105 protein-coding genes and 2 pseudogenes (2 of these 107 running past the window's edge) are annotated in these 115,343 nt (G+C 62.2%); 66 read left to right on the plus strand and 41 right to left on the minus strand.

Annotation, left to right across the window (positions count from 1 at the left end; all coding sequences use genetic code 11):
* Both G8767_RS01420 and G8767_RS01425 read left to right on the plus strand, forming a co-directional pair.
* Positions 1 to 1,305 carry the 3' portion of an alkaline phosphatase D family protein gene (locus tag G8767_RS01420; RefSeq protein ID WP_166809138.1) on the plus strand. 384 nt of this gene lie to the left of the window's left edge, so the window shows 1,305 of its 1,689 coding nt (coding positions 385-1,689); its start codon lies off the left edge, out of view; its stop codon occupies positions 1,303 to 1,305.
* On the plus strand, positions 1,302 to 2,576 hold the full coding sequence (locus G8767_RS01425) for an alkaline phosphatase family protein (protein ID WP_166809139.1): 1,275 nt from the start codon (positions 1,302 to 1,304) through the stop codon (positions 2,574 to 2,576). Before G8767_RS01420 ends, G8767_RS01425 begins: the two co-directional genes overlap by 4 nt.
* On the opposite strand, the gene G8767_RS01430 is transcribed toward G8767_RS01425, so the two are convergent.
* Positions 2,573 to 3,130 carry a TIGR03086 family metal-binding protein gene (locus tag G8767_RS01430; protein ID WP_166809140.1) on the minus strand — a complete coding sequence of 186 codons (558 nt, stop codon included), beginning with the start codon at positions 3,128 to 3,130 and terminating at the stop codon, positions 2,573 to 2,575. The genes G8767_RS01425 and G8767_RS01430 overlap by 4 nt on opposite strands.
* 101 nt (positions 3,131 to 3,231) lie before the next feature.
* On the opposite strand from G8767_RS01430, the gene G8767_RS01435 reads away from it, so the two are divergent.
* From G8767_RS01435 to G8767_RS01460, 6 genes and pseudogenes are all read left to right on the plus strand, one after another.
* Complete coding sequence (locus G8767_RS01435; protein ID WP_095968850.1) at positions 3,232 to 4,227, plus strand: aldo/keto reductase; 996 nt, start codon at positions 3,232 to 3,234, stop codon at positions 4,225 to 4,227.
* A 45-nt stretch (positions 4,228 to 4,272) separates the two neighbouring features.
* Positions 4,273 to 5,544, plus strand: coding sequence for an MFS transporter (locus G8767_RS01440; protein ID WP_124567801.1), 1,272 nt, complete (start codon positions 4,273 to 4,275; stop codon positions 5,542 to 5,544).
* Positions 5,545 to 5,614: 70 nt separating this feature from the next.
* Positions 5,615 to 6,043 (plus strand): DUF6325 family protein, encoded by a 429-nt coding sequence (locus G8767_RS01445; RefSeq protein WP_095968512.1) that lies wholly within the window; start codon positions 5,615 to 5,617, stop codon positions 6,041 to 6,043.
* A gap of 24 nt (positions 6,044 to 6,067) precedes the next feature.
* Positions 6,068 to 6,391, plus strand: coding sequence for an SHOCT domain-containing protein (locus G8767_RS01450; protein ID WP_095968513.1), 324 nt, complete (start codon positions 6,068 to 6,070; stop codon positions 6,389 to 6,391).
* A 68-nt stretch (positions 6,392 to 6,459) separates the two neighbouring features.
* A complete protein-coding gene (locus G8767_RS01455) occupies positions 6,460 to 8,367 on the plus strand; it encodes an alkyl sulfatase dimerization domain-containing protein (RefSeq protein ID WP_166809141.1) in 1,908 nt (635 codons plus the stop codon).
* Positions 8,368 to 8,481: 114 nt separating this feature from the next.
* Positions 8,482 to 9,616: pseudogene (locus G8767_RS01460) on the plus strand (DUF222 domain-containing protein).
* 71 nt (positions 9,617 to 9,687) lie between these two features.
* Here G8767_RS01460 and G8767_RS01465 read toward each other — a convergent pair.
* Together G8767_RS01465 and G8767_RS01470 are read right to left on the minus strand one after the other, a co-directional pair.
* Positions 9,688 to 10,683, minus strand: coding sequence for an endonuclease/exonuclease/phosphatase family protein (locus tag G8767_RS01465; RefSeq protein WP_095968515.1), 996 nt, complete (start codon positions 10,681 to 10,683; stop codon positions 9,688 to 9,690).
* Between the two features lie 53 nt (positions 10,684 to 10,736).
* On the minus strand, positions 10,737 to 12,158 hold the full coding sequence (locus tag G8767_RS01470; protein WP_095968516.1) for a short-chain fatty acyl-CoA regulator family protein: 1,422 nt from the start codon (positions 12,156 to 12,158) through the stop codon (positions 10,737 to 10,739).
* A 167-nt stretch (positions 12,159 to 12,325) separates the two neighbouring features.
* Between G8767_RS01470 and prpD the strand changes: the two genes are divergently transcribed.
* The 7 genes from prpD to G8767_RS01505 all read left to right on the plus strand — a co-directional run bounded on the left by prpD (position 12,326) and on the right by G8767_RS01505 (position 21,718).
* Positions 12,326 to 13,828, plus strand: a complete 1,503-nt coding sequence (gene prpD / locus G8767_RS01475; RefSeq protein ID WP_166809142.1) for a 2-methylcitrate dehydratase PrpD — start codon at positions 12,326 to 12,328, stop codon at positions 13,826 to 13,828.
* Positions 13,828 to 14,745 (plus strand): methylisocitrate lyase, encoded by a 918-nt coding sequence (gene prpB / locus G8767_RS01480; protein ID WP_124567796.1) that lies wholly within the window; start codon positions 13,828 to 13,830, stop codon positions 14,743 to 14,745. Before prpD ends, prpB begins: the two co-directional genes overlap by 1 nt.
* A complete protein-coding gene (locus tag G8767_RS01485) occupies positions 14,742 to 15,863 on the plus strand; it encodes a bifunctional 2-methylcitrate synthase/citrate synthase (protein ID WP_047269777.1) in 1,122 nt (373 codons plus the stop codon). Before prpB ends, G8767_RS01485 begins: the two co-directional genes overlap by 4 nt.
* Before the next feature lie 171 nt (positions 15,864 to 16,034).
* The gene (locus G8767_RS01490) at positions 16,035 to 19,418 is read left to right on the plus strand and encodes a pyruvate carboxylase (RefSeq protein WP_166809143.1); all 3,384 of its coding nucleotides are present in this window, start codon (positions 16,035 to 16,037) and stop codon (positions 19,416 to 19,418) included.
* A gap of 112 nt (positions 19,419 to 19,530) precedes the next feature.
* Positions 19,531 to 20,313: an enoyl-CoA hydratase gene (locus G8767_RS01495; RefSeq protein WP_166809144.1), complete on the plus strand. Its 783-nt coding sequence runs from the start codon at positions 19,531 to 19,533 to the stop codon at positions 20,311 to 20,313.
* A gap of 60 nt (positions 20,314 to 20,373) precedes the next feature.
* A complete protein-coding gene (locus G8767_RS01500) occupies positions 20,374 to 21,234 on the plus strand; it encodes an SDR family NAD(P)-dependent oxidoreductase (RefSeq protein ID WP_166809145.1) in 861 nt (286 codons plus the stop codon).
* 10 nt (positions 21,235 to 21,244) lie between these two features.
* Positions 21,245 to 21,718: a MerR family transcriptional regulator gene (locus G8767_RS01505; RefSeq protein ID WP_166809146.1), complete on the plus strand. Its 474-nt coding sequence runs from the start codon at positions 21,245 to 21,247 to the stop codon at positions 21,716 to 21,718.
* A 6-nt stretch (positions 21,719 to 21,724) separates the two neighbouring features.
* On the opposite strand, the gene G8767_RS01510 is transcribed toward G8767_RS01505, so the two are convergent.
* A complete protein-coding gene (locus G8767_RS01510) occupies positions 21,725 to 22,237 on the minus strand; it encodes a MarR family transcriptional regulator (protein ID WP_024487435.1) in 513 nt (170 codons plus the stop codon).
* 95 nt (positions 22,238 to 22,332) lie between these two features.
* On the opposite strand from G8767_RS01510, the gene G8767_RS01515 reads away from it, so the two are divergent.
* Positions 22,333 to 23,301: an NAD(P)/FAD-dependent oxidoreductase gene (locus G8767_RS01515; RefSeq protein WP_166809147.1), complete on the plus strand. Its 969-nt coding sequence runs from the start codon at positions 22,333 to 22,335 to the stop codon at positions 23,299 to 23,301.
* On the opposite strand, the gene G8767_RS01520 is transcribed toward G8767_RS01515, so the two are convergent.
* On the minus strand, positions 23,259 to 24,179 hold the full coding sequence (locus G8767_RS01520) for a TIGR01777 family oxidoreductase (protein WP_166809148.1): 921 nt from the start codon (positions 24,177 to 24,179) through the stop codon (positions 23,259 to 23,261). The genes G8767_RS01515 and G8767_RS01520 overlap by 43 nt on opposite strands.
* A complete protein-coding gene (locus tag G8767_RS01525) occupies positions 24,176 to 24,853 on the minus strand; it encodes a TetR family transcriptional regulator (RefSeq protein WP_166809149.1) in 678 nt (225 codons plus the stop codon). The genes G8767_RS01520 and G8767_RS01525 overlap by 4 nt, the downstream gene beginning before the upstream one ends.
* Positions 24,854 to 24,998: 145 nt before the next feature.
* Between G8767_RS01525 and G8767_RS01530 the strand changes: the two genes are divergently transcribed.
* Together G8767_RS01530 and G8767_RS01535 are read left to right on the plus strand one after the other, a co-directional pair.
* Positions 24,999 to 25,403, plus strand: coding sequence for an EVE domain-containing protein (locus G8767_RS01530; protein WP_166809150.1), 405 nt, complete (start codon positions 24,999 to 25,001; stop codon positions 25,401 to 25,403).
* A 12-nt stretch (positions 25,404 to 25,415) separates the two neighbouring features.
* Positions 25,416 to 25,862, plus strand: a complete 447-nt coding sequence (locus tag G8767_RS01535; protein ID WP_166809151.1) for a MarR family transcriptional regulator — start codon at positions 25,416 to 25,418, stop codon at positions 25,860 to 25,862.
* 19 nt (positions 25,863 to 25,881) lie between these two features.
* Here G8767_RS01535 and G8767_RS01540 read toward each other — a convergent pair whose 3' ends face one another.
* On the minus strand, positions 25,882 to 26,520 hold the full coding sequence (locus G8767_RS01540) for a TetR/AcrR family transcriptional regulator C-terminal domain-containing protein (RefSeq protein ID WP_124567789.1): 639 nt from the start codon (positions 26,518 to 26,520) through the stop codon (positions 25,882 to 25,884).
* A gap of 94 nt (positions 26,521 to 26,614) precedes the next feature.
* On the opposite strand from G8767_RS01540, the gene G8767_RS01545 reads away from it, so the two are divergent.
* From G8767_RS01545 to G8767_RS01585, 9 genes are all read left to right on the plus strand, one after another.
* Complete coding sequence (locus tag G8767_RS01545) at positions 26,615 to 27,076, plus strand: MaoC family dehydratase (protein ID WP_124567788.1); 462 nt, start codon at positions 26,615 to 26,617, stop codon at positions 27,074 to 27,076.
* A 28-nt stretch (positions 27,077 to 27,104) separates the two neighbouring features.
* Positions 27,105 to 28,277 (plus strand): acyl-CoA dehydrogenase family protein, encoded by a 1,173-nt coding sequence (locus G8767_RS01550; RefSeq protein ID WP_124567787.1) that lies wholly within the window; start codon positions 27,105 to 27,107, stop codon positions 28,275 to 28,277.
* 9 nt (positions 28,278 to 28,286) lie between these two features.
* Positions 28,287 to 29,420: an acyl-CoA dehydrogenase family protein gene (locus tag G8767_RS01555; protein ID WP_124567786.1), complete on the plus strand. Its 1,134-nt coding sequence runs from the start codon at positions 28,287 to 28,289 to the stop codon at positions 29,418 to 29,420.
* A 131-nt stretch (positions 29,421 to 29,551) separates the two neighbouring features.
* Positions 29,552 to 31,480 carry a molecular chaperone HtpG gene (gene htpG, locus G8767_RS01560; RefSeq protein WP_124567785.1) on the plus strand — a complete coding sequence of 643 codons (1,929 nt, stop codon included), beginning with the start codon at positions 29,552 to 29,554 and terminating at the stop codon, positions 31,478 to 31,480.
* 171 nt (positions 31,481 to 31,651) lie between these two features.
* On the plus strand, positions 31,652 to 32,191 hold the full coding sequence (locus G8767_RS01565; RefSeq protein ID WP_166809152.1) for a DinB family protein: 540 nt from the start codon (positions 31,652 to 31,654) through the stop codon (positions 32,189 to 32,191).
* Between the two features lie 92 nt (positions 32,192 to 32,283).
* The gene (locus G8767_RS01570; protein WP_124567836.1) at positions 32,284 to 33,864 is read left to right on the plus strand and encodes an FAD-binding oxidoreductase; all 1,581 of its coding nucleotides are present in this window, start codon (positions 32,284 to 32,286) and stop codon (positions 33,862 to 33,864) included.
* Positions 33,861 to 34,778 (plus strand): diacylglycerol kinase, encoded by a 918-nt coding sequence (locus G8767_RS01575; RefSeq protein ID WP_007731349.1) that lies wholly within the window; start codon positions 33,861 to 33,863, stop codon positions 34,776 to 34,778. Before G8767_RS01570 ends, G8767_RS01575 begins: the two co-directional genes overlap by 4 nt.
* A 46-nt stretch (positions 34,779 to 34,824) precedes the next feature.
* Entirely contained in the window at positions 34,825 to 35,652 is an 828-nt protein-coding gene (locus G8767_RS01580; RefSeq protein ID WP_166809153.1) for a potassium channel family protein, read from the plus strand.
* Between the two features lie 47 nt (positions 35,653 to 35,699).
* Positions 35,700 to 36,386, plus strand: a complete 687-nt coding sequence (locus G8767_RS01585) for a TetR family transcriptional regulator (protein WP_047889678.1) — start codon at positions 35,700 to 35,702, stop codon at positions 36,384 to 36,386.
* A 6-nt stretch (positions 36,387 to 36,392) separates the two neighbouring features.
* On the opposite strand, the gene G8767_RS01590 is transcribed toward G8767_RS01585, so the two are convergent.
* Positions 36,393 to 37,577: a metallophosphoesterase gene (locus tag G8767_RS01590; protein WP_166809154.1), complete on the minus strand. Its 1,185-nt coding sequence runs from the start codon at positions 37,575 to 37,577 to the stop codon at positions 36,393 to 36,395.
* 123 nt (positions 37,578 to 37,700) lie between these two features.
* Here G8767_RS01590 and G8767_RS01595 point away from each other — a divergent pair, with 123 nt between their 5' ends.
* Positions 37,701 to 38,330, plus strand: coding sequence for a GyrI-like domain-containing protein (locus G8767_RS01595; protein WP_042952895.1), 630 nt, complete (start codon positions 37,701 to 37,703; stop codon positions 38,328 to 38,330).
* 3 nt (positions 38,331 to 38,333) lie between these two features.
* On the opposite strand, the gene G8767_RS01600 is transcribed toward G8767_RS01595, so the two are convergent.
* The 10 genes and pseudogenes from G8767_RS01600 to G8767_RS01645 form a co-directional block, all read right to left on the minus strand.
* Positions 38,334 to 38,726, minus strand: coding sequence for a S4 domain-containing protein (locus G8767_RS01600; protein ID WP_166809155.1), 393 nt, complete (start codon positions 38,724 to 38,726; stop codon positions 38,334 to 38,336).
* Between the two features lie 24 nt (positions 38,727 to 38,750).
* A complete protein-coding gene (locus G8767_RS01605; RefSeq protein ID WP_240951819.1) occupies positions 38,751 to 39,653 on the minus strand; it encodes an oxygenase MpaB family protein in 903 nt (300 codons plus the stop codon).
* 138 nt (positions 39,654 to 39,791) lie between these two features.
* Positions 39,792 to 40,640: a 3-hydroxybutyryl-CoA dehydrogenase gene (locus G8767_RS01610; RefSeq protein WP_020909078.1), complete on the minus strand. Its 849-nt coding sequence runs from the start codon at positions 40,638 to 40,640 to the stop codon at positions 39,792 to 39,794.
* 92 nt (positions 40,641 to 40,732) lie between these two features.
* Positions 40,733 to 41,890, minus strand: a complete 1,158-nt coding sequence (locus G8767_RS01615; protein ID WP_003939784.1) for an acyl-CoA dehydrogenase — start codon at positions 41,888 to 41,890, stop codon at positions 40,733 to 40,735.
* Between the two features lie 159 nt (positions 41,891 to 42,049).
* On the minus strand, positions 42,050 to 42,742 hold the full coding sequence (locus G8767_RS01620; RefSeq protein WP_095968854.1) for a TetR family transcriptional regulator: 693 nt from the start codon (positions 42,740 to 42,742) through the stop codon (positions 42,050 to 42,052).
* 72 nt (positions 42,743 to 42,814) lie between these two features.
* Positions 42,815 to 43,435: a TetR/AcrR family transcriptional regulator gene (locus G8767_RS01625; protein ID WP_166809156.1), complete on the minus strand. Its 621-nt coding sequence runs from the start codon at positions 43,433 to 43,435 to the stop codon at positions 42,815 to 42,817.
* A 95-nt stretch (positions 43,436 to 43,530) separates the two neighbouring features.
* Positions 43,531 to 43,932: pseudogene (locus G8767_RS01630) on the minus strand (FAD-dependent oxidoreductase); the annotation flags it as partial.
* Positions 43,933 to 44,024: 92 nt separating this feature from the next.
* The gene (locus G8767_RS01635; protein WP_003939784.1) at positions 44,025 to 45,182 is read right to left on the minus strand and encodes an acyl-CoA dehydrogenase; all 1,158 of its coding nucleotides are present in this window, start codon (positions 45,180 to 45,182) and stop codon (positions 44,025 to 44,027) included.
* A gap of 159 nt (positions 45,183 to 45,341) precedes the next feature.
* The gene (locus G8767_RS01640; protein WP_095968854.1) at positions 45,342 to 46,034 is read right to left on the minus strand and encodes a TetR family transcriptional regulator; all 693 of its coding nucleotides are present in this window, start codon (positions 46,032 to 46,034) and stop codon (positions 45,342 to 45,344) included.
* A 72-nt stretch (positions 46,035 to 46,106) separates the two neighbouring features.
* Positions 46,107 to 46,727, minus strand: a complete 621-nt coding sequence (locus G8767_RS01645) for a TetR/AcrR family transcriptional regulator (protein WP_166809156.1) — start codon at positions 46,725 to 46,727, stop codon at positions 46,107 to 46,109.
* Positions 46,728 to 46,817: 90 nt separating this feature from the next.
* Here G8767_RS01645 and G8767_RS01650 point away from each other — a divergent pair, with 90 nt between their 5' ends.
* A complete protein-coding gene (locus tag G8767_RS01650; protein WP_166809157.1) occupies positions 46,818 to 48,185 on the plus strand; it encodes a cytochrome P450 in 1,368 nt (455 codons plus the stop codon).
* A 15-nt stretch (positions 48,186 to 48,200) separates the two neighbouring features.
* Here the strand turns inward: G8767_RS01650 and G8767_RS01655 are convergent, their stop codons facing one another.
* Positions 48,201 to 49,805 (minus strand): AMP-binding protein, encoded by a 1,605-nt coding sequence (locus tag G8767_RS01655; RefSeq protein WP_166809158.1) that lies wholly within the window; start codon positions 49,803 to 49,805, stop codon positions 48,201 to 48,203.
* A 131-nt stretch (positions 49,806 to 49,936) separates the two neighbouring features.
* Between G8767_RS01655 and G8767_RS01660 the strand changes: the two genes are divergently transcribed.
* Together G8767_RS01660 and G8767_RS01665 are read left to right on the plus strand one after the other, a co-directional pair.
* Complete coding sequence (locus G8767_RS01660; RefSeq protein WP_095968855.1) at positions 49,937 to 50,803, plus strand: response regulator transcription factor; 867 nt, start codon at positions 49,937 to 49,939, stop codon at positions 50,801 to 50,803.
* A gap of 115 nt (positions 50,804 to 50,918) precedes the next feature.
* Positions 50,919 to 52,346 (plus strand): amidase, encoded by a 1,428-nt coding sequence (locus tag G8767_RS01665; RefSeq protein ID WP_124567779.1) that lies wholly within the window; start codon positions 50,919 to 50,921, stop codon positions 52,344 to 52,346.
* A gap of 30 nt (positions 52,347 to 52,376) precedes the next feature.
* Here G8767_RS01665 and G8767_RS01670 read toward each other — a convergent pair whose 3' ends face one another.
* From G8767_RS01670 to G8767_RS01725, 12 genes are all read right to left on the minus strand, one after another.
* Positions 52,377 to 53,057 carry a 3'-5' exonuclease gene (locus G8767_RS01670; protein ID WP_166809159.1) on the minus strand — a complete coding sequence of 227 codons (681 nt, stop codon included), beginning with the start codon at positions 53,055 to 53,057 and terminating at the stop codon, positions 52,377 to 52,379.
* A gap of 120 nt (positions 53,058 to 53,177) precedes the next feature.
* Positions 53,178 to 54,311, minus strand: coding sequence for an o-succinylbenzoate synthase (menC, locus tag G8767_RS01675; RefSeq protein WP_095968553.1), 1,134 nt, complete (start codon positions 54,309 to 54,311; stop codon positions 53,178 to 53,180).
* Positions 54,301 to 55,122 carry a GNAT family N-acetyltransferase gene (locus G8767_RS01680; RefSeq protein ID WP_021345496.1) on the minus strand — a complete coding sequence of 274 codons (822 nt, stop codon included), beginning with the start codon at positions 55,120 to 55,122 and terminating at the stop codon, positions 54,301 to 54,303. The genes menC and G8767_RS01680 overlap by 11 nt, the downstream gene beginning before the upstream one ends.
* Entirely contained in the window at positions 55,100 to 56,263 is a 1,164-nt protein-coding gene (locus tag G8767_RS01685) for a M20/M25/M40 family metallo-hydrolase (RefSeq protein WP_166809160.1), read from the minus strand. The genes G8767_RS01680 and G8767_RS01685 overlap by 23 nt, the downstream gene beginning before the upstream one ends.
* Complete coding sequence (locus G8767_RS01690) at positions 56,260 to 59,619, minus strand: serine hydrolase (RefSeq protein ID WP_166809161.1); 3,360 nt, start codon at positions 59,617 to 59,619, stop codon at positions 56,260 to 56,262. Before G8767_RS01690 ends, G8767_RS01685 begins: the two co-directional genes overlap by 4 nt.
* On the minus strand, positions 59,616 to 60,407 hold the full coding sequence (locus G8767_RS01695; RefSeq protein ID WP_003940215.1) for an ATP-binding cassette domain-containing protein: 792 nt from the start codon (positions 60,405 to 60,407) through the stop codon (positions 59,616 to 59,618). Before G8767_RS01695 ends, G8767_RS01690 begins: the two co-directional genes overlap by 4 nt.
* Positions 60,404 to 62,284, minus strand: coding sequence for a dipeptide/oligopeptide/nickel ABC transporter permease/ATP-binding protein (locus G8767_RS01700; RefSeq protein WP_235170262.1), 1,881 nt, complete (start codon positions 62,282 to 62,284; stop codon positions 60,404 to 60,406). The genes G8767_RS01695 and G8767_RS01700 overlap by 4 nt, the downstream gene beginning before the upstream one ends.
* 1 nt (position 62,285) lies before the next feature.
* Positions 62,286 to 63,299 (minus strand): ABC transporter permease, encoded by a 1,014-nt coding sequence (locus tag G8767_RS01705; RefSeq protein WP_095968556.1) that lies wholly within the window; start codon positions 63,297 to 63,299, stop codon positions 62,286 to 62,288.
* Positions 63,300 to 63,360: 61 nt separating this feature from the next.
* Positions 63,361 to 64,962 (minus strand): ABC transporter substrate-binding protein, encoded by a 1,602-nt coding sequence (locus tag G8767_RS01710; RefSeq protein ID WP_166809162.1) that lies wholly within the window; start codon positions 64,960 to 64,962, stop codon positions 63,361 to 63,363.
* 227 nt (positions 64,963 to 65,189) lie between these two features.
* Positions 65,190 to 66,788, minus strand: a complete 1,599-nt coding sequence (locus tag G8767_RS01715; RefSeq protein ID WP_166809163.1) for an ABC transporter substrate-binding protein — start codon at positions 66,786 to 66,788, stop codon at positions 65,190 to 65,192.
* A gap of 145 nt (positions 66,789 to 66,933) precedes the next feature.
* Positions 66,934 to 68,535: a helix-turn-helix domain-containing protein gene (locus G8767_RS01720; RefSeq protein WP_166809164.1), complete on the minus strand. Its 1,602-nt coding sequence runs from the start codon at positions 68,533 to 68,535 to the stop codon at positions 66,934 to 66,936.
* A 49-nt stretch (positions 68,536 to 68,584) separates the two neighbouring features.
* Positions 68,585 to 69,499 carry an SDR family NAD(P)-dependent oxidoreductase gene (locus tag G8767_RS01725; protein WP_166809165.1) on the minus strand — a complete coding sequence of 305 codons (915 nt, stop codon included), beginning with the start codon at positions 69,497 to 69,499 and terminating at the stop codon, positions 68,585 to 68,587.
* 100 nt (positions 69,500 to 69,599) lie between these two features.
* Between G8767_RS01725 and G8767_RS01730 the strand changes: the two genes are divergently transcribed.
* Complete coding sequence (locus G8767_RS01730; protein ID WP_166809166.1) at positions 69,600 to 70,217, plus strand: TetR/AcrR family transcriptional regulator; 618 nt, start codon at positions 69,600 to 69,602, stop codon at positions 70,215 to 70,217.
* A gap of 302 nt (positions 70,218 to 70,519) precedes the next feature.
* Positions 70,520 to 71,671, plus strand: coding sequence for a magnesium and cobalt transport protein CorA (locus G8767_RS01735; RefSeq protein ID WP_007731382.1), 1,152 nt, complete (start codon positions 70,520 to 70,522; stop codon positions 71,669 to 71,671).
* Between the two features lie 88 nt (positions 71,672 to 71,759).
* Here G8767_RS01735 and G8767_RS01740 read toward each other — a convergent pair whose 3' ends face one another.
* On the minus strand, positions 71,760 to 72,377 hold the full coding sequence (locus G8767_RS01740; RefSeq protein WP_019745226.1) for a hypothetical protein: 618 nt from the start codon (positions 72,375 to 72,377) through the stop codon (positions 71,760 to 71,762).
* A 109-nt stretch (positions 72,378 to 72,486) separates the two neighbouring features.
* On the opposite strand from G8767_RS01740, the gene G8767_RS01745 reads away from it, so the two are divergent.
* The 13 genes from G8767_RS01745 to G8767_RS01805 all read left to right on the plus strand — a co-directional run bounded on the left by G8767_RS01745 (position 72,487) and on the right by G8767_RS01805 (position 85,279).
* On the plus strand, positions 72,487 to 73,533 hold the full coding sequence (locus tag G8767_RS01745) for an ATP-dependent DNA ligase (RefSeq protein ID WP_039973226.1): 1,047 nt from the start codon (positions 72,487 to 72,489) through the stop codon (positions 73,531 to 73,533).
* Positions 73,533 to 74,573 carry a non-homologous end-joining DNA ligase gene (gene ligD / locus G8767_RS01750; RefSeq protein WP_166809167.1) on the plus strand — a complete coding sequence of 347 codons (1,041 nt, stop codon included), beginning with the start codon at positions 73,533 to 73,535 and terminating at the stop codon, positions 74,571 to 74,573. The genes G8767_RS01745 and ligD overlap by 1 nt, the downstream gene beginning before the upstream one ends.
* 78 nt (positions 74,574 to 74,651) lie before the next feature.
* On the plus strand, positions 74,652 to 75,167 hold the full coding sequence (locus G8767_RS01755; protein ID WP_095968562.1) for a DUF6764 family protein: 516 nt from the start codon (positions 74,652 to 74,654) through the stop codon (positions 75,165 to 75,167).
* Positions 75,168 to 75,276: 109 nt separating this feature from the next.
* Positions 75,277 to 76,488 (plus strand): serine hydrolase domain-containing protein, encoded by a 1,212-nt coding sequence (locus G8767_RS01760; RefSeq protein ID WP_095968563.1) that lies wholly within the window; start codon positions 75,277 to 75,279, stop codon positions 76,486 to 76,488.
* A gap of 15 nt (positions 76,489 to 76,503) precedes the next feature.
* Entirely contained in the window at positions 76,504 to 76,722 is a 219-nt protein-coding gene (locus G8767_RS01765; RefSeq protein ID WP_003939815.1) for a dodecin, read from the plus strand.
* A 10-nt stretch (positions 76,723 to 76,732) separates the two neighbouring features.
* Positions 76,733 to 77,614, plus strand: a complete 882-nt coding sequence (locus tag G8767_RS01770) for a hypothetical protein (RefSeq protein WP_166809168.1) — start codon at positions 76,733 to 76,735, stop codon at positions 77,612 to 77,614.
* An 81-nt stretch (positions 77,615 to 77,695) separates the two neighbouring features.
* The gene (locus tag G8767_RS01775; protein WP_166809169.1) at positions 77,696 to 79,378 is read left to right on the plus strand and encodes an FAD-dependent oxidoreductase; all 1,683 of its coding nucleotides are present in this window, start codon (positions 77,696 to 77,698) and stop codon (positions 79,376 to 79,378) included.
* A gap of 215 nt (positions 79,379 to 79,593) precedes the next feature.
* Positions 79,594 to 80,517, plus strand: a complete 924-nt coding sequence (locus G8767_RS01780; RefSeq protein ID WP_166809170.1) for a L,D-transpeptidase — start codon at positions 79,594 to 79,596, stop codon at positions 80,515 to 80,517.
* Between the two features lie 74 nt (positions 80,518 to 80,591).
* Positions 80,592 to 81,566 (plus strand): sugar ABC transporter permease, encoded by a 975-nt coding sequence (locus G8767_RS01785; RefSeq protein WP_003940557.1) that lies wholly within the window; start codon positions 80,592 to 80,594, stop codon positions 81,564 to 81,566.
* Positions 81,563 to 82,465 (plus strand): carbohydrate ABC transporter permease, encoded by a 903-nt coding sequence (locus tag G8767_RS01790; RefSeq protein WP_166809171.1) that lies wholly within the window; start codon positions 81,563 to 81,565, stop codon positions 82,463 to 82,465. The genes G8767_RS01785 and G8767_RS01790 overlap by 4 nt, the downstream gene beginning before the upstream one ends.
* 38 nt (positions 82,466 to 82,503) lie before the next feature.
* The gene (locus tag G8767_RS01795; protein ID WP_166809172.1) at positions 82,504 to 83,835 is read left to right on the plus strand and encodes an ABC transporter substrate-binding protein; all 1,332 of its coding nucleotides are present in this window, start codon (positions 82,504 to 82,506) and stop codon (positions 83,833 to 83,835) included.
* A 15-nt stretch (positions 83,836 to 83,850) separates the two neighbouring features.
* A complete protein-coding gene (gene ugpC / locus G8767_RS01800) occupies positions 83,851 to 84,936 on the plus strand; it encodes a sn-glycerol-3-phosphate ABC transporter ATP-binding protein UgpC (RefSeq protein WP_095968569.1) in 1,086 nt (361 codons plus the stop codon).
* A gap of 16 nt (positions 84,937 to 84,952) precedes the next feature.
* Complete coding sequence (locus tag G8767_RS01805; protein ID WP_070795706.1) at positions 84,953 to 85,279, plus strand: YnfA family protein; 327 nt, start codon at positions 84,953 to 84,955, stop codon at positions 85,277 to 85,279.
* Positions 85,280 to 85,350: 71 nt separating this feature from the next.
* Here the strand turns inward: G8767_RS01805 and G8767_RS01810 are convergent, their stop codons facing one another.
* Positions 85,351 to 87,309 carry a M13 family metallopeptidase gene (locus G8767_RS01810; protein WP_166809173.1) on the minus strand — a complete coding sequence of 653 codons (1,959 nt, stop codon included), beginning with the start codon at positions 87,307 to 87,309 and terminating at the stop codon, positions 85,351 to 85,353.
* A gap of 112 nt (positions 87,310 to 87,421) precedes the next feature.
* On the opposite strand from G8767_RS01810, the gene G8767_RS01815 reads away from it, so the two are divergent.
* From G8767_RS01815 to G8767_RS01825, 3 genes are read left to right on the plus strand one after another with little or no spacing between them, the layout of a single operon-like run.
* The gene (locus G8767_RS01815; RefSeq protein ID WP_095968571.1) at positions 87,422 to 87,871 is read left to right on the plus strand and encodes a helix-turn-helix transcriptional regulator; all 450 of its coding nucleotides are present in this window, start codon (positions 87,422 to 87,424) and stop codon (positions 87,869 to 87,871) included.
* A 5-nt stretch (positions 87,872 to 87,876) separates the two neighbouring features.
* Positions 87,877 to 88,287 (plus strand): VOC family protein, encoded by a 411-nt coding sequence (locus G8767_RS01820; protein WP_020909044.1) that lies wholly within the window; start codon positions 87,877 to 87,879, stop codon positions 88,285 to 88,287.
* Between the two features lie 52 nt (positions 88,288 to 88,339).
* Positions 88,340 to 90,700 (plus strand): excinuclease ABC subunit UvrA, encoded by a 2,361-nt coding sequence (locus tag G8767_RS01825; protein ID WP_166809174.1) that lies wholly within the window; start codon positions 88,340 to 88,342, stop codon positions 90,698 to 90,700.
* 14 nt (positions 90,701 to 90,714) lie between these two features.
* On the opposite strand, the gene G8767_RS01830 is transcribed toward G8767_RS01825, so the two are convergent.
* From G8767_RS01830 to G8767_RS01855, 6 genes are all read right to left on the minus strand, one after another.
* Positions 90,715 to 91,698 carry an intradiol ring-cleavage dioxygenase gene (locus tag G8767_RS01830; protein ID WP_166809175.1) on the minus strand — a complete coding sequence of 328 codons (984 nt, stop codon included), beginning with the start codon at positions 91,696 to 91,698 and terminating at the stop codon, positions 90,715 to 90,717.
* 66 nt (positions 91,699 to 91,764) lie between these two features.
* Positions 91,765 to 92,691, minus strand: coding sequence for a hotdog fold thioesterase (locus G8767_RS01835; protein WP_124567760.1), 927 nt, complete (start codon positions 92,689 to 92,691; stop codon positions 91,765 to 91,767).
* A 44-nt stretch (positions 92,692 to 92,735) separates the two neighbouring features.
* Positions 92,736 to 93,518 carry a pirin-like bicupin family protein gene (locus tag G8767_RS01840; protein ID WP_095968860.1) on the minus strand — a complete coding sequence of 261 codons (783 nt, stop codon included), beginning with the start codon at positions 93,516 to 93,518 and terminating at the stop codon, positions 92,736 to 92,738.
* Positions 93,519 to 93,632: 114 nt separating this feature from the next.
* Positions 93,633 to 94,379, minus strand: coding sequence for a pirin-like bicupin family protein (locus tag G8767_RS01845; protein ID WP_166809176.1), 747 nt, complete (start codon positions 94,377 to 94,379; stop codon positions 93,633 to 93,635).
* A 1-nt stretch (position 94,380) separates the two neighbouring features.
* Entirely contained in the window at positions 94,381 to 95,346 is a 966-nt protein-coding gene (locus G8767_RS01850; RefSeq protein ID WP_095968576.1) for a pirin family protein, read from the minus strand.
* Between the two features lie 131 nt (positions 95,347 to 95,477).
* The gene (locus tag G8767_RS01855) at positions 95,478 to 96,200 is read right to left on the minus strand and encodes a helix-turn-helix domain-containing protein (RefSeq protein WP_095968577.1); all 723 of its coding nucleotides are present in this window, start codon (positions 96,198 to 96,200) and stop codon (positions 95,478 to 95,480) included.
* Between the two features lie 138 nt (positions 96,201 to 96,338).
* On the opposite strand from G8767_RS01855, the gene G8767_RS01860 reads away from it, so the two are divergent.
* The 6 genes from G8767_RS01860 (at position 96,339) to G8767_RS01885 (ending at position 101,809) form a co-directional block, all read left to right on the plus strand.
* Positions 96,339 to 96,788, plus strand: a complete 450-nt coding sequence (locus G8767_RS01860) for a nuclear transport factor 2 family protein (RefSeq protein WP_124567758.1) — start codon at positions 96,339 to 96,341, stop codon at positions 96,786 to 96,788.
* Between the two features lie 49 nt (positions 96,789 to 96,837).
* Positions 96,838 to 97,674 (plus strand): glucose 1-dehydrogenase, encoded by an 837-nt coding sequence (locus G8767_RS01865; protein ID WP_166809177.1) that lies wholly within the window; start codon positions 96,838 to 96,840, stop codon positions 97,672 to 97,674.
* On the plus strand, positions 97,667 to 98,449 hold the full coding sequence (locus G8767_RS01870) for an SDR family oxidoreductase (RefSeq protein ID WP_095968861.1): 783 nt from the start codon (positions 97,667 to 97,669) through the stop codon (positions 98,447 to 98,449). The genes G8767_RS01865 and G8767_RS01870 overlap by 8 nt, the downstream gene beginning before the upstream one ends.
* A complete protein-coding gene (locus G8767_RS01875) occupies positions 98,446 to 99,903 on the plus strand; it encodes an FAD-dependent oxidoreductase (protein ID WP_166809178.1) in 1,458 nt (485 codons plus the stop codon). The genes G8767_RS01870 and G8767_RS01875 overlap by 4 nt, the downstream gene beginning before the upstream one ends.
* Before the next feature lie 76 nt (positions 99,904 to 99,979).
* Entirely contained in the window at positions 99,980 to 101,293 is a 1,314-nt protein-coding gene (locus G8767_RS01880; protein WP_007731424.1) for an MFS transporter, read from the plus strand.
* Between the two features lie 27 nt (positions 101,294 to 101,320).
* Positions 101,321 to 101,809 carry a nuclear transport factor 2 family protein gene (locus G8767_RS01885; protein WP_095968581.1) on the plus strand — a complete coding sequence of 163 codons (489 nt, stop codon included), beginning with the start codon at positions 101,321 to 101,323 and terminating at the stop codon, positions 101,807 to 101,809.
* 69 nt (positions 101,810 to 101,878) lie between these two features.
* On the opposite strand, the gene G8767_RS01890 is transcribed toward G8767_RS01885, so the two are convergent.
* Both G8767_RS01890 and G8767_RS01895 read right to left on the minus strand, forming a co-directional pair.
* A complete protein-coding gene (locus G8767_RS01890; protein WP_166809179.1) occupies positions 101,879 to 103,519 on the minus strand; it encodes an ABC-F family ATP-binding cassette domain-containing protein in 1,641 nt (546 codons plus the stop codon).
* 207 nt (positions 103,520 to 103,726) lie between these two features.
* Positions 103,727 to 104,284: a TetR-like C-terminal domain-containing protein gene (locus G8767_RS01895; protein ID WP_003940110.1), complete on the minus strand. Its 558-nt coding sequence runs from the start codon at positions 104,282 to 104,284 to the stop codon at positions 103,727 to 103,729.
* Positions 104,285 to 104,335: 51 nt separating this feature from the next.
* Here G8767_RS01895 and G8767_RS01900 point away from each other — a divergent pair, with 51 nt between their 5' ends.
* The 11 genes from G8767_RS01900 to G8767_RS01950 form a co-directional block, all read left to right on the plus strand.
* Positions 104,336 to 105,295: a DMT family transporter gene (locus tag G8767_RS01900; RefSeq protein WP_166809180.1), complete on the plus strand. Its 960-nt coding sequence runs from the start codon at positions 104,336 to 104,338 to the stop codon at positions 105,293 to 105,295.
* Complete coding sequence (locus tag G8767_RS01905) at positions 105,292 to 106,887, plus strand: amidohydrolase (protein ID WP_166809181.1); 1,596 nt, start codon at positions 105,292 to 105,294, stop codon at positions 106,885 to 106,887. Before G8767_RS01900 ends, G8767_RS01905 begins: the two co-directional genes overlap by 4 nt.
* Positions 106,888 to 107,617: 730 nt before the next feature.
* Complete coding sequence (locus tag G8767_RS01910) at positions 107,618 to 108,559, plus strand: Ig-like domain-containing protein (protein ID WP_166809182.1); 942 nt, start codon at positions 107,618 to 107,620, stop codon at positions 108,557 to 108,559.
* A 218-nt stretch (positions 108,560 to 108,777) separates the two neighbouring features.
* Complete coding sequence (locus G8767_RS01915; RefSeq protein ID WP_206028796.1) at positions 108,778 to 109,287, plus strand: alternate-type signal peptide domain-containing protein; 510 nt, start codon at positions 108,778 to 108,780, stop codon at positions 109,285 to 109,287.
* A gap of 15 nt (positions 109,288 to 109,302) precedes the next feature.
* Positions 109,303 to 109,848, plus strand: a complete 546-nt coding sequence (locus tag G8767_RS01920; protein ID WP_020909026.1) for a hypothetical protein — start codon at positions 109,303 to 109,305, stop codon at positions 109,846 to 109,848.
* Complete coding sequence (locus G8767_RS01925; RefSeq protein WP_166809184.1) at positions 109,845 to 110,585, plus strand: signal peptidase I; 741 nt, start codon at positions 109,845 to 109,847, stop codon at positions 110,583 to 110,585. Before G8767_RS01920 ends, G8767_RS01925 begins: the two co-directional genes overlap by 4 nt.
* A gap of 9 nt (positions 110,586 to 110,594) precedes the next feature.
* Entirely contained in the window at positions 110,595 to 111,200 is a 606-nt protein-coding gene (locus tag G8767_RS01930; RefSeq protein ID WP_166809185.1) for a SipW-dependent-type signal peptide-containing protein, read from the plus strand.
* A gap of 8 nt (positions 111,201 to 111,208) precedes the next feature.
* Entirely contained in the window at positions 111,209 to 111,808 is a 600-nt protein-coding gene (locus G8767_RS01935; RefSeq protein ID WP_166809186.1) for a signal peptidase I, read from the plus strand.
* A gap of 22 nt (positions 111,809 to 111,830) precedes the next feature.
* The gene (locus tag G8767_RS01940; RefSeq protein WP_166809187.1) at positions 111,831 to 112,889 is read left to right on the plus strand and encodes a hypothetical protein; all 1,059 of its coding nucleotides are present in this window, start codon (positions 111,831 to 111,833) and stop codon (positions 112,887 to 112,889) included.
* Positions 112,890 to 113,186: 297 nt separating this feature from the next.
* Entirely contained in the window at positions 113,187 to 114,470 is a 1,284-nt protein-coding gene (locus tag G8767_RS01945) for a hypothetical protein (RefSeq protein ID WP_166809188.1), read from the plus strand.
* Positions 114,467 to 115,343 carry the 5' portion of a lipase family protein gene (locus G8767_RS01950; protein ID WP_166809189.1) on the plus strand. The gene runs 512 nt beyond the window's last position, so the window shows 877 of its 1,389 coding nt (coding positions 1-877); it begins with the start codon at positions 114,467 to 114,469; the stop codon falls past the right edge of the window. The genes G8767_RS01945 and G8767_RS01950 overlap by 4 nt, the downstream gene beginning before the upstream one ends.

Below are 115,343 nucleotides of genomic sequence, written 5' to 3' on the forward strand. Positions count from 1 at the left end.
CGATTCATTGCGGGTTCGGCCGTTTCTCCGGTGGGCCGCACCAGTACGGCTCCGTCGAACTCTGCGGATCTCGATCGGCTTCGCTTCGGCGTCGTGTCCTGCTCCAACTGGGAGGCGGGGTATTTCGGTGCCTATCGTCACCTCGCGTTCCGCGAAGACCTCGATGCGATCATCCATCTCGGTGACTACATCTACGAGTACGGGCAGGGGGAGTACGGCGCGAGAAACGGATCCGTTCGCCTTCACGAGCCGGCCCACGAGATCATCTCGCTGGCCGACTATCGAATTCGGCACGCGCAGTACAAGACCGATCCGGATCTGGCAGCCCTTCACCTGAAGTTGCCGTTCATCGCCACATGGGACGACCACGAATCGGCCGACAATGCGTACCGGGACGGCGCCGAAAACCACACGCCCGGCGTCGAAGGCGATTGGGCAGATCGAAAGGCGAACTCGGCCAAGGCATATTTCGAGTGGATGCCCGTCCGGCCGTCGGGTAGTGGTTCGAGCGTTCAGCTGTATCGACGGTTCCGTTTCGGGAATCTGGCCGAGATCTCGATGCTCGATCTGCGTACCTACCGCGACGAGCAACCGACCATGAAGCAGGTCGACGATCCGTCGCGCTCCATTACCGGACGCGCACAGATGGATTGGTTGACCAACGGAATCGTCACCTCCCCGACGCAGTGGAAAATCGTCGGCAATCCGGTCATGATCACGCCGTGCGTGTTCCCGCCGCTGGAGCCGGCGACCACCGCGGCGTTGACCGAACTGGTGGGAGTGCCGCAGGCCGGTGTCCCGTACAACACGGATCAGTGGGACGGGTACACCGCCGACCGCACCAGGCTTTTCGACGCGATCACCTCGAACGGTGTGGACAACACCGTTTTCATCACCGGTGACATCCACACGTCGTGGGCTTGCGACCTACCGACCAACGCCGCCGACTATCCGGGTGGGCCGACCGTCGGCGCCGAGTTCGTCGTCCCGTCGGTGACCTCGCCCAACATCGACGACATTCTGAAGGTGCCGCCGCGCACGGTAACCGTTGCGGCAGAAGAGGCATTCAAGGCCGTGAACCGACATGTGCGGTACGTCGAACTGGATTCGCACGGCTACGGCGTATTCGAAATCGCCCGCGAAGGTACTCAGATGGACTGGTACTACGTCGACGATCTCACCAATCCGCAGAGCAATGCGCACTACGCCGTGAGCTACCGTCTACCGGCAGGCGCGGGCAGTAGAGTCTCACCCACCTCGGCCGCCCTCGATCAGGCCTCGTACCGACCAGGAGTCGACCAGTGAGTATCGAAGTTTCGCGTCGTAGCGTTCTGATCGGTGGAAGTGTTGTCGCCGGAACGGCTTTGCTCGGAACGCCGGCTCGTGCGAGTGTTCCCACCAGCGCCGGAATCCCAGACCTGGACGTGCATGTCATCGTCGTCGACGGCATGCGTCCGGACGAATTGCGATCGGAGCTCACCCCGACGCTGACCGGGCTTGCGGTCGGCGGTATTCACTACCCGGACGCCAGCGCCATCCCGATCGCGGAGACGCTGCCGAACCACACCGCGATGATGACGGGAGTGCTGCCGGCGCGTTCGGGCGTACCCGCCAACTCCGTCTACGATCCGTCCATCGACAAGAAGCGTGACCTCGATCGGCCTTCCGACCTACAGACGTCGACGGTTCTGGATCGGGTGCGCACCGAACTCGGATTGACCACTGCAAGTGTGCTCTCGAAGCACTACCTGCACGGGCTGTTCGGTGACCGCGCTTCGCTGGTGTGGGATCCGCAGCCACTCGTTCCTGGCACCGAGCACGCACCGGACAACTTCACGATCGACGCGCTGATCCGGATCGTCGGGGGGAACTCCCCGCGACTGTCGTTCACCAACCTCGGTGACGTCGATCGGGTCGGGCACCTGGATCTGTCCGGTCCGTCCATTCGTATCGCACGTACAGCTGCACTTCAGAACACCGACAACCAGGTTCGCCGCTTCGTCGACTTCCTTCATGACACCGGTCGTTGGAATCGGAGCATTCTGATCGTGTTGGCCGACCATTCGATGGACTGGTCGGAACCCGCGCGGCTCATCGGCTTGGATCGACCGCTGAACGCGGATCCGTTGCTGGCAGGCAAGATTCGGATAGCCCAGAACGGCGGCGCAGATCTGATCTACTTCGTCGGGCCGGACGGCGAACGGGCCGAAGCCGTCAGCCGGATTCAACAGATCGTGGAGGGTGTCGACGGCGTCGAATCCAGCCATCTCCCGGCCGAATTCGATCTCGGCACCAATGCCGGTGACGTCGTTGCGTTTTGCGCTCAGGGCTGGAGGTTCAGTGATCCGACTCCGCTGTCCAATCCGATTCCCGGCAACCACGGCCACTTCGTGACGCTCCCCATTCCGTTCTTTCTCAGCGGTGGGCATCCCGCTCTCGACGGTGGACGGAAGATCGACACGCAGGCTCGCACGATCGACGTCGCGCCGACGGTTGCGGCTCTGCTCGGCCTCGGTGCACCTGCCGGTAGTTGGGACGGCGTCGCTCGCACGACGGGTGTGTCGCTGAACGTCTAGCGAGGATCGCGACCGGTCAGGGCAATCAGTTTGTCCTGCAACGACGTATCGTCAGGGAGGTCGACGGGAGCGGAGAAGAGTCCGCTCTCGGCGAGCATGTCGCGCTGCCCGTCGAGGTCGGACCAGACGGCCTCGACGAGGTCCGGATCGAGCCGCTCGTCTGCTCCGACCGCTCGCGCGAGGTCCCAGGTGTGGATCGTGACGTCCGAAGTCTGCTGGCGCAGATACGGTTCCACCTTCACCGTGCCGTACGAGAGGTGAACGTGGGCGCTGAGGTCCGTCGATTTCCACGCCTTGATGGCGGCATCGGAATACTTCTGCCATTCGGTCCACAGGTCGTCCCCGACGGGAACGATGTCCGGTGTCGCCTCGCCGACCGTCAGTCCGGCCAGGAGCGGCGGTACCCACTGCTGCTCCTCGATGACGTGGCGGACGAGGTGTTCGACGTGCCAGTCGGAGTCAGGCGTGGGTGCGTTCCAGTCCTCGACTGCGGCGAGTCGTGAACCGAATTCGCGGTGGGCGGTGAGCACGAGTTCGAGCCAATCGAATGCCATCACTCGAGGGTAACCCGATCAGCGTGACGTTAATCGGTGCGTCAGGCTTCGATTCGGTGAAGACTGTCGAGGTTGTCGCTTACTCGAATCGAGGAGATTTCATGACCGTCCCCACCGTCACCCTGGCTGAAGGCCTCACCGTCAGTGCTCAGGGATACGGCGCGATGTCCGTCGCCCCGGTCTACGGCCCGGTGGACCCGGCCGAGGCGCTTGCCACGCTGCACCATGCGGTGGACATCGGGATCACATTCATCGACACCGCCAACGTGTACGGGGAGGGCGCGAGTGAGCGTGCTGTGGGGGAGCTTCTCAAGGACCGCCGAGGCGAAGTGCAGCTGGCGACGAAGTTCGGTCTTGTCGGCAACATCGCCAACGGTCAGCGCGGGATCAACGGAGATCCGGCGTACGTACCGCAGGCACTCGACGAGTCTCTGGGACGACTCGGCGTCGATCATGTTGATCTCTACTACTTGCACCGGGTCGACCCGAACGTCCCGATCGAAGACACCGTCGGCGCGATCGCAGAGCAGGTGAAGGCGGGCAAGGTCCGCAACATCGGCCTGTCCGAGGCGACCGGTGACGAACTGCGTCGTGCGTACGGGGTGCATCCGATCGCGGCGATCCAGTCGGAATGGAGTATCTGGAGTCGGGACGTCGAGAACAAGGTAGTACCCACCGCCGCTGAACTCGGAGTCGGATTCGTGCCCTTCTCGCCGGTCGGTCGAGGCTTCCTGGCGGGATCGTTCGATGCGGCGACGCTCGGTGACAACGACCTGCGCCGACGCTTCCCCCGCTTCTCGGACTCCGCGCTCCCTGCCAATCAGAAGGTTCTCGACGTGGTCCGCGCCGTCGGCGACGAGCTCGGCGCGACGCCTGCACAGGTTTCCCTGGCATGGCTCGATGCCAAGGGCCGTCAGTACGGGTTGCCTTCCGTGTCGATTCCCGGCACTCGGTTCGCTGCACGAGTCACCGAGAACGCCGGAGCGTTGGACATCGTTCTGAGCGAAGACCAGATCGCTCGCCTCGACTCCCTCGCCGCGATCACCGAAGGCTTCCGGTCGGCTGATCTGAATTGGGTGTCTCAGGGCCGCGAATAATCATGTCCTGAGCCTTGCGAAAGACAGGAGTAACATACAGACCCGATGAAAAAAGTGTGGTTGGTCTGGGGTGTCGGTGTTTTTGCCTACGTGATCGCCGTGCTTCACCGCACTTCGTTCGGTGTCTCGGGTCTGTCTGCTGCTGATCGGTTCTCGATATCACCCAGCGTTCTGTCGAGCTTCGTCGTGCTGCAGATCGTCGTCTACGCCGGTATGCAGATTCCGGCGGGAGTCCTCCTCGACCGCTACGGTTCGCGGATCATGATCGCAGTCGGTGCGTTCATCATGATGTCCGCGCAGTTGGCCCTCGCCTTCACCGAATCGCTGCCCGTCGCGATCGGTGCACGTATTGCCGTCGGCGCCGGCGACGCTCTCACCTTCATCTCGGTGCTGCGGTTGGTACCACAGTGGTTCCCGCCCCGGCAGGTGCCGTTGGTCTCGCAGTTCACGGGCATCCTCGGTCAGCTGGGCCAGGTGATGTCCGCGCTCCCGTTCATGTTGCTGTTGTCCGGTCCGGGCTGGACTTTCGCCTACGGCAGCGCTGCGGCCGTCGGACTGTTGGCGTTTGCTCTGGCGCTGAGTGTCATCCGCGATGCGCCTCCCGGTGCCGACGTGGTGGCCGTGCCTGCCGGTGCCAAGGAGATCGGGCGACAGATCAAGACGGTGTGGATGCGACCCGGCACCCGACTCGGGTTCTTCAGTCACATGGGGACGCAGTTCTCGATCACGACGTTCGCACTGCTGTGGGGTGTGCCGTATCTGAAATCGGCTCAGGGTCTCGATTCCGCGACCGTCGGCTCGCTGCTGACGCTGTCGGTCATCTCGGCAATCGTGGCCGGCCCGATCCTCGGCATTCTCACCGGTCGCTATCCCATGCGTCGATCGTGGTTGGTTCTCACCATCATGGTGGCCAGCGCGCTCATGTGGACGATCGTGCTTTCGCGCAGCGAACCGTCTCCGCTCTGGTTGTTGACGATCCTGGTGGTTGTGATCTCGGTGGGTGGGCCGGGTTCGGTGATCGGCTTCGACTACGCGCGCACATCCAATCCGAGTTCGGCGATGGGAACCGCCCAGGGCATGGTCAACATCGGCGGATTCCTCGCATCCCTCATCGTGATTCAAGTGATGGGCGTGATCCTCGGACACATGGGTGGGTACACGTTCGACGGATTCCGCGTCGCCTGGATGGTGCAATATCCGGTCTGGGTTCTCGGCATCATCGGCGTACTCGTCACCCGGGGCAAAGCCCGGCGCGCCCTCGCGGCAGAAGGCGTACATGTACGCCCGATCCGCGAAGTCATTCGTCGCAACAAATAACTCGATCGCCTCGGGTAATTCATCCCCTGCGGGTGAGGTCACTGCGCGCCAGAGCTACCAGGCTTGATGGATGAACGACACAATGAACATCGGACCGGTCGAGCTCGTGGTGCTGGCATTCCCAGGTTCAACTGTGGATCCTGAAGCTGTCGCCGCGCTGCAGAACGTGGTGGAACGAGGTTTTGTCACCCTGCTCGACCTCGTGTACATCGCCAAGGACGCCAACGGACAGGTGTCGCAGATCGACGTCGACGAAGATCTCACCGACATCGGACTGGCGATTCTCTCCATCGAAGCCAAGGCATTGATCAGTGACGAGGACCTGGACGTGGTCCGTGAGTCACTCGAACCAGGAACGTCCGCCGCAGTCATCGTCTACGAGCAGACGTGGGCGCGTGAGCTCGCGACGACGGTTCGCGGTGGCGGCGGCGATGTAGTCCTTCACGTTCAGATACCGCGCGAGGTAGTCGTCGCAGCGGTAGAAGCAGCATTTCAGTAGCGACAATTACCCAAGGAGTTCGGCATGGTTTTTCGAGGTGGACGCAGAGGGCGGCCCGGATTGCTCGGCACGGTGGCACGCACTGCGGTAGTGGCTGGAACCGCAAAAGCGACGTCCAACGCCATGGATCGACGGAGTCAACGGAAGGCCTCCGAGCAGCAGCAGGAATATCAGCAGGAGTACCAGCAGCAACAAGCGCCGCCGGCGCAGGTCGCTCCCGTGCAGTCCGTTCCCCCTTCGGGTGCTGACGATCTGGTCTCCAAGCTGCAGGAGCTGGGGCAGCTTCATCAGTCCGGCGTGTTGACCGACGCGGAGTTCGCGGCGGCAAAATCGCAGCTGTTGAGCTAGTCCCCGCTGATTATTGGAGTCCTGAACGGGTTTACCACACTGGACAATTGAAGATGAAAGGCTGATCTATGATCGATCCACGCGCAGCATCGGCCGCAGTCGAAGCGGCGAACGCCCGAGTCGCCGAGACCCTGCCGTTCTCCGACAAGACCGATTTCACCGATGCCGAGCGAGGGTTCATCGGCGCGCTCGATCCCGGCGTGGTATCCGGTCCGGACGGAAAAGTGCTGTGGGACAGCGACTCTTACTCATTCCTGGATGAGGAGTGCCCGCCGACCGTCAATCCGAGCTTGTGGCGTCAGTCGAGGTTGGTCGCCAAGCAGGGACTCTTTGCGGTGACGGATTCGATCTATCAGATTCGCGGCCTCGATCTGTCGAACATGACGTTGATCGAGGGGGAGAGCGGGATCATCGTCGTCGATCCACTGATTTCTCGGGAAACCGCGGCCGCTGGTCTCGCGTTGTATCGGGAGCATCGTGGTGATCGACCGGTCGTCGCGGTGATCTACACGCATTCGCATATCGACCATTTCGGTGGGGTCAAAGGGGTGACCACCGACGAAGATGTCGCTGCCGGGCGATGCGTAATCGTCGCCCCCACTGGACTCGTGGAGCATGCCGTCGAGGAAAACGTCTATGCGGGAACGGCAATGGCTCGACGTGCGGCCTATATGTACGGGGCCGCATTGCCCCGAGGTCCTCGCGGTGCCGTCGGAGCCGGGTTGGGGCAGACCACCTCAACCGGGACGCCGACGCTCATTTCGCCGACGGTGTCGATCTCGACGACAGGTCACACGGAGACGATCGACGGCGTTCGGATCGAGTTCCAGATGACGCCCGGAACCGAGGCCCCGTCCGAGATGAACTTCTACTTCCCGGACTTGCGCGCGCTGTGTATGGCGGAGAACGCAACTCATACTCTCCACAACCTGCTCACGCTACGGGGTGCCCTGGTACGAGATCCTCACGTCTGGTCTGCGTACCTGACCGAATCGATCAATCGTTACGCCTCACGATCCGACGTTATGTTTGCCTCCCACCACTGGCCGACGTGGGGGACCGAACGGCTCACCGAGTTCATGTCATTGCAGCGCGATCTCTACGGGTACCTTCACGATCAGACACTTCGTCGAATCAATCAGGGGTGGACCGGTCTCGAGATCGCCGAATCGATCGAACTGCCACCTGCATTGGCGCAGGCATGGCACACGCACGGGTACTACGGTTCCGTCAGTCACAACGTCAAGGCCATCTACCAGCGCTACATGGGCTGGTTCGACGGTAACCCTGCGCATCTGTGGGAGCATCCACCCGTCGAATCGGCCAAACGTCACGTGGAGTTCATGGGCGGATCGGCAGAGGTGCTCCGAAAAGCTCGGGAATCATACGAGAGCGGAGACTTTCGGTGGGTCGCGCAGGTGGTGAACTACGTCATCTTTGCCGAACCGGGCAACACCGAGGCCAAGACACTGCAGGCCGATACCTTCGAGCAGCTCGGGTACGGCGCAGAGAACGGCACCTGGCGAAACTTCTACCTCACCGGTGCATACGAACTGCGCAACGGTTCGGTGGGTACGCCCACAGTTGCTGCAGCTCCTGATATCACCGCAGCGTTGTCGGTGAAGCAGGTGTTCGACGCTGTGTCGCTCCGCGTGGACGGAGTGAGTGCAGCGAATTCCCACATCGTCATCGACTGGAACATCACCGACGAAAACATCGTGCACCGAACGGAACTGAGCAACGGCGTGCTGATCCACTTCGACGTGGAAGGTGGGTCTGCAGATGCTGGGTCTGTGGACGCGACGTTCAGTGTGAGTCGTCTCGGCTTACTCGGTGTGCTGCTCGGTGGTGCGGACCTGGGCGCCGAGATTGCGAACGGCAGTATCTCGGTTGCCGGCGACCCGGCGAAACTCGCAGAACTTGCGGGGCACCTTGACGAGCCTGATCCGAACTTTGCGATAGTCACGCCGACCTAGCGGCGTGAGACAGTTCAATGATGATGTATTTCAACGAGTCTCGAGTTCTGGGCGCTCCTGAAGTTGTCCGTTATGTTTCTGGCTATCGAAAGTGTGTTCGATTACGCTTTCGGTATGGACAGTCGGGATGCGTGGCAACTGGATGGTGAGGACCTCGAGGGTGAGGTTCTGGATCTGGTGCGTGTCCGTCGCGAGTTGCAGTCGCGGATGGTGTTGCTGATCGTGGAGATGTTTTCCCGGGAAGTTCTCGGCGGGAGGGGTTTTCGGGCGATCGCGCAGTGGTTGCATGGTTCGACGAATCTGGAGATCGGTGAGTGCAGTCTGTTGGTCGGGTTGGCGCGGTTGTTGATGCTCGAACCCGTGGTGGGCGATGCGTTTCATCGTGGTGATGTGGACAAGGCTCGCGGGATTCTGCTTGATCTGGCGTCGAAGAACATCGCGGATTGTGATGCGGTGCGTGCGGCGATTCGGCGGATCGAGAAGCAGTACGGAAACCGTGAGGACGGTGTTCCGGTCGGGGAAGGCTCGGAGCGCAATGAGTTTTACGCTTCGAAAGGCTTGTACGGGCGAGTGACGGTCAAGGGTGATTTGGATGCGGTGAACGGGGCCCGTCTGATCACGTTGCTGTCGAGCCTGTCGGTTCCGACGCCGGAGAAGGACGGCGTCAAAGACACCCGCAGGCCTGCTTTACGGCGCGCGGACGGGTTCTGCGAACTCCTGTGCCGGTACGAGCGGGCGGGGCTGGGTCCGATCGAGGGCGGGGTGAAACCGCACATCACGGTCACCGCCAGCGCCAAAGACATGACCGACCTCAAAGCATTGAAAGACCTCCTGCCGTCGACGGAGGAACTGGGGTTCGCTTGGACGGATTGGGTGGGTCCGATCAGTATCGACACGGCCCGGATGCTGGCGTGCGACTGCACGGTCACCCGGATCCTCCTGGACGGGAACGGTGTTCCGCTCGACTGCGGTAAGGAAGCGAGAACGGCGACGGTGCCGCAAAGGCGGGCGTTGGCGGTTCGAGATGGTGGGTGTGCGTTTCCGGGGTATGGGACTCCGTCGGGGTGGTGCGATGCTCACCATATTGTTCATTGGAATGATGGTGGCCCAACAGATCTCGATAATCTGATCTTGTTGTGTGGTCATCATCATCGGACGTTGCACCACACGGAGTGGCGTTTATCCGCCGATGTCGATCGATCCGTATCAGCAGCCGATCGGCGGGAACAGCCCACCCGCAGCGGCGTGAACCGCGACAACTGAAGACGTGAGCACCGGGGCATAACCATGCCCCCGGTGCGTGCTCAATCCAGTATTTTCTCAAGACAACGTGATGTCGGCGATCAGTCCGTGATGATCGGATCCCTTGATCTCGATCCGTTCGAGGGACGTCGCCACAGCGCCTTTGGTGATGATGTGGTCGATACCGACCATCGCCGGATACGACTTGTCGGTCGGGTAGGTCGGGATCAGACCGGAACCCAATTGATCGGCGGCGCTGGTATATCCGTTTCTGAGGAGATTCCGAAACTGCTTGTTCGAGTACGACGCATTGAAATCGCCGCTGACTATCACATTGTCCATCCCGGCGGCTTCGTCCATGTAAGACCCAAGCCTTTGCTGCTCGGCCGCCCACACCGAAGCCGGCGAGATGTACGCCGGTGCCGGATGCACGGCGAACAATGTGACTGGCCGCGCCAAGCCGACATTCAGCTCTGCCGAGAGCGTTTCGGGTGAGAACCCGTCGAGGCTACGTGGATTGGAGAGAGGAAAGCGACTGTAGATTCCGGCCCCGCCACCGCCGTCGGCGTAGGGGACCAGGAACTGGTGGCTCAAAACCTCTTCGAGCCCGGCGGCTTCGAGCGCGTCGACTTCCTGGTACGTCAACTCCTGGACCGTCACCACGTCGACGTTGCTTTCGCGGACCATCGCTACAAGCGACTCCGGATCCGCTGTACCGATCATCAAGTTGGCCTGCATCATCCGAATCGACGGGCCGTTCGCAGACGTCGACTCGCCAGTTCCGCTGATGTACAGCGGGCTCACGGACCATCCGAACAGTGCAAGGACGACAAGGGATGCGGCGCATACGATCCACTGACGCCCGATACCCGAGACGACGGCACCGATCAGCGGAGCAATCATCAACAAGGGTGCCACTGATGCCAGAACGATCACGATGTTGTGATCGACGTCCAGCTGAGTTGCGATCAAGGCAACCACACCAGTCACGATTCCGGCCACGCCGACCACGGCCGAAAGGCGGCGAAGAACCAGTCGACGAGGGGTCACGGTATCGGGGTGCATGACGTCCATGGAAGCAGAAGAGCGTCGTAGCGCAGAGGAACCGCAGGTGGAGTCGGTGCGCCCTATTGTTGCGGATACGGCAGATGGCTGCTGCTGTTCTCACTGACGGAGATCGAGCGGCCGAGTTGGGGGAAGGCGCGTTGAGAGCACGCTGGTCTGTCACAGACTTTGCACCCCGCGCCGATCGGCACGATGGTCGCGGGGTCGTCCGTCTGGATTCCGTGGGAGTAGACCATGCGATCGGCGTAGCCGATGTCGCAACCGAGTCCGACGGCGAAGTTCCGCTCGGGCGCGAGGTATCCGAGTCCGCCGCTGTGGGTGGTGCGCGCCACCCACAGGTACGTCCGGCCGTCAGGCATCTTCGCGACCTGGGTGAGGATGCGTCCAGGGCTCGCGAATGCCTCGTGGATGACCCACAGTGGGCAACTGCCGCCGACTCTGGAGAAGTGAAAAGCGGTAGCAGACTGACGCTTCGAGATGTTTCCGGCGCGATCGGTTCGGACGAAGAAGAAGGGGATGCCGCGTTGGCCATGACGCTGGAGAGTGGACAGCCGGTGACAAACTGTTTCGAAGCCGACCTCGAATTTGAGGCTGAGCAGATCGATGTCGTACCGCAGAGCCTCGGCCGATTCCAGGAATTGGGTGTACGGGAGTAGCAGTGCGCCGGCGAAGTAGTGCGCGAGTCCGATTCGAGCCAGTGCCGCGGACTCGGCACTCAACGATTCGTCCTCGGCGACAAGGGAATCGATCACGTCGGCCTGCGTGAAGAAGGCCAACTGCATCGCGATCTGGAATGCGCGTTGGCCTGCCGACAGACGCCGCGCCAGGGTCAGGATCGATTTCTCCGGATCATAGAAGCGCTTGGGCCCGAGCTTGTCTGGTTCGTCCGTGCGGATCGTCACGGTGACGCCGTGCTGATCGCGAAGCAGTCGTGCCAGCTGCAGATCCACTGCTCCCACGGACAACCCGTTGTCCACGAACATCCGCTCGGCAGCGTCGTCGAGAACGGCGATGTGGTTCTTTCGGTCGTAGAAGAAGTCCCGAACTTCTTCGTAAGGCATGGGCACCAGCGACACGTCAGATGCTGCCTCGCCGGACAATTGCGTCGAGAACTGGTCCAATTGCTCTGTTGCGGCGTGAAGGCGGCGGTGCAACATCACGAGGGTGCGTCCGACCGCCGGCATTCGGGCCACCAATTCGTCCACCTCTGCCAGCGATACGTCCCCGGATTCCGAGGTTTCGGCCAAGGCGTGATGAACGTCCGCAACGAGTCGTGCGTCGGAATCGGAAGCGAAGAATTGCACGTCGAGATCGAACTCGGCGTTGAGCTTGAGAAGGACGGGGACCGTCAGCGGTCGTTGATCGTTCTCGAGCTGATTGACATAACTGGGGGAGAGTTCGAGCGCCTTCGCCAGTGCGGACTGTGACAGGTTTCGTTCTTCCCGCAGTCGTCGCAGCCGCGCTCCCGCGTACATCTTCTTCATCGAATCTCCTCGGTGCCGATCGGGTTCACCCTACCGAGAAGCCATTCGCAACATTCGCAACATTGCAGGATTGTTATTGCACAAATAGGCAATTGCGAGGGCCTATCCCGAGGTGAACGAGCTGCGTAGCGTGCAAATAGATACCGAAGCACGTGAGAAGAGGATCGATGAAGACGCATCTCGTACGCACCCACCGCTCTGCCGAAGAGTTCCCCAAGGAAGACCACCTCGCGTGGAAGATCGCGGAAGTTGCGACGGATTCCGTCGAGGTCACCGACGCCACGTCCGACATGATCGTCAACCGGATCATCGACAACGCGGCAGTTGCCGCAGCTTCCCTGGTGCGCCGCCCCGTAGTGAATGCGCGTGCACAGGCGCAGTCTCATCCGTACACGCCCGGTTCCACCGTGTTCGGTATCTCGGGTACCTTCTCGCCTGAATGGGCCGCATGGGCAAACGGCGTAGCGGTTCGTGAACTCGATTTCCACGACACGTTCCTCGCCGCCGAGTACTCGCACCCCGGTGACAATATCCCGCCGATCCTTGCCGTCGCTCAGCACACCGGCCGTGACGGTAAGGACCTGATTCGCGGTCTGGCGACTGGCTACGAGATCCAGATCGACCTGGTTCGGGCTATCTGCCTGCACGAGCACAAGATCGATCACGTCGCACACCTCGGCCCTTCGGCCGCGGCAGGTATCGGAACCTTGCTCGGCCTGGGCACCGAGACGGTCTACCAGGCAATCGGCCAGGCGCTGCACCTCACGACGGCTACACGGCAGTCCCGCAAGGGCGAGATCTCCAGCTGGAAGGCCTACGCGCCGGCGCTGGCCGGCAAGGTTGCCGTCGAGGCAGTCGACCGTGCGATGCGCGGTGAAGGTGCACCTTCACCGATTTGGGAAGGCGAAGACGGCGTGATCGCCTGGCTGCTCGGTGGCCCGGACAAGGAGTACCACGTTCCGCTTCCGGGTTCTGGTGAGGCGAAGCGCGCCATCCTCGACTCGTACACGAAGGAACACTCCGCGGAGTACCAGAGCCAGGCGCCAATCGACCTCGCTCGCCGGATGCGTTCTCGCGTCGGTGATCTCGACCAGATCGCCTCGATCGTCTTGCATACCAGTCACCACACCCACGTCGTCATCGGCACCGGTTCCGGCGATCCGCAGAAGTTCGACCCCACCGCATCACGCGAAACTCTCGATCACTCGGTGATGTACATCTTTGCCGTTGCGCTGCAGGACGGTACGTGGCACCACGAGCATTCCTACGCGCCCGAGCGTGCACAGCGCCCCGACACGATCGAGCTGTGGAACAAGATCTCCACACGCGAAGATCCCGAATGGACACGCCGTTACCACTCGACGGATCCCGACGAGAAGGCTTTCGGTGCCCGCGCCGAGATCACCTTGAAGAGCGGCGAGGTCATCGTCGACGAGCTTGCGGTGGCCGATGCGCACCCGCTCGGCGCACGTCCGTTCGCTCGCGATCAGTACGTCGCGAAGTTCCGCACCCTCGCCGAGGGCGTCATCGAGCCGAGCGAACAGGATCGCTTCCTCGACGCGGCACAACGCACCCCCGAATTGAAGGCAGGCGAACTCGATCAGCTGACCTTCACCGTTTCCGAAGACGTTCTCGCTCGGGCCCCCAAGGTCGCCAAGGGACTCTTCTGATGACGGGCCTCATTGCCGCATCGACGTCTGCAGCCGACAAGCGGATTGCCTTCCGCGCCGGGCTGACGTCCGGAAAGATTCAACGACTCCCCGGTGCGATCAATCCGTTGACAGCCAAGCTCATTCAGGAAATCGGGTTCGAAGGTGTCTACGTTTCGGGTGGTGCGTATTCCGCCGGATTGGCGCTTCCCGACATCGGGCTGACCACGTTGACCGAGGTCGCCGCCCACAGCAAGCAGATCGCGCGGGTCACCGACCTCCCGACGCTCATCGACGCCGACACCGGTTTCGGTGAACCCATGAGCGCTGCCCGCACGGTCACGATCTTCGAGGACGACGGTATAGCCGGTCTGCACCTCGAGGATCAGATCAACCCCAAGCGCTGTGGGCACCTCGACGGCAAAGCGATCGTGCCTACCGAAGACATGGTTCGCCGAGTTCGTGCTGCAGTCTCGGCACGTCGCGACCCGAACTTCGTCATCTGCGCGCGCACCGATGCTGCCGGAATCGACGGTATCGACGCAGCGATCGAGCGAGCAAAGGCCTACGCGGATGCCGGTGCCGATCTGATCTTCACCGAAGCTCTTGCCACCGAAGCAGACTTCGAGAAGTTCCGCGCAGCAGTCGACACTCCGTTGCTCGCCAACATGACCGAGTTCGGGAAGTCGAATCTCATTTCGGCGAAGACGTTGGAAGAGATCGGTTTCAACGCCGTCATCTACCCCGTGACCACTCTTCGGTTGGCGATGTTCGCCATCGAAAAGGGCCTGCGCGAGATTTTTGCGGAGGGCACGCAAGAAGGGCTGCTCGGTGAGATGCAGCACCGCAGCAGGTTGTACGAGATTCTCGAGTACGAGCGTTACAACGAATTCGACAGTGGCATTTTCAATTTCAGCTTGGAGGGGAGTAGGACATGACCGAACAGATTCCGACGATCTACAAGGGCTTGGCCGGAGTTGTCGTCGACACGACGGCTATCTCCAAGGTAGTGCCCGAGACGAATTCGTTGACGTATCGCGGTTACGCAGTGCAGGACCTCGCCGCGAATTGCAGCTTCGAAGAAGTTGCGCACCTGCTGTGGTACGGCGAACTGCCGACACCCGAGCAGCTCGAATTGCTCTGTCTGCGTGAGCGTGCGGCTCGCCGTGCCGATCGCTCACTGCTCTCGCTCCTGACCAAGATGCCCGACAACTGCCACCCGATGGACGTGGTCCGGACGGCGATCAGCTACCTCGGCGCCGAGGATCCGGCGGAGGACGACAACTCCGAGAAGGCCAATCTAGCCAAGGCACTGCGGATGACGGCCGTGCTGCCGACCATCGTCGCAGCCGATTTCCGCCGCCGGCGTGGTCAGGATCCCATCGCGCCGCAGTCGGACCTGGGTTTCGCCGAAAACTTCTTGAACATGTGCTTCGGTGCTGTGCCGGAGTCGGCGATCGTGAAGGCCTTCGAGGTCTCGCTGATCCTGTATGCGGAGCACTCCTTCAACGCTTCGACGTTTGCCGCTCGTGTTGTGACGTCCACACTTTCGGACATCTACAGCGCAGTGACGGCTGCGATCGGCACGCTCAAGGGCCCGCTGCACGGCGGCGCAAACGAAGCCGTCATGCACGACATGCTCGAGATCGACGACCCAGACCGCGCGGAAGCCTGGATGTCGGAGAAGTTGGCCGCCAAGGAGAAGGTCATGGGCTTCGGACACCGTGTCTACAAGAACGGTGATTCGCGTGTTCCGACCATGAAGCAGGCGCTCCTCGACGTAGCGGCAGCGACGGACGGCGAGAAGTGGGTGCAGATGTACGAGATCCTCGAGAAGACGATGGTCAGTGCCACCGGAATCAAACCGAATCTCGATTTCCCCACCGGCCCTGCATATTTCCTCATGGGCTTCGATGTCGAGATGTTCACGCCGATCTTCGTGATGAGTCGAATCACCGGATGGACGGCGCACATCATCGAGCAGGGGCAGTCGAATGCACTGATCAGGCCGCTGAGTCAGTACTCCGGTGTGCCACAGCGGACCGTTGTGGCATAACGCTTTCAACTATCGTGGCCTGACGACTCTTCCAATACTGCGTCGGCGAGGTTCGGTTCTGGCATCACCGTCTCCTGGCCTCGTCGACGCTTCTCCACGCATGGCCCGCACTTTCGCGTGCGGGCCATGCTCATTCGCGCACTGACACTCTCGACAGCGAAGGTTTTCTCCATGTTCTCCAAAGTGCTTGTCGCCAACCGAGGCGAAATCGCCATTCGTGCGTTCCGCGCGGCCTACGAACTGGGTGCCGGAACCGTGGCCGTGTTTCCGTACGAGGATCGAAACTCGATCCACCGCACCAAGGCCGACGAGAGTTACCAGATCGGGGAGGTCGGTCACCCCGTCCGTGCATATCTTTCGGTGCCCGAGATCATCGCTGCGGCCCAGAAGGCCGGCGCCGACGCGATCTATCCCGGGTACGGATTCCTCTCGGAGAACCCTGAATTGGCGGGAGCATGCGCGGACGCCGGAATCACCTTCGTCGGCCCGTCGGCCGAAGTGCTGGAGCTGACGGGAAACAAGGCGCGCGCTATCGCGGCTGCGCGGGCAGCAGGACTCCCCGTTCTGGAGTCGTCCGAACCGTCCACTGACATCGAAGCACTGATAAGCGCGTCGGAGTCCATGGAGTTTCCGCTTTTCGTCAAGGCAGTCGCCGGAGGCGGCGGACGGGGGATGCGACGTGTTGCGGAGCGGGGCCAACTGAGAGAATCGATCGAAGCCGCTGCGCGAGAAGCTGAGTCAGCCTTCGGTGATGCGACGGTATTCCTGGAGCAGGCGGTGGTCGACCCACGCCATATCGAAGTGCAGATCCTCGCAGACGGTGAAGGAAACGTCATTCACCTCTTCGAACGAGACTGCAGTGTGCAACGACGCCATCAGAAGGTTGTGGAACTTGCGCCCGCTCCGAACCTTCCAGCCGGACTGCGGGAGAAGATCTGTGCCGACGCGGTGGCGTTTGCGAAGGCTATCAACTATTCGTGTGCCGGCACTGTCGAGTTTTTGCTCGATACCCGAGGCAATCACGTGTTCATCGAGATGAACCCGCGAATCCAGGTGGAGCACACCGTCACCGAGGAGGTGACCGACGTCGACCTGGTTCAGGCTCAACTACGGATTGCCTCTGGTGAATCGTTGTCCGACTTGGGTCTTCGCCAGGAATCGATTGTTCTGCGCGGAGCCGCACTGCAACTGCGCATCACCACCGAGGATCCGTCCAACGGATTCCGTCCGGATACCGGGCGCATCACGGCCTACCGAACCCCGGGCGGTGCGGGTGTTCGCCTGGATGGCGGGGCTACCCTCGGGGCAGAGGTCGGTGCCCATTTCGATTCCATGCTGGTGAAGCTGACCTGCCGTGGGCGCGACCTGCCCACCGCGATTTCGCGGGCAAGGCGCGCGGTCACCGAATTCCGAATCCGAGGGGTTTCCACCAACATTCCCTTTCTGCAGGCAGTGCTCGACGACGCCGACTTCCGGGCCGGGGAGGTGACGACGTCGTTCATAGAGGAGCGTCCGGGACTGCTCACGTCGAGGGCGTCTGCCGATCGTGGCACCAGAATCCTCACGTATCTTGCCGATGTGACGGTCAATCGCCCACATGGGGAGCGGAAGTCGGCTGTCTACCCGCACGACAAGCTGCCGAAGATCGACGTGACTGCTCCACCGAAGGATGGTTCCAAGCAGCGGCTGATGAACTTGGGACCGGGCGGATTTGCGGCGGCCCTGCGCGAGCAGAAGGCTGTGGCCGTCACTGATACGACCTTCCGAGATGCACATCAGTCGTTGCTCGCCACCAGGGTTCGTACCAGCGGTCTGCTGGCGGTGGCCGGTCACGTCTCCCGTATGACTCCGGAACTGTTGTCGCTCGAGGCGTGGGGCGGAGCGACTTACGACGTTGCTCTGCGTTTCCTGAAGGAAGATCCGTGGGAGAGGTTGGCGGCACTGCGAGAGGCCGTACCGAACATCTGCCTGCAGATGCTTCTGCGTGGACGCAACACTGTGGGGTACACGCCCTATCCGGAGCAGGTGACCACCGCGTTCGTCCGCGAAGCAACACGAACTGGGATCGACATATTCCGAATCTTCGACGCTCTCAACAACGTCGATCAGATGCGGCCGGCGATCGATGCAGTACGTGACACCGGTACGACGGTTGCGGAGGTGGCACTGAGTTACACAGGCGATCTGTCTGATCCGGCGGAGACGCTGTACACACTGGACTACTACCTGCGGTTGGCGGAGCAGATCGTCGATGCCGGGGCACACGTCCTGGCGATCAAGGACATGGCCGGACTGCTTCGTGCTCCTGCCGCCGCGACACTTGTCTCTGCATTGCGTCGCAATTTCGATCTCCCTGTCCACGTGCACACCCACGACACTCCCGGCGGTCAGTTGGCTACGTACCTGGCAGCGTGGCAGGCCGGAGCCGATGCAGTGGACGGTGCGGCTGCCCCGATGGCGGGGACCACCAGCCAGCCTGCACTCTCGGCGATCGTTGCGGCGGCTGCACATTCGGAGTTCGATACAGGGCTCGACCTTCGGTCGGTGTGCGATCTCGAACCGTACTGGGAGGCGCTGCGGAAGGTCTACGCACCGTTCGAGTCGGGCGTGCCCGCACCCACTGGCCGCGTCTACACCCATGAGATTCCGGGTGGTCAGCTCTCGAATCTCCGGACACAGGCGGCCGCCTTGGGTCTCGGCGACCGCTTCGAGGACGTCGAAGTGAACTATGCAGCGGCGGATCGGATGCTCGGACGGCTGGTGAAGGTGACGCCGTCGTCCAAGGTAGTCGGTGATCTTGCACTTCATCTGGTGGGCGCAGGCGTAAGTTCCGACGAATTCGCCTCGGATCCAGCCAAGTTCGATCTACCGGAATCGGTGATCAGCTTCTTGCGCGGTGATCTGGGTACACCGCCGGCCGGCTGGCCGGAGCCGTTCCGCACTAAGGCGTTGGAGGGGCGTGGACAGGCGAAACCTGAAGTGCCACTGTCGGAAGATGACACTAAAGCGTTGAGCGGTGATGGCTCGAAGGTGCGCTCCACGCTCAATCGGTTGCTGTTCCCCGGCCCGACCAAAGAGTTTCTCGATCATCAGGAACAGTACGGAGATACGTCGAGGTTGTCGGCGAACCAGTTCTTCTACGGTCTGCGCCGTGGCGACGAGCATCGAGTTCAGCTCGAGCAGGGCGTCGAGTTGATCATCGGACTCGAAGCGATCTCGGAACCGGATGCGCGCGGATTCCGAACGGTGATGTGCATCCTGAACGGTCAATTGCGGCCGGTGTCGGTGCGAGACAGAAGCATCGCGGATACTGTTCCGGCGGCCGAGAAGGCTGACCGCAGCATTCCTGGGCAGGTACCGGCACCGTTCGCCGGTGTGGTCACGCTCACTGTCGTGCAGGGGCAGAGCGTCGAGGCCGGAGACACTGTCGCGACGATCGAAGCGATGAAGATGGAGGCGGCGATCACCGCCCCATGCGCGGGTATGGTTGCCCGACTGGCGATCAGCGAAGTCCAGCAAGTCGAGGGCAGTGATCTGCTTCTCGTGATCGAGTAGTGGCAGATCGGGTGCAGGGTTCGCACTATCTGCAACTTTGCATCGATTGTTCGCAAAGATACTCGAGTGCAATGTGTTTCATTTGTTCCTTCCCGGCAATAGCGTCATAGTCATGACTGAAACGCACGAAGACATCTCGATCATCCGTCATGGCGAGACGCTTGACGTCGTGTTCAACCGGCCGGAAAAACACAACGCACTGACTCCTCAGATGTACGACGCCATTGCCGGAGCCTGCCGGAGCGCCGACTCCGACCGGGAGATCCGGTTACTCACTCTCCGCGGGGCGGGGGGAGAGGCGTTCTCGGCGGGTTCCGACATACGCCACTTTCAGACCTTCTCGAGCTTTCACGACGGGCTCGATTACGAAAGTCGGTTCGTCGGCGTGCTGACCGAACTCGAGAAAGTTCGGGTTCCGACGATTGCGGTGATCGACGGTGTGTGTGCGGGGGCAGGGCTGTTGCTGTCGGCGGCGTGCGATGTGCGGATAGCGACGCACGGGTCCCGCTTCTGCCTTCCGATCGCGCGCACGCTCGGAAACTCGTTGTCGACCCATTCCGTGGCGTTGCTGGCGGACAGGATCGGCAGTTCGCGTTTGATGTCGTTGGTGGCTCGGGCGCGGGTCATGTCGAGCGACGAGGCTCTGCGGAACGGCTTCCTCAGCGACTGTGCAACAGAGACCGAGTTCGCGAGCCTGACTGCCCAGGTATCGCGGGAACTGCTTGCGGCTGCCCCGATGACCGTGTGGACGATTCGAGAGTCCCTGCGCCGCATCAGGACCCGATCGATCACCGACAACGATGATCTGATGCGCATGATCTACAGCAGTGACGACTTCAAAGCCGGCGTCGATGGTTTCCTTCGCGGTGAGCGACCGGTCTGGGCGGGGGTGTAATTCTGTGGTCGGAGCAGAGGCTTGCGTTCGAGCGCGCTCTAACCCTTAGCGTTCCCGACCATGACAACAAAGACCTGGATCATCACTGGAGTTTCTCGAGGCTTCGGCCGCGAACTAGCACTGTCCGCACTTCGATCAGGGGACGCGGTGGTCGCGGCAGTTCGTCGCCCTGAAGCCGTTGCAGATATTGCGTCGGAGCATCCGGATGGGTTCTCGACTGTGACGTTCGACGTCCGGGATACCGAAGCAGCTCCGGGGGTAGTCGAACACGCGCTCGAGCGTTTCGGTCGCGTCGACGTGCTGGTCAACAATGCCGGTCGTGGGATGGTCGGCGCGGCGGAGTTGGTCGACGATTCGACCTTGCGGGATCTCATGGAACTGCACCTGATCGGACCCGCCGCGTTGGTTCGCGCCGCCCTCCCTTCGATGCGAGTGCAGGGAAGTGGGACGATCGTGCAGATGAGCAGCCAAGGCGGCCGGATGTCGTTTCCCGGGGTCGGGGCGTATTCGGCGTCGAAGTTCGCGCTCGAGGGTTGGTCGGAGGCTCTCGCCGGTGAGGTCGGGCAGTTCGGCATCCGAGTGATGATCGTCGAGCCCAGCAGATTCCGCACGGCATTCAACACCCCCGGCGTTCTGAGTTTCGCCGAATCATCATCGGACTACCGTGAAGTGCTCGATCCGGTTCTGCGTGACATGGCGGCAGCAGACGGTGTTCAGGAGGGCGATCCGGAGAAAGCAGCGGCAATCATCAATGCGCTGGTGCACAGTGAGAACGTGCCACTTCGTCTGCCACTCGGAAAGGAAGCCGTGGAGCGGATATCCGCGTCGTATCGGAAGAATCTCGCCGAGGTATCTGTCTGGGCCGACCTCGCTCGCAGCGCCGATTTCGCGGATGCTGCCGGACCTGTCCGCCCGTTCTAGGCTGGGAGTCATGGCTACCGAAGACTTGATGCGTAAGGCGCTCGAGGCCCATGGGGAAGTGGACGGGCCCATGTCGATCGAGGTCATTCACCGGCTCGTCGATGCTGGGGACGTCGAAGATCCGATGTCGATCGCCGAAGTGTCGGACCTACTGGATGTTTCGGCACATACCCTGCGCTATTACGAGAAGATCGGCCTGGTCACGGTCGATCGTGACTCGAGCGGACATCGTGTGTACGGCCCGGAAACTGTTCGCAGGCTGGTGTTTCTGACCCGCATGCGTATCTCAGGCATGGCGATTCGTGACCTGCAGCACTACGTCGAACTGGTCGACGCCGGTGAAGGGACAGTTCCGGAGAGGCTCGACATGCTGCTCGAGCACCGGGACACCGTTCGTCGGCAGATCAAGGAGCTCACGTTGTCTTTGGCTGCGACGGAGTACAAGATTGCGACGTACGGCGGGCGGACCGGGGAGCAGGAGTAGCGCGGGCTACTTCTTGTCCTGCGTTCGATCCAACCCGCCTTCCATGGATAGCGCCAACTGCTCGAGTGCCGCGAGAATTTTTCCGCGGTCCCGTCCGAGTTTGGTGAATAATTCACCGTGAGCGGCGAGTTCGCGAGGAAAGACGTCATCGACGACAGCGTTTCCCTGGATCGTCATCGTGATCAGTGCAGATCGCCTGTCTTCGGGATTGCTCGTGCGGGAGACAAGGCCTCGCTTCTCCAATCGTGCGAGTGCCTTGCTGACTCCGGCCCGAGACATACCGAGGCGTTCGGCGAGACGAATCGCGGTGACCGGTTCCTCGGCGTATCGAAGCGGCACAAGCAGTTCGACTTCCGAAACGGTGAGGTCCGCGGATCGGTACACCGGTTCGACGGCGAGTTCGAGAAGCGCCGTGATCCGCTTGAGTTGCGCGACAACTTCCATGGGCGACGTGTCGAGGTCAGGATTGTTTTCGGCCCAAAGGTTGCACGTACGGGAGCGGAGTGTTGGTTCGTTCACGATTCCTCAGTTTTGTTAACTGGTAAACAAATTTGCTAGATTGCCAGAATAGCTCACCGTCTGGGGTGGGACGAACTGCGGGACTGGGGGAGTGCATGAGGTTCGATGTGGTGATTGTCGGTGGCGGTGCGGCGGGGTTGAGTGCCGCGCTTGTTCTGGCTCGGGCTCGGCGGCGAGTGATGATCGTCGATGCTGGTAATCCGCGCAATGGTGTCTCCGAGCACCTGCACGGGTACCTGACGCGGGACGGTGAGAGTCCGACGCAATTACTTGCGGCCGGACGCAAGGAGGTTACCGAGTACGGCGGCGAAGTGACGACTGGCACCGCAATCGGAATCGAGCAAACGGAGGACGGTGGATTTCTTGTGCAAACCGACGTGTCTGCGTCGCTGGAGGCACGGACTGTTCTGGTGGCGACGGGGTTACGTGACGAGCTGCCGAACATCGCTGGGCTGCAGGATCGCTGGGGAGTCGACGTTTTGCATTGTCCCTACTGTCACGGGTACGAGGTTCGTGATACGCCGATCGGTGTACTCGGTGGTGACAACAGGCCCTTCACGATTCATCAGGCGTCGTTGGTGCGCCAATGGTCGGACGATGTTGTCTTCTTTCCGAATCGCATCGAGCTGACCGGCACCGAGCGGGATCGGCTGACTGTCAGGGGGATTCGCATCGTAGAAGGCGACGTGGCCGGGGTCTCGGTGGTAGACGGTCGATTGGACGGCGTCGAGCTGGCCTCCGGTCAGGTTGTTCCGCGGAGTGTGGTGTTTGTCGGTCCACGGTTTGTTCCACGCGACGCTTTGCTGACTGACCTGGGATGTGACGCTGACGAAAATGGTTGGGTGGTAACTGATCCTGCGGGAGGTACCAGCACGCCTGGTGTGTGGGCCGCCGGGAACGTGTCGGACTCGCCTGCACAGTTGATCACCGCCGCCGCCGCTGGGTCGAAGGCTGCGATTGCACTCAATCACTATCTGCTCGAGCAGGATATCGTGCGAGCGGTCGCGACCGCGACCGAACTTCAGCCAAGTGTCACCGGAAGCAGCCCTCGCGGGGTCTCCTGAGCGATCTGTTCCAGCGCAGACTCCAACGTCGGAAATTGATACTGGAAGCCGCTGTCCGCGAGCACCCCTGGTGAAACCCAGCGGCTCTTGAGTACCAACTCGGCCTCGGTGCGGATGATCCGAGCGCCGAATTCCAGCATCCAACCGGGCGTGGGCACACCGTACCGTCGACCCAACGCTGCGCGCACCTGTCGCATCATCTCGTCATTGGTCACAGGGCACGGGGATGCGATATTGACGGGGCCTGAGATCTCCGGATGCTCGTAGATGTGGATGATCGAGCGAACGACATCGGAAATGTATATCCAGCTGAACATTTGTCGTCCGTCGCCCATTCGTCCGCCGAAGCCTGTTCGGGCCAGGTTGACGAAAGGGTTGATTGCTCCGCCGCCGGCTCCGAGAACGATCGACATTCGTAGCGCTACTTTTCGAACCGGGGTTGGGGCGGAGAACAATTCGTGCTCCCACGCTCGCGCGACAGCGACGGAGAATCCCTTACCCAGTTCGCCGTTCTTCTCGTCCATCGGTCGATCCCGCGCGTCTCGGTAGATCGTGCCGGTACTGGCATTCGCCCAGAGCGATGGTGGCTGCGGCGTACGGGCCAGTGCGCGACCCAACAGTGCGGTCGTTTCCACGCGGGAGGAGAAGATTTCGTCGGCATTGCGCTTGTTGTATCGGCAGCTCACAGAGCGTCCGGCGAGGTTGATCAGCAGATCCGCGCCGCTGAGTACGTCGGCAACACCTTGCTCGTCGGACCAGGTGGCATCGCTCGTTCCTCCCCGGCCGATCGTTCGTACGTCCACCCCGTTGGGTTCGAGCGCTCGAACGAAAGATTGCCCTATGTAGCCCGACGCACCGGATACAACGACAGTCTTCATGATTTTGTGTTCCCCTCTGGAGAAACGACTTTGGTCATCAGGGCGGCGACGTCACCGACCAGGCCGCGGGCCACCGGTAGCCGGGCGAGGGCGAGTGTTTTCGCGATGATCGGGACCAGTCCGTCGACCAGGGAACGAGTGCGCGTTTGCCTCGGAGACGAGTCGGTGACCCAATGCAGCGTCACGCCCAGGTAGCTGAGCCACAAGAGTGTGGGGAGCTGGGTCTCCAATGACGCCGGCGTCTTCTGCTTGGACGCCGCCAGTGCTTCGCGCATCAATTCGACGGCCATCGATCTCGCATCGCTCGACTCGGCCGAGAACGGGCTGGACGGCGATGCGGTTGGTAGGGCAACGTGCAGAAACGCGCCACCGAACCCGTGATATGGCCCCATGACATCGAGTCCGGTGTGCAGAACGATCGCGAGATTTTCCGCGAGTGAGCCACCTTGCCGCAGGAGTGGAAGCGCACGCTCTCGGTGATCACGTTGGATGACGAGATACAGCTCGTGAACCAGTTCGTCCTTGCTGGCGAAGTAGTAGTAGGCATTCCCGAGGGAGACACCTGCCTCAGTCGCGATCTTGCGCATGGTCGTCGCTGCGAAGCCCTCGTCGCGGAAGAGCCGCAAAGCTGTTTCCACCAGCTTTTCCCTGGTTTCGATCCCGCGACTGCTCATGGGCTCCCCTTCTTTGAACGTGTTCAAGTTCAGCGTACGCCTTGAAGTTGAACACGTCCAAGAGTCGATCTGTTGCGAGGAATATAATAAGCGCGCATACTAAATTCATGATTGAACTTGCGCTCGGTTCGACAGGTGGTCGGCGATGAACGCCTGGTTGGGGGTTGTCTCGGCCGAACATGTGCGTCGCGCAGTGGATCTTGGGATCGCGCAGATCGGGCACGGGAAGAGGTCCGGATTGGCGCGGATGAAGGCGGGCGATGTGCTTGTCTACTATTCGCCGGTCGAGTCCATTGGTGATCGAGATCCGTTGCGCGAGTTCACAGCCCTCGGCGTGATCGAAGAGGGTGAGATCTGGCAGGCGGACGAGGGGTGCTTCAAGCCGTTTCGGCGTCGAGTGCGATACGAGGAGTTCGCGCCCGTTCCTCTCGAGGCAGTTCGGAGTCGTTTGGCATTGACCTCGACGCCGAACTGGGGGTATCAGCTCCGCCGAGGCTTGATTCCGTTGGATGGCAACGACGTCGAGATTCTGCGCTCGACAACGAGATGACACACTGACGCTGTGGCGAAGAAACTGGAAACCGACTTCGAGAACGCGGGCGACAGTCCGGGTCTGATGTTGTGGCGTGTCACCAATGCTTGGCAGGCCTCGATTCGCGCGGCGCTGCGGCCCTTCGACCTGACTCACGTGCAGTTCGTACTGCTCGCCGCTCTGACCTGGCTGGACGCGGAAACGCCGATAACTCAACGCGATCTTGCCGAGTATGCGCGCACCGATCCGATGATGACGTCACAGGTGATACGGACCCTCGAATCCAAAGGGTTTGTCGAAAGACGTCCACACCCGACCGATGCCCGGGCACGCTCACTGGCGGTGACCCAGACGGGTGCGGCCCTGGCAGGCAAGGCGAATCGCTCGGTGGAAGCGTCGGACCGGGAATTCTTTGCCGCTCTCGGGGATCGTCAGGCGGCCTTCGTTGCGATGCTCGGCGTGCTCGATCGAAAGTAGCGACTCCCAATTTCAGGCATTACTTCGAAGTTCGTGGCAGAAGTGCATATTTGGCTTCCAGCCCGTCCAACAGCGATTCCAGCGCGAGTTCGAAACTGGCACCGTCGATTTCCGCAGCACGCTCGCGCAACAAGTGCGCTCGCGTGAGGTGCGGGTAACGCTCGGCGTAGATCGCCGGATCGTCCACGAATCCGCCGGAGAACGTCGCTGTCGCAGCGCCCATGACCACGTACTTGACGGAAGCGCCGATCAGCGTTGCCGTGCGCTGCGGCCATCCGGCCCGCACCAGGCCGCCGTGGATGGCGTTCGCGCGATCGAGGGCGATGGGCCTGACGCTCGGACCGTAGGCCAAGTAGGGAACGATGTTGGGATGCTTGCCCAGGGCCGCATGGTAGGACCGCGCCCACGTGCGCAGCGCACCGCGCCAATCGTCAGAGTCGAAGCCGCTCACATCGACGGACTCCATGATGACGTTCGCGACGTCGTCGAGTAATTCGTCCTTGTTGGCGTAATGGCTGTACAGCGACGGTGCCTGCACGCCGAGGACAGTGGCGAGTTTGCGCATCGAGAAGTCGGTCAAACCGTGCTCGTCCACCAGTTTCAGGGCGGTGTCCCTGATGATCGGCTTGCTCAGTAGTGGAACCCGCGGTCGCGCCATCGCACAGAAACCTTTCGTCTGAGTACTGGACAACCTTACACTGTGAGTTTATTATCCAATTAACCTAACAGTGTTCGGGAACGTGGAGGATCAGATGACACGGGTGTTCGAGAACAAGTCAGATCTCCTGGGGGCGGTCGGTGAAACGCTGGGCTCGAGCGAGTGGGTCGAGGTCACCCGCGAGATGGTCCATCAATTCGCCGACGCGACCGGTGATCATCAGTGGATCCACGTCGACGACGAAAGGGCAAGGCGTGAATCACCTTTCGGTGGTCCGATTGCCCACGGGTATCTGACCCTCTCGCTCCTGCCGCTTCTGTCGAAGTCCGTGTACCGCATCGACGGGGCGAAGATGGTCATCAACTACGGGTCCGACAAGGTTCGATTCCCGAGTCCGGTGCCGGTCGGAGCCATGGTTCGAAACACTGCAGTGCTCTCCGCGATCGAAGAGTTGCCGAACGGTTCGCTGCAGAGTCAGATCACCAACACCGTCGAGATCGAAGGCGTGGACAAGCCCGCCGTTGTTGCGCAGACCGTCGCACGAATCTTGTTCTGAATTCCTGACATAAGAAAGCAGACTCCACATGAATCTCGAATTGACCGGTGAGGAAGTTGCGTTCCGCGAGGAGATGCGAAGGTTCTTCACCACAGAATTTTCGCCCGAACTTCGTGCACGTGCAGCAGGATTCGGAAAGCTGACGCGTGAAGATATCGTTTCGGGCCAACAGATTCTGAACGCTCACGGACTGGCGGTTCCGCACTGGCCGGTCGAATGGGGCGGCAAGGACTGGACTCCGGTACAGCGCCACATCTATTCCGAGGAAATGCAGTTGGCGTCGGTACCCAACCCGTTGCCGTTCAACGTGAGCATGGTTGGGCCCGTTATCGCGGCCTTCGGCTCGCAGGAGCAGAAAGAGAAGTTTCTCCCGGCGACGGCCAACGCCGATATTTGGTGGTGCCAGGGTTTTTCGGAACCAGAAGCAGGCTCGGATCTCGCTTCACTCAAGACGGCCGCTGTCCGTGACGGCGCGGATTACATCGTCAACGGTCAGAAGACGTGGACTACTCTCGCGCAGCACGCCGAGTGGATCTTCTGTCTGGTGCGGACAGATGCCAGTGCCCAGAAGCGTCAGGCAGGAATTTCGTTCCTGCTCATCGATCTGGCGACTCCTGGCATCACGGTTCGTCCCATCAAACTGATCGACGGCAGCGTCGAGGTCAACGAGGTGTTCTTCGACAACGTCCGCGTACCTGCGGAAAATCTTGTCGGCGAGGAGAACAAGGGCTGGGACTACGCCAAGTTCCTGCTCGGCAACGAACGCACGGGGGTCACACGGGTCGGGTTCTCCAAAACCCTTGTCGCCACGGCAAAAGAGAAGGCGCGGGAGGTTCGCGTCGGAACGGGCACCCTCCTCGAGGATCCGTTGTTCGCGGCTCGATTGGCCGAGTTGGAAAACGAATTGCTTGCACTGGATCTGACTCAACTGCGAGTTGTGGCGAGTTCGGCAGACGGAAAGCCGAATCCGGCGTCCTCGCTGCTCAAACTCCGCGGCTCCGAATTGCAGCAGGCAGCAACGGAATTGCTGATGGACGTTGCCGGGCCGGACTCACTGCCGGTAGATATCGCCGACATCGACTCGCCGGAGTGGGCGCAGCAGGCGGCGCCGCGCTACTTGAACTACCGGAAGGTTTCCATCTACAGCGGATCAAGTGAGGTGCAGCGCTCCATCATTGCCTCCTCGATCCTCGGATTGTGAGCGTGTGACATGAATTTCGAACTCGACGACGAACAGACGATGCTTCGCGACACAACACGCGAATTACTCAGCCGCAGCTACGACGCAGAGAAGCGCAACGCCACCTCGGCCACCGACGAGGGATGGACTGCCTCGGTGTGGAAGCAGTTCGCAGAGCTCGGGCTGCTCGGCCTACCATTCGCGGAGGCCGATGGCGGGATGGGCGCTGGGCCGGTCGAGACCATGGTGGTGATGACCGAACTGGGCCGCGCGCTTGCACCCGAGCCGTATTTGGGTGGTGTTCTGATCCCCGGCGGTTTGATTGCTGCGATCGGTTCGGCAGATCAGCGGGCGCGACTCCTGCCGGTGCTCAGCGACGGAACCACTTTGTCGGCCTTTGCCCATACGGAACCTGGCACGCGCTGGCCGGTCGCCACTGTCACGACCGCGGCCTCGCAGGCGGGATCGGGGTGGACGATCACCGGCGTCAAGAACCCGGTCCTGCAGGGCGACAGCGCGCACGTCGTGATCGTCAGCGCCGCACTTCCAGGCGGCGGCACCGGGCTCTTCCTGGTGGATGCAGAAGGTGCGGGTGTCACCCGGACTGCGTACGCCACCCACGACGGCCGTCGCGGCGCGCAGTTCACGTTCACCGATGCCGCGGCCGAACAACTTGGTGAGGGCGGCGATGTCACGGCGGCGATCGTCGAAGCAGAGGTCCGGGCGCAGGCAGCTCTGTGTGCCGAGGCCATCGGAATCATGACCGAGGCGCTCCGACTGACGACGGATTATCTGAAGCAGCGCAAGCAGTTCGGTGTTCCGCTCGCGAAGTTCCAGACGCTGACGCATCGTGCGGCCGACATGTACGTCGCTCTCGAACTGGCGAGCAGCATGAGTCTGTACGCCACCATGGCCATCGCCGACGGTGTGATCGATCCGACCATCGCGTCGCGAGCGAAGCTGGCTGTCGGTCGCGCTGCGCATCAGATCGGTCAGGAAGCAATTCAGATGCACGGTGGTATCGGAATGACGGCCGAGTACCCGGTCGGGCACTACGTCTCGCGGCTGGTGGCCATCGAACACACTCTGGGCGCTTCGGACGATCACCTCAGGGTGCTGGCCGGCGGCGTCTCGAACTATTCGATGGTGAACGTCACCGAGTAGATCGGTGGGTGAAGATAACGGGAGGTCATGCGCAGGTCGCGTGGCCTCCCTTGTCTGTGCGGGGGCCGGCCCGCGGTATTCGAGGTCGAGTAAAATCCCTGTGATCAGTCCGAGAAGAGAAAGGGATCGAAGTGACCGCGCATACCGAGCAGCTCGAGTTCCAAGCAGAAACACGTCAGCTGCTGGATCTGATGGTTCATTCAATCTATACGAACAAGGACAGCTTCCTTCGTGAGTTGATCTCCAACGCTTCGGACGCGCTGGACAAACTCCGCCTCGAGTCGTACCAGGACAAAGACCTCGACGTCGACGTCTCCGATCTGCATATCGAGATCGACATCGACAAGGCGGCACGCACCCTGACCATCCGCGACAACGGCATCGGAATGTCGCGTGACGAGGTCGTCGACCTGATCGGCACGCTCGCCAAGTCCGGCACCGCCGAGGTGCGTCGTAAGCTCAAGGAAGCCAAGGATGCAGCGGCATCCGAAGAACTGATCGGTCAGTTCGGCATCGGCTTCTACTCCACGTTCATGGTGGCGGACAAGGTCACGTTGCTGACCCGTCGCGCCGGTGAAGATCACGCGACGCGCTGGGAGTCGACCGGCGAAGGCACGTACACGCTCGAGCATGTGAACGAGGCGCCGCAGGGCAGCTCCGTGACCCTGCACCTGATGCCCGAGGATTCCGAGAACGGCCTGCACGACTACACGTCGGAATGGAAGATCAAGGAACTGGTCAAGAAGTACTCCGACTTCATCGCGTGGCCCATCCGCATGGATGTCGCTCGTACGTCGACGCCGGCGGAGGGCGAAGAGCCCGAGGTCACCATCGAGACCGAGACGATCAACTCGATGAAGGCTCTGTGGACTCGCTCCAAGGACGAGGTGTCCGAGGACGAGTACAAGGAGTTCTACAAGCACGTCAGCCACGCCTGGGACGAGCCTCTCGAGGTCATCCCGATGAAGGCCGAAGGTACTTTCGAATACCAAGCGCTGCTGTTCATTCCGTCGACGGCGCCGTTCGATCTGTTCATGCGTGAGCGCAAGGCCGGCATCCACCTCTACGTCAAGCGCGTCTTCATCATGGACGACTGCGAAGAGTTGGTGCCCGATTACCTGCGCTTCGTCAAGGGTGTGGTCGACGCACAAGACCTCTCGCTCAACGTCTCTCGTGAAATTCTGCAGCAGGACCGGCAGATCGCTGCCATCCGTCGTCGTCTGACCAAGAAGGTCCTCTCGACCATCAAGGACATGAAGGCGAACGAGCCCGAGAAGTACTCGACCTTCTGGACGGAGTTCGGGCGCGCGCTCAAGGAAGGCCTGATGGCCGATGCCGACAACCGTAAGACCTTGCTCGACGTCTCGTCCTTCGCCTCGACCAACAGCGAAGAGGGCGTGACCACTCTCGCGGAGTACGTGGAGCGAATGAAGGACGGTCAGGAACAGATCTACTTCATGACCGGCGAATCTCGTCACCTCATCGAAAGCTCCCCGCACATGGAGGCTTTCAAGGCCAAGGGCCTCGAGGTTCTGGTTCTCACCGACCCCGTGGACGAGATGTGGGTCGACGCCGTCTCGGACTTCGACGGCAAGACCTTCCAGTCGATCGCCAAGGGCGAGGTCGACCTCGACACCGAGGACGAGAAGAAGGCGGCCGAGGCCGAGCGCGAAGAGAAGGAGAAGGAATTCGGCGAGTTGCTGACGTGGCTGACCGAAACCCTGTCCGACGACATCAAGGAAACGCGTCTGTCGACGCGACTGACCACGTCGGCCGCCTGCATCGTCGGCGACGCGTTCAGCATGTCTCCGACGCTCGAGAAGATGTACAAGGCTTCGGGTCAGCCTGTTCCGCACAGCAAGCGCATCCTCGAGCTCAACCCGGAGCACCCTCTTGTTTCGGGGCTGCGGGAGGCGCAGGCCGCCAACGACAATGCGGAGAACCTGACGGAGACGGCTCAGTTGCTCTACGGCATGGCGTTGCTTGCCGAGGGCGGCGAGCTCAGCGATCCGGCGCACTTCACGCGTCTGCTGGCCGATCGTTTGGCCCGCACGGTCTGATCTCGCGCAGTCCTATTTCGTCGTAGTTCGCTCGTACTCCCGGCACTCACCTTCATGGGTGGGTGCCGGGAGTTTTTTCTTGATCGTTTTCTATTGAGGACCGTTTCTGTCCGCAATGACTTCTAACGTAGTTCTCACAGGGCAAGGAACCCACGAGCGAAGGAAAACATCATGAACGCACCGACTGCCACCGTCACCGGCGAGCGCGCGGATCTCCTCCAGAGCCTGCGTCAGCATCGCGAATTCCTGCTCTTCACCGTCAAGAACCTCACCGACGACCAGGCTGCTTCGAGGCCGACCGTGAGCGAACTGTGCCTCGGCGGATTGGTCAAGCATGTAGGTCAGGCAGAAAAGGGTTGGGTCGACTTCATTCTGGAAGGGCCGGCCGGACTTGGTGGTGACTTCGACCCGACCCAGTGGTCGGAAGAGATGCAGCAGGAACGGGCGAACGAATTTGCCATGGTCGAGGGTGAGACCTTGGCAAGCATCGTGTCCGAATACGAGGGGATCGCGGCGAGGACCGACGAGTTGGTGGCCTCGCTGGACAGCCTCGACATCTCGCATCCACTGCCGTCGGCGCCGTGGTTCGAAGTGGGAGTTCGCTGGTCAGCGCGGCGCGCACTGCTGCACATCATCGCCGAGACGGCCCAGCATGCGGGCCACGCGGACATGCTTCGTGAAGCCATCGACGGATCCAAGACGATGGGTTGATCGACAGCTCGATCAACCGGGATGTTTACACATCACACAAATATGTAACACTAGTGTCTATGAGCACCGAAAAGTCTGCCTTGCAACCGCCGATGCAGTGGGACGCCTGGGGCGATCCGGCCAAGAAGCGTGAACTGTCGGACGCAGTCACATCACTGTTGACCGGATTTCTCGGTGTCTCCGCACCGACGCGATCGCGCCTCGCGATCGAAGACGTCCAGGTGGTTCCGTCCGCTATGGCTCAGTCGCACGTCGAAGCGCTGGCCGGGCTGGTCGGGGCGGAGTACGTCAGCACCAAGGATTCGGATCGAATCCTTCGGGCCGGTGGCAAGAGCACCCCGGATCTGCTCCGCCGTCGTAGCGCCGAGCCGCAGGACGCACCGGACGTAGTCGTCACTCCAGGGACAGACGCAGAGGTCGAACAGGTTCTCCGATACTGCTCTGCCAACCGGATCGCAGTGGTCCCGTTCGGTGGTGGCACCAGCGTCGTCGGCGGGCTCGATCCCATTCGTGACGGGTTCGACGCAGTTCTATCTCTCGATCTGCGCAGGTTCGATCAGCTCGTCGGGTTGGACGAGGAATCGGGTATCGCGACGTTCGGCGGCGGAACCACCGGTCCACGCGCCGAGGAGCTTCTGCGTGAGCACGGCTTCTCGGTGGGGCACTTCCCGCAGAGCTTCCTGTTCGCCACTCTGGGCGGGTTCGCCGCCACCCGTTCTTCGGGGCAGGCGTCGGCTGGATACGGGCGCTTCGAGGACATGGTTCAGGGCCTCACCGTTGTCACCCCGAGTGGCGTGATCGAGACCGGGCGTGCGCCGGCATCCGCTGCAGGCCCCGATCTGGGTGAGCTTTTTGTCGGCTCCGAGGGCACGTTCGGCGTCATCACGCACGTGCGTGTAAGGGTTCACCGCCTGCCCGAAACCACCGTGCGCGAGGGATGGAGCTTCCCCGACTTCGCTACCGGCGCAGCCGCATTGCGTGAGCTGGTTCAGGAAGGATCGGCTCCGACCGTCCTGCGGTTGTCCGACGAGGCCGAGAGTGGCGTGAATCTGGCGACCACCGACAAGATCGGTGAGAACGCCTTCACCGGTGGTTGCCTCGGGATCACCACCTACGAGGGCACGGCTTCGCACACCGCTGAACGGATGGCGGAGGCCCGCGCAATTCTCACCGCTCACGGTGGAACTTCGCTCGGTGAGGAGCCCGGAAACAGTTGGGAGCACGGGCGATTCGATGCACCGTATCTGCGTGACGCTCTCCTCGATGTCGGTGCGCTGTGTGAAACCCTCGAGACGGCAACCACCTGGGGCAACCTCGCGAACCTGCGCTCCTCGGTCACCGAGGCACTGACGAAGGCTCTCGTCGAGCAGGGTACTCAGCCGCTCGTCATGTGCCACATTTCGCACACCTACAAGACCGGCGCTTCGCTGTACTTCACAGTGGTCAGCGCGCAGACCGAAGACCCGATCGCTCAGTGGCACAAGGCGAAGACTGCCGCGGGCGATGCGATCATTTCGGCCGGCGGCACGATCACCCATCATCATGCAGTCGGCGCTGATCATCGCCCGTGGATGAAGGACGAGATCGGCGAATTGGGCGCGAATATCCTTCGCGCAGTGAAGAATGCAGTGGACCCTGCCGGCATCCTCAATCCTGGAAAGCTGATTCCGTGACCGAAACCCGCAGTCAGATCGAGAAGGTTACCGTCCTGATCAATCCGATGGCGGGGCATGGTCACGCGCCTGCGGCCGGACGCAAAGGTGTTGCGCGACTGCGTGCTCGGGGAGTTGCCGTCACCGAGATCATCGGAACCGACGCCGACGACGCCAAGAAGTTGGCGCGTCGTGCGATCGAGGAAGGTACCGACGCGCTGGTGGTGGTCGGCGGCGACGGCGCCATCAGCATCGGATTGCAGGCTGCCGCGTTGACCGATACTCCTATCGGGCTCATCCCGGCGGGCACCGGTAACGATCACGCCCGTGAGTTCGGCATTCCCACAGGCGATCCCGAGGCAGCCGCCGATGTGATCGCCGACGGCGTCGTGCAGCAGTCCGATCTGGCGAAGATCACGCTGGCCGACGGTTCCGTCGTCTGGTCGGGAACTATCATCGCCAGTGGATTCGACTCGCTGGTCAGCGAGCGGGCCAATCGGATGTCCTGGCCCAAGGGGCCGATGCGCTACAACCTGGCGATGCTTGCCGAGTTGGCGAAGATGAAGCCGTTGCCGTACCGGATCGAACTCGACGACGAGGTCATCACGGTGGACGCGACGCTGGTCGCAGTCGGTAACGGGCGTTCGTACGGTGGCGGCATGCTCATCACCCCGGGCGCGTCGAAGTCGGATGGGTTGCTGGATCTGACCGTCGTCGGGCATGGTTCGAGGTTGCGTCTGGTGCGCCTGTTTCCGCGGGTGTACAAGGGAACTCACGTCTCCTTGGATGCGGTGCAGACCTACCGATCGAAGAAGGTGCGGTTGGTTTCCGAAGGCATCATCGCTTACGCGGACGGTGATCGGGTGGGGCCGTTGCCCATCACGATCGAGGCAGTTCCCACGGCGCTCAACATCTTGACGCACACTCGGATCTGAGTCGGTTCTGCCGGGCACTAGGTAGCGGTGGTGTCAGACTTCTCGGATGAACGAATCGACGAAGTCGGCGCACCGCCGCGCTGCGTGGACGTCGGAGAAATTGCAGCTAGCCACCGACATCCCGTTGACCGCTGCGGCCTGCCTGTTCTTGGTGGCGTACGCGTACCAAGTGCTGGCGCAACCGACGGGCCTTCCACATCGTCTGACCGAATGGACCATGTGGGCTGCGTGGGTCGTTTTTGCCGTCGACTACGCAGTTCGCCTGTGGTTGGCACCTGCCCGCGGTCGCTGGTTCGTCAGGCATCTCTTGGACTTGGCGATGGTGGTGTTGCCCATGCTGCGTCCCTTGCGTCTCCTTCGGTTGGTCACCCTGCTTGCAATAGTCCACCGCTCGAGCGGGCAAAGCTTGCGTGGACGGGTGGTTATTTACGCCACTGGTGCCACGGCCTTGCTGATCGGTGTCGCGGCGCTGGCCATGCTCGATGCCGAGCGTCACGCGCAGGGCGCTGCCATCACGTCGTACGGAACGGCATTGTGGTGGGCGATGGAGACGGTCACGACCGTCGGTTACGGAGACATGGCTCCTGTCACTACAACCGGGCGCCTGATCGCCGGAGCGTTGATGATCGGCGGAATTGCGTTGCTGGGCATCGTGACTGCCACACTCGCTTCCTGGTTGGTCGAGCGAGTGGCGGAACAGGACGAGGCAGGGCAGGCCGCGACGCGTAAGCAGGTGGCAGATCTGTCCGTGGAGGTCCGAGCTCTGGCCACCTGCACGCACCGAGTCGATCTCGCGTCCGTCGATACCGATTCGCTGCGTCGCGAACTGGCGTCGAGGGGAGTCGTGGCGCAGCATGCACCTTCGGACAATTGACCCGCAATGCAGCAAACAATAGAACGATGGTCTGATAATCTTGCGTGATGGTGGCGACCCACGGATTTCAGCGCGCGCGCAGGCCTGAGCAGATCGAAGCGCGTCGGTGCGCGATTCTCGATGCGGCCCGCGCGATGCTCGGGTCCAGACCCGTCGCCGACATCAGCCTGCGTGAGCTCAGTGAGAGCGTCGGCCTGGCGAAGTCGAACGTGCTCCGGTACTTCGACAGTCGCGAGGCCATCTTTCTCGAAGTGCTCGACGAGAACTGGGTTGCGTGGCTGGACGGGTTGTCCGAGTCGTTGACTCCGGCCGGTGACGACTCGCCATACGCCCCTGAAATTCATGTCGCATCCGCGGTTGCGGAATCGCTTGTCGGACAGCGATTGCTGTGCGAGTTGATGAGCGTCATGGCCGGGGTCCTCGAAAGAAACATCTCCGTCGACTTCGCCCGCGACTTCAAGAAGCGGGCGACGGTCAACTCGGGAAGGTTTGCATCGCTGGTTCATTCACAGCTGCCCCACCTCTCGGAAGGCGACGCGGCACAATTCGCCAAGGTGACCCTGGTGATCGTTGCCGGCTTGTGGCCCACGGCCGAGCCTGCCGAATCCATCGTCGTCGTGCTGAACGAGATGCAGGCGCCCCCAGCTGCCGACATGTTCGCAGTCGGCCTGCGCGAAGGCCTGATCAACCAGCTCGTCGGGTTGTCGGCGCGAGCGGCAACCCGAACGAGCTGAGATCGATCAGACGCGGTGCAGCGTCAGAACGGTGATCTCGCTCGGTGCGAACACTCGGAATGGTGGACCCCAGAAGCCGGTTCCGCGGCTGGTGTACAGCTGCGTACGTTCTCCGTGCCTGGTAAGCCCGTGTACCGACGGTTGATCGAGTTTCACCAGAAAGTTGAAGGGCCAGATCTGTCCGCCGTGGGTATGGCCGGCGAGCTGCAGATCCACTCCCGCAGAAGCGGACTGAGTAACCTGCTTCGGTTGGTGGGCGAGCATCAGAATCGGCAATTCGGGGTCGGAGCCGGCCAGGGCCATGTCGAAGTTCGCGCCGTGCCCGTCGAGCTTCGATCCCAACGCTGTCGCATCGTCGACTCCGGCGATGACCAGTCTGTCTCCGCCCTTGGTGACGACGAGGTGGCGGTTGTGCAGCGCGTCCCAGCCGATCGAGGTCATGTAGTCGAGCCACTCCTGAGCCTCGTGGAAGTACTCGTGATTGCCGGTCACGTAGACGCGAGCGAGCCCGGCTTCGACCGATGCGAGGGGGGTCGCTTGGCCGAGTCGCTGCTCTACCGTTCCGTCGGCGATGTCACCGACGTGGGCCACGATGTCGGCGTCGAGATCGTTGACTGCCGCGATGACGCGCTCGGACCACTTCTCGCGATTGATCGGCCCGAAGTGGGTGTCGGTGATCGCGACTACCCGAAGTTTGTCCATCCCCGCACCAAGGCGGGGGATGGTGACGTCGACCTGCTTGATCCGTGGCAGTCTCATGGCTTCCCGGTAGCCCCAGATCAGCAGAAGGGCCGAGATGATCAGTGCGGCAACGGCGACGATTCTCGATCGAAACGGGTCATCCACGCCGCCGACGAGCAGTCCGAGCCTCAGAACTTCGCCGAGCAGGGTCCACACGAACACGACCCAGATGATTCCGAGGAGTGCGTCGCCGATCAGGCGAACTGGATCGCGGTCGGTGTGTCCGTGGCTGAGCATCATGCTCGCAGGCAGGGCGATCAAGAGGGCGGCAAACAGAACGGTGCCGAAAACTGCCACCGCCGTCGGCCAGTCCGGCCGGATGAACAAGCTCCACCATGGGTACACGAACAACAGAGCCAAGATCGACGCGACAATCGCGGATATGGCAACGATCCGCAACGGTCTGCGGCGCGGAACTCGAGCGACGTCGGTCGCCTGGGGTGTAGTCACCCCGTCCAGAGTAAAGGTCCACTGGTCTATTAACAAGGGGACAGTGGTCCGCTATCGGGATGTCGGTGTTCTCGGATAGGTTTCCGAACATTGAAACTCGGCCAGTGATCAGGTGGGTGGCGCATGGAGAAGTACGACGTCAAGAAGGCATACAAGGATCTCTACTCGCCTGGGCGCCGCGATTTTGCCCTCGTGACCGTTCCCCGCTTCGGCTACTTCGCCGTCGACGGTCACGGCGACCCCAACACTGCCACCGAGTACTCCGAGGCGCTCGAAGCGCTGTATTCGGTGTCCTACTCGGCAAAATTCGCTAGCAAGAAGGAATTGGATCGCGACTTCGTCGTTGGCCCGCTGGAAGGGTTGTGGCGGGCAGATGATCCCGAGGTGTTCGTGACACGGGACAAGGCGGCTTGGGATTGGACGATGATGATCTCGCAACCGGAATGGATCGCTCAGGCCGAACTGTCTGCGGCGATCGCCTCAGTTCGAGCCAAAGCGGTCCGCGCCAAGAAGAACGTGGCGGCTTTGGACAAGGTGCGGTTCCTCGAATTGGAGGAGGGCCTGTCCGTCCAGATTCTTCACGTAGGTTCCTACGACGACGAGGCCCCCACCTTGGACCGCTTGCACAACACGTTCATCCCGTCGAACGGCTTCAGTTTCAACGGCGATCATCACGAGATCTACCTCAGTGATGCGCGCCGGACGCCGCCCGAGAAACTGAAGACGGTTCTGCGTCAGCCTGTTTCGAGGTAGCAATCAGGGCTCGAGGCCGCGCAACTTCTCGAGGTCGCGTCGCTCGCGTTTGGTCGGTCTGCCGGCGCCGCGATCACGTCGCGGAATGGACGCAATCAGTTCGGGCGGTGGTGGGGGCGGCGAATTGTCCTGCAGGCAATCGGCGGCCAGCACCGCGCTGACTCGCTTCGTGATCGGCTTGACCACGACGACAATGCGTTCGATGCCGGATACACGCACCCGCACCTCGTCGCCGGCTTTCACCTGCTGAGCCGCCTTTGCCGACGTTCCATTGACCCGAACGTGTCCCGATCGGCAGGCCGTCGCCGCCTGCGAGCGTGTCTTGAACAGCCGAGCCGCCCACGTCCAGCTGTCCACGCGGACACTGATCGCGTCGGAGGGGAGATGAGCTGGCACGCATTCCAGCCTACCGACGAGCGCTCACAGACCCTGCGCGCGGATGCCCGAGTAGGCGCGCGGTGCATACCGCAGTCGTAGCGGCAGCAGATGCCAGAATCGATCTGTCAATGTCAGGAAGCGGGCGAACCAGAAGTACATCCGTTCGTCGCGCGGCGTCCACTCCCATTCGAGGGTCTCACGCGCCTTCGCCGGCATCAGTGCCTTGCCGATCCAGTTCGCCACAGCCATCGTGGGGCGTGAGGTAAGACGCCACAGCCACGTCGGAACCTTCGGAGCAGGCGCGATGTCGTGCTCGGCGATGCGCGTCGACCATTTTGTGGTGTGGGTGTTGATCAGGTGGTTGTCGAGCATGTCTTCCCAATACGTGCGGAAGCCGGCGTAGTCGTCGAAAGCCGGTCGATCGGTGAGTCCGTAACAGCGCCACCAAGTTACGGCCTCACGGACAAGTTGGTCCTTCTGCTCCTGCGTGAACTTCTTGTACGCGAATCGCTCGTTGAAATCGAGAATCACCTCGAAGAACGTGACGTGTGTCCACCAGAAAGTGTCAGGAGTGAGGGCGTGGTAGCGCCCGCCGGTTTCGTCGATTCCTTTGAGATCGGTGTGGAAGTTGCGAACGAGCGTGCCTGTGCCCTCTTCGGTCCGGTCGTACACGACGCCGTAGATGGGCGGCAGTGAGCGGAACAGGCGGTCGAGCGGGTTGTCGAAGAAATTCGAATGATCTTGCAGCGCTCCGCTTACCGCGGGGTGCATGTTCTGCAGGGTGCCTGCGCGTCCGAGGTACAGCAGGCCGCGAACGTCGCCGAAGTGCGTCCACGTCAGGGAGCCGGGGCCGATCGGATCGGCTCGTAGTTCTCGAGGCTTCGATCGACGAGTGCCCGTGTCTGCATCGCTGCTCATCTGGGTGGCCCCTCCGCCTGCGCTCATGTGACAACGGTTGTTGTCACATGATGACTTTTGCTGCGCCACGCGAATTTGTCAATGGATTAGACAAGATCTGTCCGAAACAACTCCGGCCCCTCACCTGCAACAGGTAAGGGGCCGGAAAGAGTGAAGCGGGCGGTCTCAGGCGTATTCGTAGAAGCCGCGACCGGTCTTCTTTCCGAGGCGACCGGCGTCGACCATGCGACGAAGCAGCGCCGGCGGAGCGTAATGTGGTTCTGCGAATTCCGCGTACAGGGACTCGGCTGCTGCGAGGGCAATGTCGAGACCGACGGTGTCGAGGAGCGTCAGCGGGCCCATCGGGTAGCCGCAGCCGCCCTTCATGGCCTCGTCGATGTCTTCTGCTGTGGCGTAGCCGGATTCGAGCATCCGGACTGCCTGGCACAGGTACGGGATGAGCAGAGCGTTGACGATGAAGCCCGAGCGGTCGCCCGCGCGGACCGTCTTCTTACGCAACGTGTTCTTGGCGTAGTCGGTGACGGCGAGGACGGTCTCTTCGGACGTCGTGAGGCTGACCACGATCTCCACGAGCGGCATGACCGGCACGGGGTTGAAGAAGTGAACGCCCACAACCTGGCCGGGGCGCGAGGTGGCCTTGGCGATCTTGATGACGGGGATCGACGAGGTGTTGGTCGCCAGAATGCCTGCAGGCTTGACGATCTTGTCGAGCTTGCCGAAGATCTCGTACTTGAGAGCTTCGATCTCGGGAGCGGCCTCGATCACCAGATCGCGATCGGCGAACTCTTCCATGTCCAGGGTGACGCGAACGCGTGCGATGGCGGCGTCGGCGTCTTCCTGCGTGATCTTGCCCTTGGCTACGCCGCGGTTGATCGACTTGGCGATCCGTTCGCGAGCAGCGGCGGCAAATTCTTCCTTGGTTTCGAGCACCAGTACCGAGCTACCGGCTTTTGCACAAACTTCGGCAATGCCGGCACCCATGGTGCCGCCGCCGATTACGCCTACGAGTTCCACGATTCTCCTCAAGATTCTTCAGACAGGGGACAAGCCCCCGTGCGCGGTTAAGGAGTCTATGGACTGCCTAACCGCGCACAGGGCCGGAGGCCCTACTTCAGCAGCGCACGCGACATCACGACGCGCTGAATCTGGTTGGTGCCCTCGTAGATCTGCGTGATCTTGGCGTCGCGCATCATGCGCTCGACCGGGAAATCGGTGGTGTAGCCGGCGCCACCGAACAGCTGCACGGCGTCGGTGGTGACCTCCATGGCAACGTCCGAAGCGAAGCACTTGGCGGCGGCGGAGATGAAGCCGAGGTTCTTCTCGCCGCGCTCGGCGCGAGCAGCGGAGGTGTAGACCATCAGGCGTGCTGCTTCGACCTTCATCGCCATGTCGGCGAGCATGAACTGAACCGCCTGGAAGTCGCTGATGGACTTGCCGAACTGCTTGCGGTCCTTGGTGTATGCAAGGGCCGCGTCGAGTGCTCCCTGGGCGAGGCCGACAGCCTGTGCGCCGATGGTAGGACGCGTGTGGTCGAGGGTCTCGAGTGCCGTCTTGAAGCCGGTGCCCGGTTCGCCGATGATGCGGTCGCCGGGGATGCGGCAGTTCTCGAAGTACAGCTCAGCGGTGGGGGAGCCCTTGATGCCGAGCTTCTTTTCCTTCGGTCCGACGACAAAGCCCTCGTCGTCCTTGTGGACCATGAAGGAGGAGATGCCGTTTGCACCCTTGTCGGGATCTGTGACAGCCATGACGGTGTACCAGGTCGACTTGCCGCCGTTGGTGATCCAGCACTTGGAGCCGTTGAGGATCCAGTCGTCACCATCAGCCTTCGCGCGGGTACGCATCGAGGCCGCGTCGGATCCGGCTTCACGCTCGGACAGCGCGTACGACGCCATTCCGCCGTTGACCAGATCCGGGAGCACCTTGGACTTGAGCTCTTCGGAACCCTTGAGGATCAGGCCCATGGTGCCGAGCTTGTTCACGGCGGGGATCAGCGAGGAGGAGCCACAGACGCGGGCAACTTCCTCGATGACGATGCAGGTGGCGACGGAGTCGGCGCCCTGCCCGTCGTAAGCCTCGGGAACGTGGATGGCGTTGAAGCCCGATGCGTTGAGAGCGGTGAGTGCTTCCTCGGGGAAGCGTGCGTTCTCGTCGACGTCCTTGGCGTACGGCGCGATTTCCTTCTCGGAGAGTCCGCGGATAGCAGCCCGCAGTTCGTCGTGCTCTTCGTTCAACGCGAAGAGATTGAAATCCGGGTTTCCTGCCATGGGAACGCTCCTTGGTGAAGGTGGCTTGAAGGCGGTTGGTGCGGCTCCGGCGTTACCGACGAGATTCGCGGACAGACCGGTGCCAATGACCCCAGTCAAACACGGCACTGAGTGCCAGGTCAAGGGATGGGTGTGTGAAGTTTCGGTGCACGAGGAGTGTCAGCCGAGTTGTTCGTGGATCTTTCTGCTGATCTCCTCGGCAGAAGTGCCCGGGGGAAATGCTACTACCAGCACGGACTTCGATTCCGGCGCGCTGGTCTTGGATCCAGGGGCCACGCCGTACGTCCGCCGAACGTCGAGCAGTGCTTGACTCAGCGCATCGGCCGTGGCGTCCTCGTCACCCTTGATCATGCTTCGCAGGAGGTAGTTGTGGCACGCGGTGACAGCTGCGGCAAAACCGACAACCTCGAGGACAGGTTCGCGGGGGACAGCGCTGCGTAGGTAGTCGACGAAGAGGCGCTCGTAACGGAATCCGGTGACGAGCTCGCGGTCGCGAAGAGCGGGGACGTGCTGTACGACGCGGTATCGCCGCATCGACAGGTCACGGTTCCGGCGGAAGAAATCGAAGACCAGTCCCGCCGCCTCGCACACCGATGCCCAGGGGTCGGCGGAATCGGACGCCAGGAACTCGGCCACGTGTTCGAGGAGGGACTCGTGATCGGCGAAGATCACGTCTTCCTTGGAGCGGAACTGCCGGAAGAACGTCCGACGTGACACGCCCGCGGCAGCGGCGATCTGCTCGACGGTGGTGGCTTCGTACCCGTTCTCCGAGAACAACCGGATCGCTTGAGACGCGACGTGTACCCGAAACTGTGCGGGGTCAGTTCCGGGCAGGTCTGCGCGTTCACTCATGGGGACAAGTATTGCGCCTGTTCGCGCCATCCCGGTGTGGCGGGCAGCAACCGCATGCCGATCGGTTCCATCTCAACGGTGTGCGGTGGACGTGAATTGGTAAGTTGCCGCCTCGACGATCTCGTCAGGGGTAATAGCGATCTCCTCGTTCAGCCACGCGGTGACCAGTTCGGCAAGGCCCCCGACGAAGAGCAGTCCGTTGATCTGACCTTGATGAGGTGGCCAAGCTCGGTCGCCGTACATTTGCGTGGCTTCGTCCGCGACCATCTGGGCGAAGCCGTGCAGTACCGCGCGCCGGTGTGCGCGAAGCGGTTCGTATGCAGCGGATTCGATCATTGCCACACGCCCCTTGCGGGGATCGTCGGTGAGGAGGCTGACGAACGACGTGATGGCATCTCGTGCGCGCTCCTCGAGCGTCCCCTCGCTCGTTCGTAGCGCGGCCAGGCCGGCGTCGCGAACCTCGTCGGCAATTCCGTCCAGGATCTTTTCCAGCAGTTCGTCTCTGCTGGAAAAACTTTCGTAGAAGTAGCGTTCCGTCAACTTCGCTCGCGCACAGATCGCGGTCATCGTGGCGCCTCGACTGCCCGCGGCCGCGAACAGTTCCAACCCTGCCTCGAGCAAGCTCTCGCGCCGCAGTGCTGAGCGCTGGTCGCCGCTCAGGCCGGCATACCGCCGCGGCGTAGGAGAAGTCATAGGTCGATATTGACAGACGCATCGGTGTGACGCAGACTGCAGTCAATCTGACAGGGGCTACTGTCAGATTGAGCGAGAATAGAGGTCACAGTGTCCAACTGGCCGGGGCGCGAGGTGGCCTTGGCGATCTTGATGACGGGGATCGACGAGGTGTTGGTCGCCAGAATGCCTGCAGGCTTGACGATCTTGTCGAGCTTGCCGAAGATCTCGTACTTGAGAGCTTCGATCTCGGGAGCGGCCTCGATCACCAGATCGCGATCGGCGAACTCTTCCATGTCCAGGGTGACGCGAACGCGTGCGATGGCGGCGTCGGCGTCTTCCTGCGTGATCTTGCCCTTGGCTACGCCGCGGTTGATCGACTTGGCGATCCGTTCGCGAGCAGCGGCGGCAAATTCTTCCTTGGTTTCGAGCACCAGTACCGAGCTACCGGCTTTTGCACAAACTTCGGCAATGCCGGCACCCATGGTGCCGCCGCCGATTACGCCTACGAGTTCCACGATTCTCCTCAAGATTCTTCAGACAGGGGACAAGCCCCCGTGCGCGGTTAAGGAGTCTATGGACTGCCTAACCGCGCACAGGGCCGGAGGCCCTACTTCAGCAGCGCACGCGACATCACGACGCGCTGAATCTGGTTGGTGCCCTCGTAGATCTGCGTGATCTTGGCGTCGCGCATCATGCGCTCGACCGGGAAATCGGTGGTGTAGCCGGCGCCACCGAACAGCTGCACGGCGTCGGTGGTGACCTCCATGGCAACGTCCGAAGCGAAGCACTTGGCGGCGGCGGAGATGAAGCCGAGGTTCTTCTCGCCGCGCTCGGCGCGAGCAGCGGAGGTGTAGACCATCAGGCGTGCTGCTTCGACCTTCATCGCCATGTCGGCGAGCATGAACTGAACCGCCTGGAAGTCGCTGATGGACTTGCCGAACTGCTTGCGGTCCTTGGTGTATGCAAGGGCCGCGTCGAGTGCTCCCTGGGCGAGGCCGACAGCCTGTGCGCCGATGGTAGGACGCGTGTGGTCGAGGGTCTCGAGTGCCGTCTTGAAGCCGGTGCCCGGTTCGCCGATGATGCGGTCGCCGGGGATGCGGCAGTTCTCGAAGTACAGCTCAGCGGTGGGGGAGCCCTTGATGCCGAGCTTCTTTTCCTTCGGTCCGACGACAAAGCCCTCGTCGTCCTTGTGGACCATGAAGGAGGAGATGCCGTTTGCACCCTTGTCGGGATCTGTGACAGCCATGACGGTGTACCAGGTCGACTTGCCGCCGTTGGTGATCCAGCACTTGGAGCCGTTGAGGATCCAGTCGTCACCATCAGCCTTCGCGCGGGTACGCATCGAGGCCGCGTCGGATCCGGCTTCACGCTCGGACAGCGCGTACGACGCCATTCCGCCGTTGACCAGATCCGGGAGCACCTTGGACTTGAGCTCTTCGGAACCCTTGAGGATCAGGCCCATGGTGCCGAGCTTGTTCACGGCGGGGATCAGCGAGGAGGAGCCACAGACGCGGGCAACTTCCTCGATGACGATGCAGGTGGCGACGGAGTCGGCGCCCTGCCCGTCGTAAGCCTCGGGAACGTGGATGGCGTTGAAGCCCGATGCGTTGAGAGCGGTGAGTGCTTCCTCGGGGAAGCGTGCGTTCTCGTCGACGTCCTTGGCGTACGGCGCGATTTCCTTCTCGGAGAGTCCGCGGATAGCAGCCCGCAGTTCGTCGTGCTCTTCGTTCAACGCGAAGAGATTGAAATCCGGGTTTCCTGCCATGGGAACGCTCCTTGGTGAAGGTGGCTTGAAGGCGGTTGGTGCGGCTCCGGCGTTACCGACGAGATTCGCGGACAGACCGGTGCCAATGACCCCAGTCAAACACGGCACTGAGTGCCAGGTCAAGGGATGGGTGTGTGAAGTTTCGGTGCACGAGGAGTGTCAGCCGAGTTGTTCGTGGATCTTTCTGCTGATCTCCTCGGCAGAAGTGCCCGGGGGAAATGCTACTACCAGCACGGACTTCGATTCCGGCGCGCTGGTCTTGGATCCAGGGGCCACGCCGTACGTCCGCCGAACGTCGAGCAGTGCTTGACTCAGCGCATCGGCCGTGGCGTCCTCGTCACCCTTGATCATGCTTCGCAGGAGGTAGTTGTGGCACGCGGTGACAGCTGCGGCAAAACCGACAACCTCGAGGACAGGTTCGCGGGGGACAGCGCTGCGTAGGTAGTCGACGAAGAGGCGCTCGTAACGGAATCCGGTGACGAGCTCGCGGTCGCGAAGAGCGGGGACGTGCTGTACGACGCGGTATCGCCGCATCGACAGGTCACGGTTCCGGCGGAAGAAATCGAAGACCAGTCCCGCCGCCTCGCACACCGATGCCCAGGGGTCGGCGGAATCGGACGCCAGGAACTCGGCCACGTGTTCGAGGAGGGACTCGTGATCGGCGAAGATCACGTCTTCCTTGGAGCGGAACTGCCGGAAGAACGTCCGACGTGACACGCCCGCGGCAGCGGCGATCTGCTCGACGGTGGTGGCTTCGTACCCGTTCTCCGAGAACAACCGGATCGCTTGAGACGCGACGTGTACCCGAAACTGTGCGGGGTCAGTTCCGGGCAGGTCTGCGCGTTCACTCATGGGGACAAGTATTGCGCCTGTTCGCGCCATCCCGGTGTGGCGGGCAGCAACCGCATGCCGATCGGTTCCATCTCAACGGTGTGCGGTGGACGTGAATTGGTAAGTTGCCGCCTCGACGATCTCGTCAGGGGTAATAGCGATCTCCTCGTTCAGCCACGCGGTGACCAGTTCGGCAAGGCCCCCGACGAAGAGCAGTCCGTTGATCTGACCTTGATGAGGTGGCCAAGCTCGGTCGCCGTACATTTGCGTGGCTTCGTCCGCGACCATCTGGGCGAAGCCGTGCAGTACCGCGCGCCGGTGTGCGCGAAGCGGTTCGTATGCAGCGGATTCGATCATTGCCACACGCCCCTTGCGGGGATCGTCGGTGAGGAGGCTGACGAACGACGTGATGGCATCTCGTGCGCGCTCCTCGAGCGTCCCCTCGCTCGTTCGTAGCGCGGCCAGGCCGGCGTCGCGAACCTCGTCGGCAATTCCGTCCAGGATCTTTTCCAGCAGTTCGTCTCTGCTGGAAAAACTTTCGTAGAAGTAGCGTTCCGTCAACTTCGCTCGCGCACAGATCGCGGTCATCGTGGCGCCTCGACTGCCCGCGGCCGCGAACAGTTCCAACCCTGCCTCGAGCAAGCTCTCGCGCCGCAGTGCTGAGCGCTGGTCGCCGCTCAGGCCGGCATACCGCCGCGGCGTAGGAGAAGTCATAGGTCGATATTGACAGACGCATCGGTGTGACGCAGACTGCAGTCAATCTGACAGGGGCTACTGTCAGATTGAGCGAGAATAGAGGTCACAGTGTCCAAGATCCTGGCTCGTCCCCCCATGAACTCGCAGTTGCAACCGATTTCGGGCCGTTCCGGGCTGCCCCTGGTCGGACACGCGCTCGCCTACATTCGCGATCCGCTCGCTCTGATGCAAGAGAATTGGGATCGATTCGGCGAGGTGTCCTGGTTCTCGATGGTCGGTCGGAAATGGATCGCTGTACTCGGGCCTGACGCGTGTCAGGAGGTGCTGCAGAACAAGGATCGGGCATTCGTCAGCAGCGACGGCTGGTCGGTACTTATCGGCCCCTTCTTTCACGGCGGGCTGATGCTGCTCGATTCGGAGGAACATCTACGACACCGTCGAATCATGCAGCAGGCGTTCACCCGGACACGGATCGAGAAGTCTGTCGACGCTCTCAATCCCGCAATCGACTCGGCGCTCGACGCGTGGTCGCCCACTGACGAATTCCGTGCCTACACGGCATTGAAGACACTGACCCTCGATCTCGCGACCGACATCTTCATGGGCGGGGTGGAAGGAAGCACCGAGAGTGAAATATCCTCGGTGAAGAAGGCTTTCGTCGATTGTGTCCAGGCAGCAACCTCTCTGATCCGCTACCCGGTGCCGGGGACGCGATGGAAGCGCGGCCTGGACGGCCGGCGGGTTCTCGAGGAGTTCTTCCGTCGGTACCTGCCGGCGCGTCGAAATCTCGAAACCGACGACCTCTTCTCCGTGCTCTGTCACATCGAATCCGAAGCGGGACAACGCTTCAGCGACGACGAAGTGATCGATCACATGATCTTTCTCCTGATGGCCGCACACGACACTTCGACGATCACCCTGTCCACGATGATGCAGTACCTGGGGCAACACCCGAAGTGGCAGGACAGGTGCCGCGCCGAGTCGCTCGCCCTGGCGACCTCGACGCCGAGTTATGCAGATCTGGACGGCCTGAGCAGCCTTGACCTGGTGATGAAGGAATGCCTCCGACTCGTCTCGCCCGTACCGGTCATGGCGCGGCGAGCGGTCCGCGACACTCGAGTACGCGGTCACTTCGTGCCTGCGGGAACGTATGTTTCCGTCGCCCCTCACTTCACACACCACATGGCGCAGTACTGGCCCGATCCCGAGCGTTTCGATCCCGAGCGTTTCGCCGAGAATCGACGCGAAGACAAGGTTCATCGGTACGCGTGGGAGCCGTTCGGCGGTGGAGTGCACAAATGTCTGGGGATGCACTTCGCCGGCGCCGAGATCAAGGCGATCATGCACCACCTCCTCACGCGCTTCGACTGGAACGTCGACGCAGATTACGTCGCTCCGCTCGACTTCACGTCGTTGCCTTTCCCTTCGGACGGGCAACCTGTCGATCTGCGCCGGCGGTATTCCCCGGTGCGTTGAGACCCGTCAGCCGAGTTACTTCGACGCACGCAGTTCGAACTTGAGAACCTTGCCTGTCGGGGTGCGCGGAAGGTCGAGCGGGAAGACGATGTCGCGGGGAACCTTGTACCCGGCCAGCAAGGTGCGGGTGTGCTCGACGATCTCTTCTGCCGAAGCCTGCAATCCCTTGCCCAGCAACACGAATGCCTTCGGACGCTCGCCCCACTTCTCGTCGGGCACGCCGACGACTGCCACGTCGACCACGGCCGGGTGACTCATGATCGCCTGCTCCACCTCGACCGTGGAAATGTTCTCGCCGCCCGAGATGATGATGTCCTTCGCGCGGTCCTTGAGCTGAATGTAACCGTCGGGATGCATGACGCCGAGGTCGCCGGAATGGAACCAACCACCGGCAAACGCTTCGGCGGTCGCGGTCTCGTCTCGGTAGTACCCGAGCATCACGTTGTTGCCACGGAGCACGATCTCACCCATCGTCCGACCGTCGGCGGGAACGTCGTTCATCTCGGCATCGACAACGCGGGCATTTTCGGCCTGCACCATGCCGACTCCCTGGCGGGAGAGCAGTGCGGCGCGCTCGGACTGCGGCTTGTCGTCCCAGGCTTCCTGGTACTCGCAGATCGTGTACGGACCGTACACCTCGGTGAGGCCGTAGACGTGAACGACGGTGACGCCGATGTCTTCGAGTTTTCCGATGATCGTCGGCGACGGCGGAGCCCCGGCCGTCGTGATGCGTAGTGCGTCGACCTTGTGGGCCTGCTCGGCATCCGCGATGGTCGAGCAGACGGTGGGGGCGCCGCACAGATGCGTCACGCCCAGATTGTCGATGGCGTCCCAGATCGCGTCGGCGCGGACCGCACGCAGGCAGATGTGTGTGCCGGCGGCCTGGGTGACGGCCCAGGGCGTGCACCACCCGTTGCAGTGGAACATCGGCAGCGTCCACAGGTACTTCGTCGATCCGTCGAAGCCGTTGTGGAAGGTCTCGCCGAGCGAGTTCAGGTACGCCCCGCGGTGGGAGTACATGACGCCCTTGGGTTTTCCGGTGGTGCCCGAGGTGTAGTTGATGGCGATGCACTGCTGCTCGTCGTCGACGCCCCAGTGCAATGGCTGATCGGCGAGTGCTTCGGCTTCGGCAATCAGATCGGCGTACTGCCCGGTGACGATTGCGGCGGGGACCTCCGGGTACGGCACGGTGGAGTCCGGGATCTCGATGATCTCGCGAAGGCTTGCGACGTTTGTCTTGGACGAGGAGACAGAGCCGACGAATTCGGAGTCGACGAACAGGATCGCGGTTCCCGAATGATCGAGGATGTACTCGAGCTCAGGTCCGGCGAGACGCGAGTTCAGGGCGATCAGGACCCCACCGGCGAGCGGGACGGCAAAATGCGCGAACAGCATCTCGGGAACGTTCGGCGCCAGGTATGCAACGCGGTCACCGGGCTGGATGCGCTCACGTAGGACGCGGGCCAGCGCGGCGACCTCGTCGCCGAACTCTCGGTACGTGTACGTCCGGTCGCCGTGAACTACGGCGGTGCGATCGGGGAACACCGCAGCGCTGCGCTCGAGAAAGCGCAGCGGACTGAGCGGGGTGTTGTTGGCTGCAAGAGTTGTCGAGACAGACACGGTTCCTCCGAAGGCGACGTGACACGGTTGGTGTCACGATAAGTGTGATCGGCACTACAAATGGCCTGGATGCACGCTATTGCCCAGCCGAAGGTGCCGCTACCCTCTGAATTGGGTACGTGGAGGTGAGAGTGAGCAGGGTACTGAGACCGAGCGACGACGACGCGTTGCGCGCCGAACTGCGTCGGCTGCACCCCAAAACCGAGTTGCCGGTTCTGTTCGGCGGCTGCGTCAGCGACCGGTCGCTGACCATCACCGGTCACGTCGGCACGCGCAGCAACATCCTGCGAAACCTTCGGATCGACGCCGAATGCGGACTCGGCGGTCGGGCGATCGCAGAACAACGACCGGGCGCGGTCCAGGACTACGCGAACTCGTCGCACATCACTCACGACTACGACTACGAAGTGGGCACCGAAGCGATCGAATCCTTGATGGCGGTGCCGATCGTCGTACGCGGGGTTACCCGCGGAGCGATCTACGGAGGACTGCGTGCCAACCTGCCGATCGGAGACGTGATTGCCGAGACGATGATGCGATCGTCATACGCGTTGGCCCGCGAATTCGAGATCCGCGACGAGGTGGATCGGCGGGTGGCGATGCTCGATACCGCTGCGGTGGAACATGGTTCGAACCGAGACGCCCAGATATCCGAAGGGCTGACCGAGAGCGTTCTGGCGCTCGGCGAGATCGCGGCGAACCTCGAGGACACTGCTCTCAGCGCACAGGTCCATGCCGTCGAGGCCAAGCTGCGTGCTTTGGTGTCGCCGAAGCCTTCGACGAACACTCCAGCTGTGAACAGTGTTGTCCTGTCGCCACGCGAGCGGGAGGTGATGGGCTACGTCGCTCTCGGACTGCGCAACGCCGAGATAGCCGAGAGGTTGTCGTTGAGCGTCGAAACGATCAAGACGTACATGCGGAATCTGATGGGAAAGCTCGATGTCCGCAGTCGTCACGAAGCTGTTGTGGAAGCGCGGCGGCAGGGTTTGATTCTGTGAGGGCTTGATTCTCTGATCGGTCCCGCCAAGCGGAATTTCGGAACTGCGTCGCCGTCCCGGTTGATATGACGGACCTCACTATCGGCAGAGTTCTACACGAGTGATGAGGGCATCGATGCAGGATTTGTTCGACAACAACGACATGACCGGCCTTGCCGAAGCGATCAAGAGCGGTGACGTCTCAGCCAAGGAAGTCCTCGAGTTCAGCCTGGACAGACTCGACGAGCGCAACCCTGCAGTCAATGCGGTGATCAGTGAGCGTCGCGAGGAAGCGCGCAACGAAGTATCGAACGGCCTGCCGGAAGGTCCATTGCACGGCGTCCCGTTCGTGATCAAAGACCTGGGCTTGGACGTCGCAGGATTGCCGAGCACCAACGGATCTCGATTGTTCGCCGACGCTGTGGCAGAAAAAGATTCGACGCTCGTGGAGCGATACCGTGAGGCCGGTCTGGTTGTCATCGGCAAGACGAACACACCGGAGTTCGGTAAGAACGCGAGTACCGAACCTGCGCTGTTCGGGCCCACCCGCAACCCATACGCCCTCGATCGTTCACCCGGCGGATCTTCGGGTGGCACGGCTGTAGCGGTTGCCGTCGGGATCGTGCCCGGCGGCCATGCCAGTGACGGCGGTGGATCGATCCGTATTCCCGCATCGGCCTGTGGCTTGGTAGGCCTCAAGCCCAGCCGCGGACGCACTCCGACGGCACCGGCGCGCACGCTGTTCTCGTCGCCGATGAGTGTTCATCACGCACTCACCCGAAGTGTCCGCGACACTGCGCTCCTTCTCGATCTGTCCGCCGGGCCGACAGTGGGCGATCCTTACGTGATCCTGGCGCCGAGGCGTCCGTACATCGAGGAAGTGGGTGCGGATCCCGGACGGTTGCGGATTGGTCTGAGCAACGTGCTGCCGGACGGCACCCCGGTGGACCCGGAGTGCGCGGCCGTCACAACCAGTGTTGCCGGCCTGCTCGAAGAACTCGGTCACGATGTCACCGAGGGCGCCCCGAACTTTCCGCTCGATGCCCTTACTGCCGGACTCTCCGTGTTGATGGGCATTCCGATGACGATCGAGGTCGATGAACGACTGGAGACACTGAACCGCGCAATCCGCGACGACGACCTCGAGCCGATGGCTCGGATGATCTACGACCGCGCGAAGTCCGAAAGTGCGACGAACGTCGTCAAGGCATTGCAGGAACTCGAGCGGGCTGCCCAGGTGATCGGTGCGTTCTTTGTCGATCACGACCTGCTGCTGACTCCGACAATGGCTCGGCCGGCAGCTCCGCTCGGTTTGCTCGATACGGCAAATCCCATGTCGATCTGGGAGCATTCGGCCGGATACAGCGGCTTGACCAGTCCGTTCAACAGTTCCGGTCAGCCTGCGATTTCCTTGCCGATGGGTCATGACTCGGCCGGTGTGCCGATCGGCGTGCAGTTGGTCGGCGCGTTCGGGCGTGAAGATTTGCTGATTCAGGTTGCGTCGCAACTGGAAACGGCGCGTCCGTGGTCCATTGCGCCGGTGTGGCCGCCGGTCCCGCAGTAGCTCGCGCGACCGTCCGAGCCGGGGAGGGCGTCAGGCGATGATGCGAATCGGCCACTGGCCGTTCACATCTGCCACGTCCCTCCCTTGGCTGAGTAGGTACTCGGCGAAATCGCGTTGCCGCTCGGCATGCCAATCGGCCTGATCGACCATGAGATCGAGCCCCAGGATGTCGGGGAACCGTACGGCGAGCTCGCGGGCCAACGCCGCCGCTGCTTTGGCATCGGCCTCGGCTTCGTGGGCAGCCTCGAGGGAAATCCCGTAGTGCTCGCACACGGCTGCGAGCGTTCGTTTGCCCTTGCGGAACGTGTCCATCGCGCGATCGATCACGTACGGATCGATGACCAACCCCGGAACGAAGGCGGGCTTACCGATGCGCAGACCTTCGGCATGCATGACCGTCAGATCGTAGGAGGCGTTGAACGCTACGACGGCGTGATCGCGCGCCCAGGAATTGTGCAGAGCCTCGCGAATCTCTTCGTAGCCCTCGGAGTAGTTCTGGCCGTGTTGCGCCGCGTACTCGGTGCTGATGCCGTGAATGGCCGAGGCACCGGCGGGGATGTCGACGCCGGGATCGAGTAGCCATGTGCGTGTTTCGACCTTCGCACCGTCGATCACCGCGACGCAGGCACTGACGATGCGGGCGGTCGACGGATTCCGTCCCGTGGTTTCGAGGTCGAACGCGCAGATCGGGCGATCGGACCAGCTACTCATCGGGGGCCTTTCGGTGCAGTACGTCATGTCCGAATCACTATGCACCGAGCTACCGACACAAACGACGAACAGTCACCTCCACCGGGTGAGGTGGAGGTGACTGCAGCTGACGCCGGGAACCTACAGAATCTCGGTTCCGACGGTGAAGCGCTCCATGACGTCTTCACGCGGAGTCACACCGAAGCCCGGTCCCTGCGGCACGGAGATGTGGCCGTCCTCGATGACAAACGGTTCGGTGATGTCTTCCTTGTAGAAGCGATCGGACGCCGAGATGTCACCGGGCAGTGTGAAGCCGTCCAGTGCTGCGAGTGCGGCGTTGGCGGCGCGTCCGATTCCGGTCTCGAGCATCCCGCCGCACCACACCGCGATACCGTGCGCCGAGGCGAGATCATGGATCCGCTTGGCTTCCAGGTATCCACCGACACGGCTCGGCTTGATGTTGATGACCGAAGCGGCACCGAGCGTGATGGCATCCGCTGCATCCTTGGCCGACTCGACCGACTCGTCGAGGCAGATCGGAGTCGAGAGAGACTGGGCGAGCTTGGCGTGCTGCACCAAATCGTCCTCGGCCAGCGGCTGTTCGATGAGGAGCAGTGCAAATTCGTCCAGGCGACGCAGCAACTGTGCGTCGACGAGGGTGTACGCGGCGTTCGCATCGACCTGTAGGGGCACGTCGTAGCCGAACTCCTTGCGCACCGCCGCCACGGGAGCGATGTCCCAGCCCGGCTTGATCTTCAGTTTGATTCGCACGTATCCCTGCGACAGATAGTTGCCGACGGTCTCGAGCAACTGCGGAATGCTGTCCTGGATGCCGACGGATACTCCCGAGGGAACTCGTGTGCGCGTTGCACCGAGGTATCGAGCGAAAGATTGTCCACGAGCGCGCAATTCGGCGTCGAGGATTGCCATTTCGATGGCCGACTTGGACATCTGGTGACCCACGATGTGGTGAAGCACGCTGCCGACGGTCTCGGCGGTGAGCGGCTGATCCGACTGCGACTTACGCAGCGTCGGAACGAGATACTCGCGAAGCATCGCGCGCGCACCGGCGGTGTACTCCGAGTTGTAGTACGGATCGCTCAGCGAGCCGCACTCGCCCCAGCCGACAGTCTCCACCGGGCCATTGGGGCCGTCGGTGGTGCCACTCACCTTCAGGACGAGGGTGTTGCGCTCGAGTTGTGTGCTGAACGACGTGGTGAAGGGGGAGACGAGAGGGATGCGCAGTTCGCGCAATTCGACGGACTCAATGTGCATGGACTTGCTCTTCTCCGGTTGTCTCGCAGATTTTCGTGAACATGTAATAGCCGCTGGGGTCGAAGCCGGTCGATTGCCATTCCTTCGAGGCGATCAGTGGTTCGAGGTACTCGCGAAGCGCGTGTCGCCAGGCGAAGGCAGAAGCGCGGTCGACGGTTCTCAGATGCTCTATGTCTCTGGGTATTCCGACCGCGATGTCGACGCAGTCGGGTGGGATCGGGAGCATCCGAGGCGTCCCGTCTTCGGTGGGTTGGAGCACTTTGAATGTATCATCAACGGCCACAGAAGAACTCGGAGCTCCGTCGGCGTCGAGATCCCAGCTGACCAGCATGCGGTCGCTGGCGTCGCCGGCGTTGATGCCATCTGCCATCGATCCGTAGAAATCCGGGTTGTATTCGGCGGGTTCGGCACCGAGACGCTGGATGTTGAAGTAGGCATTTCGTGCGACGAGTGGATCGAAGGTCCACCGGATCGTCCTGACGCCGCGCTCGATGCACCAGTCACGCTGATGATGCTTGAGAGCGCGGCCGATTCCCTTGCCTGCATGCCCGGGTAGAACTCCGGCGATGTGTGAGTGCAGGACCTCGCCGAGAGGCTCGACGAAGAATCCGACGCAACCTCCGATCATTTCGCCTTCAGAGAAGGCTCCCACCACGTAATGACCACCGTGGTGAAGCGCAACCAACATCGCCGTTCCGAAATGAGCCGGTCCGGGACTTGTAGCCCAGATCTCGTCGAAAACGGCAGACAGATCAGCTATTTCGCGGGTGTCGACCAGTTCTCGAAACTCAACCGCTTTGCTTTTCGACACGAGGGCCCCCTTCAGACGTGATCGAACGAATAAGGCCCGCAACCAACGCCGTTCTCGGGGCGATAGCGGACACGAGCGCATGCTCGGTCTCGGCGTGTGCACCGCCGCCGACGCCACCGAGGCCGTCGAGGGTGGGGATGCCGATGCCGGCAGTGAAGTTTCCGTCCGAGGCTCCGCCGACGGCGAGTCCGACGGGAGGAGTCAGATCATGCTCGAGCGCAACGCGTTCCGCCAACTCCAGCAACGGTGCGGACATCGTCGCTTCGAGAGGTGGACGGTTGACGCCACCCGAGACCGTGACTACGGCTTCGGGGTGGATTGTCTGCAGGGCTCGGATGTTCGAATCGACGCGCTCCTGCTCGGCAGCGCTGGTTGCGCGTACGTCCACGTCGACAAAGGCTTCTGCCGGAACGGTATTGGTTGTGGTGCCGGCTGAAATGACGGTCGGGGTGACAGTGGTTGCCTGCGCCGGCGAAGACAAGTCGTTGATCGCGATCACGAGGCGAGCCAGTTCGACTGCGGAGTTGATGCCCTTTTCCGGCTCCAACCCGGCGTGCGCTGCGCGACCGGCAACATGGATCCGATACAGCGACACTCCCTTGCGGACGGTCTTGAGTTCGCCACCGTCGCCGCCGGCTTCGAGGACGAGCACCGCGCCTGCGGCAAGTTCCTCGATGAGGGTTCGCGACGTGGGTGAACCGATTTCTTCGTCACCGGTGACCAGGAGTGTGATTCCGTCGAGTGCATCGTCGCCGTGCAACTCCCGGACGATCGACAGGGCGTGAATTGCCTGAACTACACCAAGTTTCATGTCGAGACCACCCGGACCCCGAAGGGCTCCGTCGGTCACCGCTGCGGGTAGGCGCGTCAGGGTGCCGATCGGCCACACGGTGTCGTGATGACCGAGGAGCATCAACCGCGTCGGGGAATCACCGAAGCGGGTCACCAGGTGGGTTCGGCCTTCCGTCACTATCGACTCCGGTGTGACGCCGAGTCGTTCGTGGACAAGGTCTGACGTCCATTTCGCGCTGCGTGCAACAGCTTCGAGATCGTGCGACGGCGACTCGACTTCGATGAGCGCGATGGCATCCTCGAGGATCTGAGGAAGTTGGCGCTCGGCCAGATCGCGGAGAATGGTCATCGGTTGTTCACTCGCGGATACGCGCGGCTTCCGACGTGTAGCAATTGTGTACTCCCGGTGTCGGAGAAAGTGATCCGGATCCAACCCGCTGATTGCGGTAGTTGGGTCGCGAATACTCCAGGGTGAACTTCGATCAGGCTGAGAGAGATGGACTCTGCGCTTTCGGCGTTGATCGAAGGGTCGATGTGATCGGTGCGGCGGGCGGTCAGGGAACCGCCGGTCCTCTCCAGGACGAAATCGGCTGCAGCATCGCGGTACAGACCGCACAGTGCATCGAGTTCCTCAGGTGAGGATGTGGTGCGGGTGTGAGGGTCTCCAGGCGAAAATGCCGGTGTCACGGCGACGCCGCCGATGGAACCGATCACTTCGGCGAGAAGGTCGCCCGAGAGTGCGTCCATTGCACCGCCGTTGGCCATCAGGACTACGGCAATGCCGCAGGAGGGGACCACCCTCAAGAAGGACTGCTGTCCGAGAGTTCCGCCGTTGTGGCCATGCGCCACCACTCCGTCCCAATTGTGCAGTAGCCACGTGGTTCCCATGATGTCTGCAGACGACACGTCACCGATCTGGCGGCGCTCCTCGAGCATCGCCAGATGCGTGGAACGCTGAAGCAGAATCGGATCCTCGCGCATCGAATCCTGCGCGAACAGGAGTAGATCTTCGGCTGTGCTGTTGATGAGGCCGGCCGGGCCCATCGAGCGAGGGATGAGGAATTGTGGTGTCTGCGCGAGATTGTCGCCACCGCCGACGTGCCCGACTGCAGCGCGGTGCAGCGCCGTCTCCTCAGGCAGGGTCGTGGTCTTGGCCAGGCCGAGCGGCTCGATGATTCGCTCGCGCAGAACCGCATCCCAACTCTTGCCTCGGAGAACCTCGATGATTCGTCCGGCGATCACGAAGCCGGTGTTGCAGTACGACCAATCGGTGCCGGGTGCGAAGAGTTGCACCGTCGACTTCAGGGCAGCAACGTAACGCTCGACGCAGTCGTCGCCGCGGCCGCCATCGATGAAGACGTCACCGTCGATGCCGCTGGTGTGAGTCAACAGTTGACGCGTCGTGACTGTTGCAGTGGCTACCGCATCGTCGACTGCGAAGTCCGGCAGTATGTTCCGAACAGGTGCATCGAGGTCGAGCAACCCTTCCTCCACGAGTTGCATGATCAGCGTGGCCGTCCAGACCTTGCTGATCGAACCCATCTGGAACAACGTGTCGGGAGTCGCCGCGACCCCCGTGCGGGTGCTGACGGCACCGGAGGTGACCACGGTGCGGTCGAAACCGCTGCGGGTAGTGGTCAGAATTCCCAGCGAGGCACCAGGTACCCCGTATTTCGCACTCAGGGTGTCGAGTCGGTACTGCCAGTAGTCGGGATCGACCGTGGTCAGTGTCGGGGTAGGGGAGAGGTGGCGTTCGATCCAGTCGACGAGACGAGTGCCGTAGCCCAGACGGTGGGACGGCCGACCCGTCAGCACGAAGGCATGCGACGCGTCCGGGAAGACCACCAGCTCGGTCGGGGTGCCGGCCAAACGCAGTCCACCGAACCACTGTTCTGCCTGGTTGACCGGGCAGCGGACGTCGCTGCCGCCGTGAAGAATCAGCGTCGGTGTCGTCACCTGGGAGACTCGCCCCAGCGGCGAAAGTTCCTGTACCCGAGATGACTGCGGGTCGAATTCGACCGTCTGTAGCAAAATGCCCTCGTCCGAGGGGCCGGCCGTATTCGCGATGTCGCAAACGAGGCCACCGGCGACTGCGACGGCAAACCGATCGGTGACGGACGTCAGGGCGCACGTCGTGAATCCGCCATAGCTGTAGCCCGTGAGCACCAGTTGCTTCGGATCGGCTACCCCTTCGGCGACAAGGGTTTCGACCGGTTCGAGCAGGTCTGCACGATCCGCCTCGCCCCAGCCGTCCCGCACACCGTCGAAGAAGTCGTTTCCGTAGCCGTCACTTCCACGCGGATTGATCATCAAGACCGTGTATCCGAGCGCAACCAATTCCGCGTGGTACGCGTGCATGAGGGTGGGGGTACCGGTCCAGGCATTATGCGGCCCACCATGGACGTCCAGGACCAGTGGTCCGGTGCCCGTGAGGTTCGGGTCGCGCAGGATCCAACCCTGAACTCGGGTGCCGTCGCTGATGTCGAACCAACGCTCGGTGGCGACGGGAAACGCGACGGAAGTTGTCAGTTCCGTGTTCAATTCGGTGACGATCTCGACGGCGCGAGTCTCGAGATCGATGACGGCGACCTCACCGAAGGACGTCGCCGTTGCCAGCGCGACGACGGCCCGCCCGGATACCAAGGCCAGGCCGGAGACCACTGTCTGCTCTCCGATGAGAAGTGGTGAGACGGAGCCTGATCCGAAATCCACCTTGTGCAGTTCGGTGGAGCCGTGGTTGCGGATGCAGAAGACGATGTTGCCGTCCGCGGTGAAACTCGGTGCGCCACCGGGATAACCGGTCCCGCTAGGCATGACGTTTCGGTCGAGTTCGGACGTCAGGCTGCGGTCTTCCATTCGCTGGTCGCGATGCAGGACGAGAAGTTCGCTGTTGTGAATGATCGGCGTGTGCCAACCGACTGCTACGACGGCGTCGCCGGCCGGTGTCCACGCAAGTGGTCCGGCGATCCCGCGTGCGTGCCCCAACATCCGCGGAGCGGCGGCGAGATCAGTCAGCGACACGGTCCAGGCGGAACTCGCCCGCGTCAGATCGGCGTCGCCGTCCATCGCTGCGGTGAAGGCCAGCTCAGTGCCGTCGGGACTGTACGCGGGATGCGAAGCGTCCCAATCGCCGTCCGTCAGTTGCCGTAGCGACCCGGCGGCCAGATCGAACTCGAACAGGTGCGCCCGAACGCTGCCCCGGACACCGGATCCGTCGACCTTGTAGTTGAGGCGTTTCGCCACCAAGAGGTGTGACGATCCGGCGGCAGTGCGGTCGACCGGAGCGCTGAAGGCGATTCGAGCGCCGTCGGGAGAGAACACCGGTGCCCCAGCACCGAGCGGGAGTTGTTCCGCGGTGGTCATCTGAACGGCGGGCCCACCGCCGGCATCGACCTTCCACAGTTGTGGTGTGCCCGAGGAATCCGGCCGCACGAAGACCAACAGCGTGGAAACGGGATGCCACGCCGGCGAGGTGTCGGCAGGACCTACCGTGAGCTGTAGTTGCGGGGAAGCCAACCAGATCGAGTGCTCGTTGGTATCTGCGCCCGGGTTCGACTCCGTACGTACGTATGCAATGCGTCCCGACGCCGATACAGCGATGCCGGTTGGTGTGACCACTGATGCGTAATCGTGGATTCGTGCCGAACGACGTTCTTCGGCACGGGGTACGGCAGCAGGGGATTCGAGAGTAGTCGGTGTTGTCATTGGAACATCGGCTCCCCGAAGGTCGGGATCGCGGACAACAGCTTTGCCGTGTACGGCTCCTTGGGCGAATCGATCACGTCGAGAACCGGCCCGTGTTCGACGATCTCGCCGCCGAGCATGACTGCGACGTGGTCACAGACATAGCGGATCACCGCAAGGTTGTGACTGACGAACAGAACTGTCAGACCTAGTTGCTTCTGCAGATCCACCAAGAGATTCAGAACCGCGCCCTGTACGGATACGTCGAGTGCAGAGGTGATTTCGTCGGCAAGCAGAACTGCCGGTGCGGCTGCCAATGCCCGTGCGAGGGCAACGCGTTGGCGCTGACCACCAGACAACGACGACGGGTATTCGTGCGCCTTCTCCACCGGCAGTTGGACGGTGGTGAGGAGTCGGGCCACCTCGGCAGCGCGGTCGCCGCGGCTGCGGCGAGCTTTGTCACGACGCTCGGTGGACCGCAGAGCCTCGGCGAGTGACTGGCCGATGGTCATTCGTGGGTCGAGGCACGAGTACGGATCTTGGAAGACCATCTGGATCCGGTGGCGCAGACGAGCCGTCGCGCCGCGGGCGTGAGCGACGTCCACACCGTCGAGAAGGATCTGGCCGGAACTGGGCTCGGCCAGGCCGACAGTTGCTCGCGCCAGTGTCGACTTTCCGGAACCCGATTCACCGACGAGCCCGACCACCGATCCGGAGGGGATGTCGAGATTGATGTTCTTGACGGCGTGGAATTTTTTCGAACCGCTACCGAGGTGGACGTTGACGTCACGGAATTCGAGCCTGCTCATCGGATCTCCTCTGCAACAGCCAACAGTTCTTCCAACTCGATGTCGGCGGTGCTCTCCTCGGCGTCGAGGCTTTCCACCTGCCAGGCTTCGTCGACGGTGGCAAGCGGCTTGTCGCGATCTGTGCTCATGGTGGGGACCGCGGCGATCAGCGCGCGGGTGTACGGATGCTTTGCACGACCGGCAATCAGATCGTCGACTGCGATGTCTTCGACGATTTCGCCGGCAAACATGACCAGGACACGGGTGCACATGCCGGTGATGACGGCCATGTCGTGCGAGATGAGAAGGATTGCGGCGCCGGTTTCTTCGCGAACCTCGTGGAGCAGCCCGAGGACCTCACGCTGAACGGTCACGTCGAGCGCAGTGGTGGGTTCGTCCGCGATGATCAGAGCGGGCTTGCCCATCAGACCCATAGCGATCATCGCGCGCTGACGCATACCGCCGGAGAACTCGTGGGGGTACTGCTTCGCACGCCTGGGCGCGTCGGGGATCTTGACGGCGTTCAGTCGCTCGACTGCCGCCTTCTTCGCGTCGGCCTTGCTCATACCTTCGTGGAGCCAACCGATCTCGGCGACCTGGTATCCGACCTTGAGAGACGGATTCATGGACGACATCGGATCCTGGAACACCATCGCCATACGTGTGCCGAGTTGGCGGGCAACCTTGCGCGAAGCCGCGTTGTCCGGCCGCTTCCCGTCCTTCATCAGCACGGTGCCGTCGAACTCGATGAGCCCGGCGTCGACCACGGTGGGATGGTCGGTCAGCTGCGCGATTGCCATGCAACTCAGTGACTTTCCGGAGCCGGATTCACCGACGATGCCCACGGTTTCGCCGCGATGAACTGTAAAACTGATGTTGTCGACGGGGCGACGCCAGTCGTCACCCGCGGGGACTGCGACGGACATGTTGCGGACGGTGAGAACTGCGTCCTCGTCGCTGGGTGCCGAATCGGCCTGGGCAGTTTTCCGGTTGATCGGCTTCCACTTCGGCAGGCGACTGCTGATCGGGCTGCGAACTCCCGAGCCGCGAGCAATGGCCTCGCCGAGCAGCGTGAAGGTCAAGCCGGCGAGCACGACGGCGATGCCGGGGGCAAGTGCGGTGGCCGGGTTGACGAAGATCTTCGACAGACCTTCGTTGAGCATCCGGCCCCAGTCGAATGCAGGCGGCTGAATGCCCAAGCCGAGGAACGAGAGTCCGGCGAAGACCACGAGGCCGCTGCCGACAGCGATGCTGGCATTGACGATGAGTGGTTCACGGATATTGGGGAGAATGTGGCGGAACAGCAACCCGGGCTTGGTGACCCCGAGGATGCGTGCTGCGTCGATGAAGTCACGTCCGTTGACCGACGAAGCCAGTGCGTACGTCAACCTCGCGAACGGCGAGGCCAGGGCAAGACCGATGGCGATCACCGCGCTGCCCGCACCCTGTCCGAGAACTACCAACAGGAAGATCGCGAGGAGCAGCCCGGGGAATGCGATGGCGAAGTTGAGGAATGCCACAACCATGCGTCCGACCCAGCGGGGAGCGAGCGTCGGGAGCGTACCGAGTATCAGGCCAATTGTGACACCGAGTGCGACGGCTCCGAGAGCCATGAGCACCGACAGTCTCGCGGCGGTCATCGTGCGGGCGAAGACGTCACGCCCGCCGGCGTCGGTGCCGAAGATGTGCTCGGAACTCGGTCCCTGAGACAGTGCCTTCGGGTTGGCTGCGACAGCGGCGTCACCCCAGATCATCGGTCCGAAGATGACGAGGGCGATCAGAGCGGTCAGGAAGGTGAGGGCCAGGATTCCCAGTGGGGTGCGGAACGTTCCGACGATCCAGTGTCGTCGCGGGGGCGTCTTGGGGGCCGCAGTGGGGGCCGTAGGTGAGGTGCTCAACTCAGTTCTCCCGAATTGTGGATCGTGGGTCGATGAGAGCGAGCACCACGTCGACGATGAAATTGATGAGAAGGACGATGGCGCCGTAGATCACGACCAGTGTCTGGGCGAGCGGGTAGTCCTTCTCGGTGATGGACTTGACCAGCGCCATGCCCATGCCGGGCCAGGCGAAGATGCTCTCGATGAGCACGGTGCCGGCAATCAGACCACCAAGGAGGAGTCCGGCGAGCGTCAGCGTCGACGTCATGAGGTTGGGCATTGCATGACGGAAGTAGATTCGTGCCACAGTCATTCGCTTGGCGCGCGCCGTACGGATGTAGTCCATGTCCAACACGCCGAGCGCCTCTGCACGGACGATGCGCGACATCGAGGCGATGGCACCGATCGACATGGCCGCGACCGGAAGGATGTAACTTTCCGGTCCACCGCGGCCGGCGACGGGCAGAACAGGGAACGTGACGGCAAAGAGGTAGACCAGCGCCGTGCCGAACATGAACTCGGGGATCACGGCGATGGTGCCCGACGTTGCGGTGTAACCGATCTCGACTCCGCGTCGTCGGCCGTTGCGGGTCAGTGCAGCGAAGATGAGGCCGATCGGAATGCCCAACAGCAGCACCGTGACGACTGTGAGTACAGCCAGTTCGAGTGTTGCCGGGAGGCGGGACGCGATCACCTCGAAGACCGGAGTCCTCAAGGTGATCGAGTCACCGGGATTCCCGCTCAGCAATCCGCCGACGAATCGGAAGTACTGCTGCCACAAGGGAAGGTCGTAACCGAGCTGAGACCTCGTTGTCTCGACCAGTTCGACCGGTGCGTTCATTCCCAGAGCCAACCGAACCGGGTCGCCCGGAATCAGTTGGAGCATCAGGAACGCCGCAGTCACCAGCGCCCAGAGTGAAATCACGAAGGTGCCGAAACGACGCAGAAGATATGCGGGCCAGCTGTCGGACTCGAGCCACTTTGCTCGAGCCTGAGGCGCCGCTTCTGGTTTCGCGGCTTCAATAGTTTGACTCATGGGCTGTCTTTCCGGAGGGCGGGATGCTGGGGCGGGAAGATATTCAGAGTGGGCGGGCGACCTACTGGTAGAGGCGCAACGCAGAACCGTTGAGCGACTTACCGAATGAGAGTCCAGCCTTGTTGAAGTACACGTTCATAACTGAATCCGAGAACGGCACAGCGGAGATCGTCTTGGTGAGCTCCGACTCGGCGTCGGCCCAAGCGTCGCAAGCGTCGCTACCGGTCAGACCGGAAGCCTTGGTGGCTGCTGCTTCGTACGCGGGGTTGCTTGTCGACCCGAAGTTCTTGCCTGCAGCGGGAACCGGACCGGTGAAGTAGGCGGTGAAGGTGCTGGGGAGCGAGGAGTTGATCTGGACCCAGGCGATGTCCCAGGCAGAGTTGTCCTTGCCGCTCAGGATGACGTCGATGATCTTGTTCGAGTCGCCGCCGATCACCTCGACGTTTGCGCCGAGTTCGGACCACGCCGACTGAGCGAGTTCTGCTGCTGCGTTGCGCGGATCGTCTGTGCCGTCGTACACGAGACGGAGATTGAGCGGCTTTCCGTCCTTGCTTCGCTTGCCGTCAGAACCAGCGGTCCAACCTGCAGCGTCCAGTGTTGCCTTGGCGGCAGTGAGATCGAAGTCCGGAATGTTGCCTGCGACGGAGTCGTAGACGCAGGCGCGCGGTTCGACGGCGACGAGACTGGTTGCCCGGACTCCGTGTCCGGCAGTGATGACTTGAGTGAGGTCGTCGAGATTGACCGCCTGGATCAGGGCCTTGCGCACTGCGGGATCGCTGGTGGGATTACTCGCGATCTGGTTGAAGTACATCTGACCGGAAGGCAGCGGACGGCCGACCGAGTCCAGATTGGCTGCCGCGACGCGGTCCTTGTCCGGACCGGCGATCGGAGCTGCATTGAGTTCACCCGAGAGAAGCTGGTTGGCGGCGGTGCTCACGTTCGGCGACATCGCGGCGATGACCGTCTTGGGGACACCCGGGGTGTCGGAGGTCGTGTCGTCGGGGCCCCAGTTGTAGCCCTCGCGACGCTGGAACGTGTAGTGATCGTTGGCGGCGACTTCGGTGACTTCGAACATGCCGGTGCCGAGCGACTTCTTGTTCGACGCTGTCGGATCTTTCAACCCGGCCTCGCACAGGATCGGCAGGCGACCGACGTTGAGAAGCAGGAAGGGACTCGGCGCCGGAGTGGTGACCGTGACGGTGCGCGCTGCAGCGTCGGCGGTTGCAGTGGCACCGGTCGGCACGGAGGACCCGCGCAACTGTGAACCGTTGTCCGGATTGGCCACGAAGTTGATGTTGTCCGCGACGGTCTGGGAAGTCAGCGTGGATCCGTCGGTACAGGTCACCCCTTCGCGGATGGTGAAGGACGCAGAGGTCGGGGTCTCTTCCCACTTCTCGGCCAACCACGGTCCGACTTCACTGGTATCGGGATCCTGGTAGACGAGGTAGTCATAGGCCAAACGCGACAACTCTGCGGTCGCCGACGCTGCCGACATGATCGGGTTGAGTGCACCGGGGTCGGCCTGCAGAGCGAAACGGAAGGTTCCGTCCGTGGCCGGTTCACCGCCACTGGCGCCCGAGGACGTGCCTCCCGAGCCACAGGCAGACAACACGAGCGTGAGCCCTGCGGCTGCTGCAAGTGTTGGGTAGAAGCGGTGTTTCATGGTGCCTCCGTGATGGAGCAGGGGCCCGAGCGAAAAACGTGAGGGCGCGGTTGAGTGTTGACTGCTAAATCTTGGCGTATGACGTGACGCGCATCTCTGTCGATCCTCACGAAAATCGGGTCGATTTTCGTCCGCTCCCACGAAAACCGGCGGGATCAGTGAATACCTGTCCGTATACCGACAGCGACCGGCGAAACAGAACGATTTCCCCGGTCGCTACCGGTGGTCTACTGGTACAGGCGCAGGGCCGAACCGATGAAATTGCGGCCGAATGCAAGACCCGCATTGTTGAAGTAGAGAGTCGTGATCTTGTCGGCAAAAGGTACCGCCGAGTTTGCTTTGATGATTTCGGATTCGGCGTCTGCCCAAGCGGCACAAGCGTCCTCGCCTGTCAGCCCGGAAGCCTTTTCGACGGCTGCGTCGTAGGCCGGGTTGGAGATCGACGCAAAATTCATTCCCGCAGCGGGCACCGGACCGGAGAGGAAGGGGACCAGCATGCTGGGCAGCGCGACGTTGATCGGCTCCCATGCGACATCCCACGCCGTGTTGTCCTTGCCGCTGAGTGCTACATCGAGAATCTTGTTCGAGTCTCCACTGGTGAGTTCAACGGTGGCGCCCAGGTTGTTCCACGCATTGACCGCGACGTCGGCGGCAGCATCGGTCGCGTCACCGAACGTCTCGTAGACCATCCGAATTCGGAGCGGTGTGCCGTCCTTGCTGCGCTTACCGTCCGCGCCGGCCTTCCAGCCCGCAGACTCGAGAGTTGCTGCGGCTGCACTGGTATCGAAGTCCGGCAGGTTTCCGGCGACAGAGTCGTAGATGCAGGCCCGCGGTTCGATGGACACCATCGTGGTCGATCGGGTTCCGCGACCGGCCGTGAAGATCTCGGCGAGGTCGTCGAGATTGAGAGCCTGGACCAGAGCCTTGCGTACGGCAGGATCGCTCGTCGGATTGCCAGGACTGTGGTTGAAGAACATCTCGCCCGCCGGAGCAGGCTGCTTGACGGTATCCAGGTTCGCGGCGTTCATGCGATCCTGATCGGGGCCGGAAACCGCTGCGGCATTCAGATCACCGGACAACACCTGGTTGGCCGCTGTGCTGTTGTTCGTGATGATGGATGCGACGACATTCTTGGGTACTCCGGCAGTATCGGAGGTAGTGCCGTCCGGTCCCCAGTTGTATCCGTCGCGCCGAACGTAGGAGTAATGATCGTTGGCGACTGCCTCGGTCATCTGGAACATGCCCGACCCGAAGGTCGTCTTGTTTGCCGCCGTCGGATCCTTCAACCCGGCCTCGCACATGATCGGTATTCGCGCCAGGTTGAGAAGCAGGAACGGAGAGGGCTCCGGAGTTGTGACCGTTACTGTCCGGGTCGCCGGGTCGGCGGTGGCGCTCGCGGTAGCCGGGGCGTACACCCCGCGGAGAGCGGATTTGTTTGCTGCGTTGGTGATGAAATTGACGTTGTCCGCGACCGTCTGGGCAGTCAGAGCGGATCCGTCGTTACACGTAACGCCGTCGCGAATGGTGAAGGACGCGGAAGTGGTTGTCTCTTCCCATTTTTCGGCGAGCCACGGCTTGGTGACACCGGTATCGGGGTCCGGGTGGACCAGATAGTCGTAGCTCAGACGTGCCAGTTGGTGCGCCGGCGATGCGGCGGTCATCAGCGGATTCAGAGCGCCGGGGTCGGCCACGAGAGCCAATTTGAAGGTGCCGTCCGTGACGGGTTCACCCCCACCCGAACCCGACGAGCCACCCGATGAGCATGCGCTCAGGGCAAGAACGGTGCCAGTTGCCGCAGCCAGTAGTGCGTAGGACCGTTGTTTCATGGTGCCTCCGGAAGGTGTAGTCCCGCCCCGAGTGACGCGAGGTCTGTCGGGTCAGGAGCAAAAGTCGATTGCTTGAATCTTCACCCAACAAAAGATGGAGAACATCGTCCGGATTTACGAATGTTTCGTGAGATTTGGTAGATCGCTACAACGCTGTCGGATAGAAGAGACGAAGCTGGAGCATCAGGCTGAATCGAGTTTCCGGATCGTCGAGATCGATTCCGGCAATCCCGGCAAGCTTCTTGAGGCGGTATCGAAACGTGTTGACGTGGATGTGAACCAACGACGCGGCCGCCGGAATGTCGCCGAACGTGTCGAGCCAGGCGCGGAGGGTGTCGACGAGGTTGATGTCGTGAGTGCGGTCGTACTCACGCAGTACCGCGAGCGGTCCCGACGCGGTCTCGTCCTCGTCCGCCAGGGCGTCGGAGAGGCGCAATAGCAGGGAATTGATCTGCACGTCGTCGGCGCGCGCGACGGTCCGGCCCGAGGAATTCCACGTCGACCTCAGAACGCGAAGCGCTCGGTCGGCTTCGTCGCGTGACTTCTCCAGCGTCATCACGTCGGCCACTGTCGCACCTATTCCGATGACCACCGACTTTTCCGAACGGGAACGGTCTGCAAACTCCGACGCGATCCGACGCACGTAGTCGTCGTCGGTCTGGTGCCGGGTGTGTGGAATGACGGCGTAGACGGTGCCGCCGATCGCTGCCGCCACCGACAGCGGAAATACTTGGTGGAGGTAGGTATTGAGTGTCAGGGCCAGTTGATCGACGTCGGCTTCGGCCTCCAACGATGCGCCGGCGCCGCTACGGAAGCCGGCTGCAAGCACGTTTGCCTTCGAACGGCCGTACCCCAGACGCTCGGCCGCTTCCTTGGCCGAAGTGCCGCCACTCAGTAGCGTGATCACCTCGCCCAACCTCAGTCGTCGTGCGGAATCGGCTGCCAGCTTGGCGCGAAGCAAACTCATCGCGGCTACGCCCGCCGCCTCGACGAGCGTTTTGACCTGCAATTCGTTCGGCTCCTCGTCCAAGATCACCCAGATCGAACCGAGGATCTGGGATGCCGCATGTATTCGCATGCCGACTCGGGGCCTGATGCCTGGCCCGATACCCGGTAGAAATACCGGCAGGGTGGAGCCGTAGATCTTGTTGAAGTACCCCATCGACCGGAGTCGGTCGGAATAGTGCTGCGGCACTTGATGTCCGAGGACGCTCTGCTTACGTGCCTCGTCACCGAAGGCTTGATCTGCCGAGAACGCGAGGATCCGGCTCGACTGATTCTCGATGGTGACCGGGCCGTTCAGTACCTGAGCGATCGAGTTGGCAAGATCGAACAGGTCGGCGTCGGCGGCCGACGTGTGGTCCCCGTTGTTGCCGGATTCGAGGATCTCGTTGATCAGCGACGCACTTTGCAGCCAACTTGCATCCTTGACCATTCCAAGTAGTGCGACATCGGCTTCGGCGACCGCCCGTGCGACGCTTTCGTCGACAGCCAATGGCTCCCTGACGATCAGCGCGACGGCTCCGGCCGAACCGTATTCTTTTACTGCAGTGGCAATGTCGGCCGACCCGGCGAGTCCTGCGCCGAGCACGACGGCGCCCGCACTGTCCTGCGTAACTCCGGACCCTTCGTGCAGGGTCACTCGGCTGACAGTGCGGGCGTCGTCGACGGTGTCGCCTCCGCTGAGGAACGTCATTCCCAGTCTGTCGACGATGTCGACGATCGAAACTCCCGTGGGTGTGGTCACCACCACACCTTAGGGGGAGCCGGATCGATCAGTTGGCTGGTTGCCCTGCTCAGGTGGTCGGCTGCTCGGCTACAGCTTTCTCGACGAACCGGCGGGTCTGATCGAACGCCGCGGGCACCTGGACGGAATTGGTCATGTCACTGATCTCGGACCACCGTTCGGCGACGACCTCGGGGGAGAGTGCGCCTTCGGGGATGTACACGCCCTGCGACTCTTCCATGCGAGCGATCGCGAAGACGCCGGCGCCGGCGCTGAGGATGGTCTTGGTCGGTGCGTCATCGGAGACCATGAACAGTGCGCCGGGTGAAATCGATTCGGGTGCAAGCAGAGCGAGAGTCTTCTCGTCGAGGAGGTCTTCGGTCATGCGGGTCGCGGCGGTCGGCGCCAGCGAGTTGACGCGGATGCCCTTGCGTTCACCCTCGATGGCGAGAACGTTCATCAGGCCGACGACGCCGGACTTCGCGGCGCCGTAGTTTGCCTGGCCGAAGTTGCCGTAAATTCCCGATGCCGACGTGGTCATGAGGATGCGTCCGTAGTTCTGTTCGACCATGTGCGGCCAGACTGCCTTCGAACAGATGACGGAACCCATCAGATGCACGTCGATGACTTTGCGGAAGTCGTCGAGCTCGGCCTTGATGAACGACTTGTCGCGCAGGATTCCGGCGTTGTTGATGAGGATGTCCACGCGGCCCCACTTGTCCACAGCCGTCGCGACCATGGCGGCAACGGCGTCGACGTCGGTGATGTCGCAGTGGTCCGCGATCGCTTCGCCGCCCAGCTCGACGATCTCTGCCACTACTTTGGCTGCCGCAGTATCGGCGCCGCCGCTGCCGTTGACCGAACCACCCATGTCATTGACGACTACGCGAGCGCCGCGCGCGGCGAGGGCCAATGCGTGCGAACGGCCGAGTCCGCCGCCTGCGCCCGTGATGATCGCTACCTTGCCGGAAAAATCCAACGACATTGGAAAACCTCTCTGATCTGGGATACTACTCAGTATTACTATGCGATAGCGTGGAAACAGTCAAGGGCCGGCAGGCAGTGTGAATGGGAGTGGAAGTCGAATGAGTAGTGATCTTCCGGACGTGCGATCCGCGATCATCACGAGCGCCGCCGACGCCTTTGCCGAAGATGGTTACGCGGCCACGACTGTCGATCTACTGGCCGATCGAATCGGTGCCACCAAAGGTCTTGTCTACTACCACTTCCGTTCGAAGTTCGACATCTACCTGGCAATCTACGAGCGCGGGATGAGCCTGCTCCGCGCCGAAGTCGAGTCTCGAATGGACGGCGCAGACAGCGGCCTCGCGCGTCTCGAATCGATGTCGCACGCCCACCTGGTCAATCTCATGACACATCTCGGGTACCACCACACGATCCACCAAGGTGTCCGGGGCCAGATGAACTCCGCGCTCAAGCCGAGGCAACAGCAAGTCCTCGTGGAACTGAATTCGCTGCGGCTCGACTACGAGAATCTGTTCGTCGACGTGATGACCGAAGGCGTCGCGGATGGCTCCATTCGCGTGAGCTCACCTCGGATGGCGGCAAAAGTACTCCTCAGCAGTCTCAACGGCATCGACCTCTGGTACCGAAGGCGCGAAGGGCAGACGTTGGCGGAGACGGAGTCGTTGGCGGACGAGATCGTCGAACTGTTGATCGGCGGATTGCGCGCCGCGAGCTGACTGAAAGCTGCATTCACCGAGCGGGATTCCTTCGGCAGGCTCGCGCGGTCCTGCGGCTTGTCGTTCGGTTTGTCGTGCCCTGGCAGTCGGGGTAGCATGTTGGCGTCGTGCGCGGACTTGCGCGGGAATTCAGGGAAGAGGAGGTGTGGCTGTAATGCGTGGCCAACCTCCGAGTACCAACTGAAGCTGTAGCCGCCCGGGTTGATCCGGTATTTTGCTGCAGCTTCATCGTGTGTTCATCGGCTTCGGCTTTGCTGTGAAGCAAGCGTCGTCGTTCACTCTTCCCTCGAAAGCTGTTCAGCATGCGCGAATTTCGTCGTTCACGTTCGGTACTGCCACGTCGTTCTGCGGGTCTCGGTGACTCTCATCCCGGGCACTCGCGTGCCGCACGCACCGTCGTCAAGGCTGCCCCGCCCGAGGCGGTGGCGCCCGTCGAATCGACCGTCGTCAACAGCGGCGTGTACCGCGACGGCGAGCGGATAGCGTCACCGTCCACCCTGGCGGAAGCACTGTCATGCCTTCCTGATTCGCAGTCGATGGCGTGGATCGGGATGTACCGGCCCGACGACGCCCAGTTGTATGCCGCTGCACAACATTTCGACCTCCACGAACTGGCGGTCGAGGATGCGATTGTCGCGCACCAGCGCCCCAAGCTCGAGCGCTACGGCAAGACGCTGTTCGTGGTCCTGCGTGCTGCGCGGTACCGCGACGAGACCGAGCGGGTCGAATTCGGCGAGTTGCACATCTTCTGTGGTCCGAACTTCATTCTGACCGTCCGTCACAGTGAATCGCCGGATCTCTCGGCGGTGCGGACTCGCATGGAGAACGATCCTGACCTGTTGCGGTTGGGTACCGAGGCCGTTCTCTACGCCATTCTCGACGCAGTCGTCGACGGGTACGCCCCGGTGGTGGCCGGCCTGCAGAACGACATCGACGAGATCGAAACCGAAGTGTTCAGTGGCGATCCCGGAGTTTCGCGCCGCATCTACGAACTGACCCGTGAGGTGATCGAATTCCAGCGGGCGACTCGTCCGCTGCTGGGGATGCTGCGTGGGTTGTCGGCAGGGTTCGACAAGTACCACACGGACGAAGAACTCCAGCGGTACCTCCGCGACGTCACCGACCATGCGACGACGGTGGTGGAGCGGGCCGACGGATTTCGTCAGTTGCTCGGAAACATCCTCACGGTGAACGCAACTCTGGTGTCGCAGAACCAGAACGAGGAGATGCGCAATCTGACGCAGGCGAGTTACGCGCAGAACGAGGAGATCAAGAAGGTCTCGGCGTGGGCGGCAATTCTCTTCGCGCCGACGCTCATCGGAACCGTGTACGGGATGAACTTCGACGACATGCCGGAACTGCACTGGCACTTGGGCTATCCGTTTGCGCTCTCGATGATGTTCTTGACGTGTGGAAGTCTCTACACGATCTTCAAACGTCGGGGCTGGTTGTAGAAACCGCCGGCTGTAGAAAGCGCTGTGCGCCTTGCCAACCGAGATCGGTTGGCAAGGCGCACAGGTGTTTTTCGGGAGGGCGCTCGAATCAGAGCGTTGCGACGCAGACCGTGAACTTACGTTCCGGGTGCTCGAATCCCGAGTCTGCCCCCGAACCGCATTCGTCGATCGACGTGGAGTTCTGCAGGATTTCGACGACCTCGACTACATTGGTGCCGCTGGTATCCGAGCATTCGATGCGGGCGGGCTCATCCATTCCGCTGCCGAGGTCCATGCATCCGCCGACTACCCAGTCGACGTCGAGACAGACAGCGCCCTGCTCGTCACCCGCGAGGGTCTCGTAGTAGTACGAGTCGACATCGGAGGCACACTGGTCGGAGGTGGGAACCTTGGCGACCACCTTGTAGTTGGAATCCTTGCTACCGCAGTCCGCGTTGTCGATTTCCGCGGCCGTCGTGGTACCGCCGAGTTTGACGCAATCACCGATCGACACGTCGATGTCGACGTCGCCGCCGTCGTCGGAGCCCTCCTGGCCGGTGATCTTCGAGGTGGTCGGGGCCGCGGAGGTAGTGGTCGAATCGGCAACCGAGGAAGACGATTCCGCAATGGCTTTCGGCTCGATGTCGGAACCGCAACCGACGGTGAAGGCGGCGATTGCAGAAGTTGCGATCACCGCAGTGCAAAGTCGCCGGACGATTCCGGACATAAGGACCCCTTTGTTGATTCTTGGATAATTCTGTTGGTTCGTAGATTGTTCGGGACCTATTCCAATACATCGGTAGTCGAATTGCCAACCGGACTGTCAGTATGGGTAGGTGGAGCTACCCCTGATGCCGCCGCTTGCCCCGATGCTCGCGAAGGCTGCGGCCACTGTGCCGCCTCAGCCCGAGTCCGGTGACCCGACGTGGTCGTACGAGCCGAAATGGGACGGATTTCGAGCAATCATCTTTCGTGATGGTGACGAAGTGGTACTCGGGTCGCGAGGAGGAAAGGACTTGGCGCGGTACTTTCCCGAGGCGGTGGAAGCCGTCAAGTCTGAATTGCCCGAAAAATGTGTGGTGGACGGAGAACTGGTGGTTCCCCGTGAGATCGACGGTGTGACGCGCCTGAGTTGGGAAGCGCTCTCCGAGCGGATTCATCCCGCCGCGAGTCGCGTCGCATTGTTGTCGGAACAGACGCCCGCGCAATTTGTCGGGTTCGATTTACTGGCGCTCGGGGATCGCGACGTCTCGATCGAGGACTTCGGTGTGCGACGTGCGTTGCTCCTCGATTGCGTCGGTGGCGGGCCGAGTTGCCACGTCACTGCAGCGACGGCCGACAGCGCCGAAGCAATGGCCTGGTTCGAGACCTTCGAAGGCGCGGGTCTCGACGGGGTTGTCGCCAAGAAGCTGGCGGGACCGTACCTGCCGAACAAACGCGAGATGATCAAGGTGAAACACGCCAGGACCGCGGATGTCGTACTGCTGGGCTACCGTCCCCACAAGAGCCAGCCGGGTATCGGGTCGATGCTTCTTGGTCTGTACGACGGTTCCGAATTGAAGATGGTCGGTGGCGCTTCTGCTTTCACCGCGGCGCGGCGGATCGAGTTGTTGGCCGAACTCGAACCGTTGCGCCTCGGGGACGACGTAGTGGCCGAGGGGGAGGCCAGCCGGTGGAGATCGGCCGCAGACCGCTCCTGGATTCCGCTTCGTCCTGAGCGGGTGCTCGAAGTGGCGTACGACCAGATGGAAGGGGAACGCTTTCGACACGCCGCGCGGTTCCTGCGCTGGCGTCCGGACAGGGTGCCCGACGAATGCACATTCGATCAGTTGGAGGTTCCGGTGCGATACGACTTCGCGGATGTACTTGCAGGCGGTAAGTGATGGCGAGCCCGGCAGAGGAACTGGACGTCGACGGGATCGCGGTCCGGTTGTCGAGCCCGGACAAGATCTACTATCCGCAGTTGGGTGAGGACGGCGGAACCAAGCGGCATCTTGTCGAGTACTACCGAACAGTGGCACTGCAGGGTGCAGCGTTGCGGGCGCTCCGAGATCGGCCCACACATCTTCAGCGGTTCCCCGACGGCATCGAGGGCGAAGAGGTCTACCAGAAGCGGCTGCCGGCGAAGCGGCCAGAGCACGTCGAATCCTGCGAGGTCACGTTCCCGTCGGGTCGCAAGGCCGACGTCCTTCGAGTGTGCAGTGCTGCGAACATCGTGTGGGCTGCCAATCTCGGTACCGTCACGTTTCATCCGTGGGCCGTGCGGTGCCCGGACACCGACCATCCGGACGAGCTCCGCATCGATCTCGATCCGCAACCGGGGACCGGGTTCGACGAGGCCGTAGCGATCGCGGACGAAGTCCTTCGTCCGCTACTCGACGAGCTGGGATTGGAAGGATTCCCCAAGACTTCCGGTGGCCGAGGCCTTCACGTCTACATCCCGCTCGAAGCGCGCTGGGATTTTGTCGAGGTCCGTCACGCGGGTATCGCGCTTGCCCGCGAAGTCGAGCGTCGTAGTGGCGACCGTGCCACCACGGCATGGTGGAAGGAAGAGCGGGGGGAGCGAATCTTCATCGATTTCAATCAGAATGCCCGCGACCGGACCATCGCGGCGGCGTACTCAGCCCGTAAGACTCCGATCGCGACAGTGTCGACGCCGGTGACCTGGGACGAACTGCGCGACGTGCATCCGGACGACTGCACCATTGCCACGGTTCCCGGCCTGCTCGCCGACCGTGGTGATCCGATGGAAGCGATGCACGACAAGGCCTTTGCCCTCGACGTTCTGCTGGAGATGTGGGAGAAGGATCTGGCGGCAGGACTGGGCGATCTGCCGTACCCCCCGAACTATCCCAAAATGCCCGGTGAACCCAAACGTGTTCAACCGAGCAAGGACCGAGATAGGAAGAACAAAGACGGGTAGCGTCAGAGGCGGACATATCGGGTAATTCGATTAGACGTCGAATGTACGGTCACGTCGAATGCACTGTGGGGGTTGGATATGGATCGCCGGAAACAGCGAGCAGCAGGTTTGGCGGCGGGCGGCATCGTTCTGGCCGCCTTCGGATTGTCTCTCGGTAGCGGAACGGCCTCTGCTGCGACGTTGGATTGTTCGGCGCGCGGCCAGGATCAGACGATCGTCGACGGGTCATCCGCATGCCGAGCGGTGGCCGATCCCTCCAGTTATGCGATTTCGCACGTGGAGGGTGACGGCGTCGGCGTCGCAGATTCACGCGACGGCGGCAGGTCTGCAGGTGTTGGACTCTTCGGGGGCGTCGCTGCGGCCGAGTCGCGCGGTGGAGTGCTTGCTGCCATTGCGTACGGCCCGGGTTCGCTCGCACTCGGCCGCACCGATTCCTCACCCTTTGCCGTGGTGCTCAGCGGACCAGGAGGCAGAGCGGCGGTGGGTGACGCGGACGTCGGAGCCATCTGCTCAGGCGGACCCACCCTTGTTTTCAACATTGCCACAGGTCAGGGATGTTTCAGTGACGGCACTTCGACGTGGGTCACCCCGTGAGTGCACCCCGGTCCTGAACCTCTTGCGTGACAGTGGTCACAATGGTGTCAAGCTCCCGCCACCGATCCGGTGACCGGACAACTTGAATCAGTGGGGATCGGAGGACGCGATGACTCCCAACGCACGACGGGGTTCGCTCGCCCGGGTGGAGGTGCCTTCGCGCACCGAGCTGTACGTGGACCGGCGATTCCTTCCCCTGGCCGACCGCTTCTTCGCGATGTATCGCCAACCGCAACAAGGCGGCGGCGCGCTGGTCGTGTACCTGGGCGGCGAGAAAGTGCTCGACATCTGGGCCGGCAATGCCGACCGTGATAGGCGCTGGGACCACGACACGGTGTCGCTGTCCTTCTCGACGGGCAAAGGCGTAGCCAGCACAGTCGTTCATCGACTCGCCGAACGCGGGCTCATCGACTACGACGCTCCGGTCGCCCAGTACTGGCCCGAATTCGCAGCGGCAGGCAAGGACAAGATCACCGTCCGCGAACTGATGTCACATCGAGCGGGTCTTCACCGAGTGCGTGGACTGATGCCGCATCCTCTCGACCTGATGGACTACGACGCCGTCGTTGCCGCCTTGGCTGCCGAGAAGCCGGATCCGCGTCGGCTCCGAGGGCCCGGCTATCACGCTGTGACTTACGGGTGGTTGGTAGCCGAACTTGTAGCCAGGGTGTCCGGCCAGCCGTTCATCGACGTCGTGCAAGCGGAAATAGCGAAGCCTCTCGGAGTCGACGAATTCTGGTATCGCGTACCCGAAACCGAGCGTCCACGAATCGCGAAGCTGTTCCCGCACATCAACCCTGCGGGCCTGAACTGGGCCTTCGCCTCGACGGTGCTCTCACACGTCGGTCCGACTCGCGGACTTGCGGAGGCCGCGATGCCCGACGGTTTCGACGTCATGGTGCGCAACCCGGCTGTCAACGACGCAGTGATGCCGGGGTGGAACGGCGTGTTCAGCGCCCGTGCGCTCGCGAAGATGTACGGCGCCATCGCGAACGGCGGCGTGATCGACGGGAAGCGGTTCCTGAAGGAGTCGACCATCGACCAGATGTCGACCATCCAGACTCGCGATCGGGACTACGTGCTCGCAGTGCGGCCCAACTGGACTCTCGGTTACCACCCGCCGATCATTGCCGCGCGGCGGCAGCCGCGGAATGCGATAGGCCACTACGGAGTCGGCGGTTCAGGAGCGTATGCGGACCTGTCCAGCGGACTCTCGCTCGGTTTCACCACCAACAGGTTGGGTAGTGCTGTGACAGCTCTCGGTGATCTTCGCCTTGCGAGGCTCGGCGCCGAGGCGCAGGAGTTGGTTCGTCGAATCTGACACGAAGGGAATGCCATGAGCAGCAACGTGTACCGGGTGACCGAGATCGTCGGCTCGTCCACCGAGAGCAGTGACGCGGCAATTCGCACCGCCATCGCTCGGGCGAACGAGACGGTGCGCAACCTCGAATGGTTCGAGGTGGTGGAAACTCGCGGCCACATCGAAAACGGCGCCGTGGCGCACTTCCAGGTCACGTTGAAGGTCGGCTTCCGGCTCGACGGCGACGAATCCTGAACCGTCCTTCATGAGTGTTGATCTCACGGCGGCCGTCGGGTTCATGGCGGGACATGCCCGGACTCTCGATCGGCATCGACTGAATCTGATTCTCGGACAGGGTGACCCGGCCGCGGCTTTTTCGGCCGTGGACGGTTATCGCAACCCTGACGGCGGGTACGGCTGGGGACTCGAACCGGATCTCCGCTCGGCAACCAGCCAACCGGGCGGAGCGCTGCATGCCTTCGAGGCCTTCGCCGACATCGGAACGCCGACGCCCAGAGCGGTCGAGCTGTGCGATTGGTTGCAGACCAATTCGCCGGCAGGCGGCGGTTTGCCGTTCGCCTTCCCGATCTCCGACCCGGCTGGGTGTGCACCCTTCTGGGTGGACGCCGATTCGACGACGCCGTCGTTGCAGATCACCAGCATCGTGTGTGCTGCAGCGGCTCGCGTCGCCGAATTCGACGAGGCCGTCGCCGAACATCCGTGGTTCGCCTCTGCCGTTCGATATTGCCTCGACGCGATCGCCGGGGCGGATTCTCTGCATGCCCTCGAGTTGGCCTTTGCCTTGCAGTTTCTCGACGCGGTACACAGTTCGAACCCCGAGGTGTCGTCGTTGGTGAATGCACTGGGTAAACGAATCCCGGCCGATGGCTTGGTGCACGTGGACGGGGGAGCGGAGGGCGAATTCATGCGGCCCCTCGATTTCTCACCGCTTCCCGGCGGGCCGACCCGCGCGTTGTTCGATGCGGCGGTGATCGACTCCGAACTGTCGGCACTCGCTGCGAGGCAACACGACGACGGCGGCTGGGCGGTGGATTTCGACAGCTATTCGCCCGCCGCGGCGTTGGAATGGCGAGGTCACGCCACCGTGCAGGCGGTATGGCTGCTGAAGCGCAATGGGGTGATCTGAAAACGATTCTCGCGCCAAATTGGAACACGTTATAGTCTGGGAATCAGTTCGTGCTTCGTGTTTCAGGGATAGGGGAATGTCATGGCGTATGTGATCACGCAGCCGTGCTGCAACGACGCCTCGTGTGTTGACGTGTGTCCGGTCAATTGCATTCACCCGACACCGGACGAAGCTCCGTTCGCGACCACCGAAATGCTCTACATCGATCCCGACACCTGCATCGATTGTGGTGCGTGTGTGGACGAATGCCCGGTCGAGGCGATCTTCCCGGACAACGAACTCGACGAGGACGACGCGCCGTATCTGCAGATGAACGCGTCGTACTTCGAGAAGCATCCGATGGGCCCGGACTGGCCCGAGCCGATCACGATGGCCAAGATCGATCCCGAGCTCGGAACGCTGAAAGTGGCGATCGTCGGATCCGGCCCGGCCGCCTGTTACGCGGCGATGGAACTGACCGGCAAGCCGCGCGTCGAGGTCGACATGTTCGATCGACTTCCCACCCCCTACGGATTGGTGCGCGCCGGCGTGGCGCCGGACCATCCCGGAACCAAAGGCGTCACCGACCAGTTCCGCGCCGTCGTCGCGAAGAAGACTGTGCGCTGCCACTTCAACGTCGAGGTGGGCACCCACATCTCGCATTCGGAACTCTTGGACCATCACCACGCAGTGATCTACGCGGTGGGCGCTGCCGGGGATCGCAAGCTCGAGATCCCAGGCGAGGATCTGCCGGGAAGTCACGCTGCCACCGAGTTCGTCGCCTGGTACAACGGCCACCCGGGATATGCCGATCGGATTTTCGATCTGTCCGGCGAGCGAGCGGTGATCGTCGGAAACGGCAACGTCGCACTCGACGTCGCACGCATCCTGGTGACCGACCCTGACCAGCTTGCGAAGACGGACCTCGCCGAGCACGCATTGGAAGCTCTGCGTGACAGCAAGATTCGTGAGGTCGTCATTCTCGGGCGTCGCGGGCCGGCGCAGGCCGCGTACACCAATCCCGAACTGTTGGCGCTAGGACAGATGGCGAACGTGGACGTAGTCGTCGACCCGATCGAAGCCGAACTCGACGAGGCCAGTCAGGCGTTCGTGGACAGCGATGCCGCCGAGCCGTCCGTCCTGCTCAAGGTCAAGCAGGCGCAGGAATTTGCTTCACGTACCGCGGATCCTTCTCGCAAGCGGATCGTTCTCCGGTTCCTCACCTCTCCCGTCGAGATCCTCGGCGACGGTGCAGTCTCACAGGTGCGGATCGTGAAAAACGAATTGGTGGCAACGCCGACCGGTCAGCTCTCCGCCCGGCCTACCGAAACCGAGGAGACGATCGACACTTCACTGGTGCTTCGGTCGGTCGGATACCGCGGCACACCGATGGCCGACTTGCCCTTCGACGACGCTCGCGGCGTGATCCCCAACGAGAACGGCAGAGTGATCGACACCGAGACCGGCACGCCGATCCCGGGTGTCTACGTCGCGGGTTGGATCAAGCGCGGACCGACTGGCGTGATCGGCACCAACAAGTACTGCTCCGCCGAGACCGTGTCGATGATCTTCGACGACTTCGCTGGTGGACGCCTCGCAACCCCCGCCGAGGATGCCGACAAGTTGCAGGTTCTGCTGGCAGACCGGTCGCCGGATCAGGTGGACTATCAAGGGTGGCAGCGTATCGACAAGGCAGAACGCGCATCCGGTGCCGCCGCCGGGCGACCGCGAACCAAACTCATCTCCATCGAATCCATGTTGGCGGCTGCCCGCAGCGAGGGATAGCAACGTTTGGGCGAACATCCGAATTGCTCGATTGCCGCTTTTGTGTGTTAATGACTATGGAAATGTGCGGTTTGCTCTCTTTGGCGTGCTCGGGTGTGTAGGTGTGCTCCCAGCGGGTGCGTCCGAATGTGCATCGGCATCGGTACCAGGCGGGTATCGATGCCGGCCGCGCAAAATCCACGTGAGTACGTGGTCAGTCGAGCGAAGGTAGTGACATGGGCAGCAAACAGGGTCGTCGGACGTCACGGGTTGCCGTGGCAATCGTCGGAGCGGTGGCTGCCGGCCTTGCTCTCGCCGGACCTTCCGCGGCCGTTCCTCTCTTCCCCGGTGGACCGGACATTCCTTTGCCCGTCATTCCAGGGGTGCCGTACCTCGATCCGGCGATTCCGGTTCCGGGCATCCCGGGTACACCGATTCAGGCGCCCATCGGCGCTCCCAACTTCTCCGCGCCTTCGCTCAACCCGTCCGCAGGTGAGACAGTCGGTATCGCACAGCCGATCATCATTCGTTTCAACGAGGCGGTCGGCGACCGTGCCACGGCTGAACGCGCTATTCGCGTAACCACCGATCCTCCGGTCGAGGGCAGCTTCTACTGGATCAACGACAGCCAGGTCCGTTGGAAGCCGGCACAGTTCTGGCCGGCGAACATCTCCGTGACCGTCGACGCCGGTGATTCGCACTCCACGTTCAACATCGGTGACGCAGTCGTCACCGTCGCGGACGACAACACCAAGCAGGTCACCGTCACCCGCAACGGCGAGGTCGTGCGCACCATGCCGACGTCGTTCGGCAAGCCGGGCCACGAAACACCGAACGGCACGTACATCGTCGGCGAGCAGCTGCGCGACATGTACATGGATTCGTCCACGTACGGAGTTCCGATCGATTCTCCCGAGGGATACCGGACCTACGTCGAGTACGCGACGCGAATTTCCTACAGTGGCATCTTCGTTCATGCTGCTCCGTGGTCGGTTGCGCAACAGGGATTCACCAACGTCAGCCACGGCTGCCTCAACGTCAGCACCGAGGACGCCAAGTGGTTCTTCGAGAACGCAGGCAAGGGCGACCCGGTGATCGTGCAGAACACCGCAGGTGGAGTCCTCAGCGGCGCCGACGGATTGGGTGACTGGAACCGCTAGACACAGTCGACGAAGGCCCTGCGCGAGAAGTATTCGCGCAGGGCCTTTTTCGTGTCGCGTTCAACTCGAGTGTCTTGTACGTTCACCATTCATTCGTTGCGGGCGGTCAGACTGCCTCAGTGAGATCGAGTCCGGAAAGAACGCTGCCCACTTCAGGCAAGCCAGGTCTGTGGGGCAGACCATGGCGTGACTACGCGCTCTTTGCGCTCTTGGTAGGTCCCAATCTCGCGTTGTTGATCTTGTTCACTTATCGCCCGCTGGTGGACAACATCCGACTTTCTTTCTTCGACTGGAACATTGCGGACCCGAAGGCGACGTTCATCGGGCTGAGCAATTACCGCGAGTGGTTCGGACGAAGCGACACCTGGCAGATCGTCACCAACACAGTGGTATTCACGTTGGTCACCGTTGTGGGTTCGATGGTCATCGGTTTGGCGTTGGCCATGCTGCTCGATCGCAAGCTCGTCGGGCGAAACCTGGTCCGGTCGGCCATCTTCGCGCCGTTCGTGATCTCCGGTGCAGCGATCGGTGTCGCGTTTCAGTTCGTCTTCGACCCCAACTTCGGTCTGATCCAGGATCTCCTGCACCGTGTCGGACTCCAATCGCCCGACTTCTATCAGGATCCCCACTGGGCGCTGTTCATGGTGACCGTGACGTACATGTGGAAGAACCTCGGCTACACGTTTGTCATCTACCTTGCTGCGCTGCAAGGAGTTCGGCAGGAGTTGAACGAAGCTGCCGAAATCGACGGCGCCAAGCCGTGGACCAAGTTCCGCCGGGTTCTCCTGCCTCAGTTGCGCCCGACGACGTTCTTCCTCTCCATCACCGTCATGCTCAACTCGCTCCAGGTCTTCGACATCATCAATGTCATGACCCGAGGCGGCCCGCTGGGGACAGGGACAACGACCATGGTTTACCAGGTGTACAACGAGACGTTCCGAAACTTCCGGGCGGGCTACGGCGCGACGGTTGCGACCATCATGTTCCTGATCCTGCTGATCATCACCGTCTATCAGGTTCGTGCCATGGATCGGGGAGAAGAGAAATGACAGCGGTAGAGGAAAAGAAAAGCGCTGCTCCGACTTCCGTCGTCCGGCCCGGCCCGGACCGCAGGAACGTGGACCGGCGTGAGGTCGGCGTGAAGGTCCTCGGGTACGCGGCAATGGTGATCGCCCTGATCGTCATCGTCCTGCCGCTCTACTGGATCGTGATGACCTCGTTCAAGGAGCGGCCGGAGATCTACACTCAGCCGGCAACGTGGTGGCCGTCGTCGCTACATCCCGAAAACTACTCCGAAGCAACAACATCGGTCCCGTTCTGGATGTTTCTGCGGAACTCGATAGTCATCACGACGATTCTGTCCGCGGCGAAGTTCGTTCTGGGCACTCTCAGTGCGTACGGGTTGGTGTTCCTGCGTTTCCCGGGGAAGAACTTCGTCTTTCTCGGCATCATCGCCGCCTTGATGGTGCCGAATCAGATCACCGTGATCTCGAACTACGCACTCGTGGCAGAGTGGGGCTGGCGTAACACGTTCCAGGGCATCATAGTTCCGCTCGCGGGTGTAGCCTTCGGTACGTTCCTCATGCGCAACCACTTCCTCTCGATTCCTTCGGAGATCATCGAGGCGGCGCGGATGGACGGCGCCGGTCACTGGCGGCTTCTCTGGCGCGTGGTGCTCCCCGTTTCCGGACCCACGATGGTGGCGTTCGGCATCATCACGGTGGTCAACGAGTGGAACGAGTACCTGTGGCCGTTCCTCATGTCCGACGATTCCTCGGTAGCGCCGCTGCCGATCGGATTGACCCAACTGCAGAACAACGACGGACTCACCAACTGGGGTCCGGTCATGGCAGGAACGGTGCTGACGATGCTGCCGATTCTGGTGATTTTCCTTGTGCTGCAACGACACATGATCAAGGGCCTCACCTCCGGTGCGGTCAAGGGCTGACAGCTTTTCCCGTCACATTTCTTTTTCGAGGAGCAGTAATGGCAAACATGAACAGGCGCGGATTCTTGAGCCTCGGCGGTGCAATCGCCGCCGGCGCCGCACTCACCGCGTGCGCAGGTTCCGGCGGGTCGAGCGCTGATGCTGCGGGAACATCCGGTGCGTCGGGTGATTCCAATACCATCACCTTCTGGTCGAACCACCCGGGTAAGTCCACCGACGTGGAGAAGGAACTGATCAACCGCTTCCAGACCAAGTACCCGGACCTGAAGGTCAACTTGGTGGACGGCGGCAAGAACTACGAAGAGGTGGCACAAAAGTTCAACGCTGCCCTCTCCGGCGGAGATGTGCCCGATGTGGTTGTGCTCTCGGATGTCTGGTGGTTCAACTACGCACTGGCCGGAGCGATCGAGCCGCTCGACGGACTCTTCTCCGAGGTGGGCGTCGACTCGGCCGACTACGTCGATTCACTGCTCGCCGACTACCTGTTCCAGGGCAAGCACTACGCGCTTCCCTACGCGCGGTCGACGCCGTTGTTCTACTACAACAAGGCGGTCTGGTCGCAGGCCGGTCTTCCCGACCGTGGGCCGGCGACGTGGCAGGAGTTCGACGAGTGGGGACCAGAGCTGCAGAAGGTCGTGGGCAACGGCAAATTGGCACACGGGTGGGGCAACGCGAAGGATTACCTCGGCTGGACCTACGAAGGCCCCATCTGGACGTTCGGCGGCTCGTACTCCGACCAGTGGAATCTGCAGCTCGACAACGAGAAGACCATTGCTGCAGGTCAATTCCTCTCCAGCATGATTCACGACAAGAAGTACGCCGCGGTCTCCACCGACATCGCCAACGAATTCGGTACCGGCATTCTGGCGTCGACCATCGCGTCCACGGGTGACCTCTCCGGCATCAAGAAGACTGCGAACTTCGACTTCGGTACCGCTTTCCTCCCGGCAGTGGACGGAACTCCCGGTTGCCCCACCGGCGGCGCCGGACTTGCCATCCCGTCCAAGATCTCCGATCAGCGTAAGAAGAACGCGCTCAAGTTCATCGACTTCATCACCAACGGTGAGAACACGGCGTACTTCTCGCAGAACGTCGGCTACATGCCGGTCCGCAAGTCGGCAACCTCGGAGCCGAGCATGAAGGCGTTCCTCGACGCGAACCCCAACTCCCGTACCGCCGTGGATCAGCTTTCGCGTACGCGCTCGCAGGACTACGCACGCGTGTTCGTCCCGGGTGGGGATCAGATCATCGGCACCGGACTCGAGCAAATCGCTCTCCAGAAGGCCGACGTCGCATCGACATTCGCCGGCGTTGCCGCCCAGTTGCAGCAGATCATCGACCGGCAGATCACCCCCAAGCTGCCGAAGTAGTAGGAGAGAACACTTATGGCCAACGTGCAATTCGCGGGAGTCACGCACCGCTACGAAGGAACCGATCGACCGGCGGTCGACCGTCTCGACCTCGACATCGCCGACGGTGAGTTCCTGGTACTCGTAGGACCTTCCGGTTGCGGTAAGTCCACCAGCCTGCGAATGCTCGCCGGTCTCGAATCCGCGTCGGACGGCCGGATCGAGATCGGCGGCACGGACGTCACGCACCTCGCTCCGCGGGCGCGCGATGTCGCCATGGTGTTTCAGAGTTACGCGCTGTATCCGAACATGACCGTCGAGCAGAACATGGGTTTCGCGCTGCAGAATGCGGGAGTGGGAAAGACCGAGCGCCGAGAGCGGGTGCTCGAGGCCGCGCGGATGCTCGAACTCGAACCGCTGCTCGGACGCAAACCGGCCAAGCTGTCCGGTGGTCAACGTCAGCGAGTTGCCATGGGTAGAGCCATTGTTCGTCATCCCAAGGTGTTCTGCATGGACGAACCGCTCAGTAATCTGGACGCCAAACTGCGCGTCAGCACGCGGTCGCAGATCGCTGCCTTGCAGCGCCGTCTCGGCACCACCACGGTCTACGTCACCCACGATCAGGTGGAGGCGATGACGATGGGAGACCGCGTCGCGGTAATGCTGGACGGTCGCTTGCAGCAGGTGGCAAAGCCGCGGGAACTCTACGACAACCCCGTCAACACTTTTGTGGCCGCCTTCATCGGATCGCCCGGCATGAACCTGATCGAAGCGCCGGTCGAGGGTACCGTCGCAGTGCTCGGTGACTTGCGGATTCCGCTGCCCACCGGGGCGTCCGAGCGGGATCGGGTAGTCGTGGGAGTCCGCCCGGAGTCGTGGGATCTGGTGGGGGCGTGGCGAAAGGGCTCGCTGGCCGTTGACGCCGACCTGCTCGAAGAGTTGGGCGCCGAATCGTTCGTGTACGCGAAGGGTACGCCGGATTGCCAGTGGCAGAGCCGATCCGGACGGATCGTCATTCGCGTCGACCGGAAGATGTCGGTGGCACCGGGGGAGTCGCTTCATCTGCTGCCCAAGGCCGGCGAGGTGTACTTCTTCTCCGCAGAGACCGGGGTACGTCTGTAGCGATACTGTGTGCGGCATGACCGTCGCACGTTCGCTGTTGCTGTTCGTACTCGCCGCGCTGCTCGAAATCGGGGGCGCGTGGTTGGTGTGGCAGGGAATTCGCGAACAAAAGGGATGGATCTGGGTAGGACTCGGCGTCATCTCGCTCGGCCTCTACGGTCTGGTCGCCACGATGCAACCGGATGCCAACTTCGGGCGCATCCTCGCCGCGTACGGCGGGATCTTCGTAGCGGGTTCACTGCTCTGGGCGGTGGTGATGGACGGATTCCGCCCGGATCGTTTCGACATCGCCGGTGCGCTGATCTGTCTGGTCGGTGTCGGGGTGATCATGTACGCCAGGTAGGGCCTTCGGCCCCGTGCGCGCTCAGGGAGTCCAGAGGGTCCTTAAGCGCGCACGGGGGCTTGCCCCTGCTGCTACCAGATCTTCACACGCTTCTCCGGATCCAAATACAGTGCGTCACCTGGCTTGACGTCGAACTCCTCGTGGAACGTGTCGAGGTTACGGACGACGCCGTTGCACCGGAACTCCGGCGGCGAGTGCGGGTCGACGGCCAGACGGCGAATCGCCTCGGCTTCGCGAGCCTTCGTGCGCCATACCTGAGCCCACCCGAAGAACACGCGCTGCAAGCCGGTGAGGCCGTCGATGACCGGCGGTTCGGTACCTTCGGTCGCGATCTTGTACGCCGCGATCGCGATCGACAGACCGCCGAGGTCGCCGATGTTCTCGCCGATCGTGAACTCACCGTTGACGTGGTGGCCCGGCAGTTCCTTGGGTTCGAACTCGTTGTACTGCTCGATGAGAGCCTTTGTGCGCTTGCCGAATTCGCTGCGGTCCTCGTCGGTCCACCAGTCGACCATGTTGCCGTCGCCGTCGTACTTGGCGCCCTGATCGTCGAATCCGTGCCCGATCTCGTGGCCGATGACGGCGCCGATGCCGCCGTAGTTTGCAGCGTCGTCGGCTGCGGCGTCGAAGAACGGCGGCTGGAGAATGGCTGCGGGGAAGACGATTTCGTTCATGCCCGGGTTGTAGTAGGCGTTGACGGTCTGCGGCGTCATGAACCACTCGTCACGGTCCACGGGGCCGCCAAGCTTAGCCAGATCGCGGTCGTACTCGGCTGCGTATCCACGACGGTAGTTGCCCACCAGGTCGGTAGCCGAGATATCGAGACCGGCGTAGTCACGCCACTTGTCGGGGTAACCGATCTTCGGGGTGAACTTCTCGAGCTTGGCCAATGCGGCCTCACGAGTCTGCGGGCTCATCCACTCGAGGTCGGCGATGTTGCGGCGGTACGCCTCCTGCAGGTTGGCGACCAGTTCCAGCATGCGGGTCTTCGCCTCAGCGGGGAAGTGACGGTCGACGTAGAGCTTTCCGACGGCCTCGCCGAGCAGATCCTGAACCAAGCTGACTCCGCGCTTCCAACGCTCACGGTTCTCTTCGGTTCCCGAGAGCGTGGTGCCGTAGAAAGCGAAGGTCTCGTCGACCAGCGCCGAATGCAGGTAGGGGGAGCGGGCGTGCAGCACCTTCCACGCCGCCCAGGCCTTCCAGTCGTCGAGTGACTCGGACGCCCAGAGCGCGGTGAAGGTGTGCAGGAAATCGGGCTGACGGACCACGATTTCGGCGAACTTCTCCGAATCGGCGCCGAGACCGGACAGCCATGCCGCCCAGTCCAAACCGGGGTTCTGTTCGGTCAGTTCCTCGAAGCCCACGAGGTTGTAACTCAGATCTGCGTCACGACGCTTGACGACGTCCCAGTGCCCGGCCGCGATCTTCTTCTCGAGTTCGAACACACGCTGGGCGTCGTAGCCGACGCCGGCGAGGGTGAACATCTTGTCGATGTGCGCGACGTACTTCTCGCGGATCTCGGCGTAGTTGTCCTCGCGGTAGTACGACTCGTCGGGCAGGCTGATTCCCGACTGGCTGAAGTGGATCAGGTACCGCTCGGAGTTCTTGGCATCGGTGTCGACGTAATGCGAAATGGCACCGCCGACGCCCACGCGCTGGTGGCGTCCGATGACGGTGGCCAACGACGACCGGTCGGGCGCATCGGCGACGGCGTCGAGCTCGTCGTCGATGGGGCCGAGGCCCGCGGCCTCCACGGCGTCGGCGTCCATGAAGCTCGAGTACAGGTCGCCGATGCGCTGTGCATCGGTACCGGCGGCAGAGTTGGACTCCGCGGCTTCGGTGATGATGGTCTGTACGTCTTCTTCGGCCTTGTCGTAGAGCGTCCGGAAGGCCCCGTCGACTGCGCGGTCTGCCGGAATCTCGTATTCGGCGAGCCATTTTCCGTTGACGTGGACGAACAGATCGTCCTGCGCCCGTGTGTCGCCGTCGAGGTGGGTGAGGTCGATGCCTGAGCGATGAGCCGTGGTCATTTCTCCATCCTTACACGATCATGACGAACTGCTCGGTGTGTGCGCGATCGCTCCACGCCGAGTTCATCTCTTGTGCTGGGCAACGTCGGTATGGCATGGCACGATCGAATACGTGACCAGCAGACCTGCCGCAGATCCGCACCTGCAGGACCTCGCGCGACTACGACGCGTGCGAGACCGTATAGACAGGGAGTACGCGCGGCCTCTGGACGTGGAGGCGCTCGCGCGGGGAGTGAACATGTCTGCGGGGCATCTCAGTCGCCAATTCCGTCAGGCGTACGGCGAACCGCCGTACGCCTACTTGATGACCAGGCGAATCGAGCGAGCGATGGCGTTGCTGCGGCGCGGAGACCTCAGTGTCACGGACGTCTGCTTCGAGGTCGGTTGCAGCTCTCTCGGCACTTTCAGCAGCAAGTTCACCGAATTGGTGGGGGTTCCGCCCAGCGTCTATCGGCGCGAGGCCGAGCAGTCGACAGCCGGAATGCCGTCCTGCGTGTCCAAACAGGTCACCAGACCGATCAGGAATCGAGAAGCGCAGACCCCACAACCGCAATTAACGTGATCGCCATGGACATCACTATTCACTCGAGCTTCCTTCCGCAGGACGACCCTGACGCCGCCCTGAACTTCTATCGCGACACCCTCGGCTTCGAGGTTCGCAACGACGTCGGCTACGACGGCATGCGTTGGATCACGGTGGGGCCGCCCGGCCAGCCCGGCACCTCCATCGTGCTGCATCCGCCGGCCGTCGATCCCGGAATCACCGACGACGAGCGCCGCACCATCATCGAGATGATGGCCAAGGGCACGTACGGCGGACTTCTCCTGGCCACCAAAGATCTGGACGATACGTTCGAGCGGCTTCAGGCCGGCGACATCGACGTCGTCCAGGAACCGACCGAGCAGCCGTACGGCGTCCGCGATTGCGCCGTCCGCGATCCAGCGGGAAACCTGATCCGTATTCAAGAACTGCGCTGAGACCGTCAACTGCGCTGAGACCGTCGGCGATCGACTGACAGATGGAGACACGATGACTGCCTTGCACACTGCAGACAGCCACGATTTGATCCGCGTGCAAGGCGCGCGGGTGAACAATCTCGAAGACATCAGCGTCGAGATCCCGAAGCGGAGGCTGACGGTATTCACCGGCGTCTCCGGTTCGGGCAAGAGTTCGCTGGTGTTCAGTACGATCGCCGCGGAATCGCAGCGGATGATCAACGAGACCTACAGCGCTTTCGTTCAAGGATTCATGCCGACGCTCGCGCGGCCGGACGTCGATGTTCTGGACGGCCTGACCACCGCGATCATCGTCGATCAACAGCGGATGGGCGTCGACCCGCGCTCGACAGTCGGAACCGCCACCGACGCCAACGCGATGCTCCGCATCTTGTTCAGCCGTCTCGGAAAGCCTCACATCGGTTCGCCTCAGGCGTTTTCGTTCAACGTGGCCTCGATCTCCGGAGCAGGCGCGGTCACCATGGAACGCGGCGGACGTCAGACGAAAGAGCGTCGTAGCTTCAAGATCACCGGCGGCATGTGTCCGCGCTGTGAGGGACGAGGGGCGGTCAACGATTTCGATCTGACCGCGTTGTACGACGACACCAAGTCGCTCAACGAGAGTGCGATCACGGTTCCCGGTTACAGCATGGAAGGTTGGTACGGCCGGATCTATCGCGGCTGCGGCTTCTTCGATCCCGACAAGCCGATCAAGAAGTACACCAAGAAGGAACTGAACGATCTGCTCTACAAGGAGCCGACCAAGATCAAGGTCGAAGGAATCAACCTGACGTACACGGGTCTGATTCCGCAGATTCAGAAGTCGTTCCTGGCCAAGGACGTCGACGCAATGCAACCCCATATCCGGGCCTTCGTGGAGCGTGCGATCACGTTCACCACCTGCCCCGAATGTGACGGGACGCGACTGAGCGAGGGTGCCAGGTCGTCGAAGATCAAGGGCGTCAACATCGCCGACGCCTGCTCGATGCAGATCAGCGATCTCGCGGAATGGGTCGGCGGATTGAAGGAGCCGTCGGTCGCTCCGTTGCTCACGACGCTCGGTGAAACGCTCGACTCGTTCGTGGAGATCGGACTCGGTTACCTCAGTCTCGACCGTCCGTCGGGAACACTGTCCGGCGGTGAAGCTCAGCGCACCAAGATGATTCGTCACTTGGGTTCCTCGCTCACCGACATCACGTATGTCTTCGACGAGCCCACCACCGGCCTGCATCCGCACGACATCGCGAGGATGAACGACCTTCTGCTGCGCCTGCGGGACAAGGGCAACACGGTGCTCGTTGTCGAGCACAAGCCGGAGACGATCGTGATCGCCGACCACATCGTCGACCTCGGTCCGGGCGCGGGTAGCGCCGGCGGAAACGTCTGCTTCGAGGGCACTGTCGAAGGCCTTCGTGCCAGCGACACCGTCACGGGGCGTCACTTCGACGATCGGGCCGCCATCAAGGAGACGGTGCGCGAGTCCACCGGAGCAATCGAGATCCGTGGAGCGAACTCGCACAATCTGCAGGACGTCGACGTCGACGTGCCGCTCGGCGTACTCGTCGTGGTGACCGGTGTGGCCGGATCGGGTAAGAGTTCGCTGATCCACGGATCGCTCGCGAAACGCGAAGACGTGGTGTCGGTCGATCAGAGCGCAATCCGCGGCTCGCGTCGGAGCAACCCGGCAACCTACACCGGGCTGCTCGATCCGATCCGCAAGGCATTCGCCAAGGCCAACGGCGTGAAGCCGGCGCTGTTCAGTGCCAACTCCGAGGGTGCCTGCCCGACGTGCAACGGCAACGGCGTCATCTACAGCGACCTGGCGATGATGGCCGGAGTTGCCACGCTCTGCGAGGAGTGCGAGGGCAAGCGCTTCCAGGCGGAAGTTCTCGAGTACAAATTCGGTGGCAAGGACATCAACGAGGTTCTCACGATGTCGGTGGCCGAGGCCGAGGAGTTCTTCGGCGACGGTGAGGCCAAGACGCTTGCGGCGCACAAGATCCTCGTACGACTGGTCGACGTGGGGCTCGGGTACCTCACGATCGGCCAGCCGCTGACGACGCTGTCCGGCGGTGAGCGTCAGCGCATCAAGCTGGCAACACACCTGGGGGAGAAGGGTGGTGTGTACGTCCTGGACGAGCCGACCACCGGACTGCACCTGGCCGACGTAGAGCAGTTGCTCGGCCTGCTCGATCGACTCGTTGATTCCGGTAAGTCGGTCATCGTCATCGAGCACCACCAGGCCGTGATGGCGCATGCCGACTGGATCATCGACCTCGGCCCGGGTGCCGGTCACGACGGTGGCCGGATCGTCTTCGAGGGCACTCCCGAGGAGCTGGTTGCCGACGGCTCCACCCTCACCGGAAAGCACCTCGCGGCATACGTGGGCAGCTGAGTCGGGCTCCTACCTCAGGCGTCGATACCGAGGTTGATGACGGCGAGGTAGGAACCGTCCGACTGCTTCTCGACGGTCATGAGGCCGGTGTCGTCGTAGATGCCGTCACTGGCGTTGTTCGTGTTGTTCTCACGACCGGTGTGCTCGCTGTACGGGGACTGCGAATACACCTCGTCGAGAAGGGTCTCGTCGAAGAAGGTCTGCGACGTGAGGACCGTCTTCTTGTCGATGTGCACCTTGACGTGAATGTGAGTGGTGCGGCCCATGTACCAGCCGGGAAAGATCGTGGTGAACTGCGCGATGCCGTTTGCATCGGTGGTCTGGGCACCGCGCAGGTAGGTGCCGTCGTCGGTGGTGGCTGCTTCGGTGTCACCGACGCTGTACGAACCGTCGGAGGTCTCACCGGAACCACCCATCCCGCCGCCCATCCCTCCGGGTGTGCCTGAGGGAGGTTCGCCCATTCCACCGCCGGGTGCACCTGACGGAGGTTCGCCCATTCCGCCGGCTGGGGGAGTTCCGCCGCCGCCACCGCCGTTGGCGCTCAGGGATCCGGATTCGAAACCGGAGTACACGCCGCCGGCGTCGCAGTGCCAGATCTCGACGACGGCGTTGGAGACCGCGCCGATGCTGCCGTCGACGTTGCACTGGCTGTTGTCCTGCACGCGCATTGCCACCTGCAGTGTGGTGCCCGGACGGTCTTCGCGGATGTCGCCGCGAATGGAGTCGACGTCGAACCAGTAGGGACCCTGCGTCTCTTCCTTGCTCATGACGCACTGCGGCGCCTTGGCCAGAAGCGCGGTGACGGCATCGCCGGACGTGGCAGCGGCGGAAGTTCCGGACGCGGTTGTCGTCGATGCAGCCGCAGTTGAAGTCGTCGTGGCGGTGCCACTGTTACCGGAACACGCTGCGATGAGCCCGCCGAGACTGATGGTTCCGCCGAGGGCGAGGGCCCGTCGACGGCTCACGCGTAGCCGGCTTGCTTCGATGTCTTTGTTCACGCCGCTGTACCTCCATTGTGTGGGCTGTTGTCTCAATGGTGGACGGGCGGCCTGGTGCGGAACTGGTTATCCGCTGTGAACTTGCTGGGAGAGCATCTGGATGCTCGACGTGGCGCGCACGTAGACCTGTCCGCCGGCGTCGACGATGCGAGTTTCGATCAGCGCGAGCCTGCGCCCGGCACGAATCACGACGGCCTCGGCGCGCATGATCGGTCCACCGATGTCCGGCGAGCGCAGGAAGTCGATCTTGTGGTCGAGGACGCGATAGTCCTGATCGATGCTGGTCAGGGTTTGTGCTGCCAGGCCGGTAACCGCGTCGACCGCCGAGATCAAGACACCGCCCTGAACAGCGCCCAGTGGGTTGGCCATCCAGGTGACCGGGGCGAACTCGCCCACGACGGAACCCGGGGTCACGTCGACGACCGCAAGATCGAGGAGTCCGGCGAGCGGGCCGCGTTCGAGTTTGCCGTCGCGGATTCCTTCGACGACGTCGGATCCGGACAGCCCGCGCAGGTCGCTGGTCTTCTCCGGTACCGGGACGGGCAGTGGCTCACCCTCCACGTAGTCGTCGATTCCGACGACGGGAGGACGCGAGACCACCATGGCGCGGCCGGCCATCACTGCCAGGAGGGTGCCGTTGTCGTCGTGAAGTTGCCCGGATGCCAGGCCGACGCCGTCGTCGAGATGCACGAGTGTGCCGGTGGCACCGACGTCCGCGACGGCGGGGATGTCTGCGCCGGCACTGACCGTGACCTGCGCGAGTACGGACTGATGCCCGGAAGTCAGTCCCGAGTACACCGCGCCGCCCATGGCTCCGTCGATCATGACTCCGATGGAACCGAGCACGGTCTTGCCACGGTGATCGTGGAATCGCGGGCCGACGGACTGGGCGAAGCCCAGGTCCCCGGGCACAACCGACACGGCACGCACACCCATCAAGGTGTTGAGGGGATCAAGCTTCTTGACGGGCGCGGCGGAGTTGTCGATGCTCATCCGTCGAGTATCTCCAGCGCGCACAGTCCGGCCGAGACCGGGTCTCAACCTCCGATACGGGAATGCATTTCCCAGACGAGGACTTCGGCCCCGGCGTCGGAGGTCAGTTGCTGCCCACCCGAATCGCTCAACCGGACGGCATCGCCCTCGTACAGTGTGCCGACACCCTCCATCTCGGCGGTGCCCTGCGCGACGAAGACATGCAGGAACGGTGCGCTGGGAAGATGAACGGAGGTGCCGGGCAGAATGCGAGCGACGTGCATGGCAGCGTTCTTGTTGTTGATGCGAATCGCCGAATGATCCTTGTAACGGTCCATGCCGGAGGCGACCGGGATCAGACCGCCGCGCAGCAGTTCGTCGTCGATCTCGAGTTGCTCGTACCCGGGTGTGAGTCCGCCTTCGTCCGGTACCACCCACATCTGCACGAAATGTACGGGGTCGGAATGCTGTTCGCCGCCGAGGCGCCACGAATCGTTCTTCTCGCTGTGCATGATTCCGGTGCCGGCACTCATACGCTGGGCGAGTCCGGGATAGATGACGCCGCTGTGGCCGATGGAGTCCTGGTGCACGAGTGAACCGCGAAGCACCCACGTCACGATTTCCATGTCCTTGTGGGGGTGGGTGTCGAAGCCGGTTCCCGCCAGTACGGTGTCGTCGTTGTTCACGAGCAGCAGTCCGTGATGGGTGTTGTCCGGATCGTAGTGCTGTCCGAACGAGAACGAATGCTTCGAATCCAGCCAGGAGACGCGAGATTTCAAGCGATCACCGGAGCGGTGCACATCGATGTGCGGTGTCGTCCGTGGGGCCTGTGCTCGACCAGATGCCATGGCTCCTCCTTCTGTGCCACCGGGATCCACCACTGCCGGATCCACCACTACCGGCATCCACCCTACGACGAACCTGCTGTGTAGTCCGAGCATTGGGCGTACTCGGTGGTGTCGTCAGTTCGCCGACGCGTGCATCTCCCACACGAGTATCTCGGCATCGTCGATTCCCTGGACGAGGTGACCTCCAGTATCCTTGAGTCGCAACGAATCTCCCGCTCCGAGTAGTCCGACTCCCTCGACGTCGACGGTGCCGCTGGCAACGAACCCGTGCACGTACGGTGCGTCCGGTAGGAATACCGACCCGCCGGTCTCGAGGCGTGCAACATGAAGTGCCGCATGTTTGTTGTGCAGACTGATCGCGCTGTGATCGCGATGCGCGGGCATCCCCGACGCCAAGGTGATCAGGCCGCCACCGTCGAGTTCGGAATTGATGTCGAGTTCCTGATAACTCGGAGTGACTCCGGATTCGTCCGGCGGAATCCACATCTGGACGAGGTGAACGGGTTCGGTGACACGGGAGCCATCGGCCCGCCAGCGATCGTTGCGCTCGGAGTGCAGGATTCCGGAGCCGGCGCTCATTCTCTGTGCGAGGCCCCGATGGATGACACCGGAGTGCCCGGCGGAATCCTGGTGAACCAGCGATCCGCTGAGCACCCACGTCACGATCTCGGTGTCGCGGTGCTGATGGGTGTCGAAGCCGGAGTCGGCTTCGATGATGTCGTCGTTGTTCACCAAGAGAAGTCCGTGTGCGTACGCGGCGTGATCGAAGTTTCCCGCGAAGGGGAAACTGTGACGCGCCGTGAGCCAGCCGTAGTCGAGGTGCCTACGTTCGTCCGCTCGTTGGACGACCGTCGACGACATGTCAGCTCAGCTTCTCGTGTGCTGCCGGGATGGATCCGAGGCGTCCGGCCTGGAAGTCCTCGAAAGCCTGCATGACCTCGGACTTGGTGTTCATGACGAACGGTCCGGCCATGGCGATCGGCTCGCGGATCGGCTTGCCGCCGAGGATGAAGACCTCGAGGGATTCGGTCCGTGAATCCTGGCGATCGGAAGCGGCGACGGTGATGGAGTCACCGCGTCCGAAGACAGCCGTCTGCCCGGTTCGAATGGGTCGACGCTCGGCTCCGACCGTTCCTTCGCCGGCGAGCACGTAGACGATGGCGTTGAACTCGGGGTTCCAGGGAAGAGTCAGGCTCGCACCCGGGGCGACAGTGGTGTGGGAGAGCGCGATGGGCGTGTAGGTCGATCCGGGTCCGGCGTGGCCGGCGATGTCTCCGGCGATGACGCGTACCAGGGCTCCGCCGTCCGACGAGGAAAGCAGGGCCACCTTGTTGCCGGTGATGTCCTGGTACCGCGGCGCTGCCATCTTGTTGTCGCGGGGCAGGTTGACCCACAGTTGGACGCCGTGGAACAGGCCACCGCTGACGACGAGGTGCTCCGGCGGAGTTTCGATGTGGAGGATGCCGCCGCCGGCGGTCATCCACTGGGTGTCGCCGCCGCCGATCACACCGCCGCCGCCGTTGGAGTCCTGGTGCTCCATGATGCCGTCGATCATGTACGTGACGGTTTCGAAGCCGCGGTGCGGGTGCCACGGAGTGCCCTTGGGCTCTCCGGGTGCGTAGTTGACTTCACCCATCTGGTCCATGTGGATGAAGGGATCGAGAGCGGAGAGGTCGATGCCCGCGAAGGCGCGGTGAACGGGAAAGCCTTCACCTTCGTATCCGACCGGTGCGGTGGTGATGCTCTTGACGGGGCGGTCGACTGCTGACTCTGCCGGCTCGTCGAGGCGGGGCAGGGCCAAGATGTTCTCGACTGTCACAGCAGGCATGTCGTACTCCTTGTATCCGTGAAGCTGATGTCAGGTAGTTGATTGTTCAACTATCTCATCAGGAGTCAACAAAGTCGAGCCCCGGGTATTCCCGGGGCTCGACTGGTGTTCGGATCAGCCTGTTGCCTGAATCAGCGCAACATGCTGCCTAGGGTCTTTGCAGCTGCCATGACCTCGGCGCCCAGCGCTGCTTGGTCCTCGGAGTCGAAGACGGAAATTCCGAGGCTGGAGATGGCGTCGCGGCGTCGGCCGGGGATCACTGCCGAGATTCCCAGGACGGACGGGATGACTTCGCCGACGGTCACTGCGTAGCCGCGTGCGCGTGCGGCCGCCACTTCCTCTCGTTCCCCGCTCGTCGGCGGGAGTGAAGCAAGGATGGAAAGCCCGGCGGAGCCGCGGTCGATCGGATCGACCTGCCCTGGATGAAACGCGACGTGAACCTTGGCGCTGCGCGGCTCGACCACCATCAGTGCGCGCACTTCGGTGGCGCTCTCGCGGACCACCAGGTGCGCGGTCGCCTCGGTGGCCTCGGCGAGTTCTTGAAGTATCGGGCGGGCGAGAGTGCGCAAATCCTGTTCCACCGGTTCGGCGAGGGTGACCAGGCCGGCGCCGAGAGTGACGCGCTTGAAGGAGTCCTTGCGACACAGGTGATGTGCCTCGAGTGTTCGAATCAACCGATGGGCGACGGTTCGGTGGACTCCCACTCCGTCGGCGATGTCGGTGACCGAAAGGCCGTGCGGGTAGGACGTCAGGAGTTCCAAGATCTCGAGTCCGTGGTGCAGCGTTTTCGACATGCTGGAGTCCACTTGAACTGCACTTTTGCGCGGTCGGTGTTCCTCGCTCAGCTCTGACATCAAATCCCTTTCTTGACGTTTGTGAGGTATGCCACCTACGCTTTGAACATATCGCACAGTGTGTGCGATTATCGCACACTTGACGGAGCTGCACAACCTTCGGGCAGATGCAGCGCAGCGTGTTCGGAGAGAACCTTCATGAGCAACTACCGCGTCGTGGCAACGGAGGACGTTGTCGCAATCCACCAGCTGTACGGCCATCAGAGTCATTGCATAGACTCTGGGCGCCACCAGGATTGGGCGCAGACATTCACCGACAACGGTGAATTTCATTCCCCCAGTTATCCGGAACCCGTGGTCGGTTTCGACGACCTTGCAGCGTTCGCTGCTCGCTTCTACGCTGCGGCGGAAGCCGTCGACGAGGTGCATCGGCATGTTGTGACGAACGTCGTCGTCGAAGCGGTGGGCGACAGTGCCCTCGCAGTGAACGGGTACCTGCAGATCGTTGCCACAGCGCGCGGCGGCGAGTCGCGACTGGTGCGGATGACGACTGTTGCTGATCGCATGGTTCAGGTCGGTGAGGAATGGAAGATCGCCCGCCGCACCGTCTCCCGAGACGACGCACCTCGAGTGTCCGAACAAGGCTGAAGTACCGAAAAGTTTCTTGCACAACAATATTCAGTAGGAGAAGTACATCATGACCGAAAGCTCTGACCAGACGAACCCGGGCCGTACCGTTGTGACGCAGATGTCGGCGGTGTACCCGGAGTTGGCAGGCAAGGTCGCAGTGGTGACCGGCGCGGCCCAGGGTATGGGTGCGACGTTCGCCGAAGGACTGGCAACACGCGGCGTACACGTCGTCGGCGCTGACATCAACGAAGAGCAGATGCTCGCCACGGCCGCACGAATCAACACGGACCTGGAATCGAATGCACTGGCGGACAAGCCGGGTCGCGTCGTCGGAGCTCGGGTCGACGTCACCAAGCCCGACGAGCACGAACTGCTTGCCCAGTTGGCGTTGAAGGAGTTCGGCGGGGTCGATTTCTGGATCAACAATGCGGGTATCTTCCCGTTCGCGCTGGCCGAGGAGATCACCCCGGAGCAGATCGGCGCAACGCTGAGTGTCAACGTCGAAGGAGTGCTCTACGGCGCTCAGGCGGCGGCGCGCCACCTCGGTCCCGGCGGCGCCATCGTCAACATGTCCTCGGTATCTGCACAGCGGGTGCGGAAGGGGAGAGGCGCATACTGCACGTCGAAAGCCGCCGTCGCGCACCTCACGGAGTCTCTCGCAGTGGAGTTCGGCGACAAGGGTATTCGGGTGAACTCCATCGCGCCCGGCTACATCGACACGGCGATGACGAAGTGGGTCCAGGAAGATCCGATCGCACTCGCGAGCGCACTCGACGCGGTGCCGCTGCATCGTCTGGGCTCGCCCGAAGAGGTCTTCGGACCGCTGCTGTTCCTGCTCTCGGACAGCGCGCGTTACGTCACCGGGCACAGCATTGCGGTCGACGGTGGTTCGCGGCATGTCTGAGTCCATGACATACCCCGGCGTCGTTCTCGTCACCGGCGGTGCTGCCGGGATGGGAGCGCACCACGCGCGGACCCTAGCGGCCCGTGGTTCGCACGTCTGCATTGCCGATGTTTCCGATTCATCCGGCGTGGTCGACGACATCGTCTCGGCCGGTGGATCAGCTTCGGCTCATCTCCTCGACGTCACCGATGCCGAAGCTTGGGGCCGGGTCGTCGACGAAATTCGCACTACTCGTGGAGAACTCGGCGGACTGGTCAACAACGCCGGCATCTCGCGGCGGCTCGAATTCATGGACACCCCGAACGACATCTGGGAACTGACCATGAAGATCAACCTCTTCGGCCCGTTCTACGGTATGAAGGCGGTGGCACCGCTGATGCGTGAGAGTGGCGGTGGATCGATCGTCAACATCTCGTCCATTGCCGGTCAGATCGGATACTTTTCTCCGGCTTACTCGTCGAGCAAGTGGGGTCTGACCGGTCTGTCGAAGTCGGCCGCAGGCAATTTCGCGCAGTGGGGGATTCGCGTCAACTCTGTGCACCCGGGACTGGTCGGCACAGCGCTGCTCGGCGGCGCAAACGACTTCGTCGCCGCATCGCTGAAGTCGGTTCCCTTCGGACGCATGGGAACTCTCGACGAGATCACCGAAGCAGTGCTGTTCCTGCTCTCGAACAGTTCGACCTACACCACCGGTACGGAACTCACTGTCGACGGCGGGTTGGTGTCGAACGGTCTTTACCACCGCATCATCGCGGAGACTGGAGAACTTTCATGACCGAGCACTGGGACGTCGTTGTCATCGGCGGCGGCGGAGCAGGCCTCGCCGCTGCGGTGTCCGCAGCTGAAGAAGGCGCATCCGTTCTGCTGTTCGAGTCCGAAACCGAACTCGGTGGATCCACTGCGCTGTCGGCCGGAATCTTCACGGCCGCCGGAACAAGCGTGCAGGCCGGCCTCGGCGTCGACGACTCGGCGGACAAGTTCTTCCAGCACTACATGGACCTCAACCAGTGGATGCTCTCACCCGGGCTGATTCGTGCGTTCTGCGAAAACGCCGGTCCGACACTGGAATGGCTGATCGGACTCGGCGTCGAGGTTCCCGCGGCGATCTCGGGCAACGCACACCAGCCGGGGCTCGCGCAGGCCGGCGTCGAGGACGTCTGGCGCGGCCACGTGCCCAAGGATCAGGGATACGGACTGATTCAGGTGCTCGACAAAGCGCGTCGTAAGCACGGCATCGAGGTCATCTTCGGGACGCGAGTACAGAAGTTGATGGAGGAAGACGGTCGGGTTGTCGGTGTTGTCGCCGACGACATCGAGGTACCTGCGGGCGCCGTCGTTGTTGCATCCGGTGGATTCGCGCAAGATCCGGGGTTGGTCAAGCGCCACTTCCCAGACGCGAACAAGGCCGGAGACTCACTGTTCGTCGTCGCAGCCGAGGGGAGCCGCGGAGACCATCTTCGTTTTGCCGAAGACCTCGGTGCTTCCGTAGTGGGCGACGGATGGGGCCTGATGCTGCCCACCGTCTACTTCCAACGATTCCATCACTGGCAGGCCGGTTTTCCGCCGAAGTCGCGGATCTACGTCAACCAGGACGGCCGTCGATTCATGGACGAGGACAGCTCGTACGCGGTCTCGACCGGCATCATCGACCATCAGGGTGGATACGGTTGGATGATCTTCGACGAGAACGCTCGCGTGAATCTGGCTCCGGGATATGCGGATTGGAATCCCGAACGTATCGAGGAAGAAGTCGCCGCCGGTGGCACGATTCGCGCGGACACGATCGAAGACCTCGCAGTGGCGACGGGTGTTCCGGTTACGACGTTGACGCAAACCCTGCGTCGATGGAACGAGCAATTGCCCAGCGGTCACGACGACGACTTCCTCCGCCATCGCACGCTGCGTAACAAGGGCGCCGTCGGCAACCCGGATCCTATTGCGACAGCTCCGTTCTATGCCGCGAAAATCCTTCCGGCAGAGCTCGTCTGCACGCACGCGGGAATGGAGATCAACACCGATGCGGCCGTGCTCGGCAGCACCGGAGTACCTATCGAGGGTCTGTACGCCGCGGGTGAGGCCGGCGCCGGAATCCTCGGACTGAGATACGTGGGCGGCGGCAATGCAGTTGCCAACGCTTTGACCATGGGCCGCGTAGCGGGACGTAATGCGGCGAATTACACCAGGACCAGCGCTGACAGCGCACCGGTCCATTCCATCGCGCACTCCTGACGTCCGACGTCTGCGCGGCACCGAATCCAGTCAGTATCCAATCCAGGCAGGGAACAACATGTCAGAGAATGAGACCATGGCGAGAGCCGAATCCACCGAGGGCAGCAGCGTGGCAACCGAACGACAGTCGACGACGAAGGTAATTCGCGCGGCCATCGTCGGTACCGTCGTCGAGTACTACGACTTCGGTATCTACGGATACATGGCCACCACCATCGCCGCGCTGTTCTTCGTCTCCCACGACCCGAATGCGGCACTGCTCGGTACCTTTGCAGCATTTGCCGTGGCCTTCTTCCTACGCGTGCCCGGCGGAATCTTCTTCGGCCACATCGGCGACAAGTACGGCCGAAAGAATGCTCTCTCCTGGACCATCCTTCTGATGGTTCTGGCGACAGCGGGCATGGGCTTGCTGCCGACATACGCCACGCTGGGTGTGTGGGCCACGTCCATCCTCGTTCTGGCTCGTTGCCTTCAGGGCTTCGCGGCAGGCGGTGAACTCGGCGGCGCCAACGCGTTCGTCTCCGAGTCCGCTCCCAAGCGGTGGCGTGCCACACAGACGTCGATGGTCAACACCGGCACCTACCTGGGTTCGCTGGCAGCTTCGCTCATGGCGCTCGGCCTGACCTCGGTGTTCTCGCAGGAGCAGATCCTCGAATGGGCGTGGCGTATCCCGTTCCTGCTCAGCCTGCTGATCGGTGGCATCGGTATCTGGATCCGTAGCCAGATGGAAGACACTCCTCAGTTCGAAGAACTGCAGGACAAGGGTGAGACCAAGAAGCTGCCCATCCGGGAACTGCTCAGCACCTCCGGTGGCAGCGTCGTCAAGATCATCCTGCTGGGCGCACTCATCACCGGCGGTTACTACATCGCCTCGGTGTACGCCGCGACCTACCTGCAGACCACGGGTGGTCATTCGTCACGGGTTGCGTTCCTTTCCACTTCTCTTGCACTGGTTCTCGGCGTCATCACCTTGCCGATCTCGGGATACATGGCAGACAAGTACGGGCGTCGACCGGTGCTGTTCGCCGGTAGTGCCGCCGCAGTGGTACTCGGAATCCCGATGTTCATGATGATGGCCGGTTCTGGTATCTGGCAGGCGGTAGTCGGTCAGTCTGTTCTCTTCATCTGCGTTTCCGTTGTCAACGGTGCTTCGTACGTGACCTATGTCGAAATGCTGAAAGCATCTGTGCGATACAGCGGTCTGGCATTGGGTAACAACGTCACCAACATGTTCCTCGGTGGCACCGCGCCATTCATCGCCACCTATCTCATCAGCTTGACCGGTAACTCTCTCGCCCCGGCCGGATACTTCGTGTTCTGTGCCGTGATCACCCTCGTCACGGTCTTCTTCATCAAGGAGACCAAGGGTGTCGAACTGCAGGTTGATTGATCACCTCGTGAGAACAGGAGCCTGACCGTGTCCCTCGCTGACAAGCAAGAAATCACCGAAGTTCTGTATCGCTACGCTCGGGCCGTCGATCGGAAGGATTTCGACAGCGTAGCTCTCTGCTACTTCGACGACGCAATAGACAACCACGGTGGTTACATCGGAACCGTCGACGGGCTCATCGAAGACATGAAGCTCAGACACAAGACGATCGACTCGTCGATTCACTGCATCTCCAACGTACTGATCGACGTCAACGGCGATGTCGCTCAGTGCGAGTCGTACTGCTTGTGCTTCCTCCGTCAGGAGCGTTCCGGTTCGGAGTCGGTGCAGACGCTTGCGACGATCAAGTGCCGTTACGTCGACAGGTTCGAAAGGCGCCGTGGTGAGTGGCGAATCGCCGATCGCATCGTCGTGTTCGACGAGTCCCGTGAAGACGTGATCGAGAACGTCTTGCCCACGGACTGGGTGACACAACGTCGATCGTTCGACGACCCGGTCTTTACCAGAACTCCCTGACCGGCCATGCAGACGAAAGGCCTTCACACACATCGTGTGTGAAGGCCTTTCGTCTGTTCACTGCTCGGATCAGCCCGCTGCTTCCGGTGCGGCGACCTCGGTCAAACGGCCGTCCGAGAGCCTCAGCCAGCGTTCGACCTTCACTTCGGCCAGGAATCTCTCGTCGTGGCTGACCACCACGAACGCCCCCTGGTACGCGTTCAGGGCGCTTTCGAGTTGCGCGACGCTCACCAAGTCGAGGTTGTTGGTCGGCTCGTCGAGAAGAAGCAGTTGCGGGGCCGGATCGGCGAAGAGCACGCACGCCAACGTAGCCCGCAATCGTTCACCGCCCGAGAGCGCAGCGACGGGTAGGTGAGCACCCGCGCCCCGAAAGAGGAAGCGCGCCAGGATGTTCATGCGTTCCGGTGCCGGAAGTCCCGGAGCGGACAATGCAAAGTTCTCTGCGACGGTCCGTGCGGGGTCGAGAAGGTCGAGCCTCTGCGACAGGTATGCCACTCGACCGTCGGCTCGTTTGACCTCACCGGAAGTCGGCGCCACATCGCCGTCGACGATGCGTAATAACGTCGACTTTCCGACGCCGTTCGGCCCGGTCAACGCGATACGCTCCGGTCCTCGAATGGCCAGGTCAAGGCCGGGGTCGGTGAAGATCGCACGATCGCCGAACGCGAATTGCATTCGCTCACCAAGGAACACCATGCGTCCGGCGGGTACGTGAGTGCCTGGCAATTCGAGTGAAATCGTCTGGTCGTCTCGAAGAGCGCGGCCGGCTTGATCGAGCCGGTCCTTCGCCGCGTCGACCCGGGCGAGGTGTGTCTCGTTGGCCTTGCCGGCCGACTCCTGAGCATTGCGCTTCATGGTCCCCGCAAAGATCTTGGGCAAGCCCGCGTTCCCGAGATTGCGGGCGGCGTTACTTGCACGTCGTGAAGCGCGTTCTCGGGCCTGCTGCAGTTCGCGCTTCTCGCGCTTGACCTCTTGCTCGGCGTTGCGGATGTTCTTCTCCGCCACTTCGCGAGCAGAGCGTGCCGCGGCTTCGTAGTCGGTGAAATTGCCACCGTAGAAGCTGATCTCGCCGCTGTGAAGTTCGGCGATGCGGTCCATGCGGTCGAGTAGTCCTCGATCGTGACTGACTACCAACAGACAACCATTCCAGTCGTCGAGAACGTCGTAAAGCCTGCGGCGCGCGTCCAGGTCGAGGTTGTTGGTGGGTTCGTCGAGGAGAAGGACATCGGGGCGTCGCAGGAGTTGAGCTGCAAGTCCGAGCGAGACGACCTGCCCGCCGCTCAGAGTGTCGAGGCGACGATCGAACGTCATGTCGGCCAAACCGAGTCGACCGAGTTGGGCACGCGTTCGTTCCTCGATATCCCAGTCGGACCCGATTGTGGTGAAGTGTTCTTCTCGTGTGTCCCCGGATTCGACGGCGTCCAACGCAGCGAGCGTCGGGGCGATGCCCAAGACCTCGGCAACGGTCAGATCGCCCGTCAGTGGCAGGTCCTGCGGAAGGTATCCGAGAACGCCGTCGACGGACACACTGCCGGCGCGTGGGCGCAGTTGGCCGGCGATCAATCTGAGCAGAGTGCTTTTCCCGACGCCGTTCTGGGCAACCAGCCCGGTTCGGCCACCGGGCACGGAGAAGGACAATTCGTCGAAGACCGGAGTGTCGTCCGGCCAGGCAAAAGACAGATTCGAGCAAACGATGTAGGTATCGGACATGAATAGACCTCAGGTGTCGTGCGGGCGCGGCAACGCTGCTCCGCAAAAAGTCGGGTGAGTGAACGACAACATGGCCACGACGGCAGCGCTCGAGGCGTCTGCCGGTGGCCGTCATGCCCGGTTTTATCCGGAGATGTCGAGTTCACCAACCATGTCTGATCCTTTGTGGTCTGTGTCGTTTCATCCGACGATAACAGGAGCCGGTATTTACATACGAGCAATACCGGCGCAGAGAAGTTCGACCAGTCTTCGATACACCCGATCCGGGTCGGTGCCGGCCGGTTGGCCCTCGACCGATTCGAGGATGCAGAAACCGTGAAGCGCACTCCGAAGAGACCATGCCGCCTGCTCCGAATCATCCGGGCTCAGACCGTATCCCGCGATCACCTTGTTGATGACGTCGACCACCTCGCCGACGGCGGAGACCAGATCGGGATGCGGAGCAGTGGGGTAGCGGTCGGTGATGGCGTAGAGACCGGGGTGCACTCGGACGAAAGCACGCCATGCGTCCGCGAGCGCCATGACGGCGTCGTCGCGCGAGAGACCGACCGCGGCGGCGCGCAGTTGTTCGGCGAGAAGGTTGCGTGCGAGGAGGCTGAGTTGATGGTGGACGTCGTCGACCCCGTCGACGTGTTTGTACAGGGCTGACTGCCGGACGTCGAGGGTCTCGGCGAGTTGACTCAGTACCAGAGCGTCGGCGCCTTTGCTGTCGACCAGGTCGGCTGCGGCAGCGATCACGCGTTCACGGGTCACCGGAGTTCTCATGCACGCATCTTCCCCGTATGACAGTCCCCGTGTGGGTGATACATTATCACCATGAGTGATGAGGTATCGCCTCGCGAGCTGTCCGGCGATCAACTACGCCGCCGTGACCTGCGCGTAGTCGTCGCCGGAGCATGCATCCTCGGGTTGACCTCGGTGCTCTACGAACTCTCGGGAGTGTCTCCGTCGACGGGTGCATTCTTTCGGTGTCTCTATGCGCTCATCCCTCTCGGCGTGCTCGTGCTCGTCCAGCGCCGCCGGTCACCACGACCGTCGACGGCAACGCCCTGGATCGTGAAGTCTCTACTCGCCGGCGCTTTCCTCGGAATCGATCTGGTGCTCTGGCACGAGTCGATTCATTCGATCGGGGCCGGTCTTTCGACTGTGATACTGAACCTGCAGGTGCTGTTCGTCGCAATCCTCGGCTATGTTGTTCTGCGCCAACGGATCGGCCGAGAACTGGTCGCCAGCCTTCCGTTGCTCTTCGTCGGAGTTGCTCTGGTAGCCGGGACGAGCACGACGCTCACGGGATCGAATCCTGCTGTCGGAGTGTCGTTTGCCGTGATTGCCGCAGGTGCCTACGCGGTCTACATCTTCCTGATGGGTCTGGCTACTCGGGCGGCGGGTAGAACGGCTCTGCCGATGTTCGTCTCGACGGGAGCTACTGCCCTCACCGCAGGTGCATACGGCCTCGTGAGTGGAACTTTGGATCTGACGCCTTCGCTCGCAGCTCAGGGCTGGCTTGTGCTGCTCGCGTTGGTGTCTCAGGTGATCGGGTGGCTGCTGGTGGCCAGCGCCAGTCAGCGTCTGCCTGCCAGTGCAGTCGCCGCCAGCCTTGTGTTGCAATCGGCGTCGGCGATGGTGTTCGGCGCGGTGCTGCTCGCGCAGACCCCAACTCTCGTCCAACTCGCGGGTGCCGGAATGATTTTGGCCGGAGTGGTTGTGGCGACGCGGATACCCGCGAAGAAGTCCTCGACGACTGTTGTCGGAAAACGAATGGAGACAAGCGTATGACCACGGCGGCTGACCACATCTACATCAACGGCGACTTCAGGCCCATGGACGGAGCGGTCGGCGAAAACCCGACCGCTGTGGCGGTCAAGGATGGCAGATTCGTTGCCCTCGGAACTGATGCCGAGATCTCGGCGCTGACCGATTCGGGCACTTCCGTTGTCGATCTCGCCGGCGCGGTGGTTGTGCCGGGGTTCATCGAGACGCATCTGCATCCAATGATGTGGGGTTTGATGCTCAGTGGGGTCGACGCAACGACAAGTGCGTGCCCGACCGTCGAGAAGTTGATCACGGCGTTGGCTGCGCGGGCCGCGATCACACCAGTCGGTGAGCCGATCGAAGCGTGGGGCTTCGACGACAGCCTCGTGGCGGAAGATCGAGGTCTGACCGCGGCTGATCTGGACAAGGCTTCCACCGAGCATCCGATTCTGGTGCGGCACTTGTCTGCTCATGGGATCTACGTCAACTCGGTTGCACTGGAGAAGGCCGGGATCGATTCCGCAACGGTCGATCCGGAGGGCGGTGTCATCGTTCGCGACAGTGACGGCGTACCCACTGGTGAACTGTGCGAGGTTCCGGCAATGTCTCTGGTGCACGGCCTTGTTCCGGAGATGAACCCGGATGCGTCCAAGATCGCGATGCTGCGGGCCCAGGAAGTCATGGCGTCGGTGGGCGTGACGAGCTTCCACGACATGTATGTGACGGCCGAGATGTACGAGGCGTACCGGCAACTCGATACCGATGGTGATCTGCGTCTGCGTGCGCGTCTCTATCTCGGCCACGGAGTGCACGATCAGTTGGGCGAACTCGCCGATCCGACGACCCGAGTCCAGGTGGGTGGCGTCAAACTCATTTCGGACGGGTCGATTCAGTTGCACACCGCTGCGCTGACCGAGCCGTACCACGATCTGGATGGATGCCACTGCGGCGGAATGGCAATCCCGGCAGGCGCACTCGGGGCGCTCGTCGAGGAACATCACGCTGCCGGGCGACAGGTCGCGATTCATACCAATGGTGATCAGGCCATCGATTTCGCACTGGACGCAATTGCCGCGGCGCGGGCAGCGCACCCGGGCGTCGAGGTCTCACATCGACTCGAGCACGTTCAGACGTTGCGGGAGGATCAGATCGCGCGGATGGTCGAACTCGGGGTGGTGGCGTCGATCTTCGTGAACCACGTCTACTACTGGGGAGACCGGCACCGTGATCGGTTCCTCGGACCGGGTCGCGGCGAGCGGATCAGCCCCGTGGCTTCGGTCGTGGCGGCCGGGCTTGCCTACGCGCTGCATTGCGACTGCCCTGTCACTCCCGTGAACCCGCTCTTCACGATGAATACCGCCGTACACCGTGTGACGCGAGAAGGTCATGTTCTGGGTGCAGATCAACGGGTTTCCACGTCCGACGCGCTGGCCGGCTACACAAGCGCTGCTGCTCGTCTCGCCGGTGAGTCATCGGACAAAGGTCGGATAGCGGTGGGACTTTTGGCGGATTTTGTTGTGCTCGACGGAGATCCGTTGCGCAGCGCTGCCGGGGAGTTGAATGAATTGTCGGTCCTGCGCACGGTTGTCGGCGGTGAGACCGTCTTCGAGGCGTAATCGCACACGCTATTTTACTTTACGTTTGGGTGTCGGTAGTCAACTCCTTACCGGCGCCGGTGACTATCGGTGCACGTGGGCCGGGAAGCGAATGTGCTTCCCGGCCCAGAGCTTTGGGTGCAGTAGGGGCAGTCGCTATTCGATGTTTCGGACAGAGTTCTTGGTGGCGTATCGATTTCGGTGCACCGCGCAGTTCGGAACGGTTGGCTGGTTCGAAAGGTGCAGCAATCGACGGCCCCTTCGGGGAGGTGCCCTCGAAATAGAATGTGACGGCTCGTCGTGTGGGCTCGCTCCGCCATTTGCTCGAGGGTCGCTGTTATCTACGAGTAAGTGCGTTCAAAAAGGTTCCATATACCAAGGGTATGTAGAACGTGTTCCTCTTATCGGCGGAACTAATCGCCCATTCGGTTACAGATACTTTTGTGCGATCTAGTTACTGCGTATAGCTAACTGTTTCTAACTGCACTGGTCAGGGCGCGTAATTTGCTGTCATCGTGGGTCGGAATTCCTTCTGAACGTTTGACCAGTAAAACCGCCACAAAAGCTGATACGTGTGATAAAAATTGATCCGAAGCGGAACAGTAGCTATGTATGAGCGAGGGCATGCACAGCTTCTCAGTTCAGCTCGCAAGCTTTGTGCAACATGTTCGGCACCGACGGCGGATGTACCTGGATCTGTCGTCTCTTCACCCCCATCCCCGGCAACGGGACAGATGAAATGAGTCTTCACATGCCTCGATTTTTCCCGGTCGGGGACGGACGCGAATCCCGTCTCCCCCGGCGCGCCACTGCTGTGTTGGCGGCGCTGCCGGCTGCATTGCTCCTCGCGACCTCCGGCGCGCTGCTTGCGCCCGGCACCGCCGCGGCCGCCCCGGGCGACGACATCACGGACCAGTGCCTGGAGATGTCCCAGGACGGTGGCCCCTGGGTGAAACCAGCGGCCTTCGATCCCAGTGGAACCGACTACATCCCGATCCCCGGTGACGAGGGCACGCAGTTGGCCTTCAATGTTCGCAATGTCTGCGACCTTCCCGCCACCCTCACTCTTTTCAGCGAGAGCTGGTCCGTCTCGGGCGGCGGCACTGCGACAGTGCGGGGCAAGCTCGACGGCCAGGTCGGCCAGCAGTTCGTGATCGGGCCGAATGCGGATTCGTCGACGCGGATCGAGCTGGTGAAAACGCCTCTCGCACAGAACGCCAACGTGATGGCCGGTTTCATGATCGGCATCCCGGCCAGCGAAGTCCTGCAGGGATACGAAATCAACCCCGGCTGGGGTCTGGTCCTGGTGGAGGGCGAGCCTGCTGTGGTAGCCCCCAGTGCTCCGACCGACTTGTCTCTGGGCGCCGCCGAGGTAGAGGCGGGCACACCCGTCAAGGTCTCCGGCAAGGCAGAGCCCAACAGCACGGTCACCGTGACCGGAGGCGGCGCCACCTGCACCGCCACCGCGGATACGAGTGGGAACTTCAGCTGCAATCTGACGATCACCACGCCCGGCAGTCATCCGATTACCGCCACGGCGACAAATGTGGGTGGGACCAGCCCCGCCTCCGCGGGAGTCACGGTCAAGGTCACTGCGAAAACCACCGATCCGGGCGGCAGCAGCAGCGGTTCGCTCGGCAGTAGCACCGGTTCGCTCGGAAGCCTGGACCTGTTCGGAAGCCTCGGCGGATAACCACTCCGGCCCAACCGGCCACTTAGACCTCGCGATGCGCGGGGCGATCTCGACCATCTCCGCGCATCGCCAACCTTCTCGGTCACCGAATTCAATTCGGTGGCTTCAATTCCCATGCCCCTTCCTGGGGCTGTTTCACCGGAGTGCACATCCGCACGGCCCGGGCTCAACCAAGCGCGTCGGATGTCCCGCCGCGAACTGCACAGGAGGAATACCAGATGAACAAGACCACAAAGGGTGCGATCGCCGCAGGTGCGGCTGCCGTTCTGCTTGCAGGCGGTGCCGGAACCATGGCCGCGTGGAACTCGTCCACCAACGGCGGCGCTCCGCAGACGGTTGGCGCCGGTTCGCTGTCGGTCGAGCAGGTCGGCGCCGGCGTGTGGAAGTGGGCAAACGGCAGTACCTTCAATCCCGCGAGCGACCTGATTGTGCCCGGTGATGTCGTCACCTACACCGCGAACTACAGCATCGACCTCGTTGGCACGAACCTGAAGGCGAAGTTGACGCCTTCACTCACGGGGGTCACTGGAGACCTCGTCACGCTGAATCAGCTGACCGTGGCCCCGGCTAGTGGCACCGTGACGACGTACACCGCCGGCCTGGATCAGGCGGCAACGTTCACGACCACCATCACATTCAACGCGGGGGCCGCGGGCGACAACACCGGTCAGACGAAGACCGCCAGCCTCGCCGGCGGCGCGGTCACCCTCGAGCAGACGTTCAACTAAGCCAAAGAAGGTCACGTGAAGACCCAGTACAAATGGGCGATCGCAGCGTCGTCGGTTCTGCTCATCGGGTTCGTCTCGGTGCAGCAGACCGGCGCGCTGTGGCGCGATACCGCAGAATCGACCGGCGGCACTATTCAGGCAGGCATGCTCGATATCTCTGCCGGCGGTGAAGGGGTCAAGCAGTTCAACCTCGATGGGTTCAAGTTGGACAACAAGGGCCCGGGCGACAGCATTCAGATGCCTTTGCCGGTGATCAACTCCGGCAACGTGCAGATGAACTACGTGCTTTCCGATGTTGTACTCAACGGCGCCACCCCACCGCCGCTGAGCCTGCGCGTGGCCAAGGTAGCCAACGAGGCGGCCTGCACCGCCACTGGTGACGTGGGCACTGAGCTCTACAACGGTGCCATGGACGGCGCCGGCTTCGCTCAGCCCCAACTTGTCCCGGCCGGTCAGGTGCAGGTGTTGTGCCTGCGGGCCACACTGGGCCAGGGCGCGGCAGCGAGCCAACAGTCCAACGCGACGTTCACGTTCGACGCAAGCTCAGTGAGCCAGTCATGACCGTCACCGCGAGAAGCCGGCGCGCGGGCGAACGTGCCGAGTATCGACCCCGGCACGGCGCACACGTGGAAAAGTCTGAGCAGCAACATGATCCCGAACAAGACGCAGGCGAGAAGACCACCCTCTGGTGGTGGACTCGCACCATCGTCTCGTGGGTGCTGTTGCTGTTGATGATCGGCGTTCTCGCGGTGATGGTCGTTATCCCTCGACTTACCGGCTCCACTGCGTACACGGTTCTCACCGGCTCGATGGAACCGACCATGCCCCCTGGCACGCTCATCGTGGTCAAGCCGACCCCCAACGAGGATCTGACCACCGGGGACGTGATCACGTTCCAGCCCGTCTCCGGCGATCCAGCGGTGGTCACCCACCGCATCGAGGGCATTTACTACACCGGGGAAGGGGAGCGTCGCATCCACACTCGCGGCGACAACAACCCCGTCGCCGACTCGTGGTCGCTGGTGCCCGAGCAGATCCGTGGTCGTGTCATCTACTCGGTGCCGTATCTGGGCCGGGTGAACTCGGTGATCAACGGGCAATCGCGTTCGATTCTCACCACAGGCGTTGCTGCCGGCCTGGCTGTGTATGCGGTGTGGATGGTCGTCAGCGGCATCCGCGACAAGCGGGGCAAGGCCGATGACGACGAAAGTGGCACCGACCCGAATCTTTCCGGCCCTGAACTCGGCGCGCCGGTATTGCCCGCCGATCCATCGGCACCAAACTCCGAATCGAAATAGGACAGCAGAATGTCTACAGAACAGAAATCGGGCGGCGGCGCGCGTCTCGGGGCGCGGATGCGAAGCCGACTGGGCGAGACCGGTTGGATACGTACTCGGGCCGTGCTCTCACTCGGCATGGTCCTGGGCCTCGGAGCGGTCGGCACGATGGCGGCGTGGTCCGACAGCGCTACCGCGACCACCGGCATGTTCAGCACTTCGTCGGTTCAGCTGAAAGTCGACAACCAGCGGCCCGCACACCAATTCACCGAACTCAAGCGCAACAGCATGCTGCCAGGCCAGAGTGAAGCCGGGGCGTTGACGGTTCAGAACACCGGAACAGCCAACTTCCAGTGGGCAGTATCGGCAACGGCCACCGGCTCGTCCGCGTTGATCGGGAAGCTCAAGGTTTCCCTGCATCAGACCGGCGCCAATGACGGCAGTACCTGTTCAGGACCGATCATCGGGACACAGCAAGCGTTCTCCGGCAACCCGACACTCGTCTCCGGCAGATCACTCGCTGCCGGTGTTTCGGAGCAGGTGTGCATCAAGGTGACCGTCGATTCCACCGCGGGTCAGACGGAGCAGTTCAAGATCGCCGACCTCGGCTTCAACTTCACCGCAACGGGGCAGTGATCATCGAGATGGACAGCACCGATGAGGAGGTGACGGTGGGACGCAGTCGTGGCAAGGAAATTGCCTTGAATGTGGCTGCAGTCGCTGGGCTCATCTGCATCATCGCGACTCTTGCGTCCCTGATATTCGGAATCAAGCCGCTGGTGTTTCGCTCCGGTTCGATGGAGCCTGCGATATCCACCGGCGCGCTGGCGTTGGCGAAGACCGTGCCTGCAACCGAACTCGCCGTCGGCGATGTGATCAGCGTCGACAACGACCAAGGCGTGCGCATCACCCACCGCGTGGTCGAACTCGAACCGGCCGGCGCAGACACCGTGCTCGCCACGCTCAAGGGGGATGCCAACAATGTGGCCGATCGGTTGCCGTACACCATCACCGAGGCAGACCGCGTGTTCACCAGTGCCGGTGGACTCGGCTATGTCGTTGCGTGGCTTTCCAGCCCGCTCGCAACTTTCCTCGGCGGCGGATTGGTAGGCGCGGTGCTGGTCATCGCATTTGGACGAACTAAAGACCGGCGTCTGGAGAATGCCCGCGCCGCCACTACAAATGACGCCCGCGTCGATGCTGACGAAACCTGCGGGGAGCTTCAGGAGGCTCATAATGATTGAAATGCGTCGGGCTAGGACCCGCATGAAGCCGCTGCGGTCGTTGATCGCCATCGGCGGCGCTGCTGCAATGGCTTTCGGCCTGGCTCAGGCCACCGGGACGATGGCCAACCCAACTGACGCGGTCAATTCGACTGGCGCACAGGTGGCGACGGGCAACTTCTATCCGACGCCGCTCACCTCGTCCGTAACCTGCACGACAAACCCTGACCGTTGGTACGACTTGACGGCTAATCGGGCAGAGATCACCTGGGCTGAAGTCCCAGGTGCGACAGGCTATGTGGTCGAGCTTGTGGATCGTGGTAGTGGTGTGGTCCGACAAGGACCTTTCCCGAAGGCCGCGAATGATCGCAAGATCAGCGGTATCACAGCTGTCAGTCCACGAGGTGACGGGCTCTATGCCCGGGTGTACACGGTCAATGGCCCGGCGAGATCGTCTGGCTATACCGTTTCGAACAAGGGGATGTCCCATAAAGACGTAGTTTCCAACCGTACAGAGTGCGAAGGTAGTACCGGAACAAACAAGGCCAACCAAGCCTGGGAGAACGTCTCCACCTGGAATCCGACGACACCGGCACCCAACGGGGCGAATCCTCTGAGCAGGATGCAGGCCGAAGCGATGGTGCCGAGCGAACCGGATGCCGTCGAGTCGGAATCGACCACCACGCAAGCTCCGTCAACGAGCGAGACCGTCGATCCGACAACCTCTACCGAGCCGACCAGCACAACCGAGGCCACGACCACGACGGCACCGAGCACGACAACTCCGGCACCGACCACCCCGGAAACTACGTCGCCGGAGATCACTCCCTCGGCTGATCCGAAGCCGGTTCTCACGGACACAGTCGAGAGCGGCGGCCTCACCGGCGGCTGGACCGCGGGTGGGAACAAGGTTGCGGTCGTCGACGCCGACGGCAACGAACTCGCCAGTGGCCGTGTCGAATCGGGCTCCACTTTGCACTGGTACAACGGCCAGTTGTGGATTGTCGGGGCAACCGAGGTCTTCCGCATCATGGAGTCGCCGCAGGACGGCACGTGGAAGTTCTACAAGGACAGCGGGCAGAACATGCCTGACTTCGGGTAGCAGTTGATCACGAGCCCTCTCGATTGTGCCCCCGAGTCTCCAGGACTCGGGGGCACAGTCGTAGATCCGCTTGTCTGACGGTGTCCGGCAAACAGGTAACCGGTCGGTCGCCGGCTGGTGAGGTTTCGGCGACCCGGGGACGGGATAAAGCAACAGTGACTGGCAACGACGTGTAGAGATACCTGAATCGCTCGCAGTGGATTCGCAATTCTTCAGGTCTCGAGTTATGTAACTGCAAAGTAAGTTTGGTATCGGCAATCGATCGGGGCGATTGCCGATCTGAGTACGGGGATCGATATGCGGTTAAACCTGGGGGCCGTAGTTCGGCGACGCCGTTGGGCGCGCGGCGTAGTGGTAGCAACGACGGCATGTGCGCTGACGATGTCCGCGTTGCTGTCGGTACAGACATCAGCGTCGGCGTCCGAGCTGGACGAGTACGTGAATTTGCCTTTGGTGAATCGGAATGCCGAATACGGTCCGGGCGGTGTGCATCCGGCGTTGCCGACGGATCTTGGCATCCTGCAGGCTCTTGTCGAGGAAGCTCGCGCCAGTGGTCGCACTCCGAAATCCTATGCGGCCTTGCTGTTTCAGTATCGATTGGTCGTTGCCACGCAAGCTGCCGGGATCGACTTGGCGTCGTGGAACCCGCGCACCGGGGTGTCGGCCAATCGCTCGAATCTCGTGAAATCGTATCGCTTCTACGAGGATCTGCAGCTCGGTCACCCGGAATTGCAGTGGGCGGGCATGGGTGGACAGGTCGGCGCGGATTTCGGCGGGGGATTGATCGACTTCGAGTTGATGGCAGACGTTTACTCGTTGCCCAATCTGCAGCAGCTCGCCAATGCGATAGTCTCTCAGGTCACTGATCGGGTGGGTAAGCAAGCGCTGGAACAACTCCCGGAAGGGTTGCGGGCACTCGCATCGGTGGGGCGGACCGTCACCGCTGACGATTTGGATTTTGCGCTGGGGATGATTCTGGTGATGCAGAAGAACATCTTTTCGGATCTGATGCCGATGCATCAGGCGTACGTGGATGAAGGACTTCCCGCGCTGGAGGAAATGCAGCGCGCGGGATTGTTCGGCCACGACGTCATGGACGCCTGGCGCGATGTCGCGTCCGGCGATCCGGATCGAATTGCACAGGGGAACGCGGCGCTGCTCCAGCGAGAGCAAGGGGTGATCATCCACGACCAGTGGGATCGCGTGCGCGCGTACAAAGGTGATGTGGGAGAGGCGATCACCTATGCATCGACGGTTGCCGGCTCACCTTCGGTTGCCGGCGTGGTCCCGCCTCGCTCGTTTCGGCCCCTCGAGTTCACGACGACACTCGCCGACGGACGCACCGCGAACGTCACGATGCCACTGCCGGATTGGAACTGGTCGGTGTACGAGGACCGTTGGGACTACATCACCTCACAGCTCTTGCCGAAGTACCGAGCGATGGTCGAAGAAGATTGGCCACGGCTCGTAGCCACATTGAGCGTTCCCTACGAAATTCAATTGGAGAGCCACCGCCCGATGATGACCCTCCCACAAACTCTCGAATCGGCCCTCTCCAGTTTGAAAGTGACGGTTCAGTGATGTCGGCGGCCACGTTCCGAAGGTTTGCGCCTTTGGCAGCGCTGACCGTTGCGCTGGTTCTGCCTGCAACTGCGGGGGCCGAGGTGCCGGGCAGTGGCGTTCCAGAAGACGCTCAAACTCCTGTCTCCCAAGAGCTTCGGACCGACACCCCAACTCTGGGAGAGATATTCAACGGGTTCACAGTCGGTGCTCTCAGTTCGGGGGAGTTCGCATCCGACGACGAGATCTTTACCGCACTCACCGCCGATGATCCGTTTTACGACGAGCCGGAGTTGAACGGCGACGAGCGTCCCGGTGACCTCCTGAAGTCGAAGAAGGTGGATGTACTGTTCACCGGATACAAACCGGGACAGCTCGATGCCTACAAGATCATGTACGTCACAACCGGAATCGACGGTTCGACGCCGGTAGTGAGCACTGGAATCATGATGATCCCGATCGACGGAACGCCGGCGTCGGAGAAGAAGATCATCAGCTATCAGGAGGCCAACGACAGCGTCGGCGGCTACTGTCATCCGAGTTCGCACTGGACTGGCGGCGATCCGCTCGACGGCGCGTCCTGGTCTGCCTTGGGTCCGCTGGCACTGATGTTCGGAAAAGGTTATGCAGTAGTGATTTCCGACGTCGGTAACAACGGAGACCGCGACCCCCACGGTGTCTTCGCGGGTAGGTTTGCCGGGCACGCCCAGTTGGATGCGGTGCGCGCAGCATTTCAGGTGCAGGCTTCCGAATTGAATCCCGATACGGAGATTGCGTTGTTCGGAATCGCCGGTGGTGGAGTCGGCTCTGCATTTGCCGCCGAATCTGCGCCGTCTTACGCCCCGGAGCTCGAGATCGTCTCGACAGTCCTCGAAGGAATGGTGATCAAGCCCC

The sequence above is a fragment of the Rhodococcus sp. IC4_135 genome (genome assembly GCF_011602025.1).
In the GTDB taxonomy this organism is placed as follows: Bacteria; Actinomycetota; Actinomycetes; order Mycobacteriales; family Mycobacteriaceae; genus Rhodococcus_F; species Rhodococcus_F baikonurensis.

Bases quoted from the DNA above. Each gene is read 5' to 3' on its own strand.
- G8767_RS01470 (WP_095968516.1), bottom strand. From the start codon at position 12,158: ATGAAGAAGATGTACGCGGGAGCGCGGCTGCGACGACTGCGGGAAGAA.
- G8767_RS01855 (WP_095968577.1), bottom strand. From the start codon at position 96,200: ATGTCAGAGCTGAGCGAGGAACACCGACCGCGCAAAAGTGCAGTTCAA.
- G8767_RS01765 (WP_003939815.1), top strand. From the start codon at position 76,504: ATGAGCAGCAACGTGTACCGGGTGACCGAGATCGTCGGCTCGTCCACC.
- G8767_RS01940 (WP_166809187.1), top strand. From the start codon at position 111,831: ATGAAGCCGCTGCGGTCGTTGATCGCCATCGGCGGCGCTGCTGCAATG.
- G8767_RS01915 (WP_206028796.1), top strand. From the start codon at position 108,778: ATGAACAAGACCACAAAGGGTGCGATCGCCGCAGGTGCGGCTGCCGTT.
- G8767_RS01580 (WP_166809153.1), top strand. From the start codon at position 34,825: ATGAACGAATCGACGAAGTCGGCGCACCGCCGCGCTGCGTGGACGTCG.
- G8767_RS01455 (WP_166809141.1), top strand. From the start codon at position 6,460: ATGATCGATCCACGCGCAGCATCGGCCGCAGTCGAAGCGGCGAACGCC.
- G8767_RS01640 (WP_095968854.1), bottom strand. From the start codon at position 46,034: ATGAGTGAACGCGCAGACCTGCCCGGAACTGACCCCGCACAGTTTCGG.
- G8767_RS01440 (WP_124567801.1), top strand. From the start codon at position 4,273: ATGAAAAAAGTGTGGTTGGTCTGGGGTGTCGGTGTTTTTGCCTACGTG.
- G8767_RS01450 (WP_095968513.1), top strand. From the start codon at position 6,068: ATGGTTTTTCGAGGTGGACGCAGAGGGCGGCCCGGATTGCTCGGCACG.
- G8767_RS01895 (WP_003940110.1), bottom strand. From the start codon at position 104,284: ATGAGAACTCCGGTGACCCGTGAACGCGTGATCGCTGCCGCAGCCGAC.
- G8767_RS01735 (WP_007731382.1), top strand. From the start codon at position 70,520: ATGCGCGAATTTCGTCGTTCACGTTCGGTACTGCCACGTCGTTCTGCG.
- G8767_RS01500 (WP_166809145.1), top strand. From the start codon at position 20,374: ATGACAACAAAGACCTGGATCATCACTGGAGTTTCTCGAGGCTTCGGC.
- G8767_RS01565 (WP_166809152.1), top strand. From the start codon at position 31,652: ATGAACGCACCGACTGCCACCGTCACCGGCGAGCGCGCGGATCTCCTC.
- G8767_RS01555 (WP_124567786.1), top strand. From the start codon at position 28,287: ATGAATTTCGAACTCGACGACGAACAGACGATGCTTCGCGACACAACA.
- G8767_RS01705 (WP_095968556.1), bottom strand. From the start codon at position 63,299: ATGAGTCAAACTATTGAAGCCGCGAAACCAGAAGCGGCGCCTCAGGCT.
- G8767_RS01595 (WP_042952895.1), top strand. From the start codon at position 37,701: ATGGAGAAGTACGACGTCAAGAAGGCATACAAGGATCTCTACTCGCCT.
- G8767_RS01860 (WP_124567758.1), top strand. From the start codon at position 96,339: ATGAGCAACTACCGCGTCGTGGCAACGGAGGACGTTGTCGCAATCCAC.
- G8767_RS01445 (WP_095968512.1), top strand. From the start codon at position 5,615: ATGAACGACACAATGAACATCGGACCGGTCGAGCTCGTGGTGCTGGCA.
- G8767_RS01715 (WP_166809163.1), bottom strand. From the start codon at position 66,788: ATGAAACAACGGTCCTACGCACTACTGGCTGCGGCAACTGGCACCGTT.
- G8767_RS01465 (WP_095968515.1), bottom strand. From the start codon at position 10,683: ATGGACGTCATGCACCCCGATACCGTGACCCCTCGTCGACTGGTTCTT.
- G8767_RS01505 (WP_166809146.1), top strand. From the start codon at position 21,245: ATGGCTACCGAAGACTTGATGCGTAAGGCGCTCGAGGCCCATGGGGAA.
- G8767_RS01795 (WP_166809172.1), top strand. From the start codon at position 82,504: ATGGCAAACATGAACAGGCGCGGATTCTTGAGCCTCGGCGGTGCAATC.
- G8767_RS01605 (WP_240951819.1), bottom strand. From the start codon at position 39,653: ATGAGCGCAGGCGGAGGGGCCACCCAGATGAGCAGCGATGCAGACACG.
- G8767_RS01780 (WP_166809170.1), top strand. From the start codon at position 79,594: ATGGGCAGCAAACAGGGTCGTCGGACGTCACGGGTTGCCGTGGCAATC.
- G8767_RS01485 (WP_047269777.1), top strand. From the start codon at position 14,742: ATGACCGAACAGATTCCGACGATCTACAAGGGCTTGGCCGGAGTTGTC.
- G8767_RS01585 (WP_047889678.1), top strand. From the start codon at position 35,700: ATGGTGGCGACCCACGGATTTCAGCGCGCGCGCAGGCCTGAGCAGATC.
- G8767_RS01740 (WP_019745226.1), bottom strand. From the start codon at position 72,377: ATGTCCGGAATCGTCCGGCGACTTTGCACTGCGGTGATCGCAACTTCT.
- prpD (WP_166809142.1), top strand. From the start codon at position 12,326: ATGAAGACGCATCTCGTACGCACCCACCGCTCTGCCGAAGAGTTCCCC.
- prpB (WP_124567796.1), top strand. From the start codon at position 13,828: ATGACGGGCCTCATTGCCGCATCGACGTCTGCAGCCGACAAGCGGATT.
- G8767_RS01690 (WP_166809161.1), bottom strand. From the start codon at position 59,619: ATGACAACACCGACTACTCTCGAATCCCCTGCTGCCGTACCCCGTGCC.
- G8767_RS01430 (WP_166809140.1), bottom strand. From the start codon at position 3,130: ATGGCATTCGATTGGCTCGAACTCGTGCTCACCGCCCACCGCGAATTC.
- G8767_RS01615 (WP_003939784.1), bottom strand. From the start codon at position 41,890: ATGGCAGGAAACCCGGATTTCAATCTCTTCGCGTTGAACGAAGAGCAC.
- G8767_RS01880 (WP_007731424.1), top strand. From the start codon at position 99,980: ATGGCGAGAGCCGAATCCACCGAGGGCAGCAGCGTGGCAACCGAACGA.
- G8767_RS01520 (WP_166809148.1), bottom strand. From the start codon at position 24,179: ATGAAGACTGTCGTTGTATCCGGTGCGTCGGGCTACATAGGGCAATCT.
- G8767_RS01910 (WP_166809182.1), top strand. From the start codon at position 107,618: ATGCCTCGATTTTTCCCGGTCGGGGACGGACGCGAATCCCGTCTCCCC.
- G8767_RS01820 (WP_020909044.1), top strand. From the start codon at position 87,877: ATGGACATCACTATTCACTCGAGCTTCCTTCCGCAGGACGACCCTGAC.
- G8767_RS01755 (WP_095968562.1), top strand. From the start codon at position 74,652: ATGGATCGCCGGAAACAGCGAGCAGCAGGTTTGGCGGCGGGCGGCATC.
- G8767_RS01945 (WP_166809188.1), top strand. From the start codon at position 113,187: ATGCGGTTAAACCTGGGGGCCGTAGTTCGGCGACGCCGTTGGGCGCGC.
- G8767_RS01685 (WP_166809160.1), bottom strand. From the start codon at position 56,263: ATGACCATTCTCCGCGATCTGGCCGAGCGCCAACTTCCTCAGATCCTC.
- G8767_RS01665 (WP_124567779.1), top strand. From the start codon at position 50,919: ATGCAGGATTTGTTCGACAACAACGACATGACCGGCCTTGCCGAAGCG.
- G8767_RS01775 (WP_166809169.1), top strand. From the start codon at position 77,696: ATGGCGTATGTGATCACGCAGCCGTGCTGCAACGACGCCTCGTGTGTT.
- G8767_RS01570 (WP_124567836.1), top strand. From the start codon at position 32,284: ATGCAGTGGGACGCCTGGGGCGATCCGGCCAAGAAGCGTGAACTGTCG.
- G8767_RS01525 (WP_166809149.1), bottom strand. From the start codon at position 24,853: ATGAGCAGTCGCGGGATCGAAACCAGGGAAAAGCTGGTGGAAACAGCT.
- G8767_RS01540 (WP_124567789.1), bottom strand. From the start codon at position 26,520: ATGGCGCGACCGCGGGTTCCACTACTGAGCAAGCCGATCATCAGGGAC.
- G8767_RS01545 (WP_124567788.1), top strand. From the start codon at position 26,615: ATGACACGGGTGTTCGAGAACAAGTCAGATCTCCTGGGGGCGGTCGGT.
- G8767_RS01845 (WP_166809176.1), bottom strand. From the start codon at position 94,379: ATGTCGTCGACGGTCGTCCAACGAGCGGACGAACGTAGGCACCTCGAC.
- G8767_RS01550 (WP_124567787.1), top strand. From the start codon at position 27,105: ATGAATCTCGAATTGACCGGTGAGGAAGTTGCGTTCCGCGAGGAGATG.
- G8767_RS01850 (WP_095968576.1), bottom strand. From the start codon at position 95,346: ATGCCTGCTGTGACAGTCGAGAACATCTTGGCCCTGCCCCGCCTCGAC.
- G8767_RS01710 (WP_166809162.1), bottom strand. From the start codon at position 64,962: ATGAAACACCGCTTCTACCCAACACTTGCAGCAGCCGCAGGGCTCACG.
- G8767_RS01490 (WP_166809143.1), top strand. From the start codon at position 16,035: ATGTTCTCCAAAGTGCTTGTCGCCAACCGAGGCGAAATCGCCATTCGT.
- G8767_RS01905 (WP_166809181.1), top strand. From the start codon at position 105,292: ATGACCACGGCGGCTGACCACATCTACATCAACGGCGACTTCAGGCCC.
- ligD (WP_166809167.1), top strand. From the start codon at position 73,533: ATGGCGAGCCCGGCAGAGGAACTGGACGTCGACGGGATCGCGGTCCGG.
- G8767_RS01495 (WP_166809144.1), top strand. From the start codon at position 19,531: ATGACTGAAACGCACGAAGACATCTCGATCATCCGTCATGGCGAGACG.
- G8767_RS01625 (WP_166809156.1), bottom strand. From the start codon at position 43,435: ATGACTTCTCCTACGCCGCGGCGGTATGCCGGCCTGAGCGGCGACCAG.
- G8767_RS01805 (WP_070795706.1), top strand. From the start codon at position 84,953: ATGACCGTCGCACGTTCGCTGTTGCTGTTCGTACTCGCCGCGCTGCTC.
- G8767_RS01925 (WP_166809184.1), top strand. From the start codon at position 109,845: ATGACCGTCACCGCGAGAAGCCGGCGCGCGGGCGAACGTGCCGAGTAT.
- G8767_RS01865 (WP_166809177.1), top strand. From the start codon at position 96,838: ATGACCGAAAGCTCTGACCAGACGAACCCGGGCCGTACCGTTGTGACG.
- G8767_RS01620 (WP_095968854.1), bottom strand. From the start codon at position 42,742: ATGAGTGAACGCGCAGACCTGCCCGGAACTGACCCCGCACAGTTTCGG.
- G8767_RS01530 (WP_166809150.1), top strand. From the start codon at position 24,999: ATGAACGCCTGGTTGGGGGTTGTCTCGGCCGAACATGTGCGTCGCGCA.
- G8767_RS01930 (WP_166809185.1), top strand. From the start codon at position 110,595: ATGTCTACAGAACAGAAATCGGGCGGCGGCGCGCGTCTCGGGGCGCGG.
- G8767_RS01825 (WP_166809174.1), top strand. From the start codon at position 88,340: ATGACTGCCTTGCACACTGCAGACAGCCACGATTTGATCCGCGTGCAA.
- G8767_RS01875 (WP_166809178.1), top strand. From the start codon at position 98,446: ATGACCGAGCACTGGGACGTCGTTGTCATCGGCGGCGGCGGAGCAGGC.
- G8767_RS01935 (WP_166809186.1), top strand. From the start codon at position 111,209: ATGGACAGCACCGATGAGGAGGTGACGGTGGGACGCAGTCGTGGCAAG.
- G8767_RS01760 (WP_095968563.1), top strand. From the start codon at position 75,277: ATGACTCCCAACGCACGACGGGGTTCGCTCGCCCGGGTGGAGGTGCCT.
- G8767_RS01790 (WP_166809171.1), top strand. From the start codon at position 81,563: ATGACAGCGGTAGAGGAAAAGAAAAGCGCTGCTCCGACTTCCGTCGTC.
- G8767_RS01435 (WP_095968850.1), top strand. From the start codon at position 3,232: ATGACCGTCCCCACCGTCACCCTGGCTGAAGGCCTCACCGTCAGTGCT.
- G8767_RS01770 (WP_166809168.1), top strand. From the start codon at position 76,733: ATGAGTGTTGATCTCACGGCGGCCGTCGGGTTCATGGCGGGACATGCC.
- G8767_RS01645 (WP_166809156.1), bottom strand. From the start codon at position 46,727: ATGACTTCTCCTACGCCGCGGCGGTATGCCGGCCTGAGCGGCGACCAG.
- G8767_RS01635 (WP_003939784.1), bottom strand. From the start codon at position 45,182: ATGGCAGGAAACCCGGATTTCAATCTCTTCGCGTTGAACGAAGAGCAC.
- G8767_RS01890 (WP_166809179.1), bottom strand. From the start codon at position 103,519: ATGTCCGATACCTACATCGTTTGCTCGAATCTGTCTTTTGCCTGGCCG.
- G8767_RS01835 (WP_124567760.1), bottom strand. From the start codon at position 92,691: ATGAGCATCGACAACTCCGCCGCGCCCGTCAAGAAGCTTGATCCCCTC.
- G8767_RS01695 (WP_003940215.1), bottom strand. From the start codon at position 60,407: ATGAGCAGGCTCGAATTCCGTGACGTCAACGTCCACCTCGGTAGCGGT.
- G8767_RS01515 (WP_166809147.1), top strand. From the start codon at position 22,333: ATGAGGTTCGATGTGGTGATTGTCGGTGGCGGTGCGGCGGGGTTGAGT.
- menC (WP_095968553.1), bottom strand. From the start codon at position 54,311: ATGCACATTGAGTCCGTCGAATTGCGCGAACTGCGCATCCCTCTCGTC.
- G8767_RS01670 (WP_166809159.1), bottom strand. From the start codon at position 53,057: ATGAGTAGCTGGTCCGATCGCCCGATCTGCGCGTTCGACCTCGAAACC.
- ugpC (WP_095968569.1), top strand. From the start codon at position 83,851: ATGGCCAACGTGCAATTCGCGGGAGTCACGCACCGCTACGAAGGAACC.
- G8767_RS01840 (WP_095968860.1), bottom strand. From the start codon at position 93,518: ATGGCATCTGGTCGAGCACAGGCCCCACGGACGACACCGCACATCGAT.
- G8767_RS01810 (WP_166809173.1), bottom strand. From the start codon at position 87,309: ATGACCACGGCTCATCGCTCAGGCATCGACCTCACCCACCTCGACGGC.
- G8767_RS01725 (WP_166809165.1), bottom strand. From the start codon at position 69,499: ATGTCGTTGGATTTTTCCGGCAAGGTAGCGATCATCACGGGCGCAGGC.
- G8767_RS01870 (WP_095968861.1), top strand. From the start codon at position 97,667: ATGTCTGAGTCCATGACATACCCCGGCGTCGTTCTCGTCACCGGCGGT.
- G8767_RS01900 (WP_166809180.1), top strand. From the start codon at position 104,336: ATGAGTGATGAGGTATCGCCTCGCGAGCTGTCCGGCGATCAACTACGC.
- G8767_RS01730 (WP_166809166.1), top strand. From the start codon at position 69,600: ATGAGTAGTGATCTTCCGGACGTGCGATCCGCGATCATCACGAGCGCC.